Origin of the sequence: Streptomyces sp. NPDC059852, from assembly GCF_042731455.1 — a bacterium.
In the GTDB taxonomy this organism is placed as follows: Bacteria; Actinomycetota; Actinomycetes; order Streptomycetales; family Streptomycetaceae; genus Streptomyces.
Window position 1 is genome coordinate 55,307 of sequence record NZ_JBHWJK010000004.1, and the last position, 114,362, is coordinate 169,668.

The following is a 114,362-nucleotide window of genomic DNA, read 5'->3' on the forward strand; positions in this document are numbered from 1 at the left end:
CCGCTTCCGGGTCCCCTCGGTCGCCCACCTCCACCATGTCTCAACACGGCGTCGGGTGTGGCGCGAAACCACACGTGGCGCCGCCACTGTGGCGGACACGACAGCAGACATGGCTGTTGTTGGTCTGTACATGACCATGTGGTGCCGCGACACTGTCCGCCGACGCGCCCCCACCCCCAAGGAGTCGCCGCCATGGCCCAGCGTGCCCGGCAACGTTGTCATGCCTTTGTGACGGGCCTTGTGGCCCTCGCCTCGGCCGCCGTCCTGTCCGCCGCCACACCCGCCCAGGCGGCCGACACCTGGACGGAGGTGGGCTCCGACCGCGCCGACCCGCTCACCGAGAGCCAGGGCCTGGCCTCCGTCGAGGTCCCGGCGAACAGCCCCAACCGCTACACCGGCATCGGCACCATCCCCCTGTCGGTGAGAAGCCGCGGCTGGAACCATGTGGGCGACCCCGACGCGTCCTACGACGGCTACTACATCGAGCCCTACCAGGCGGACTCGGGCTCCGCGAAGATGTTCCGGGTCCAGGCGCCGAACGGCGGCTGGTCCGAGTACGTCCACGCGCTGGGCCCGGGCGAGGCGCTGAACAACTCCTTCGCCGCGATCTCCCCGGGCGGGCAGTGGATGGTCTCCGGCGAGTGGGGGACCATGACCCGCCTGCTCGTCCACCCGACACCGGGCGTCAACCGCTCGACGTCCCCCTCGGCGGACCTGCCGTGGACGTCCAGCATCCGGCTCGACCGCCCGGTCCGTGACGTGCAGGGCTGCGACTTCCGGGACGCGACGACCCTGCTGTGCTCCTCCGACGACCCCGACGGCAGCCTCTTCGGGATCACCAAGCCGCTGCTCCAGATCGACCTCTCCGCCGCCCCGGGCGCCTCGGACGTGACCGGCCGGGTCACCGCCCTGCGCCCGCTCCCGCTGCGCAGCTCCTGCTCGGGCTCCTTCGAGACGGAGGGCATCGACTACGACCGCCGCACCGGCACCCTGCGCGTCATCGTCGTCTCGCCCGGGTTCTGCGTGCTGACGGACAGCAAGACGTACCGGTTCACCAGGGGCTGAGCCACGGCCGGACGGCCGCCGGGCCGTTCGCGCCGGTAGTGCGCCGGCATGTGTGGTGCTTTTCTTGGGTTGGGGTCCCGTTCCGCGGGCTACCCGTGGCACCGCGGTGTGGCCACGAGAGGAGCGATCACGATGGATCGTGAACGACTGCACGACGAAGCTGTGTCCGTCGAGATCAGCGGATGCGACAAGGACGACGCCCGGATCGTCTTCGAGGCGCTGTCCACGTGTTTCGAGTCCGACCGGGCACCGGACGAGGTGCCGCAGCAGCTCCATGAGAGCCGGCCGATGGTGTGGCTCGGCACGTTCGAGGTGACGGACGCGCAGGAGTGCCCGCCTCCCGCCCGGCTCTCGTCGCGCGTCGAGGCGGACGCGCAGGGCGGCTACTGGGCCATCGAACGGCTCCGGACGACCCTGGACTCCCTGTTCACCGTCCACGACCAGACGTCGGCCTCCGGCGACCAGGAGCGCGAACTCCACGTGGTCCTGGAGAGCAGGCCCGAGGCGTCGTAGGAGTTCTGGGAGGCGCCCCCGTACGCCGAAGCGGGTGAAGCCCGCGTACCGCCGGTACGCGGGCTTCCGGCGTGCCGGGCCCCGGTCGCACGAGGGCATCCGTGGCCGGAGTCACGCCCTTCCGGTTGTGCAACTAGTTGCATAACCCGGGCGCGGTCCTCTACAACTACGTCAGACCACACCGCGACGGAGGGCCGCCCCCATGAGCCGTTACCCGCATCTGCTGAGCCCGCTGGACCTGGGCTTCACCACGCTGCCCAACCGTGTCCTCATGGGCTCCATGCACGTGGGCCTGGAAGAGGCCGAGCGAGGCTTCGAGCGCATGGCGGCGTTCTACGCGGAACGGGCGCGCGGCGGCGTCGGCCTCATCGTCACCGGTGGCATCGCCCCCAACGACGAGGGCCGGCCCTACGAGGGCGGCGCCAAGCTGACCACCGACGCGGAGGCCGAACAGCACCGGACCGTGACCGACGCCGTGCACCGCGAGGGCGGCCGCATCGCCCTGCAGATCCTGCACTTCGGGCGGTACGCCTACCACCAGGACCTGGTCGCCCCGAGCCCCCTCCAGGCGCCGATCAGCCCGTTCCCGCCCCGTGAGCTCACCGACGCGGACATCGAGCGGACCATCGACGACTACGCCCGCACCGCCCGCCTCGCCCGGCAGGCCGGCTACGACGGCGTGGAGATCATGGGCTCCGAGGGCTACCTGATCAACGAGTTCATCGCCACGCAGACCAACCACCGCACCGACCGCTGGGGCGGCGCGTACGAGAACCGGATGCGCTTCCCGGTGGAGATCGTGCGCCGGGTGCGCGAGGCCGTCGGCGAGGACTTCATCGTCGTCTACCGGCTGTCCATGCTCGACCTCGTCCCCGGCGGCTCCACGCTGGACGAGGTGATCACCCTCGCCAAGGCCGTCGAGGCCGCCGGCGCGACCATCATCAACACCGGCATCGGCTGGCACGAGGCCCGCATCCCCACCATCGCCACGTCCGTGCCGCGCGGCGCGTACACCTGGGTCACCAAGCGCCTGATGGGCGAGGTCTCCGTCCCTCTGGTCACCACCAACCGCATCAACACCCCTGAACTGGCCGAGGAGTTGCTGGCCGACGGCTGCGCGGACATGGTCTCCATGGCCCGTCCGATGCTCGCCGACCCCGACTTCGTCGCCAAGGCCGCGGCCGGCCGCCCCGAGGCCATCAACACCTGCATCGGCTGCAACCAGGCCTGCCTCGACCACACCTTCAGCGGCAAGATCACCTCCTGCCTGGTCAACCCGCGCGCCTGCCACGAGACCGAGCTGACGCTCTCCCCGACCCGGCTGCGCAAGCGCGTCGCGGTCGTCGGCGCCGGGCCCGCCGGGCTGGCCTGCGCGGTGAGCGCGGCCGAACGCGGCCACGACGTCACCCTGTTCGACGGCGCGGAGGAGATCGGCGGCCAGCTGAACGTCGCCCGCAAGGTCCCCGGCAAGCAGGAGTTCGACGAGACGCTGCGCTACTACCGGCACCAGCTCGACCGGCAGGGCGTCGACGTACGCCTGGGCACCTGGGTGCGTGCCGACGACCTCGCCGGCTACGACGAGGTGGTCGTCGCCACCGGCGTCACCCCGCGCGTCCCGGACATCCCGGGCGTCGACCACCCCAGCGTCGTCGGCTACCTCGACGTCCTGCGCGAGGAGGTCACGGTCGGCGACCGGGTCGCCGTCCTCGGCGCGGGCGGCATCGGCTTCGACGTCGCCGAGTTCCTCACCGACGGCGGCGACAAGGCGAGCGAGGACCCCGAGACGTACTTCCGGCTCTGGGGCGTCGACATGGACTACGCGGCCCCCGGCGGCCTCGCCGCCCCCGAGCGCCCGGAACCGCCCCGCACCGTGCACCTGCTCCAGCGCAAGACCAGCAAGGTCGGCGCGGGCCTCGGCAAGACGACCGGCTGGATCCACCGCGCCGAGCTGAAGCACCGGGGCGTCACCATGGTCCCGGGCGTGCGCTACGACCGGATCGACGACGCCGGACTGCACCTCACCGTCGGCGACGAGAGCACCGTCCTGGAGGTCGACACCGTCGTGCTGTGCACCGGCCAGGAGCCGCGCCGCGACCTGTACGAGGCGCTGGTCGCCGCGGGCCTCAGCGCGCACCTGATCGGCGGCGCGGACGTCGCCGCCGAACTCGACGCCAAGCGGGCCATCAAGCAGGGCACGGAGCTGGCGGCGAGCCTGTAGGGCCGCTGGACCGCGTCCCTAGGATGACCCCATGTCACTCCCGCACGCGATCCTCACCGCCCTGCTCGAGAAGCCGTCGTCCGGGCTGGAGCTGACCCGCCGTTTCGACAAGTCGATCGGCTACTTCTGGTCGGCGACGCATCAGCAGATCTACCGCGAGCTGGGGCGGCTGGAGAGCGGCGGGCTGATCCGGGCCCTGCCGTCCGAACAGCCCGCCCGCGGGCAGAAGAAGAGCTACGAGGTCCTGCCCGCGGGCCGCGAGGAACTGGCCCGCTGGACCGCGGCGTCCCAGGACCCGCGGCCCCTGCGGGACACGCTGCTGCTGCGGATGCGTGCCGCGGCCGTCGTGGGGACGACGGGCGTCGAGGAGGACCTGCGTCGCCACCTCGACCTGCACCGGCGTCAGCTCGCCGAGTACGAGGAGATCGAGAAGCGCGACTTCCCGCCGGGCCGGGACAGCTCCCAGGACCGGCTGCGGCATCTGGTGCTGCGGGCCGGCATCGACCTGGAGACCTTCTGGACGCGGTGGCTCACCCACGCGCTGGAGGAGTTCCCGGACCTGCCCGGACCCGGGACCGCGTGAGTCCCGGGGCCGTGCGGGCGGCGGGTGGGCGTCAGAGGTGGCGCGGGCGCGACGACCGGCGGCGCAGGAACCAGGCGGCCCCCGCGGCACCCGCGCCGACCAGGACGCCACCGCCCACCAGGGTGAGCGTGCCGTAGTCGCGGCTGCCGCCGCCCATCCCGCCCATCACCCCGCGCGACGGGGAGGGCGACGTCGTGGCCGAGATCGTGGGCCGCGCGGTCGGGGAGACGATGACCGCCTGGGTGCCCGCCCTCGTGCCGTCCGAGCAGATGACGATGACGGTGAAGGTCCCGGCGCTCACGTCCGACCACGCCGCCGACTGCAGGGCCTCCGTGCCGGTCAGGGAGACCCGGCGGCCCTGCGAGAAGTTCGACTGCCGGCTGTTGAGCAGCGAGGCGGTGCCCCAGCTGCCGTTCATCCGGGTGCACGCACTGGTCGTGACGGAGACCGTGGAGCCGGTGGTGCTCACGGAGATCCCCGATTGTGCGGTGGCCGGGACGGCGGCCGCGAACAGGGGGAGTGCGGAGGCGGCTGCCACGGTCAGGCCCGAGCGGAGAAGCGAGGAGTTGCGCATGAGTTGCCCTCCGGCGGCACGGTCGGCGGTACGTCCGTTGCGCCGCCGTAGTCGGGAACGCCCGTGCTGCCTCAGGTGCAGCCAACGCGTGCCGGGACGGACGCGCATGCGGGCGTCGGCCGGTCAGGTGACACGGCGCCGCGTTCGGGGGACCGGCCGCCGGAACCGGTTTGGCGCCCGGCCGGCGTCGAGGGCCCGTCACGGCCCGGTCGTCACGGTCCGCTCCGCCGAGAACCCGCCCCAGGTGCCGTCCGGCAGCATGGCCCGGATCCGCACCCGGTGCCGTACCCCGGCCTCCGGGCCCAGGTAGAAGCTGTACGTGGCCTTCCCGCGCGGCGGGTCGCCGCCGAACACCAGCGAGGTGGCCGCCCGGCCGTCGAGCTGGACCTCGTACTCGGTGACGGTGCCGTCGGTGCGCGGCGGTGTCCAGCTCAGATCGACGTGGTACGCCCCGTCCGCGCGCCGGGTCGTGGCACGGAAGTCCGTCGGGGCGGTGCCGCGGCCGTCGTCGGTGCCCGGTGTGCCGAGGCGTACGGCGGCCGACGCCGGGGACAGGTTGTCGGCCGCGTCACGGGCCCGGACCGTGAAGGAGTACCGGGTGCCGGGCCGCAGCCCCGTGACCACGGTGGCCGTCTGGTTCCCGCCCACGCTGTGGATCTTCGTCCCACCCTGGTAGACGTCGTACGACACCACGCCCCGGTCGTCGGCCGCCCGCGTCCAGGACAGCTGGACGGCCCGGCTGCCGACCACCCGTCCCGTGGCCCGTCCGGGACGGCCGGGCGCCGTCCGGTCCGCGGCCACGGCCGCCGGGGTGGTGGCCCGGACCGTCCGGCTCGGCGGCCCGAGCCGCCCCTGCGTGTCCCGGGCCCGCACGGTGAACGCGTAGCGGTGGGAGGGCTCCAGCCGGGTGATGTCGGCCATGTGCGCGGAGGCCGGCACCTCCGCGGCCTTGGTGGCGCCCCGGTACACCTCGTAGCCGCGGATCCCGTCGGCGTCCCCCGCCGCCACGGCGTTCCACATCACATGGACGCTGGTCGCACTGCCCGCCCGGGCCGTGACCCCGGTCGGTGCCCCCGGCGGGCGGGCGCCCTCGTCGCCGGACGCGCCCCAGCCGCAGGACGTGAGCAGGAGAGCGGCGCAGACGGCGGGAACGAGAGGGGACACGCGTCGCACGGCTCTGCCTCCCGAAGCGGACCGACGGCAATGGTCCGGACCAATATGACCCAGCTGACGCGCTCACATCAAGAGTGCGTGCGGCGGGGTGGCCGCTGGAGACCGGTGCGGGGCGTTCCGTATGCTGAAGGTCCTCATGGCTGAACTTCCCTCGAGGGCTCGGGAGTTCATGCCCTCGGCGTGGGCCGCTGTCGTCGCTGATCCCGCGCCGGACGCGGGTGGCCCGGGGCCTGGGTCCGTCAGGGAGTCAGGCCCCCGGCCGCCGGCGGGCGCCCGGGCGCGCCCGACGTGTCGCCCGCCGGTGTGCACCGTACGGACCCCTCTGGTGGCAGCATGACCGGACGGCCAGCAGATTGGGCTGAGTGTTCGCCGGTGCCCACGCGGTGCACAGTGCGTGACCGCCGGGTCCCCTCCCGGGTCGCCGGTGGACGCGCGTCCGTGTCCCCGACGTGAGGCCCCCCATCGTGCGATTGCAAGCGCTGACGCTGGCCGCGGCAGGAGCCGCCCTGCTCGCCCCGACGAGCCCGCCGACCCCGCCGCCACCCGTCCCGGAGGAGCCGGCCGTCAGCCAGGACGCCGACGTCAGCGCCGCCGAACTGCTGGCCAAGGTCGCCACATGCACCCAGGTGTCCCGGGGCCGCTACCGCACCGACAGCGGCCGGCCCGCGACCGTCCCCGTCTGCGGGACCAAGGAGGCCGTGTTCTGGAAGGCCGACATGGACATCGACTGCGACGGACGCCCCACCACCCGGTGCAGCAGCCGTACGGACCCGCACTTCTCCTCCGCCACCGCGTTCACGCAGTCCGACGGCCGCTACCTCAGCGCCGAGCGGCTGCCCTACATCGTGGTACCCACCCCGAGCTCCATATGGGACTACAAGGCCCACGGCGTCCGCGGCGGCTCCCTCGCCGCCGTCGTGTACCAGGGCCGGGTCCGCTACGCGGTCGTCGGCGACGTCGGCCCGAGCGACATCATCGGCGAGGCGTCGTACGCCGCAGCCGAGGCACTCGGCATCCCCGCCGACCCCCGCGCCGGGGGCGCCCCCTCCGGCGTCACCTACATCGTCTTCAAGGACCAGGTGGTCGAACCCGTCGAGGACGCGGCCGAGGCCGTACGGACCGGGGAACGGGTCGCCAGGAAGTTCACCCGGGGACAGTGACGGACCCGGCGGGCCCGCCACCGGCCGTCACCCGGCCCGCCGCCCCCGCCCGCTCACACCTTCCGGTACGTGTACGCGTCCGCGGCCGCCGCCTCCACCGCGGCGAGATCGGCGCCCGTCGCCGCCGTCACGACCGCCGCCACCGCGCCCTCCACGAACGGCGCGTCCACCAGCCGAGTGTTCTCCGGCAGTTCGTCGCCCTCGGCCAGCAGCGCCTTGACGGTGAGGACCGCGCTCCCCAGATCCGTGAGGACGGCGACCCCGGCACCCCGGTCCACCGACGCCGCCGCGGCGGCGATCAGCTCGGCACTCGTGCCCAGCTCACCGGCCTCGGTGCCGCCCGCCGGCGCCAGGGGCACATCGGCCCCGCCTCCCGCCAGCCCTCGCGCCAGATCGGCCACCGACGCGGCCACCTGCGCGCTGTGCGAGACCAGGACGACGCCGACCAGCCGGCTCTCCTTCGCGTCACCCATCGGAGGCCTCCACGAGAGCCGCGACGAGCAGGGCCGAGGAGGTGGCGCCGGGGTCCTGATGCCCGATGCTGCGCTCCCCGAGATAGCTGGCCCGTCCCTTGCGGGCCTGCAGCGGCGTCGTCGCCACGGCACCCTCCCGCGCCGCCGTCGCCGCGGCGGCGAAACCGTCGCCCAGCGCCTCGACCGCGGGAACCAGGGCGTCGAGCATGGTGGCGTCGCCGGGCGCGGCGCCCCCGAGCGTCATGACCGCGTCCACCCCGGTGCGCAGGGCCTGCGCGAACTGCTCGGCGTCGACCTCCGACGCATCGCCCAGGGCCTTGCCGGTGCGGCGCAGCAGTGTGCCGTACAGCGGCCCCGACGCCCCGCCCACCGTGGAGATGAGCTGCCGCCCGGCCAGGATCAGGACCGCGCCGGGCGTCTGCGGCTGCTCCTTCTCCAGCGCGGCGGTGACGGCGGCGAACCCGCGCTGCAGATTGCTGCCGTGGTCGGCGTCGCCGATGGGGGAGTCGAGGGCGGTGAGATGTTCCGCCTCGCGGTCCACGGAGGCGGCGGTCGCCGTCATCCAACGGCGGAAGAAGTCGGCGTCGAGCACTTGATCTCCTTGCGTGGCGGGTGGGTCGTGTTCGTGCGGCCCCGGATCACATACCCCAGCGCAGGCCCGGTGTACTGACCGGCGCGTCCCACAGCCGCAGCATCTCCTCGTCGACCTGGCACAGGGTGACCGAGGCGCCGGCCATGTCCAGCGAGGTGACGTAGTTGCCCACCAGCGTGCGCGCGACCGCGACCCCGCGCTCGGCGAGCACCCGCTGGACCTCGGCGTTGAAGCCGTACAACTCCAGCAGGGGAGTCGCGCCCATGCCGTTGACCAGGACGAGGACCGGGTTGCGCGGCGACATGTCGTCCAGGATGGCGCCGACCGCGAAGTCCGCGATCTCCCCCGAGGTCATCATCGCCCGCCGCTCCCTGCCGGGCTCGCCGTGGATGCCGATGCCCAGCTCCAGCTCGCCCGCCGGCAGGTCGAAGGTGGGGCTGCCCTTGGCCGGTGTGGTGACCGCGCTCAGGGCGACACCGAAGCTGCGCGCGTTCTCGTTGACCTGCCGTCCGATCGCCTCCACCCGCTCCAGCGGCTGGCCCTCGTCCGCGGCGGCCCCGGCGATCTTCTCCACGAACAGGGTCGCACCCGTGCCGCGCCGCCCGGCCGTGTAGAGACTGTCGGTCACCGCGACGTCATCGTTGACCAGCACCTTCGCGACCTGGATGCCCTCGTCCTCGGCGAGCTCGGCGGCCATGTCGAAGTTGAGGACGTCGCCCGTGTAGTTCTTCACGATGAAGAGCACACCGGCCCCGCTGTCCACGGCGGCCGCGGCCCGCACCATCTGGTCCGGCACGGGTGAGGTGAACACCTCGCCGGGACAGGCCGCCGACAGCATGCCGGGGCCGACGAATCCACCGTGCAGCGGCTCGTGCCCCGACCCGCCGCCGGACACCAGCCCGACCTTGCCCGCGACGGGGGCGTCCCGCCGGACGATCACCCGGTTGTCCACGTCGACGACCAGTTCCGGATGCGCGGCGGCCATTCCGCGCAGCGCGTCCGCGACCACGGTCTCCGCGACGTTGATCAGCATCTTCATGGGTACCTCCCGGGAAGCTCTCACAGGTGGCCAGGCGACCTGCGTCGGTGCTGTTCAGAGTGGGTACGGGCCAACGATCGCACGCGGGGCGCCGAGAAGTCCCGCTGTCGGAAGTATCGGTCCTGCGGGAGCACGGGTCACCTTCGCGGGCGTGCAGGTGCCCGCAGGGCACGAGCCGCACACCCGCATCGGCGCGTCAGAAGGCCGGGTCCGCGCCCGGCCCCGCCCGGTGCGACGGTCGGGCGCGGCTTGGTTGGGATCCCCGCTGTCGGCAGGATCGGCCTTCCGGCAGCGGAGGTCACGCGCGAGAACGTCATGGGCGCGCCCAGGTCCCGAAACGGGTTGTGCCGGATGTCGGCGACCTGCTGGCCCAGGTCGTGTCCGCAAAGTCCCGCCTGCCCAGCGGCGCCCGGCACGGTCCCCCGAGCTCTTCGCAGATGGTTCCACCACGCGTGCCGACATCACCGTCGGCGCGGACGGCGCCTGGTCGAAGGTGCGGCCACCGCTCATGCCCGCCAAGCCGGCGCCCTCTCCGGTATCGCCCCGCCGCCGATACGGACGGTCGATGCTCACCGCGCTCGGCACCGCGACGCTCGGCGGTTCAGGTCGACGCTCCGGTAGAATGCGCGGTCTGAGGAAAAGGCGGAGCGATACTCCCGGCGAAGGCGGATCTGGTGCCTGACATCGCGCCCTTGCGGGGACGACACGGCGAGTTGGCGGAACTGGAAGCGTTGGTGAGGCGTGCCCGAGGCGGCCGCGCCGGTGCGCTGGTCGTCTCCGGTGAGGCGGGTGTGGGCAAGACCGCGCTCCTGGACCACCTCACGGCACGGGCCGCGGCACACGTCCGCACCGAGCGCGTCGTCGCCTCCCAGTCCGAGATGGAACTCGCCTACGCCGGCCTCCAGCAGCTCTGCGGGCACATGATGGGTTCCGCCGCCCGATTGCCGGTCCCGCAGCAGGAAGCGATCGAGGTGGCGTTCGGCCTGCGTAGCGCGGCCGCCCCAAGCCCGTTCCTCGTGGGGCTGGCCCTGCTGGGGCTGCTCACCGAGGCTGCCGAGGAGCAGGCCCTGCTGTGCGTTGTCGACGACGCACAGTGGCTCGACCAGGCGTCCGCGCGAGCCCTCGCCTTCGCGGCCCGGCGCCTGGACGCGGAGGGCATCGCCTTGGTGCTCGCCATGCGGCAGGTCGACCCGGTGTTCGCGGGCCTGCCCCACATGATCGTCGAAGGGCTCGGTCACGAGGATGCGTGTGCACTGCTGCGTCAGGCCGTACCCGGTGGTCTCGACCCGCGGGTACGCGACCAGTTGATCGTGGAAGCCCGCGGCAATCCCCTCGCCCTGCGCGAACTGCCCCGGGCCCTGAGCCCGGCCCAGATCGCCGGCGGTTTCACCCTGACAAGTTCCCTGCCACTGGAACGCCGCATCGAGCAGAGCCTGGTCGTCCAGCTCGCCCCGCTGACCGCACCGGCACGACTGCTGCTGCTGCTGGCGGCCGCCGAGCCCACCGGTGACCCGGGGCTGCTGTGGCGTGCGAGCGCGGTGCTGGGACTGGGGCCGGAAGCCTTCGACGCGGCCAAGGACGCCGAGGCGTTCGTCGTCGGCACCCGTGTCGGCTTCCGCCATCCGCTGGTGCGGTCGGCCGTGTACCGGGCGGCTTCACCGGCGGACCGGCGTCGCGTCCATGCCGCTCTGGCGGACGTCACGAGCGCCGTGCACGACCCGGACCGCCGGGCCTGGCACCGGGCCAGTGCAACCCTGCAACCGGACGAGGAGGTCGCCGCCGATCTGGAGCGGTCCGCCGTGCGTGCGCGAACCCGCGGCGGTGCGGCGGCCGCCGGCGCGTTCCTGGAGCGGGCGGCGGAGCTCACACCCTCGCCGTTCCGCCGCGGGCAGCGGCTCATCGCGGCCGCCGAGGCCAAGCACGACGCGGGCGCGTCGGACGCGGCCCTGCGTCTACTCGGGTCCGCCCGCGTCCTTCCGCTCACCGCCCTGCAGGAGGCGCTCGTGGTGCGGCTGCGCGCGCGGGCCGGATACGCGCTACGGCGTGACCTCAGCGGTGCGCAGCACCTGCTCGACGCGGCACGGGGACTCGAAGGGCTCGACCCGGTCCTCGCCCGCGACACCTACATCGAAGCGCTCGCTGCGGCGACCTACGGCGGCAGGCTCGGTGACGCCGAGCAGGTGACCGCCGTCGCGCACGCGATCCTCGGCGCCACGTCCGCCGCCGACGATACGGACCGGGCACGGGACCTGATCCTGCGCGGGCAGGCGTTGCTCGCCACCGAAGGGCAGACGGCGGCGCTCCCCACCCTGCGACGGGCGCAGCGTGCCTTCCTTGAGCAGGCACCGGACTCTCTCGAACTGCACTGGATGTGGTTCGCCTCCCGCGCCGCCCAGGACCTGTGGGACCCCGCAGGGCTGCGTGCGCTCGCCGACCGGCAGGTCGAACTCGCCCGTGCCGAGGGTGTCGTCACCGTACTGCCGATCGCTCTGAGCCTGCTGATGCTCGTCCAGATGACCGACGGCGACGTGGACGGGGCGGAAGCCTCCTGCGACGAGATCGACGCCATCAAGGAGGTCACCGGTAATCCGCTGCCGCCGTACGGGCGGCTCCTGCTCGCCGCGTACCGGGGGCAGGCCGACGAGGCGGAGCGCCTGGCCGAGCGGGTCCGGGCCGACGGGCTCGCCCGCGGGGAGGGACACGCGCTGAGCGCGGCCAACTTCTCCGAGGCGGTCCTCTACAACGGCCTGGGCCGCTTCGAAGAGGCGGTGGACAGCGGTCGGCGCGAACTGCCGTACACCCACGAACTGAATCTCGCGATGCGCACACTCCTCGAACTGGTGGAAGCAGCCGCGCACACCGGTGAGCGCGCGCTCGCCGAGCAGGCACTGGAGCAGTTGGCCGGCGTTACACGGCCGGTGGGCACCAGCTATGCGCTGGCCGTCCTGGCGATGGCCGAGGCTCAACTGCGTGCGGGGAACGACGCCGAGCAACTCTTCCTGGACGCGATCAAGCGCTTCGAGCACGAGCGGATCCCGATCTGGGTGGGGCGTTGTCGCCTCCTGTACGGCGAGGCACTCAACCGCCAGGGGCGGTCCGCCGAAGCGCGCGAACAGCTCCGCACCGCGCACCGGATGCTGTCAGCCCGCGGACTGAACGGATTCGCCCAGCGCGCCGCGGACGAACTGCGCGTGAGCGGCGAGACCTTGCGGGTCCGCACACGAGAGTCGGCGGCGCGGCTTACCGAGCAGGAACTGAACGTGGCGCGCCTGGCCCGCGAGGGGCTGACGAACCGGGAGATCGGCGCCCGCCTGTTCATCAGCGCGCACACCGTCGAGTACCACCTGCGCAAGGTCTTCGTGAAGCTCGGCATCAAGCGGCGCACCGAGCTGAAGCCCGCCCTCGCCGGACTCACGGCGAGGGCGTCGAGCGCTTGAGCTCAGGGCCCCGAGCGCCGGACTCCGTTTCCGTACGCGGGCGACGGCCGGCGTCATGCGCCGCCCGGGCCGCCCGCTAGCCGGAGACGGGGCGGCCGTAGCTATGAGTTCAGAGGTCCGCGGACGACTCCCTGGGCATGGAGGAACGCGAGGACGGCGGCGCCGAACCGGGCCGGCTGTTCGATGTGTGCGAGGTGACCCGCCTCTTCCAGGACCGTCAACGCGGCGCTGTCCAGGCCCTCGTGCAGCAGGGCGGCCCATCGTGGCCCGCAGATGAAGTCGTGACGGCCTGCCAGGACCAGGGCCGGTGGGGTGAGTAGGGGCAGTTCGTCCCGGACGTCGAAGGGGGGCTCCTCTCCAAGGGAGGGAGCCGCGTACATGCGCAGCGTCCGACGAGCGGGCGCGAACTCCGCTTCTCTGCCCCAGTAGTCGTGGAGATAAGCCGGCATCAGTGTGCGCAGGACGGCGGTGGCGCCATCGTCGTCCAGCAGGCCGAGACGCGTAGTGAGGGTGGCGGCGTAGTCCGCGACTTCCGGATGGTCCTCGACGTGGTCCTTTACGAACCGTTCCATGGCGGTGACTGCCGCCGACCAGAACTCCTCGTCCGCGACCGGTGAGGTGTCGTAGAGAACGAGGGCGGCGACCCGTGCGGGATGGTCGAGGGCGTACCGCTGGGCCACGAAACCGCCGTGGGAGTGACCGAGAAGAGCGAACCGCGGCACGTTCAGGTGTTGGACCACCGCGTGCAGGAAGTGCGCGTACGTGGCCACGGTGTAGTCACGCGGATCCGGGAGCCGACCGGAGTCGCCCGTGCCGACCGGCTCGACGTAGACCATGGTCAAGGAGTCCTCGAGACCGGGCATGCGCAGGTACTCCCAGCCGATGCCGGGTCCGCCCGAATGAGCGAGACATACGGGGCCCGAGCCGGCGACGTGGTAGCGCAGTTCGACGCGGGCGGGACCGTGTGGAACGGTGATCGTGTGTGTGCCGGGAGACAGGGGGGCGGAAGGATCTTGGGTTGGGCGCGGGAGAATCGCCGGTCGGTGCGTGTGCTTCATGTCGTCCCATGATCCGTGACGGGCAGCAAGATCACAAGGACGAACACAACGAGTTGTCACACTGTTATGCACTGCATCACGGCTGAATGGACATCTCACCCGCGAGGCGGTGGCCGCGGCGTCGTGGGCATGAGGCCGCACACCTGTGGCTGGAGCACACTACGGATGCGAAGGACGAGGCCGAGCGCGGCCTGACGGTCGTTCAGGACTACCTGTACTGGGACTCCTACCGCCGGGCCGCTCACCGCCGCGCGGCGGAGTCCGCCGCACACGTGCCCGGACTCAGCGAAGGACAGAAGACCGGGTTGAGGCGGCCGCTCAGACCGGCGGAGGAGACCACGAGGTGCCGCATCAGCTGCCCCGGCGTCAGGGCGTGTGTCGGCAGAGCATGTGAAAGTGGGCTACCCTGTTCACAGTGTTCACGGCGTTGGGTTGGACACCCCACACACGGCGCCGGGAATGCTCCCCTGCCACTTAGAGCCTGGCGGGGGTACTGTGCCCCGGGCGCCCACCGATCCCCCGCGAATCGGCGTCCGGGGCCAGTCTCGTGGGCCGGAGGGACCGCCCGGGATCATCCGGCGCGGTAGAGACCCCGACCGCTGCGCCGGACCCGCGAGGTGCCGACGAGCCGGTCGAGCGTGCTGCGGACGGCGTTGATGCTGCCGCTGTCGGTGGCCCGGCCCAAGGCCACGGCCACGTCCCGGGCACGTACGTCGGCGTCGCCGACCTGCGCGAAGTACTCCAGGATCTGTTCGGTCAGCCGGCCGTACGTGTGCTCCGTGCCGCCTCTCGGTCGGGTCGCCGGCTGCGCCGGACCTGTGACACGGCGCCGAGCAGCGCCGTCGGCGGTCTCAGGCGCGGCCTCGGAGGCCGGTGCCACCGTGGGGGACGCCATGACGACTTCCAGAGCCCCCAGCGCCCGTTGCACGGTGTCGAGATGAGCGACGACGGCAGCCAGCTCCCTCTCCAACGCCCGCCTCTGCAGCTCCAGACGGCTGAGATCGGCCTGAAGGCTCTCAGCCGTGACTACGATGTCGCGTGTCGAGCGAGATGCCGGAACCATGTCTTCCTTCAAGGAGTGCTGGAACGTCGTCGTCGGATGGATCGCATTGTCACCGTGATGAAGATGTGGTGGCGATTCGGTGCAAGCCCACCCTGCAATTCTTGCCACTGACATGTGGAAAGCGCAACGGGTGAGCGCACCCCGGGCACCGAGTCCCCGGCCGGTGGCACCTTCCGGCCGCCTCCTCAGACGTGCCTGACCGCTCCGTGTCCGTCGGCGGGCGGCTGGGGGCGGTTCCACCCGCGCAACTTGTCGGGATTCAGGACGGCCCAGACGTGTGTGACGCGCTGGTCGGTGATGTCGAAGCTGATGACGGCAGCGACCTGGTTGTGGTGGCGCACGACGATCGCGGTGCGACCGTTGGCCGCCTCGAGGTGGAGGACGGTGCGGGAACGCGGGGCGAAGAGCGTGAGGAGGGTCCGGGCGACGTGCTGGTCGCCGTGCACGGGCCTGGTCAGAGCACGGATCTTGCCTCCGCCGTCGAAGAACGCGATGGCGTGCCGGGACAGCAGGGACACCAGATGCCGCGCGTCGTTGAGTACGCAGGCCTGCCGGACGGCGCGGACGATCCTGTCGTGCTGGTCCGCCGGAGTGGGATGCGCGCGGTCGGCCCGCAGGCTGCGACGGGCGCTCTCAGCCAGCTCGGCGCACTCGCGCGGGGTCCGCCCGACGATGTCGGCGACCGTCCGAGGGGGCATGGCGAAGACGTCGTTGAGCACGAAGACCGCCCGTTCGGACGGGGAGAGAGCGCCCAGGGCGTTGAGCAGGACGTCGCTGACCTCCTCCGAAAGAGCGCGGTCGGGCTCGATGGGGATGCCGCCGCCCGCCTCGGCCGGGCCCGGCACCGGGCGTGCCGGTGCGGACAGGCGCGCCAGACAGATGGTGCCCGTGCTCTTGGTCAGCCAGACACGCGGATCGCTGATGCCCGACCGCTCGTCGTCGCTCAGGCCGTACCACCGCCGGTACGTCTCGGTGACAGCTTCTTCGGCCGTCGGCCCGGCGCCCAGCATCCAGCGAGCGACGTCGATCAGATGCTGTCGCTCGTCCAGCAGGTCCGCGAGCGGTGTCGTGTCACCGGTCCCACCCATGGAGGGGTCCTTCCTCTACCGGCACCACTACGCCACCACTGCGGTCGGCTGGCCGTGCCCTCGGCAGAGCAGACCGCGCAAGCGCCGATCATGTGACAACAGGAGACCGCGCCACCGTCGGAAACCGAGGCGGAGGCGCCGTGGAGCGGAGGTGTCGAGGGCGGCGGAGACGAAAGGACGATACAACCGTGTGACACCATGAGACGTCGCCGACCGTACGCGACCTCGTCCCACCGACGAAAGGGTTCACCATGCCCGCGATCCTGATCCACGGCGTCCCCGACACCCACCATGTGTGGGACGGTGTGCGCCATCATCTGACCAGATCCGACGTGGAGGCCTGGGACTTGCCCGGCTTCGGCGCCGAGCGCCCCGCCGGCTTCGGTTCGACCAAGGAGGAGTACGTCGACTGGCTCGTACGGCGACTGGAGCGGGTCGGCGAGCCGGTGGACCTGGTCGGGCACGACTGGGGTTGCATCCTCACCCTCCGCGTCGCCTCCCTGCGCCCCGACCTCGTCCGAACCTGGGCCGGAGGCAACGGTCCGGTCAACGCCGAGTACGTCTGGCATCCACTGGCGAAGATCTGGCAGGACCGGGTCCAGGGCGACCGGTACATGGCCGAACTGCGTGCCGAGCCCTTCGCGGAGGAGGTGGCGGCCGGCTTCGACGTACCCCTCCACCTGGCCAGGGAGATGGCGAGCCGCGTGGACGAGCCGATGAAGGACGCGGTGCTCAGGCTGTACAGGTCGGCGCTCACCATGGGAGCGGAGTGGGAGCCGGAGCTGTCCGCCGTGTCCGCGCCGTCCGTCGTCTTCTGGGGAGCCCGGGATCCCGCCTGCCAGATCGAGTTCGGGCGCAGGCTGGGTGACTCCCTGCACTGTGAGGTGATCGAGATGGACTGCAACCACTGGCCGGTGCTCCAGCGCCCGGCTGAGGTCGCGGAGATCCTGGAGAAGCACTGGAGCGCGCACGCCGCCGCGTGAGGGTGGGCGGGCCCGCCAGGACCGGGACCGGTACTGTCACACGGTGCGGTGCCGGCCGGTCTTGAAGGGTGAAACCAAGAGAAACTGAGGACACCGTGCGTGAGATCCTGATCGTGGGCGGCGGTTACGCGGGCTTCTACACCGCGTGGGGCCTGGAGAAGAAGTTGCGGCGGGACGAGGCCCGGGTCACCGTCGTCGACCCGCGCCCCTACATGACGTACCAGCCGTTTCTGCCCGAGGTGGTCGCCGGGTCGGTGGAGGCCCGCCATGCCGCGGTCTCGCTCCGGCGGCACCTGCACCGCACACGGTTGATCGCCGGTTCGGTCACGGAGATCCGCAACAGCGCGCACACAGTGACGGTCCGGCCGCAGTCCGGTCCGGAGTTCGACCTGCACTACGACATCCTGGTGATGGCCGCGGGCGCCGTCACACGCACCTTCCCGATCCCAGGACTGAGTGACCAGGCGTACGGGCTCAAGCACGTCGAGGAGGCCGTGGCGATCCGCGACCGGCTGCTCACCTCCTTCGACCGCGCGGCGACCCTGCCCCACGGGCCCGAACGCCGTCGGCTGCTCACCGCCACCGTCGTCGGTGGTGGCTTCTCCGGGGTCGAGGGTTTCGGTGAACTGCTGAGCCTGGCCTCCGCGTTGCTCAAGCACTATCCCGAGATCGGGGCGGAGGAACTCGCCTTCCACCTGGTCGAGGCACGGGGCCGCATCCTGCCCGAGGTCACCGACGGGCCGGGGGAGTGGGTGGTGCGCTCGCTGGAGAAGCGGGGTGCGCGGGTGCATCTGAACACCCAGCTCGTCTCAGCGAAGGACGGTCGCGTGGTGCTGTCGGACGGATCGGAGTACGACTCGGAGCTGCTCGTGTGGACGGCGGGCAACGCCGCCAACCCGATCGTGCACAACCACACCGACCTCCCCGTCGACGCACGAGGACTGCTGATGGTGCGCGCGGATCTCCGCGTCGGGACGGAGAGCGAGGTCGTGGCGGACGTCTGGGCGGCCGGTGATGACGCCTCCGTGCCCGATCTCGCCGTCGGCCGGCCGGACGCCCGCACGGTGCCCAACGCCCAGCACGCCGTCCGTCAGGGCAAGCTGTTGGCGAAGAACATCCTGGCGTCCCTGCGTGGTCGGCCCGTCAAGGACTATGTGCACCACAGTCTCGGCGTGGTGGCCACCCTCGGGCTGGGCCGCGGCATCTTCCAGTACCGGCGCCTGGTCATCAAGGGATTCCCGGCGTGGCTGATGCACCGTGGCTACCACGTGCTGGCCATACCGAGCTGGGAGCGCAAGGCACGAGTGTTCGCCGTCTGGATGACTGCCGCGTTCTTCGGCCGCGACGTCATCTCCCTCGCCTCGGTCCAGCACCCGAGGGAGGCGTTCGTCTCCAGCGGTGACCCACGGCGAGGCGAGAAGTCCGCGGACGCGGATGCGGACGCCGTCGCGGGATGACCCGCGGGATCCGTGGACCCCGGGGACACGGGAGGGCGGCTCAGCGCTTCGCGGCGCGGTACAGACCGCGGCCCACCCGGCGGACACGGGACTGGCCGACCAGACGGTCGAGCGTGCTCCGGACCGCGTTGATGCTGCCGCTGTCGGTGTCGCGGCCCAGTGCGGACGCCACATCCCTGGCACGGACGTCGGTGTTTCCGGCCTCCGCGAAGAAGGCCAGGATCTGTTCGGTCAGCTTGCCGTACGACTTCGAGCCGTCGGCTTCACCGGCGCTGGAGGCGTCCTCCGCATGGGCACCGGGACCGGCACCGTCCTCCGCCTCGTCGGAGGACGGCATGGGTGCGGGTGCCACTGTCGCCGGTACCTCCGCGACCACGTCCCCCGGACGGGCCGCCGAGGCCGTGGGAACGGACTCCGGCAGGAGGGCCTGCAGGGCGCTGAGAGCCCGTTGCACGGAGCCGAGGTGAGCGGTGACCGCGGCCAGTTCCCGCTCCAGTGCCTGCTTCTGGATCTCCAGCCGCGCCAGGTCCTCCTGGAGGCTCTCGGCGGTGATCTCGATGTTGCGAGCCTTGGGGGTCACGGAGACCATGCGTTCCTCTCGTTCTCACCCCTCGTTCCGGCGGGGCCGCCCGATGCGGGCTCCGTCACTCGGCCCGGCACCGGGGGCAGGATACCCGTACTGCCGGGAAACGGCCCACGTCGCGCGGCGAGCGCGGCGGACCGGCTACCACGATGTCCGTCGCGACGCGCCACCGAGCCCGCCCGTCCGCCGCGTCAGGCACGGCCCCGCTCCGGGCGGTCGGGCCCGGTGCCGCCCTCGCGTTCCTCGGGCGTCGTGCCGTCGGTGGGCCCGGTCGCCGGGCGCTGCAGTCGCCGCAGGGTCTCGGAGACCGCGTCGATGCGTGCGTCCACCGAGTCGATCGCCTCTCGGAGCAGGCTCAACCGCCCTTCGAGCAGGGCGGCCTCCGCCGCCAGCGACGCGGTGGCAGCGGCGGGATCGGTCTGCTGGTCAGTGCTTCGGGACATCCCTCTTCCTTCCTCAGCTCGGGCTGTCGGCTCGTGAACCGTCGACATCGCATTGACCGAACAGTGACGAGCGCTGTGACAGCCCTGTGCGACGCGTCATGTGAGGCATGCTGATTCCGTCAGGAGAGCGGGTGTGTGAGAGGCCGCCACGGGTAGGAGCAGTGCGATGGCTTGTCCGTACGACACAACACGCAGTACCGCCTCCGACGTAGCGTCGGACAGAGTGTGACCGTGTGAAGGTGTGCGGCGTCGTCCGCGAAGCCGGGGACATGGATGCGGCCGTTGCGGTGCCGCGGGTAACGTGGCGATGCGCGCGACTCGGAAACCGCATGCGGGAGGCGAACCGTCACCAGGGCGGGTCGTTCAGGAGGAGGAGCCGGTATGGAGCCCATGGTTGACACCATGCCGATCGGGGAGCTGCTCGACGAGCGGCGGCACCTGCTGGACGTCGCGCACTGGATGCTGGGCAGCGACAGCGTCGCCGAGCACGTCACCGACGAGGCGTACCGGGAGTGGTACGCGCTCTCCGAGCACCAGCGGGACCGCATAGGCGCCCCGCGGGCCTGGCTGACCCGTGTCGTGGGCAGCATCTCTCTGGCGCGGCTGGCCCTGTCAGATGGTGACCGGGGCCCCCAGGGGCCCGCAGGGAGCCGTGGAGGGGCCGGTCCGGCTCTGGAGGACGATCTCGACGCGCTGTGGGCCGGGATGTTGGACGCGCTCGCACCCGCCGAGCGAGCGGCCCTCGTACTCAATGAGGCCCTCGGCGGCCCGGCCGGCGTACCCGTGAGCACCGCGGGACCGGCAGGCCCGGACCGGCCGCGACCGGTGGACACCGAACTGTTGGGCAGAGCCCGGCACAGCCTCCGGGTCAGGGCCGCACGCCCCACGGCTCCGCACGTCGAGGACGCACTGGCCGACGCCGTACGGCAGGCGTGCGCCGACGAGGACGTGGACCGTCTGGCCGGTCTGCTGGACCCCGACGCCGTCGCGTTCTACGACGGCGGAGGCAAGGTCCGCACCCTGACCCAGCCCGTCGTCGGCGGCCCACGGGTTGCCCGGAGTCTCCTGACCCTGCTGGCCCGGCACCCGCGCACCACTGTGCACACCCGTCCTGTCAACGGGCGCACGGGTCTTGTCGCACGCTACGACGGCCAGGTCGCCGCCGTGGTCTGCCTCGACCTGGCCGGCACACGCGTCGTACAGGTATGGGCCGTCCTCAACCCCGACAAGCTGCGCTCCTGGAACCGCCCTCGCGACTGACCTGCGCGCCCTGGCGCCTGACACATCGTGTCCGCGGCCCGCTCAGACGCAGAGGGCGGGCGCGGAGCGGTGGCGGGTGCGGGAGTCCAGGAAGGCGGCGATCTTGGCCGGGTTGAAGACCCACATCACCTGGTGAATGCCACGGGGGGTGGCCGCGATCGTCATGAAGGTGGCGGGTCGGCCGTCCCTGTGGATCAGGATGCCGCCGCGTCCGTTGGCCTCGACGGGTTCGGCCTCGACGGTGGGCCAGAACCGCGGGTGCGCGGTGGACAGGTTGGCCACGCGGACACGGCCCAGGACGGGCACCCGCGCCGCTCCCCGGATTCCGTTGCCGTCGGACAGACTGACCGCGTTCGGGGTCAGCAGTGCCTCCAGGCTGGCGACGTCACCCTGCCGGGCGGCTGCGACGAACGTCTGGAGCAGCGTCCGGTGCTCGGCGGCGTCGACGCTGTCCCGCTGCTCTTCGGTGAGGTGTTTGCGGGCCCGGCTCACGATCTTGCGGACGTTGACGGGGCTGAGACCCAGGATGCGTGCGATGTCGGGGTAGGCGTAGTCGAAGGCCTCCCGCAGGACGTAGGCGGCGCGCTCGGTGGGAGAGAGCCTCTGCAGCACCAGGAGCAGGGCGAGTTCCAGTGCCTCCGCCCGCTCGGCACCGACCTCCGGGTCGTTGCTGGTGTCGACGGGCTCCGGCAGCCACGGACCGATGTAGGTCTCTCGGCGGACGCGGGCGGACTGCGCCACGTTGATGGCCAGCCGGGTGGTGGTGCTCGACAGGAACGCCACGGGGCTGATCACGAGGGTGCGGTCGGTGCGCTGCCAGCGCAGCCACACCTCCTGGACGACGTCCTCGGCCTCCACCGCGCTGCCCAGCACGCGGTAGGCGATGCCGAAAAGGCGGGGCCGGAGTTCGACGAAGACGGAAACGGCCTCGCTCAGGTCGCCTGCCACGGGGGTCGCCTCTGGATGCATGATCCCGGGTCTCCGTTTCTCTGTTGCCGGTGTGTGCGGAGACGGTCGGACGACTCTTCGTCACGACCGCCGGAGCGTTGGCCCCGCGTACGGAGGGATCGGCAGGGCGCGGTGCTCACCTTCGCTTCGGACGACCGGCGGCGCCGACGTTTCGTTACACCTTTGCGCGGACTATTTCTACGGATCTTGTGGATCGGCGCACGGCCCTGCCCGGAGGCGCTTCCCTCGCGCTGACACAGGGCACGGCGTGATGTCACATTCGCACCGACCGCCCGGTCTTCCAGTGAAAGCGACGCTGCGTAAACCGAATTAATCCCGCAATACCTTGTTCGACGAGCCACCCCGCGAACCGGTATCCGTTTCACATACAGGAGGCAATTCATGGACTGGCGTGTAAAGGGCCTCTGCCTGACCGAGGACCCGGATCTCTTCTTCCCGATCGGCGGTCTCAACAGTGGGCCGGCGGCCATTCAGACGGACGAGGCGAAGGCGGTCTGCCGCCATTGCCCCGTCACCCGGCAGTGCCTGGCCTGGGCCGTCGATGTCGGGCCGGTCGAGGGGATCTGGGGAGGCACCACGGAAGGGGAGCGCCGCGCCCTGCGACGGCGCGCGGTGCGCTCGGAGCGCGCGACGGAGAGCGCCGCCTGACCGGACGGACACCGATGCGGGTGGGCGGGGATGCTCCACGGCAGGGGCGACCACCGCCCACCCGCATCGGTGTCCGTCAGGCCGCCGCCTCCTGCTCCGTCCGTATGGCCGAGATGTCCAGGGTCAGCGTCACCTTGTCGCTGATGAGCACACCCCCGGTGTCGAGCGGAGTGTTCCAGGCCAGCCCCCAGTCCGAACGCCGCAGGGTGGCGGAGCCCGCGAAGCCGACTCGGTGGTTGCCGAAGGCATCGTCACCGGCCCCGCCGAAGACGACGTCGATGTCCAGGGGCAGTTCGATGTCCTTGATGCGCAGGCTGCCCGTGAGCCGGAACTCGTCGTCGCCGAGCGGGACGATGCCGGTGGAGTGGAAGGTCATCAGGGGAAACGTCGCGGAGTCGAAGAACTCGGGCCCCGCGAGGTGGGCGTCGCGGTCCGCCGCGCCCGTGTCCATGCTGTCGGTCTGGACACTGACGTAAGCCTTGGAACGGGACGGGGCGGAGCCGTCGAGCACGAGCAGGCCTTCGAAGCGGTCGAACCGGCCGCGCACATTGGTGATCATGGCGTGCCGGACGGAGAAGCCGATCGTGCTGTGGACCGGGTCGATGGTGTAGGCACCGGTCACGGCCGGGTGCGCACCGAGGGCCGGGGAGGTGGCGTGGTCGCGTTGGATCATGATGGTGGGTCTGCTTTCTGTGACGAGAGGGGCCTGCCGCGCCGCGGTGCGGACGACAGGCCCCCTGTGGTGGGTGCGGACCCCCTTGAGCGGGGCCCGCCACCCGACGACTCAGCGCTGCTGCGCGAGCCAGTCGGCGAACCGGGTCTCGGCGATGTGCGCGTCCGGACCGGGGAGCAGGGTGGTCTCCTGCAGCTCCGCGCCGAAGTACGGGGCGTGCACATCGGTCACGACCTGGCGCGGGTCCTTCTTGGCGGCCAGCCCCTTGCGGATCAGCTCGTCCAGCTGGAACTCCTCGGGGCCGGCGACCTCCACCACCCCGCCCACGGGGGTGCCGACCGCGGTACGGCCGACGGCGGCGGCCACGTCGTCGGAGAAGATGGGCCGGATCTTGACCGGGGCCAGCCGGACGGTGTCACCGTCGGTCGCAGCCTCGGCGATGCCCTTCATGAACTCGAAGAACTGCGTGGCGTGCACGATCGAGAACGGGATTCCCGAGTCCTTGATCAGTGCCTCCTGTGCCTGCTTGGCGCGGAAGTAGCCGCTCTCCTGGAGTCGTTCCGTGCCGACCACGGAGAGTGCCACGTGGTGGGTCACCCCGGCGTTCGCCTCCGCCTTGAGGAGGTTGGTGGTGGAGGTGTGGAAGAACTCCATGACGGCGTCGTCCTCGAAGGAGGGCGAGTTGGAGACGTCGATCACGACGGAGGCGCCGGTCAGGACCTCGGCAAGGCCCTCGCCCGTGAGCGTGTTGACCCCGGTGTTGGGAGCGGCCGGCACCGCCTCGTGACCGTGCTCGTTGAGCTTGGCGACCAGCTTGGAACCGATCAGTCCGGTACCGCCGATGACTACGACCTTCATGTGAATGTCCTTTCGAGATGTGCGTTGTCGCCTGCACCAGACAAGACCGAATGCTCACCCGCTCTGTGACAAGGCGAACTGCCTTTTCGGCGCTCCGGCGTTCCTGGCGCTTCTGGAGTTCAGGTGTTCTGGCTTTTCCGGTGGTCGGAAGCCTGTTACTCGACGAGCTTTCCGTCGGTGGACACGTCCGCCATGAGGGCGGCGACCTCGTCCGGGACGTCGGGAATGTGCTCGTGGGTGATTCCCGTCGTCGGAGACCAGACCAGGTTCACGCGAAAGGCGGGATCCATGTCGGGGAAGTCGCTGCGGTTGTGACAACCGCGGGTCTCGCGGCGTTCCAGTGCCGCTTCGAGGGTGGCGCGGGCCGCCAAGGCGGCCGACTTGAGGTCGAAGGCGTGGGCCAGGTCCTGGAAACCGGCGATGTCGGGATGGACGCCGACGTTCTGCATGCGCTCCTCGATGGCGTCCAGCTCCTCCAGGCCGGTGCGCAGACCCTGTTCGTCCCGGACGACACCGGCGTGCTCGGTCATGGTGTTGCGGATCGCGCGCTGCAGTGCCCGGACGTTCTCGGGGCCGTCAGCGGCCAGCATCTCGTCGACCTCGGCGCGCGCCTCGGCCACGGCGGTCGCGGACCGGGGCTGCGCTGTGAGGGACTCCGAGTAGGCGGCCGCGGCCTGGCCGGTGATGCGGCCGTAGACGAGGAGTTCGATCAGGCTGTTGCCACCGAGGCGGTTGGCGCCGTGCAGACCGCTGGCCGCCTCGCCGATGGCGTACAGACCGCGGACGTCGGTGCTGTGGTCCTCAGGACGGACCCAGACGCCGCCCATCGAGTAGTGGGCCGTCGGGGCCACCTCGATGGGTTCACGGGTGATGTCGAGCATCTGCAGGTCGAGAAGCGTCTGGTAGACCCGGGGCAGCCGATTCATGATCGTCTGGCGGGGCAGGTGCGAGACGTCGAGCCAGACCCCGCCCTTCTCGGTGCCCCGACCCTCCTTGATCTCGGTGTACGAGGCGAGGGCCACTCGGTCGCGCGTGGACAGTTCCATGCGCTCGGGGTCGTAGCGGCTCATGTACCGCTCGCCGAGGGCGTTGCGCAGGATGCCGCCCTCACCACGCGCGGCCTCACTGACCAGGGTGCCCGCGGCGTTCTCCGGCTCGATGATGCCGGACGGGTGGAACTGCACCAGCTCGGGGTCGCGCAGGCGGGCCCCGGCCTCGACGGCGAGGCGGAAGGAGTCGCCGGTGTTCTCGTCCCGGCGTGACGAGGTGCGCCGCCAGATGCGCGTGTGCCCGCCGGCCGCGAGGATCACGGCGTCCGCGTGGACGAGGTGGCGGGTGCCGTTGGTCAGGTCGAAGCCGTAGGCCCCGAAGACGGCACCGTCGTGGACCAGCAGACGCGTGATGTAGACGCTGTCGAGTATCGGGATGTCCAACTGGAGCGCGCGGCGGATCAGGGTGCGCTGGATCTCCAGGCCGGTGTAGTCGCCGGCGAAGGCGGTACGGCGGTACTTGTGGGCGCCGAAGAAGCGCTGCGAGATCCGGCCGTCCCCTTCACGGGCGAAGGCCATGCCGTACCGCTCCAGGTCGTCGATACCCAGGGCTGCCCCCTGGGTGACGATTTCCGCGGTACGGGGGTCGCCGAGCAGATAGCTCTCCTTGAGGGTGTCCGCGGCGTGCTGCTGCCAGGAGTCCTCGGGGTCCATCGTAGCCAGGGCCGCGTTGATGCCGCCGGCCGCCAGGGACGTGTGGGTGTCCTCCTTGGGACGCTTGCCGACGGCGATGACGTCGACGCCGGCCTCGGCCAGCTCGATCGCCGCCCGCAGGCCGGAACCGCCGGTACCGATCACCAGCACCGTGGTGGAAAGACGTTGTTCGGTGAGAGGCACGCTTGCTCCCGTCGCTCTGGGTGGTCACTGACTAGGACCACGTCGGGCGGCGGTTTGTGACATCGGCAGCGCGCCCGTGTCACACCGTGCCGGGGTCCCCGGTCATCTGGACGAACCCGACATCCGTGCGACAAGGCGCCGGGGATGTCCGACGGCGAAGAGGAGAAGACGGATGACGTACGTCATCGCACAGCCCTGCGTCGACATCAAGGACCGGGCGTGTGTCACCGAATGCCCCGTGGCCTGCATCTACGAGGGCGCGCGCACGCTCTACATCAACCCTGCGGAGTGCGTCGACTGCCATGCGTGCGAACCGGTCTGCCCCGTGGAGGCGATCTTCCACGAGGACGATCTGCCGCGGCACTGGGCGCACTACCTCACCGTCAACGCGGAGTACTTCGACGAGGCGGCTTCCCCGCCGCGCCCAGGGCGTGACACGGTCGGTGATCACCCTGTGGTCGAGGCGCTGCCCCCGCAGAGCGGGCCGCACAAGAAGGAGATCTCCTTCTTCACCGTCCGCAAGGAGGAAGCGGCCGACGCGGATCTGTGGTTCCCCTCCTGACCGGCCGCCGCCACCGAGCGTGTCCGCTTCAGGAGGCGAGTGTGATGGTGGTGGGCGTTCCTCTCCACGCCATGCGCGCGTAGGGGCACAACGCGTCGGCCTTACCGACCAGCTCGTCGGCCGTCGCGCGATCGACACCGGGCCACCGCACCACCAGATCGACCCGCAGCAGATAACCGCCGTCCGCCGGGTCCCGGCCGAAGGCGACCGTCGCCACGACGGAGATGGCCGCGGGGTCCAGCGCCTCCTGCCGGGCCAACAGGCTGAGCGCGCCGTGGAAGCAGGCGGCGAAACCGGCCGCGAAGAGCTGCTCGGGGTTGGTTCCCCGACCGTCCCCGCCCAGCTCGGCCGGCATCCGCAGATCGAGGTCCAAGGCCCCGTCGGCCGAGCGTGCGTGGCCGGAGGCCCGCCCGTGCGAGGCCGCACCACCTTGGACGGTGACCGTGGTGGTGTAGATGGGCGAGAACTCCTCCCCGTCGAAATCCTTCTCGGTCGACAGGGTGGGCAACTTGATCCGCTCGGTCACAGCATGGCTCCGGTGTCGTCGTGGTAGGCGGTCCCGGCAGACGTCCGGGACGACTGGATGACCGACGAGCGAGCGTTGTTGTGACGCCGACCCGTCGGCACCGGAGGACCCGCGACCACAGGTCAGTCCCGCAGGGAGGCCACGTAGGGCGCCAGTTTGGCCGGGTTCATCACCCACATGAGCCGGTCGATGCCGTCCGCCGAGATGTCGGCGGTCAGCAGGGCGACGGCCTTCTCGCCGGAGAGGATCAGGACGGCCGGCCGTCCGTTCGCCTCGACCCACCGGACCTGCGTCTGCGGCCAGAAACGCGGAGCGAAGGCCACCAGGTAGTGCGAGACGTGGGGCAGCCCGACGACCGGGATCCTCGACGCGCCGCGCATACCGTTGCCGTCCGTGTAGCTGACGACGTCGGCTGTGAGCACGTCCTCCAGGACCGACAGGTCGCCCGTCCGCGCCGCGGAGAGGAAGACCTCCAGCAGCCGTCGATGGGCTGTCGGGGTAACGGCCTCCTTGCGTTCAGCCGCCAGATGCTTGCGGCCGCGGCTCACCAGCTGGCGGGTGTTGGCCTCGCTGGTCTCCAGGATTTCGGCGATCCGGCCGTAGGGGTAGTCGAACGCCTCCCGAAGCACGTAGGCGGCGCGCTCCACGGGGTTCAGCTTCTCCAGGAGCAGCAGGACCGCCATCTCCACAGCCTCGGCACGCTCCGCGCCCAGGTGCGGATCCTGCGTGGTGTCGACGGGCTCCGGAAGCCAGGGCCCGACGTAGGACTCCCGGCGCACCCGCGCGGACTGGGCCACGTTGATCGCCAGCCTCGTGGCGACCGTGGTCAGGAAGGCGGCCGGTTCGTGCACCTTCGAACGGTCGGTGCTCTGCCACCGCAGCCAGGTCTCCTGCACGATGTCCTCGGCCTCCGCAGCACTGCCCAGGACCCGGTACGCGATACCGAAGAGCTGCGGGCGCGCCGAGAGGAAGTCCCTCGTCGCCTGGTCAAGGGTGCCGGGTGAGGCGCCAGCGTGCATGGAACATCCCTTCTGGCTTCGTGCGTCCCATGCTACAAGCGGGCGCGGGCGGGCGCGTCGGCGGAGGGGCGCCAGTGTGCGCATGGATCCCACCGGTGGCACACCGTGGCAACGGATCACCATCGGACACGCACCGTCGTCGGCGGATCCTGCGTCCGGCCGTCCCGCCCGGCCCCGCGGACGCGCCCTGTCACGGATCGATCGCGCACCCGGTCAGGACAGCGAACCGCCAGGGACCAGAAGGGGCACACCGTGTCGGACAGGACGCCGGCTCTCGACGCCGTGCACGGCATGCTGACGCTGTTGTTCGCCGTCGTGGCCCTGCATGTGTTGTGGCACGCTGTCCGGTCACCGGGCGCGGGCCGCCGCGACCGCGTGGACCTCGTGCTGCACTGCGCCATGGCGGCGGCCATGGCGGCGATGCCCTGGAGTTACGGCGCGCCCCTGTCCGGCCGGGCCGCGACGCTGTTCTTCACCGCCGGCGCGCTGTGGTTCCTGCTGACCGCCCGTGAGGCGCCGATGTTCGCCGACCGGCTGACGCCCGCCGGCGGCATGCTGGTGATGGCCTGGATGGCGCGGACCCCGCCGGGCGCAGGTGCCTCCGAAATCGTGGCCGCCGCGGGTGTACCGGCCGCGCGTCACACCGGCGCCCACGGCCATGCCACCGACGCCTCGACGACGGCGACTCTGGTCACCGTCGTACTGACGGTGTATCTCCTCGGTTGCGCCCTGCGGTCGTTGACGCGCCCCATGCCCGCGCTGCGGACCGCCACGGACCCCGCGCACCGCGCCGCCGCGACGGACCCGTACGGGTACGTGCGCGACGGCGCGATGTCGCTGGGGACGGCCGTGATGCTGCTGCTGCCCCACTGACCGTGGTCACCCGACCCCGAAACCGACCACCGCCTTGCCGCGCATCAAGAAGTCCGACAGGTAGCCGTCGTGGGGCACTCCCGGAGCCATCCAGTACGTCGGGTGGTCACCTGCGTACACGTTGGCGATGGAGGGTTCCGCCACCAGCACGTCGAGCAGTGCGCGATCGTGGGAGAGGACCGAGAGGACGAGTGTCCCGCGCAGCGGGGCGATGCCGTCCGAGCGGCTCCAGGGCGCCACCCACACACAGGGGAAAGGGAGTTCGGTCCCCACCTGCGGGGCACCGGCGTCGGCGACCTGATGGACGGCGGGCCGCAGGACGGCACTTCCGTCCCCGAGGTCGTCGACGATGCCGTCGCCGCCGAGCCAGGCGCGGGTCCCCGCCGCCACCGACCCCAGGTAGGAGTCGAGGGCCAGGGCCCGGTCCAGCGGGCACACCGGGAGAACTGCCCGGGTGTCCTGGGGCGGCAGAGCGGGCAGTTGGGACAGGCGCGCCGCGAGGGCCTCCGCGAGCGGTGCCGGGTCGCCCTCGACGAGGACGGCGGTGGCGTTGACGCACGCGGTGCCGGCCTCGTCGGCGACGGAGGCGACGATCGTGTCCAGGTGCTCCCGCCAGTCCGTGTCCGCCGTGACGAGGATCTTCGTCCGGCCGGGCCCCTGGGGCAGCACGCGGGCGTCGTGGGCGTACCGGGCGACGACCTCGTCACCGCCGTACACCACCGCACGGTCGGCGCCGCGGATCAGCGTCTGCGCGGTCCGGTGGTCCGTGGGGAGCAGCACCAGCCGGTCCTGGCCGACGCCCGCCCGGTGCAGCGCGCCGACCAGACGGTGCGGGGTGAACGGCTCGCGCCGCGACGGCCGTACGGCCACGCGGTAGCCGAGAGCCAGCGCCTCCAGCCAGAGCCGGTGGACCCCCGGATGATTGCCGGACGCGTTGACGGCGAACACCTCGCCCCGGCGGGCCCACACGGCGTGCCCGGCTCCGAGGGAGGGGTCCGGGCGCTCCCGGACCGTTCCGCGCGGCCTGCCCTGCTCTGCCGAGGCACGGGCGCGGCCGACGAACCTCGCCGTGCCGCGGGTCGCGTCGCGCACCACGGCCAGCGGGGTACCGGAGGTCCGGCTCACCAGGTACTCGTACTCGCGCACGTCCAGCCCGCCGACGGCGCCGGTGGCGAACTCCTCGGCGGCCGATGCCAGCAGCGTGTCCAGGTCGGCCGCCGGGACGGGCCCGGCCTTGCGCAGCGCGGCCAGCGCCCGGTCGACGTACACCGGCGGCACCAGACTCAGCCGCGCCACCTCGGTACCGGAGACGTCCGTCACGGGCTCCGGCACACGGGTCCGGTAGGGGCCGCGGGGTCCCAGGGCGTCCAGGTACACCGGCTCGGCTACATCGGCGGGGGCCATCAGTACACGCCCTCGATCACGGTCTCGCCCTTCACGGTGGGCACCGGCGCCACGTCCGCCACGGCGTCGCCCGCGTGACCGCCCGCGGGCGTGACGCGCACGGCCGTGTCGCGCTCGGCGTTGTGGGGGATGAGCATCGACTTGCTGACGTGGCTGACGATCACCTGGCCGCGCTCGCCGACCGCGACGGGTTCCCCGGTGACGGGGTCGACGACCGACAGGAACACGTACGGCGAGACCGGGTCGAAGACGCAGGGCTGCGAGGGGCCGAGACCGGCGCGTTCGAGCAGTGCGGTGAGCATCATGGTGTTGCCGTACATGCCGATCAGCGGCACGTCGGGGAAGACCTCCGTGGCCAGCAGGTGGCGGGTGTCGGGGTCCATGTGGGTGCCGCCCCAGAGGATCGCCCGGACCGAACCGTTGATCCGCTCCAGGAGGTCGTCCTCGCGGGCCAAGCGCTCCAGCAGGGGTGTGGTGGCGGCCAGGACACCGATGTCCTGGGTCAGCAGGATCCGCCGGCACTGTTCGACGAGGTGGTCGGTGTACGCCTCGGCCTCGTCGTCGCGGCCCGCGGCGATCAGCTTCCTGACCCACCGGGGGTCCATGTCGATGCTCAGTCCCGGGCCGCCGAGCGAGGCCGCCGCCCGTTGCAGCACGTCCCCGACCAGATGCGGACCGGTCGGCGCCACGGTCAGCCACTGGGCGCCGACGGGCAGTCCGAGCTCCCGCAGCCGCATGTCGACCTGTGCGGTGCTGTGCCGCATCCAGTCGTCGAGCTGGACGACCCGCTTGGGCGCCCCGGTCGTCCCGCCGCTGTCGAAGACGTTGAGCAGCCGGGCGTCGCCGCCGTAACCCCGGGGGATCAGGTCCGCCACCGGGACGTGGCGCAGTTCGTCGCTCAGGTCCGGGAAGAGCGCCAGGTCGTCCACGCCCTTGACGTCCCGCCGCGGATCGAAGGCGAGTCGCTCGGCCCGGTCCAGCCAGTAGCGGGAGCCGGTTTCCGGGTCGAAGTGCCAGCGCACGGCGGCGCGCACGAACTCGTCCGGATCGACGCCGTCGGACGGTCCGGCGTCCAGGACGGCGGGGGAGTCGTAGGTCATGATCGGTCCTTCCTCGGCACGGGCTGGTGCGGCGCGTGCGGCTGGCGGGAATGGTGATGAGGGGTGCGCGGGGCCCCGGTCATCGGCTGAACAGTTCGAAGGCGACGGCGGGAGTCCCGGCGAACCGTGCCCGGTGGACGCCGGTGCTCTCGCCCAAGAAGCGGCGCGCGTACGTCTCGGGGTCCTCCTCGGTCAGGGCCTCGAGGTAGGTCCGGTGCCGCAGCAGGGACTGGACGCCCTGTTCGAAGCCCGGCTCGGCGGACACTGCGTGGGTCGGCGTCGGTGAGTTGGCGACGGCCACCCAGCGGACGCCGTTCCAGGGCGACAGCCCCTGTTCGGCCAGTTCCGGGAAGATCCAGCGGTTGCCCGCGTCCGTCGCCGCGTCCAGTACCGCGCGCCCCACCGCCACGTGGTCCGGGGTGTTCCAGGCCCCGGCGGCCCACGTGTCCCGGTGGTTCAGGGTGATCACCAGCTCCGGCCGGTGACGCCGCACGGCGGCGGCGATGTCACGGCGCAGCTGGACGCCGTACTCGATCACACCGTCCCGGTGGCCGAGGAACTCCACCGTGCGGACACCGACCGCCGCGGCGGCGGCTCGCTGTTCCGCCTCACGCAGCGGGCCGCCCCGTCCCGGATCCAGGGTGTCGATGCCGGCCTCACCGCGGGTGGCGAGCACGTAGGTGACCTGTCTGCCGTCGGCCACCCAGGAGGCCACGGCCGCCGAGCACCCGTACTCGAGGTCGTCGGGGTGGGCCACCACGGCCAGGGCCCGCCGCCAGTCGTCCGGCATCGGGCGCAGCGGTGCGGGAACGCTGCCGGTCACGCCTGGTCTCCCGTCGGCCGCGCATGCGGGGACAGCAGGCTCTCCAGCGGGACCGAGGGGTCGGCGAGGGCGGCGTCGTCCGGCTCCGCGCCCGACTCGATCAGGGCGCGGATCGTCCCGATGACGTCCCACAGGTTGACGCTCATCCCCGCCAGCACCCGGTTGCCGGACATCCAGAACGCCAGGAACCGCCGCTCCTCGCGCGACCCGCGGAAGACGACGCGGTCGTAGCCGCCCGGTTCGGTGTACCCGGTGTACTCCATCCCGAGGTCGTACTGGTCGGTGTAGAAGTACGGCAGCCGGTCGTACACCGCGTCCTGACCGAGCATGCTCAGCGCGGCGGTACGGGGCTGGTGCAGTGCGTTGGCCCAGTGCTCCACGCGCAGGTGCCGGCCGAGCCGGGGGTGGTAGGCGTTGGCGACGTCACCGGCGGCGTGGACACCGTCGGCGGAGGTCCGTAGGTGGGAGTCCGTCACGATGCCGTTGCGCACGTCGAGGCCCGCATCCTCGGCCAGGCGGACATTGGGCGTGATGCCCACCCCCACGACCACGGCGTCCGCGGGCAGCCGGGTTCCGTCGGCGAGCCGGACCCCGTCGACGCGGCCCCCGGTTCCCGTGACGGCCTCGATCTCGGCTCGAGGCCGCAGGTGCACACCATGGTCCCGGTGCAGAGCGGCGAAGACCTCGGCCGCCTCCCGGCCCAGGACCTTCAGCAGAGGCATCTCACCGTGCTCCAGCACGGTGACCTCGGCGCCGGCCGCCCGGGCCGCCGCCGCCGTCTCCAGCCCGATCCAGCCACCGCCGACCACCACGATCCGGGCGCCTTCGGTGAACGCCTCCTTGAGGCGCTCGCTGTCGCCCACGCGCCGCAGGTACAGCACGCCCTCCAGGTCCGCGCCCGGCACCGACAGGCGGCGCGGCGAGGAACCTGTGGCCAGCAGCAGACCGGTGTAGGGCACGCGGCGGCCGTCGTCCAGCGTCACCGCCCGGCCACGCGCGTCGACGGACGTCACGCTCGTGCCCAGGAGCAGATCGACGTCGTGTTCCCGGTACCAGCTCTCGGGGTGCACGTGGATGGACTCGCGGTCCTCCTTGCCCAGCAGGTACCCCTTGGACAGCGGCGGCCGGATGTACGGTCGTTCCCGCTCGTCCCCGATCACGAGAAGCGGCCCGTCGTGGCCGTGCTCGCGCAGTTCCTCCGCGGCCTTGCCGGCGGCCAGGCCGCCCCCGACGATCACGAACGTCTTCGCACGCGGCATGAGATCCCCGTCCCAGTCTGTGAGGCGCACACGGACCGAGTGGTCCGATCACCCTTCAGACCGGGCGACTACACGCGTTGTGACACCGTGGCACGGGTCCGTCCGGCCCCGTACTCCGGCTCACCGGTGGGCCGGACGCGTCACGGCCAGAACACGCGGATCGTCGTGCCCCGGCAGCGGGACGAAGCCGTGCCGTGCCAGGTCGTCGACGATCCGCGTGCGCGAGGCCGGCCACATCCAGAACGACTCCGTGTGCTCCCGCAGCACGTGTCGTCCGCTGCGCACCCAGTAGTCGACACGTGTGCGGATGCGGTAGCCCGCCGCGGACATCGTCATGCGTCCGCCGTACACGTGCGCGCCCACCCGCTGCTCCGGCAGGCGGCGCACGACGTCGCGAGGGGGCAGCAGGGCGGGCGGCGGCTCCAGGAGAAGCGTGCCCCCGGGGGCCAGGGCCGCGTGGATCGCGGGCCACAGCGCGTCCCGCGCGGCCGGGGGGAGACAGGCGACCGTGTTGTGGCACACGGCGACGTCCGCCGCCGCGTACAGCGCCGCCTCGTCCAGGGCGTACGGGTGCACGGTCACGCGCTCGCGCTGACGCGCGGGCAGGGTGGCGAGGCGGGTGAGCAGGGACGTGCGCATGGCTCGCGCGGGTTCCACCGCGTGCACGTCGACCGCGGACTCGGCCAGGCTCATCAGCGTGACCCGGCCGGTCCCGGCACCGATGTCCAGCACACCGAGACGGGCCCGCGCGACGTGCCGCCCGTAGAGGTCGCGGACGCGTGCCGCGTCCCGGTCGGCCTGAAGGATGTCGTAGAACTCGGCGGTGACGGCGTAGGAGTCCGGGTCCGGTCGGGACACCGGTGCTCCGTTGATGACGGGTCGCATGTTCAGCTAGACCACGCGTGAGCGGGGCCTGTGACAGCGGGTGCCCCGCGAGGGGCCCGGCCCGAGAGGGGCCGAGGTGATGGCCGTCACGGGGGGTCGACTGTCACAAGTGCGTGGCACACGCAGTCAGTTCTGTGGTTCCGACCTCGCGGAACCCGGAGGGAAAGCAGAACACGCCGTCATGACCGTGAGAACCCCGCAGGTATGGCTGCCCGTCCAGTTCGCCGATCTCACCGACCTGCCACCAGGCCTGGAGTATGCCCGCTGGGACGGCCGTTCGGCCTTCCCTTCGGACCCGGCGGAGGTGGAGTTCTACGCCCCGCCGCTGACCAAGGACATCGATGTCATCGGTAGGCCCCTGCCCCGCATGACACGTCTGCGGGCGGTGCAGGCCCTGAGTTCCGGCACGGACGAACTGCACGCGGAGCTGGACCGGCTCCCTCGGCCGGTGACCCTGTGCAACGCCGGCGCGGCCCCCGCTCCGAGCACGGCCGAACTGGCCCTGACCCTGATCCTCGCCTCGCTGCGCGGCATACCGGAGTCGGTCCGCGCCCAGGACGGCGGGGCGTGGCGACCGGAGGTCTTCCCGTCCCTGTACGGGCGCTCCGTGCTCATCGTCGGCTACGGCGCCGTCGGCTCCGCGCTGGAGGACCTCCTGGTGCCCTTCGGATGTGTGGTGACCCGTGTCGCCGGCACGGACCGGGACGCGCCCCGGGGCCCCGTCCGCTCCGCCGCACACCTACCCCGGCTCGTGGCCGACGCCGATGTCGTCGTGCTGTCCGTGCCGCTCACCCCGCGGACCCGTCTGCTCTTCGACGCGGGCATGCTGGCCTGCATGAAGGACGGCGCCCTGCTCGTCAACGTGGCACGTGGGGCCGTGGTCGACACCGACGCCCTGCTCAAGGAGACCCAGGAGGGCCGGCTGCGGGCCGCGCTCGACGTGACCGACCCCGAGCCGCTCCCGCCGGGGCATCCACTGCGGGAGACAGCCGGCGTGCTGATCACGCCGCACGTCGGCGCGTTCACGTCTTCCCTGTGGCCTCGCCTCGAACAGCTCATCCGGCGCCAGTTGCGCCGTTTCGCCGCGGGCGAGGAGCTGGAGAACATCGTGTCCCGCTGACGACCGGCCCCCGGGAAGGGAGGCGGGTCGGGCCGTCCCGCCGCCGTCCCTCCCGGGGGCGCCGCCGGATGTCACACGCGCACCGTCTCGCCGGTCATGCTGACGACAGCAGTACGCGAATCATGCCGAACAGCACAGTGTCGGACGAGTCGGAATCGTCGCGCTGTATGTGAGCCGGACGGACTTCCCGGCCCGGGCGATCCGCGGGGCGCCCCCACCCCCGCCACGGCCGCACGGCGGCCGGAAGCCCTCGCGCCGCGCCGGTGCCGCCGATCCATGGCCGAGCCCGCCACCGCGGCGCCGGTGAGCTGCGGGTGACGCAGAAACGAAGGGTGAAGAGATGGGCCACGACAGCCGGCCGGTGGAGCCGGAGCGGAAGCGCGCGGGGGAGAGGCTCGCCCGGTGGGCGGACAGCAGGCTGGGCCGTCGCCCTGTCGCTCGCTCCGTCCGGCGCTTGGTCTTCCCCGACCACTGGTCGCTCATGCTCGGCGAGATCGCGCTCTACAGTCTCGTGATCCTGCTGATCACCGGTGTCTATCTGAGCTTCTACTTCCACCCCTCCTCCGACCTCGTGGTCTACCAGGGCGACTACGTCCCCTTGCGCGGGCAGTTGGTCTCGGAGGCCTTCGACTCGACGCTGCACCTCTCCTTCGACGTCCGCGGCGGCCTGCTCGTCCGCCAGGCCCACCACTGGGCGGCCCTGGTCTTCGTCGCCGCCGTTCTCGCCCACATGCTGCGGCTCTTCTTCACCGGCGCGTTCCGCAAGCCGCGGGAGCTGAACTGGGTGCTGGGGTTCGGAGTGCTCGTCCTGGCGATGTTCGCGGGGCTGACCGGCTACGACCTGCCGGGCGACCTGCTGTCCGGCACCGGCCTCCAGGTCGTGAACGGCACGATCCTGTCGATCCCCGTCGTCGGGACCTACCTGTCGTTCTTCCTCTTCGGCGGCGAGTTCCCCGGCGACGACCTGATCGCCCGCTTCAACACCCTGCACGTCCTGGTCATCCCCGCACTCATCGTCGTCCTCGTCGTCGGCTACGTGGTCCTGGCCCTGCGCCACCGGCCCGCGCAGTACCCCGGACCTGGTCGTACCCGCGACAACGTCGTCGGACTTCCGGCCAAGGTGTATGCCGTGAAGGCCGCCGGCTACTTCTTCCTCGTGACCGGCGTGCTCTTCTTCATGGCCGCCGTCGCCGAGATCAACCCCGTCTGGGACTACGGCCCCTTCCGCCCCGACCAGGTCTCCGCCGGATCCCAGCCCGACTGGTACATGGGCGTCGCCGACGGACTGCTGCGCGTCATGCCCGGCTGGGAGATCGACTTCTGGGGCCACACCCTGGCACTGGACAACTTGCTGCCGCTGCTGGCCGGGGTGCTGCTCTTCCTGGCCATGGGGGCCTATCCGTTCCTGGAGGCATGGGTGACGGACGACGACAACGAACATCACCTGCTGGACCGTCCCCGCAACCGCCCGGTACGCACCGCCCTCGGCGTGGCCTGGCTCAGTGTCTACTCGGTGGCCCTGATCGGTGCCGCCAACGACATCATCGCCACCCGCCTGCACGTGTCCGTCAACGACGTGACCTGGGCCGTGCGCGTCGGCCTCTTCGTCGTCCCGGTCCTGGCCTTCGTCGTCACCAAGCGTGTGGCGCTGGGACTGCAGCGCAGGGACCGCGACCTGGTGCTGCACGGCCGCGAGACCGGCGTCATCAAGCGCCTGCCGCACGGCGAGTACGTCGAGGTGCACGAGCCACTCGACCCGGCGCGACTGCACACGCTGACCTCGCACGAGCAGCACCGGCCCCTGGCCGCCGTACCCGCGCGCGACGGTGACGGTTCCGTGGCCCGCCGCACACAGCGCCTGCGCACCAGGCTCAGCGGCTTCCTCTACGGCCCCGGCACGCAGATCCCCAAGCCCACGGCGACCGAGCACGAAGAGATCACCGGTCGGCACGGGTCCTGAACCGCGAGGCGACGCACACGGCCGGAGACCATTTTCACACCATGTCACGGATTTGGTGGGTCTCCGGTCTCAAAGGTGAAAAGGCGACACAACGTGCCGCACGCACCGATCACGATCCCGCCCGAAAGGCATGTGACATGAACCGCACCTCCCGTGCAAGCCGGACCCACACGACGATGACCGTCCTGGCCGGCGCCGGCGTCGCCGCCGGCCTGCTCGCCACCACGATCGCCCCGGCTTCCGCCGACAAGGGCAGCACCGCCGACCGCGGCGACAAACCCACCGTCGTCCTGGTGCACGGTGCGTTCGCCGACTCCACGAGCTGGAACGGCGTCATCGACAGGCTCAGGCACGACGGTTACCCGGTCGTCGCCGTCGCCAACCCGCTGCGCTCCCTGAGCGGCGACTCCGCCTACCTCAAGGACGTCCTGGCCGGAATCGACGGCCCCGTCGTGCTCGCCGGTCACTCGTACGGCGGTTCGGTCATCAGCAACGCCGCCACCGGCAACAAGAACGTCAAGGCGCTGGTGTACCTCGCCGCCTTCCTCCCGGAGAAGGGGGAGAGCGCGGTCGACCTGTCCGGGCGGTTCCCCGGCAGCACCCTCGGCGAAGCGCTGCGCCCCGTGCCGGTGAAGAACGCCGACGGTTCCTCCAGCACCGACCTCTACATCCAGAACGACAAATTCCGCCACCAGTTCGCGGCGGACGTGCCCCGCAACAAGACCGACCTCATGAGCGTCACCCAGCGACCGGTCACCCAGGAGGCCCTGGGCGAGGGTGCGGCCGAGCCGGCCTGGAAGACCATCCCCTCCTGGGTTCTGGTCGCCACCCAGGACCTCAACATCCCGTCGGCCGCCCAGGAGTTCATGGCCCGCCGGGCTGGCTCCCACACCGAGAAGGTGCGGTCGTCGCACGCGGTGAGCGTCTCGCACCCGGGAAAGGTCACCGGCGTCATCGAGGACGCCGCCCGCTCGGTGCGCTGAGAGCGCATCCGTGATCGAAGGGCCGGCGGTTCGCCGCCGGCCCTCTCCCGACCCCGCACCGTGTGCGCCTCGCGTACCGGTTCCCGGCCGCTCAAGGACGGACTCATGCGCCGCGATCCGCGGATCATCCCGATAGGCCCCGGCCAACTCGCCCGCACCGTGGCGATGCACCGCCGATGCTCCCCGCAGACCCTGTGGAGCCGCTACCACCGGGCGATGGCCGACCCCCGCACGTATGTGCCGACGCTGCTGTCCCGCCCAGGATCGGTACACCTGGCGGCCGTGGGAGCCACCGGACGCATCGTCGCCGTGGGCCACCTGATGCCGGATCACACTGCCGTCGAGGCGGCGTTGCTGGTCGAGGACTCCTGGCAGGGCCGGGGGCTCGGGACCCGCCTGCTCCAGCATCTGGGCGAGCACGCGCGGACCGGCGGCTGGACGACGCTCTACGGTCTCTTCCTGGCCGGCGACGAGCGGATCGACGCCATGCTGCGCCACGCGCCCGTTCCCGTACAGCGCACGGAGGGGGGCGGCGCCGTCACCGCACGGGTCCAGGTCCACGACCTTGCGGCCCACCCGTCCGTCTCCTGTCCGTGACGCGCGGGCACCCTCACACACCGCGTCGGCGGCCTCCGCCGCCGACGGAGAAGCCGGTGCGGGCACATCGCCCGCACCGGCTTTCCTCGTTCACGCGGCGGTGTCGGGGTACAGGTCGTTCTCGAACGCCGCCGCCTCCAGGAGTGCCTTGACCGCCGTCAGGTAGCGGGCCGCGTCCGCCCCGTCCACCAGCCGGTGGTCGTACGACAGCGACAGGTGCACCAGGTCCCGGACGCCGATGACCTCCTCGTCACCGACGCGCACGACCCCCGGCCTCCTGACCGTGGCGCCCACACCGAGGATCGCGGCCTGGTTCGGCGGCACGATGACGGTGTCGAACAGCGCGCCACGCGAACCGGTGTTGGAGATCGTAAAGGTCGCGCCCGAAACGTCGTCGGGGGTCAAGTGACCACCGCGGGCCCGGTCGGCGAGGTCGTGGACGGCGCGGGCGAGCCCGGCGACGGTGAGGTCACCGGCCGCCTTGACGACCGGGGTCATCAGACCGGCCTCCGTGTCGACCGCGATCCCGATGTTCTCGGTGTCGAAGTAGGTGATGGTGCCCTCGTCCTCGTTGATCCGGGCGTTGACCACCGGATGCGCCTTCAGCGCCTGGGCGGCTGCCTTGACGAAGAAGGGCATGGGGGAGAGCTTGAGGCCCTCGCGGGCCAGGAAGCCGTCCTTCGCCCGGCTCCGCAGGCGCATCAGCCGGGTGACGTCGGCCTCGACCGTCGAGGTGAGCTGCGCCTGCTCGAGCAGCGCCTTCTTGAGGTTGTTGCCGATGGCCCGGCGGATACGGGTCATCGCGACCGTGCGGCCGCGGAGCGAGGACGCCTCGTCCGCCGGGGCGGGCGCCGGTGCCTGCGGGGCCGCGGGCGCGGGCGCCGGCGCGGGGGAAGCCGGAGGGGCCGACGCGGCAGGCGGGACGAAGGGCTCAGCCGGCGCCGGGGCGGGTGCTGGAGCCGGCGTCGGCACCGGAGCGGCTACCGGAGCCGGTGGCGTCGGCGCGGGCTCGGCCGCCGGGCCCGGCACCGGCGCCGCGCCTATGACGCCGAGCCCGGCACCGACCTCGACGGTCTCGTCCTCGGCGACGAGGATCTCCAGCAGGACGCCGGCGGCGGGGGAGGGGATCTCGGTGTCCACCTTGTCGGTCGACACCTCCAGCAAGGGCTCGTCGGCCTCGACGCGGTCACCGACCTGCTTCAGCCAGCGGGTCACGGTGCCCTCGGTGACGGACTCGCCGAGAGCCGGCAGGGTCACGGAAACGGTCATGATGTGTCAACTCCTCACGGTCCGGCGGGGCGCGTCGCCCCGCCGGACCTGTCGTGCGGGGTCCGCGTCCGGCGACGCGGAGGGTAGGGGGCGCCCGGCGGGGCGGTTCACCGGTCGAGGCCGTAGCGCGCGCGGGCCTGCGCGACGGCCTCCGGCGGTACCTGACCTGCCCGGACCAGACGGTCCAGTGCGGTCACCACGATCGACTCGGCGTCCACCCGGAAGTAGCGGCGCACGTCCTCGCGGCTGTCGGACAGGCCGAAACCGTCCGTGCCCAGGGAGTAGTAGTCCTGCTCGACCCACTGACTGATCTGGTCGGGCACCTGCCGCATCCAGTCGCTGACGGCCAGCACCGGCCCCGGCGCCCCGGACAGGGCACGGGTGACGAAGGGGGTGCCTTCCTCGCCCCGCATCCGGGCGTCGTCGGCACGCATCGCGTCCCGGCGCAGCTCCGTCCAGGACGTCACCGACCACACGTCGGCGTGCACGCCCCAGTCGGAGGCGAGCAGTTCCTGGGCGCGCAGGGCCCAGTGGATCGCCGTACCGGAGGCGAGCAGTTGGAGCCGGGGCCCGGCCGCCGGTGCCTCGGCGGCCCGGAACCGGTAGATGCCCCGGACGATGCCCTCCTCGATGCCGGGGACCGGCGGCATGGCGGGCTGGTGCTTGGGCTCGTTGTACACGGTCAGGTAGTAGAAGACGTCCTCGGGCCGCTCGCCGTACATGCGGCGCAGACCGTCCCGAACGATGACCGCGATCTCGTAGGCGAACGCGGGGTCGTAGCTGACGGCCGCCGGATTGGTCGCGGCGAGCAGGTGCGAGTGGCCGTCCCCGTGCTGCAGGCCCTCGCCGGTCATCGTGGTGCGCCCCGCGGTGCCGCCGACCACGAAACCGCGGCCCATCTGGTCGCCCAGTGCCCAGAACTGGTCGCCGGTGCGCTGGAAACCGAACATGGCGTAGAAGATGTAGAAGGGGATCATGGGTTCGCCGTGCGTGGCGTACGACGTGGCGGCGGCGGCGAACTCGGCGACGGAACCGGCCTCGGTGATGCCCTCGATGAGCAGCTGCCCGGTCGTGCTCTCCTTGTAGTGGAGCAGTTGGTCCGCGTCGACCGGATCGTAGGTCTGGCCCTGCGGCGAGTAGATCCCGGCGGTGGGGAACATCGACTCCATGCCGAAGGTGCGAGCCTCGTCGGGGACGATCGGCACCCAGCGCGCGCCGCTCCCCGGGTCGCGCATCAGGTCCTTGACCAGCCGGACGAGCGCCATCGTGGTGGCCATCTCCTGATGGCCGGACCCCTTCTCCAACTCCTCGAAGGGCCTGGCGGGCGGTTCCGGCAGCGGCTTGGCGACCACGCGTCGCACAGGGGCGGGCCCGCCCAGCGCGGCCCGGCGCTCGCGCAGATACCGCACCTCGGGCGAGTCCTCCCCCGGGTGCCAGAACGGCACCTGGTCACCGGCGAGCGCGCTGTCGGGGATGGGCAGCTCCAGCAGGTCGCGCATGGCCCGGAACTGCTCCATCGTGAGCTTCTTCATCTGATGGTTGGCGTTGCGCGACTCGAAGGCCGGGCCCAGCGTGTGGCCCTTCACCGTCTGGGCCAGGACCACCGTCGGCGCGCCCCGGTGCTCCACGGCGGCCCGGTAGGCGGAGTACACCTTCAACGGTTCGTGTCCGCCCCGCGAGTTCTCGAACAGCTCGACCACCCGCGCGTCGCTCAGGGAGGCGGAGAGCGCCGAAAGGGCGTCACCCGTGAAGAAGTGCTCGCGTATGTAGGCGGCGTCCCGCGCGGCGAGCGTCTGCATCTGGGCGTCGGGCACCTCGCCCAGGCGCCGGACGAGGTCACCGGTGGTGTCCTGGGCCAGCAGCGGGTCCCAGGCCTCGCCCCAGAGCGACTTGACCACGTTCCACCCCGCGCCCCGGAACCGTGCCTCCAGCTCCTGGACGATCTTCGAATTGGACCGTACCGGTCCGTCCAGGCGCTGGAGATTGCAGTTGATGACGAACGTCAGGTTGTCCAGGCCCTCTCGGGAGGCCAGGGTCAGGGCGGCCGTCGACTCCGGCTCGTCCATCTCCCCGTCGCCCAGGAACGCCCACACCCGTGAGGCGGAGGTGTCCTTGATGCCGCGGGCGTGCAGATAGCGGTTGAAGCGGGCCTGGTAGACGGCGCCGATGGGGCCCAGTCCCATGGACACCGTGGGGAACTCCCACAGCCACGGCAGCCGTCGGGGGTGCGGATAGGACGGCAGGCCGTGACCGCCGGCCTCCCGCCGGAAGGCGGCCAGCTGGCCCTCGCTCAGCCGCCCCTCCAGGAAGACACGGGCGTAGATCCCGGGGGAAGCGTGCCCCTGGACGAAGAGCTGGTCGCCGGAGCCGTCGCCGTCCTTGCCCCGGAAGAAGTGGTTGAAGCCGATCTCGTAGAGCCAGGCCGCCGAGGCGTAGGTCGAGATGTGACCGCCGAGTCCGAGCGGCGCGCCACGGGTGACCATCGCAGCCGCGTTCCACCGGTTGAGCGCGGTGATCCTGGACTCCATCTCCAGGTCACCGTCGAACTCCGGCTGCGCGGCGGCGGGAACGGTGTTGATGTAGTCCGAGTGCAGCAGCCCCGGCAGGGACATGCCCGTGCTCGCGGCGAACTCGTGCACCCGCCGCAGCAGGTACACCGCCCGTTCCGGCCCCGCGTTGCGCACGACGGCGTCGAGGGAGGCCCGCCACTCGGCGGTCTCCTCGCGGTCGCGGTCGGGCAACTGGTCCAGCTCACTCATCACAGGGTTGTCGGTCGGCCGGGAGGGTTCACTCATGGCAGCCTTCTTGTCACGGCGTGGGTGTCGGCGGCACCGGCCGCGGACACGGTGGGTGTCGCGTGGCGACGGGTCTGAGGGGGAGATCCGGGCGCCGGGCAGCGCCGCCCGGCGGGGTCAGCGGCTCTTGAGCCACTGGGTGAACGTGTGATGGCCCAGCCGGGCGTCCGGCCCGGGAAGCAGGGCACGCTCATCGAGCACCGCACCGAAGAACGGGGCCCGCGGGTCGGAGATCACCGGGCCGGGCCGGCCGAGGAGAGCGAGTACGTCGGCCGTCATGTCCTCCAGCCGCAGCTCCTCGGGCCCGGCCGTTTCGACCACGCCGAACTCCGGTAGCCCCACCGCGACATGGGCGAGGAGCGCGGCGACGTCGTCGGCCGAGACGGGCCGCAGCAGCAGCGGCGGCACATGTACGCCGTCCGGCCGGACGCCGGCTGCGGCGGCGGCCTCCACGGACTCGTGGAACGGCGTGGCGCGTACCACGGAGTACGGCACGGTGGTGTGCCGGGCCAGGTCCTCCTGCGTCGCCTTGGCCTGGAAGTAGCCCGACCCGATCCGGTCGGCGCCCACCACCGACAGCGCCACGTAGTGCTCGACGTTCGCCGCAGCCGCCGCCTGGAGGAGGTTGCCCGTCGCGGTGGTGAAGAACGCCGTGCTGGCCTGCTGCCGCCGGGAGGGCGCGTCGGTGACGTCCACGATCACATCGGCGCCGCGCAGTGCCCGGTCCAGGCCCTGACCGGTGCTGACGTCGACTCCTTCCCCACGCGACACGGGCACGACCTCCACCCCGTGGTCCCGGAGCCGTGCGACGGTCCGGGAACCGATCAATCCGGTGGCACCTGCAACGACGACTCTCATCTGTGTCTCCTCCGTCGGGGGCCGATGACCCCGCTGGGTGTCGTGGGCGGATCGTGGCGGATGCGGAGTGCCACCGTGCCCGTCTCTCCTAGACAGATGGCGGGTCCCACGTGTGACACCGTGCGAGGCGGGTGCCGCCCCCGACCGTCGTGGCACGGTGTCACAGACCCGCCCGGTACCCGGTCAGGAGGGCGAGCGGTCATCACGACCGGAGACGACCCCGTGACGGCGGACGACGTGCCGCGCGGTCACGGCGGAACCACGGAAGGTGCGACTCGATGTCGGACAATGCACAGCACGCCCACCATGGACACGGAACCGGCGGCGAGGACGGTCCGAGCTGGACCCGCGCGGCGAAGATGATCCAGGACGCCTCGCCGATCGTCGTCCCCGAGGGCGCCTCGGCGATGACCATCCACGTCGAGTGGGAGCCGGGCGACCCCGGCACCCCGCCGCACCGCCACTCCGGGCCGGCGTTCGGTTACGTCATCAAGGGCGCCGTCCGCTTCGAGCTGGAGGGTGAGCCCGAGCGTGTGGTCGAGGCCGGCGGCACCTTCTGGGAGCCGGGCGGCGACGCCATCCACTACCAGGACGGCAACGCGCTCAGCGACCAGAAGACAGAGTTCGTCGTCACGATGATGTGCGCGCCCGGCAAGCCCATGCTGGAGCTGGTCGACGAGAAGGAACTCAAGGAGCGCGCCCACCTGCGCGCCCCCCGGCCCACCGCCTGACCCTCGGTCCGGCACGCACGACAAGGCCCCGCACCCACGACACCGGCCAGGCCGGGAGGTCGCGGATGCGGGGCCCTGTCGCGCGTGCGGTCGGTGGCTCCCGCTCTTGCTCCTAATCCACGAAGTACGAGTCGTGCCGGTCGAAGAACGCTGCACGCTCCTCCTCGGAAGCGTGCCCCAGCTGGGAGACCTGCTCGAAGTACTCCTCGCGCGGGGCGCCCGGGGTGAACAGCAGCAGCATGTCGGCCGGCGCGTCGGAGTCGTTGCGGAAGGCGTGCAGCCCTCCCTGGGGGACGTGCAGGAAGTCACCCTTGCGGGCGTCGACCCACTGCACACCGTCGAAGACGCGCACGGTGCCGTCCAGAATGAAGAAGGACTCCGAGATCCGCTTGTGGAAATGGGTCTTGGGGCCGCCCGCCCGGGGCCGCATCTCGACCCGGTACAGCCCGAACTCGCCCCGTGTGGTGGCCGTGGTGGCCAGATAGTGGGTGGCGTCCTTTCCGGTGCCGCTCTCACCCAGGTTCGGCGGCGTGGTGGCCGGCCGGAAGACGGCGCTGACCTCTCCGTCCTCACCCCAGTACTTCTGCTCCGGGTACGGGTACGACATGTCTGGTTCCTTTCGTACGCAGGCGCCGCGCGCGGCGCCGGTTGTCATTCGACGGCTTGATGATGGGTGAAGCGGGACACCAGCGGCGGTTCCGTCAGCCAGCCGTGGGTGTGCCCGTGCGCCGGACCAGGGGCGGTGGCGGACCGCCGCAGCGTGCCGAAAGCGACCGCCGCGCCGAGGGCGAGCAGAACCGCGCACAGCGGCATTGCCCGGCCGAACGAGGCATTGAAGGCCGCGTCCGAGCGGTAGGCCTCCGGACCCATCCCGACCAGCAGCGGGAGCGCCGCGACGGACACCAGGCCGGCCGCCCGGGCCGCGGCGTTGTTGATGCCGCTGGCCAGCCCGGCGTTAGAGGCGTCCACCGAGGCCAGCAGGGTCACGGTCAGGGGGGCGACCATGACGACCATGCCGGCGCCCATCACCAGGAGGGCCGGAAGGATGTCATGGACGTAGGACGCGCCCGGACCGACCCGCAGCATCAGCAGCATCCCCGCTCCGCACACCAGTGGGCCGACGGTGAGCGGGGCTCGCGGCCCCAGCCGCTGGGCGAGCATCCCGGCGTGGGACGAGAACAGCAGCATCAGCACGGTGTTCGGCAGCATCGCCGCTCCGGCGGCCAGCGCCGAGTACCCGACGACGATCTGCAACTCCAGCGCGGTCAGGAAGAAGAACCCGCCCGTCCCCGCGTAGACGCACAGGGTGATCACGTTGACGGCGGTGAACTGCCGGGAGGAGAAGATCGCCAGCGGCATCATGGGGTCACCGCTGCGTCGTTCGACGCGGAGGAACACGGCCCCCGCGACGACACCGCCGACGGCCGCGGCGACGGCCACGGTCCCGCCGTCCCGCGCCTCCGTCAGCGCGTAGGTGACCAGTGCCAGGGCCAGCGCTCCCAGGACGGCGCCGGGAACGTCGAAGCCGACCCCGCGCCGGGTCCCCGCGCCGGTCGTGACGCCTGCGTCCGTGCGCGGCGCGCCCAGGGACTCCGGAACATGGCGCAGGGCGACGGGGACGCACATCAGCGCCGGGACGGCACTCAGCACGAAGGTCCAGCGCCAGCCGGGACCGTCCACCAGCCATCCGCCCACGAACGGCCCCAGAGCGGCGCCGATGCCGCCGAATCCGGACCACAGGCCGATCGCGCGCGGCCGGTCGTCCGGATGGAAGGAGGCCTCGATGATCGCCAGTGACCCGGGCGTGAGCAGCGCGCCCCCGACGCCCTGCAGGGCCCGGGCGGCGATGAGCGTGGTGGTGTCCGGGGCCACGGAGCACAGCAGGGAGGCCACCGCGAACCACACCAGGCCCAGGACGAAGATGCGACGTCGCCCGAACCGATCGCCCAGGGAACCGCCCAGCAGGATGAGTCCCGCCAGGGTCAGCATGTAGGCGTTCACCGTCCACTGGAGGACGCCGAGATCGGCGTCGAAGTCCTGGCCGATGCGCGGGAGCGCGATGTTGGTGACGGTCGAGCCGAGCAGCACGACGCCGGAGCCAAGGACGGTGGCCAGGAGGGTCCACCGCCCACGGGCGCCGGCGATGCGGAGGGGAGCGGTGCTCTCGGGAGCGGGGGAGCGGTTCATGTGGAGTCCTGTGGTGGCGTGGCCCGAGCGGTCCGTCGCCTGCTCGGGGGCCGGGGTGAGCAGGCGACGGACGGCACGCGTCCGGCCGAGCTGCCGCGCGGCCGGAGAGGCTGCGTCAGCCGAACATGCCGGGCTTGTAACCGCCCGCGGGCTGCTGGTTGATGACGTTGATGCGGTTGTAGGCGTTGATGACGGCGATCAGCGAGATCAGCGCGGCGAGCTGGTCTTCGTCGTAGTGCTTCGCGGCCTCGGCCCACACCTCGTCCGAGACGCCGCCGGAGGCGTCCGCGATGCGGGTCCCCTGCTCGGTCACCGCCAGGGCCGCGCGCTCGGCGTCCGAGAAGACCGTGGCCTCGCGCCACACGGCGACCAGGTTCAGCCGCTGCTGGTCCTCGCCCGCCGCGGCGGCGTCCTTGGTGTGCATGTCCGTGCAGAAGCCGCAGCCGTTGATCTGGCTGGCCCGGATCTTTACCAGCTCCTGGGTGGCGACCGGCAGAGCGGACTGGACCGCCGCTCCGGCCGAGTTCAGGTGCTTCATGACCTTGCCCGCGAGGGCGTTGCCGAAGTAGTTGATGCGCGCGTCCATGACGTATCTCCTCAAGGGTGCAACGGGTACGGACCATTGACCGGGTGCCCGCGCGTTCTGTGACAACCGAATCCGCCCGCACGACACACCTGAGGGCACACCGTGTGAAGAAGAGTGCATCGCGGGCCGTGTTCGGTGTGGTCGACGGGAGCGGGCGATAGCATCGAACGAGTGGACCCGGCCCGTCGGCCCGAGTCGGCGCCGCCCTCCCGGGCTCCGGGCACGGCGAGCGCACCATCCCCCAGCGAACCCAAGGTGATCACCATGGCTACCGAGAGCGTCCTGCACCCGAGTCTCATCGTCCCGATCGGACACGTCGAGCCCGTCCCCCGCCGCATCCGGGGGATGGTCGGGGGGCGTGTCGCCTTCGACACCCGCCGCGCCCTGTACGTGTGGGAGTGGCAGGCGTACCCGCAGTTCAGCATCCCGATCGAGGACATGGTGGAGGGCGTGCTCGACGACGACAAGCACACCGAGCAGCTCGGTGCCGGGCCCGCTCACCGCCACACCCTGCGGGTCGGTCCGGAGGTCCGTGCGGGAGCGGCGTGGGTCTGGGGGGAGGGCTCCCCCGAAGCCCTGCGCGACACGGTGCGCTTCGAATGGGAGGCGCTGGACGCATGGTTCGAGGAGGACGAGCCGGTCTTCGTCCATCCGCGGAGCCCGTACTCGCGCGTGGACGCGCTGCGTTCGCGCAGCACCGTCCGGGTCGAGGTGGACGGCGTGGTACTGGCGGAAGCCTCCGGCTGCGTGAAGCTGTTCGAGACCGGTCTGCCGACCCGCTACTACCTCGACCCCATGTACATCGACTGGACCCGGCTGCGGCACTCCGACACGGTGACCCGGTGCCCCTACAAGGGAACGACGAGCGACTACTGGTCGTTCGACGGCGACACCGGCGCCCACGAGGACATCGCCTGGACGTACGACTTCCCGACCATCCACGCCAACCGCATCGCCGGACTGACCGCCTTCTACAACGAGCACGTCGATCTGTACGTCGACGGCTTCCTGCTCCCGAGGCCGGTGGAGCCCACCCAGGTGGCCTCCGACTAGCCGAAGCAATGTGCGGGCTCGACACGTCACACATCGACTCCTCACGCGGTCTCATGAGGTGAAAAGGCATCCAAAAGCCTCATCACCGCAAAGGAGAGACCATGAGCGACATCGTTCTCGAGCCCGCCGCACAGGAGTTCGCCAACGCCACCGCCAAGCCGCCGTTGCTGTACGAACTCGGTGTCGAGGGAGCCCGCAAGCTGCTCGACGACGTCCAGTCCGGTCCGGTGGAGAAGCCGGACGTGGACGAGAAGTGGATCACCGTGCCCGCCGAGGTCGGTGACGTGCGGGTGCGCATCCTCAAGCCCGCCGGAACCACCGGCGTGCTTCCCGTCATCCTCTACGTGCACGGCGGCGGCTGGATTCTCGGAAACGCCGGGACCCACGACCGTCTCGTGCGAGAGCTGTCCGTGGGCGCGGAGGCGGCCGTGGTCTTCGTCGAGTACGACCGCTCCCCGGAGGCCAAGTACCCCGTCGCCATCGAGCAGGCTTACGCCACCGCCCAGTGGGTCACCACCAAGGGTGGCGACGAGGGCCTGGACGGCTCCCGCATGGTCGTCGCCGGCGACTCCGTCGGCGGCAACATGAGCGCCGCCCTCACCCACATGGCCAAGCGGCGCGGCGACGTGACCTTCCTGCACCAGTCCCTCTACTACCCCGTCACCGACGCCGGGCAGGACACGGAGAGCTACCGCGTCTTCGCGCACGGGCCGCACCTGACCGCGAAGGCCATGGAGTGGTTCTGGAACGCCTACGCCCCCAATCCGGCGGAGCGGGACCAGATCACGGCCTCGCCGTTGCGCGCCACCCTGGAGGACCTCCAGGGGCTGCCTCCGGCGTTCGTCGTGGTCGACGAGAACGACGTGCTGCGCGACGAGGGCGAGGCATACGCCCGCAAGATGATCCAGGCCGGGGTGCCGACCACGAGTGTCCGCTACAACGCCAGCCTGCACGACTTCATGATGCTGAACCCGGTCCGCGGAACGCAGGCCTCCACCGCGGCGATCGAGCAGGCGGTCCACGTCCTGCGCAAAGCCCTCGGCACCGACTGATCCGGAAGGGCCATTCTCATGAGCGCACAGCAACCGACCATCGTCCTCGTGCACGGCGCGTTCGCGGACTCGTCCAGTTGGAACGGCGTGGTCGCCAGGCTCCGGTCGCACGACTATCCGGTGGTGGCCGCGAGCAATCCGCTGCGCGGGCTGACCGAGGACAGCGCGTACGTCAGAGAGCTCCTTGAGTCCATCGACGGACCCGTGGTGCTCGCCGGGCACTCCTACGGCGGCTCGGTCATCAGCAACGCCGCGACGGGACTCGACCACGTCAAGGCTCTCGTGTTCGTAGCGGCGTTCCTGCCGGACGAGGGCGAGAGCGCGGTCGACCTGTCCGGTAAGTTCCCGGGCAGCACCCTGGGGGAGACGCTCCGCCCGGTACCGGTCACGCTCCCCGACGGCCGTCGGGCCGCGGACCTCTACATCGAGCAGAGCAGGTTCCACCAGCAGTTCGCCGCCGACGTCCCGGAGGAGACCACGGCGGTCATGGCGGCCACCCAGCGGCCCGTAGCCGACTCCGCGCTCGCCGAGGGCGCCTCGGCGCCGGCGTGGAAGGACATCCCGTCCTGGGTTCTCGTGGCCTCCGAGGACCGCAACATCCCGGCCCAGGTGCAGACGTACATGGCCGAGCGCGCGAAGGCCACGGTGGTGCGCGTCACCGCTTCCCACGCGGTCAGCGTGTCGCGTCCGGGCGACGTCGCCCGGCTGATCGACGAGGCGGCGCAGGCGACCGGCTGAGCGGCGGGTGGGCCGCCGCCCCCGGGAGGACCGGCGGCGGCCCACCGGTACCGCGCCCACCGCGGCGCCGCGTCACGTCCCAACCGTAGTGTCACGGGAGTACCTCATGAACACGAGCAAACAAGCCGCTCGCGGGCTGGCCGACATTCAGGCGTTTCTGTACCGCGAGGCGCACCTCGGTGCCGCGCGACGGCGGGTGTCCGCCTTCACGGCGAAGACCGACGGGCTGACCCACGGGCAGAGGATGGACCTGGAGCGGTGGTATCTGGAGGAACAGGAGTACGTCGCCCGCATGGTGACCGAGCACATCGCGGAGCGCCTCGACGCGGCCGAGGCGGCGTACCGCCTCCGGTTCGGCCGCTGGCTGCGAGGCACGCTGATCGCCATGACCGCGATCGGCCTGGCGATCTTCGTGTGCACGGCGGTCGCCGTGGGCTCGATGACCTGATCGACCGGCGCCGCACCGGGTCACCGCGGGATCCGTAGCGGCGGCTTCCGGCCAGTGGACTCTGGCCGGAAAGCGATGCCGGGGAAGACGCGCACGCGGCAGAAGACGGCGGGAGCGCAGGCGAGGGCACCGCAGCCCCGGGTTGCGAGCGTCTGCGCGCGAGCCTCGGCAATCAGTTTCAGACAGGTCTACGGAATGTGAAACGCCGGGGTATCGTGACAGCCGGGAGGCTGCCATGGCGAGGGACGGCGCACGGACCGAGCTCATCGGGCGGCAGGACGAGTGCAAGGTCCTCGACGACCTCCTCGCCCAGGCCAGAGCGGGCCGCAGCGGAGTGCTGGTGGTGCGCGGTGAGGCGGGCATCGGCAAGACCGAGCTGCTGAACCACCTGCTCGACCGGGCCACCGGGTGCCGCATCGTAAGAGCGGCCGGCGTGCAGTCCGAGATGGAACTCCCCTACGCCGGGCTGCACCAGCTCTGCGCGCCCCTGCTGTCCCACCTGGAAGTCATCCCCGAGCCGCAGCGCAACGCCCTGCGCACGGCATTCGGAATGCAGGCCGGGGACACTCCCGACCGGTTCCTGGTCGGCCTGGCCGCATTGAGCCTGATCGCCGCCGCCGCCGGCGACGAGCCGTTGCTGTGCCTGGTCGACGACGCGCAGTGGTTGGACCGCGTCTCGGCCCAGACGCTGCAGTTCGTCGCCCGACGGCTGCTCGCCGAATCCGTCCTGCTGGTGCTGGCCGTCCGCGAGTCCGGCTCCCGCGAGGTGCTGGCCGACCTCCCGGAGCTCGCCGTACGCGGACTGGGCGAGCGCGACTCCCGCCGGCTCCTCGACTCGGTCGTCACCGGCCCGCTCGACCAGCGGGTACGCGACCGCATCGTCGCCGAGACGCGCGGCAACCCGCTGGCCCTGCTGGAACTGCCGCGCGGCCTGACCCTCCTCGAGATGGCCGGCGAATTCGGCGTACCGGAGAGCCGTCCGCTGTCCAGCCAGATCGAGGCGGGCTTCCTTCGCCGCATCCGGTCCCTCGACGCGCAGACGCAGCAGTTGCTGCTCATCGCCGCCACCGAACCGGTCGGCGATGTGTCCCTGCTGCGAAGCGCCGCCGAACGCCTCGGCATCGACGCGGACCGCGCCGCCACGGAAGCCGAGGCGTCGGGGCTGATGAGCCTCGGCACCTGGGTCCGCTTCCGCCACCCACTGGTGCGTTCCGCGGCGTACCGCGCCGCCGGGTTCGAGGAACGCCGGCGCGTGCACGCGGCCCTGGCCGAGTCGATCGACGCCACGCTCTATCCCGAACGCCGAGTCTGGCACCTCGCCAGTGCCGCGACGGGCCCGGACGAGAACGTCGCCGCCGAACTGGTGAGCTCCGCCGGGCGAGCGCACGCCCGCGGGGGTGTCGCCGCGGCGGCGGCCTTCCTGGACCGAGCCACCGCGCTCACCCCCGATCCGGTGCGCCGCGGAACGAGAGCACTGGCCGCGGCGCGGGCGAAGTACCAGGCGGGCGCCTTCGACACCGCGCGTGAACTGGTCGACGCGGCGGAGCTGAGCCCTCTCGACGAGGTCGAAGCCGGACGCGCCACCCTGCTGCGCGGGCAGATCATGTCGGCGGCCAACAGCGCCAGCGCCGGACTGCCGCTCCTGCTCGAAGCGGCGAAGCGGCTCCAGCCGTTCGACCCCGCACTCGCCGACCAGACGTACCGGGACGCGATCTACGCGGCCCTGACCGCGGGCCGACTGGCCACGGGCGGGGTCCGAGACGTCGCCGAGGCGGTGCTCAGCACGCCGGGTCACACCGGCACCGAGAGCCGGGAGATCCGCCTCCTGACCGGTCTCGCCCGGGTGGTGACCGAGGGCTACGCGGTGGGCGCGCCGATCCTCCTGGACGCCGTGGCGGCGTTCCGGGAAGGGGAACTCTCTTCGGAGGACGGCCTGGGCTGGCTGCCCTTTGCCTGCCGCATGGCGCACAACACCTGGGACTTCGCCGCCTGGTCCGAGCTGTCGGCGCGGCTGGTCGACCTCGCTCGCGGCAACGGCGCGCTCGCCGTACTGCCCTCGGCCCTCCTGCTGCGCCTGTCGAACCGGGTGTTCGCCGGCGACCTGCGCGGCGCCGCCTCCCTGACCGTGGAGGCGAGCGCGATCGGCGAAGCCACGGGCAGCAGCTTCTTCGCCCACTACGGCGCACTCGTCCTGGAGCCCTTCAGAGGGCGGGAGTCGGCCACCCGGCAGGCGATCGAGACCCTTACCCAGGACCGACTCCTGCGCGGCGAGGGCAAGGTGGCGACGGCCACCCAATGGGCCGCCGCCGTCCTCCACAACGGCCTCGGCAGGTACGAGGAGGCCTACGCCGCGGCCGAGCGAGGCTGTGAGAACCCCCAGGAGCTGGGCCTCTCCCTCCAGTCCCGGGTCGAACTCGTCGAAGCGGCCGTGCGTCTCGGGCGTACCGAGCGGGCCGCCGAGGCCGTACGCGCGATCGAGGAGATGGCCCAGGTCAGCGGCACTCCCTGGGCGCTCGGCACCTCCGCCGCAGCGCGCGCCCTGGTGAGCGAGGGAGAGAAGGCCGACGCCCTGCACCGGGAAGCGATCGAGCGGCTCGACGAGGCCGGGGTCCGGATGGACAGTGCCCGCGCGCGGCTCCGGCACGGTGAGTGGCTGCGCCAGGAACGGCGACGGGCGCAGGCGCGAACCCGGCTGAGCGAGGCGCACGAGATGCTCGACGCAGCCGGGGCCGAGGCGTTCGCGGAACGCGCCCGACGTGAGTTGACGGCCGTCGGCGTCAAGGTACGCGTCGGCGCTACCGCGGAGAACGCGGTCCTCACTGCGAAGGAGGTCGAGATCGCCCGGCTCGTGCAGGGCGGCTTCACCAACCCGGAGATCGGCGCGCGGCTCTTCCTCAGCCCGCACACCGTCGAATGGCATTTGCGGAAGGTCTTCGTGAAACTCGGCGTCTCTTCCCGCAAGGAGATCGGCTCGGTGCGGCTGGAGGCGATGTCGACGGCGCCCTGACCCGTCCGGCGAAGGCAGACTCAGACGTGCGACGCCTCCGGCTCCGCCAGCAGGGCGGGCACGGTGACGATCTTCGCCTCCCGGGCCAGCAGGCGGTGGACCGGACAGCGCCCGGCCGCCGCCAGCAACTGCTCCCGCTGAGCGGGCTCCAGGTCGCCGGTCAGCCCGACGTTCTTGACGATGTCACCTTGCTCACCGAACCGTACGGCCACGTCGATCCGCTCCAGTGGCCAGTCGTGCCGGTCCGCGAGAGCCCGCACGGCCATGGAGGTGCAGGACCCCAGGGCGGCCAGCAGCAGCTCGCCCGGGGTGGGACCCTCGTCGGCGCCGATGGGCTCGGGCTCGTCGGCGGTCAGGTGGTGCGTGCCGATCGAGACGGAACGGGTGAGCCGTGCGCCTTCGGCGACGGTCACGATACGCGTGATCATGGGTCTTCCTCTCGGCCGAGGTGCGGGGACCGGACGGGGTCCGGCAGATCCCTCTTCCGCAGTGACCGGGTGGCGCGGGCGTGTGTGACACTCCGGCCGGTGAGGGGGTGTCACAGTCGGGGCCCGTGTGCTGTCACCAGGGCGTAGCGCACGAACCATGTCGGCGGGAAGAGGCAGCACATGCGGGTGGCCGTGGCCGGAGGAACCGGTCTGGTGGGAAAGTACGTGGTCGCGGAGTTGCGGGCCACCGGGCACGAACCCGTGGTCCTCGCCCGTTCGCACGGCGTGGACCTCACCACCGGGGCGGACCTGGCCGAGAGACTCTCCGGCAGCGACGCGGTGATCGACGTGGTGAACATCGTCACCACGAGAAGGAAGACCGCCGTCGACTTCTTCTCCCGGACGACCGACCACCTGATCGCCGCCGCGCGCGCCGGCGGGGTCGGACATCTGGTCACCCTGTCCATCGTCGGCAGCGACGAGGTCGACTTCGGGTATTACTTCGGCAAGCGCGCCCAGGAGCAACTGGTCCGCGCCTCAGGGGTGCCGTGGACGGTGGTGCGCGCCACCCAGTTCTTCGAGTTCCCGGAACCGATGCTGAACAGCGCGTCACCGGTGGTCGTGGTGCCCAGGATGCTGACCCGGCCCGTCGCCGCCCAGGACGTCGCCGAGACGCTGGTCGAGCACGCGGTCGGGGGACCGGCGGGCATGGCACCCGAGATCGCGGGGCCCGACCAGCTGGACATGGTGGATATGGCGCGACGCATCGCGCGGGTGCGGGGCCGACGCCGCCTGGTGGTCCCGGTGACGCTCCCGGGCAAGGTCGGCAAGGCCATGACCACGGGCGGTCTGCTGCCGCGCGGGGAGTACCTGCGCGGCCGCCGGACGTTCGACGCCCACCTCGCGTCCCGCCGGGCGGCCTGACACCCGGTCAGGCGGCGCCGCTCACAGGACGGTGCTCAGCAGGCGCCGGGAGTTGATGCCCAACTTGGCGAACACCTTCCGCAGATGCCATTCCACGGTGTGCGCGCTCAGGAACAACTGGGCGCCGATCTCGGAGTTGGTGAGTCCGTCCCGGGCCAGGCGCGCGATCTGGCTCTCCTGAGGCGTGAGCGCCACGGTGGCGGCGTCGCGGCGGGCCACCGTCTCGCCGGCGGCCCGCAGTTCGCGGAGGGCGCGTTCGGCGAACGCCTGCGCGCCGAACCGGGCGAACAGGGCGTGGGCCATCCGCAACTGCGCTCGGGCGTGGGCGCGGTGGCCCTCCCGCCGCAGCCACTCTCCGTACAGCAGTCGCGCCCGGGCCGTCTCCATGGCGGCCCGGGTACGGCCGAGCCGCTCGATCGCCGCCCGGTACAGCTCGTCGGCCGCTGTTCCGTCACTGAGCAGGGCGCGGCAGCGCTGCTGGACGCCCAGTGCCCAGTCCGTGGCGGCGGCGTCCGTGTCCCGGGTCAGCCGGACCAGTGCCGCCTCGGCCACGTCGAGCCGGCCGCTGCGCGCCCCGGCCTCCACCACCTCCACCAGCCCCCAGCCGGTCACGACCAGGTCCTGCGGGTGCCCGCTCGCCCGAAGGGCGGCTTCCAGCGCCTCCTCGTACCTGCCCAGGCCGTTGAGGAGCACGGCCTCCGCCCGGCACGCGATGGCCACCCCGATGCCCTCACCGCGGCCGAGGGCCTCCTCCGTGCCGGCCTTGATCAGTGGTGCGGCTTCGCTCGCGTGGCCCTGCCAGGCGGCGAGCGTCATCGTGCCGTACGGCGAGAAGCCGCTGCCGACCGACTCCTGGACCCGGCTGGTCTCCGCGAGGAGCAACGCCGCCGCGTCCAGTTCACCGGCGGTCGTGTGGACGACCACCCGCGAATTGAGCGCGAGCGGCAACTCGGTCAGCGCGCCGACGGAACGGGCGGTGCGCACATGGCGGGTGACCAGTTCCGTCCAGCCCTCGTGGTCCCACACGTCGGCCGCCAGTGCCGAAGCCGCCCACGACCAACGCAGTACCTCGTCGGGCCCGGTCTCCCGGCGGAACGCGCGTACCGCGGCGCGCGAGACGGTGATCGCGTCCCCATACCCGTCGAGGAAACGGGTGGTGAGCGCGTCCAGCAGCAGATCTGAGTTGCGCGGCGGCCCTGTGCGGGCTGGGGCCGTCCCACGCGCGACCGCCGCCACCTCGCGTACATGCGCCTCCGACGCGAGGCGTCCGGCGAACATGCCGGCCGACAGGGCGTCCAGGAACGTCTCGCGGGCCAGGCCCACATCGAGCGGGACCAGGCGTCGCGCGGTGGCCAACAGCCTGGGGAGCACCTCGTCCACGCGGCTGGAGGCGAAGGAGATCCGGGCCTCGACGAGATCCGCGCGGGCCCGGCCGAGTTCGTCGAGCGTGCCGGTACGTGCCAGCTCCAGCAGGTCGCGCGCCGCGGCGGGCGCACCGGCGCGCAGCTTCGCCTGAGCCGCGGCGAGGGCACGCGTCGCCTTGCGCCGCGGGTGCGGCGTCAGTACGGCCGCGTGGGCGAGGAACGCCGCCGCCGCGGCGGTGCCGCCCCGCGCCCGCGCCCGTCCGGCCGACGACTCCAGCTCCGCGGCGATGGCCTCGTCCGGCCGGACCGTGGCCCGCGCGAGGTGCCAGGCGCGGCGGTCGGGATCGAGCTGGGGGTCCGTCGTCTCGGCCAGCACGCGGTGCACCTCCCGCAGTTCCGCGAGCCCGGCCGACCGGTAGATCGCGGAGCGCAGCAGCGGATGCCGGAAACGCACCAGCGTGCCGACGTCGAGCAGCCCCGCCGTCACCGCCGGCCCCGCCGCGTCCGGGTCGACGCCCAGTCGCTCGACGGCGTTACGGAGCAGCGACACGTCACCGACCGGCTCGGCGGCGGCCACCAGCAGCAGCCGCTGCGTCGGCTCCGGGAGCAAGCGGACCCGCGCGAGGTAGCTCCGCTCGATACGGCCGGTGACCCTTCCGGGACCGTGCGGAGCGGGCCCCTCGACCGCTTCCGCGTCGACGCGGTCATGGGGAAGTTCCAGCAGGGCGAGGGGATTGCCACGGGCCTCGGCGAGGACGCGGTCCCGGACCCGCTCGTCCATCGGACCTTCGGCGCTCGCGTCCAGCAGTGCGCGGGCGTCGGTGTCGTCCAGCCCGTGCAGCGTCAGCTCGGGCAGGCCGGCCAGATCGTCGCGCCCCCGCTGCTCACGGGTGGCGAAGATCAGAGCCAGCGGTTCGGCGAGCATCCTTCGCGCCACGAACGCCAGCGTCTGTGCGGAGACCCGGTCGAGCCACTGGGCGTCGTCCACGAGGCAGAACAGCGGTCGGCGCGCGGCCACCTCGGTCAGCAGCCCGAGCACGGCCAGACCGACCAGGAACCTGTCGGGGGGCGGCCCCGCGCTCACTCCGAACGCCGTGGCCAAAGCTTTCGCCTGCGGCGCCGGGAGGGAGCCGGCGTGCCTGAGGAAGGGCACGCACAACTGGTGCACTCCCGCGAACGGGAGCTCCATCTCCGACTCGGCGCCCGCTCCCCGGGCGATCCGGTGCGTGGTGACGCGTGCCGCCAGATGATCCAGGAGGGCGGACTTCCCGATGCCGGCATCACCGCGCAGAACCAGTACCGCGCTGTGACCTGCCTCCACCTCGGAGACCAGCCCGTCCAGCACTTCGTACTCACGGCGCCGGCCACGCAGCCGCCCCGAACCGTCCCCGCTCACGCAGCCCCCCACACGCGGTGAGCATAACAACACGGTGTGCGGCCGGGGCAGAGGGCGGCGGCCGCGGCCGTCATCGGCGGCTGTCACAGAACGCGGAGCCGTCTCATCAAGAGAGCAGAACGTTTTCCAGCCACTCGCGTCGGTGTCGCGGCGCCGGACCCGTCCGGCCCGGCATCGCGAGCCGAGAGGAGACGACCTCACATGCTGACCGCGATGGACCGTTCCGGCCCCCGGGACACCACGGAGACAGAGGCCCACGGGTGCGCGCAGCCCGACAAGTGGCTGATCGGCGTGCCGTTCCGATCCACCGCCTCCCACGTGGTCTGGATGTACTACGTGGTGGGTGAGGCGGATGACGTATCCCGAGCGGTGCGCGTCGCGCTGGCGCGCGCCGACAGTGCTCAGGAGAGGCAGGCGCGGGGCGGCGGGTCCGTCACGGCCCAGGACCTGGAGATCCGCAGGATCACGCTGGACGCCCTCGGGCAAACGCGTCTGGACGGCCCCGGCGACCGGCCGGCCGCGTCCTCGTGGTGAGGTCCGGGAGCGCGGGGCGGCGCCCGGCGCCGCAGCCGCGACGTCCCGGGGCGGTGCCTCGCGCGCACGGTTCTGTGACCCCGATCATGGGCCCGGGAGGACATGGATGTCCCGCACCGCGCGGTGTTCGCTGGGCGACATGAACGACAGCCCTAGGATGCCCTTTCCGACTCCCTCCCACTGGATCGACGGCCGTGCCGTCACCGGCTCCGGACCGTTGATCGACGTGGTGAACCCCGCCGACGAATCGGTCATCGCCCACCTCCACGAGGCCACCGCCGCGGACGTGGACGCGGCAGTCGACGCCGCGGTCGCTGCCTTCCCCGGATGGTCCTCGACGTCTCCGCGGTACCGTGCGGACGTCATGCGACGCCTGGCCGAGGGCCTGCAGAATCGGAGCGAGGAACTGGCGGCCACCATCACCCTGGAGATGGGCGCCCCCATCGCCTTCTCCCGGCAGGCGCAGGTCGGATTCCCGGTCGCGTCCACCCTGGCCGCGATCGCCGCGGCCGAGCGGTTCGAGTGGAGCGAGACGGTCGAGAACTCGCTCGTCGTCCGCGAGCCCATCGGAGTCGTGGGCGCCATCACCCCGTGGAACTTCCCGCTGCAGCAACTGGTGACGAAGGTGGTCCCGGCGATGCTGGCGGGCAACAGTGTCGTCCTCAAGCCCTCGGAGATGTCACCCCTCAGCGCCCGGATGTTCGCGGAGATCGCCACGGAGGCCGGGCTGCCGAACGGTGTGTTCAACGTGGTGCAGGGGACCGGCCCGGTAGTCGGTGAGGCCCTGTCCCGCCATCCGAAGATCGACATGATCTCCTTCACCGGATCCACCCGGGCCGGCAAGAGCGTCTCCAGCGCCGCCTCCGCCACGGTGAAGCGCGTCGCCCTCGAACTGGGGGGCAAGGCGGCCCACATCATCCTTCCCGGGGCCGACCTCGACTCCGCCGTCACCCGCGGACTCGCGTTCGCCTGGTCCAACGCCGGCCAGGCCTGCGGTGCCTACGTACGCATGCTCGTGCCCGAGGACCTTCAGACGGCCGTGGTCGACAGGCTCCGGACCGCTGCCCGGGAGTACGTGGTCGGTGACCCGGCCGACGAGGCCACGCGGATCGGACCCCTGGCCTCGGAGACTCAGCGCCGACGCGTCGACGACTACATCCGCCGCGGCATCGCCGACGGCGCCACCCTCGTGACGGGCGGCCCCGGCCGACCCGAGGGGTTCGAGACCGGCGCCTACGTCAGGCCCACGATCTTCTCCGACGTCGCACCCGAGTCGGTCATCGCCCAGGAGGAGATCTTCGGCCCCGTCCTCGTCGTCATCCCCTACACCGACGACAATGACGCCGTCGAGATCGCCAACGGCACGATCTACGGGCTCAACGCCGCGGTGACCGGAGCAGAGGACCATGCCATGGCGATCGCCATGCGCCTGCGTGTCGGCCAGGTGGACGTCAACGGCGGCCCGCACAACTTCCAGGCACCGTTCGGCGGATACAAGCAGTCCGGCAACGGCCGGGAGATGGGCCGTGCGGGCCTCGAGGAGTTCCTGGAGACCAAGGCGATCACACGCTGACGCACCGTACCGACGTGTCCGGGCACAACACACTGTTCGCCGGGAATGACGCGCCCCGGATACCACGTTCACCTCATTGATCCACCGTGCCGTCCCGGCAGCACTCCCCGACGGGGCGGCACGGCCCCTGCGAAAGGACGACCATGGCAGACCGCGCGGCGCTGGCCGCTTTCCTGCGGGCACGCCGCGAGGCCCTCCAGCCCGAGGACCTCGGGTTGCCCCGCGGCCGCCGCAGGCGTACCGGAGGGCTGCGCCGGGAGGAGGTCGCGGCGCTGTGCGACATGTCGGTGGACTACTACAGCCGGCTGGAGCAGCCACGAGGCCCGCACCCCTCCGAGCAGATGCTCACGGCGATGGCCCGCGGCCTGCGCCTGTCACTTGAGGAACGCGATCTCCTCTTCCGGCTCGCCGGTTACGCCATGCCGAGCCGTGTGCGGCGCGGCGATCACGTCGCCCCCGGGATGATGCGCATCCTGGACCGGCTGGAGGACACTCCCGCCCAGGTGCTGAACCACCTGGGCGAGACACTGAGCCAGACACGCCCCGCGCTGGCCCTGCTGGGTGACCAGACGGCCTACACGGGACTGGCCCGCAGTGCCCACTACCGCTGGTTCACGGACCCTGCCGCCCGTTTGGTCCGCCCCGAGAGCGATCACGCCGAGCAGAGCCGTCTCATGGTGGCCGACCTCCACAGCGCCTTCTCCCACGACGGGGACGACTCCGGTGCCGCCGCGCTCGTGGACGCCCTGAAGCGGGAGAGTCCCGAGTTCGCCGACCTGTGGCGGCAACGCCCCGTACTGGGACCGTACTGCGCCTCCAAACGCTTCGTGCACCCACAGGTCGGAACACTCGAGCTGCACTGCCAGACGCTGATCGATCCGGACCACGGCCAGCGGCTCGTGGTCTACACCGCGACGCCCGGGACGGAGAGCGACACCAACCTCCGCCTGCTGTCCCTGTTGCCGGTCCTGTGACGGTGCGGCTCTCGCGCCTGCCGGGGGTCAGGCCCAGTCGAGGGCGTGCTCGTGGGCCAGCCGCGGCATGCGGTCGAACGCCGGAGGTCCGGCCGGGTGGCCGATGTTGACGACCAGGATGGAGTGCCAGTCGCCGTCGGCGAAGAACTCCTTGTCGATCCCGGCCGGGTCGAAGCCGGCCATCGGACCCGCGGCCAGGCCGAGGGCGCGGACGGCGAGGATGAAGTATCCGGCTTGAAGCGGTCCGTTGAACGAGGTGATGGCCTCACGCTGGGCGGGCTCGCCCTCGAAGAACTCCTTCATCTCCGGGCGGATGGGCAGGACGTGCGGGAGGTGCTCGTGGAAGCGGTGGTCCACGGCGAGGACCGCGACGACGGGCGCCGAGGCCGACTTCGGCCGGTTTCCTTCGTCGAGGTGCGGCAGCAGGCGCTCCTTGCCCTCGGCCGTACGGACGTACAGGACGCGCAGCGGCTGGGTGTTCGCGGCGGTCGGTGCCCAGCGGGCGAGCTCCCAGATGCTGGTGAGCGTCGCGTCGTCGACCGGCGTGTCGGCGAAGGAGTACGCGGTGCGGGCGTCGGTGAAGAGCGCGGCGCCGGCCTCGGCGGGGATGCGGGGGAGGGGTCCGGAAACGGACATGGGGATGCTCCTGGCTCGGTTGCTCGTTATGGGGGAGTAGCTACGATAAGCCTGGTCGCTAGGAAAAACAGAGCGACCTTGGGCAGGGTAGCACCCGGTTACCCTGAGGGCATGGAGAAGGCGAAGGGCACTCGACCGGGCGACGCGGACGGCGCGGAGGCGGAGCAGCACCATCCGGCGGCTTGTGACGGTGCGCTGACCAAGGCGTTCAGCTTTCTCGGCAAGCGGTGGAACGGCGTCATCCTGGCCACCCTCCAGCACGGACCCCTGGGCTTCGCCGAGTTGCGGCGCGCGGTGGAGGGCATCAGTGACTCGGTCCTCTCGGAACGGCTTTCCGAGCTGTCCGCCGCCGGTCTCGCGCATCGCGAGGTGGAGCCCGGCCCGCCCGTCACGGTGCGCTACCGCCTCACTCCGGACGGGACGGCTCTGATGCCCATCCTCACCGAGCTGGCCGGATGGGCGTCCCGGCACCTCCCGGACATGCCGGCCGCCCGGCGCGGTGGCCGAGGCTAGACCCTCGCCGCCTCGGTCGTACGAGAGGACCGACCGACTTGCGGGGTCCCGTGTGACAACCTTGGCACCATCTCACATGTGGAGTGTGCCACAAGGTATGGACACAAGGTGTGCTCTGTGCTCCGGGTATCGTGAAAGGGATTGTTCCCCGGCATTCGATGCGGGAGTTCGCCGTCCCCGGAGCACATGAGGAGCCACGCGCATGATCGCCAGCCCGCTTCCGGACCTGGTCGGCCGGCATCGCGAGTGCGAGGCACTCGACGATCTCCTGGCAGGCCTGGGCGAAGGTGGGTCCCGCGTGCTGGTGATCCGCGGCGAAGCGGGCATCGGGAAGACGGTGCTGCTGCAGTACCTGGCCGCGCAGGCGTCATGGACGAAGGTGACGCGCGCGCAGGGCATCGAGGCGGACATGGAGCTGCCCTACGCGAGCCTGCACCAACTGTGCGCGCCGTTCCTCGACAAGCTGGACGACCTGCCGGCACCCCAACGGGAAGCCCTGCGCGTGGCGTTCGGCATGGCGGCAGGTGATCCGCCCGACCGGTTCCTGGTCGGTCTCGCCGTGCTCACGCTCCTCACCCGCGCCTCGGAGGCGCGACCGGTGCTCGTGCTGATCGACGACGCGCAGTGGCTGGACCAGGTCTCCCTGCAGACGCTGGAGTTCGTCGCGAGGAGACTCCTCGCGGAGGCGGTCGCGATGGTGTTCGCGGTGCGTGACCCCGAAGGACGGGAGGCCCTGACCGGTCTGCCGCCCCTGCGCATCGACGGCCTCGACGCCACCGCCGCGGGGGAACTCCTGGAAACCGCTGTCGGCGGGCGACTGGAGAAGCGGATCCGGGACCGGTTCGTGGCCGAGATGCACGGCAATCCGCTCGCTCTGCTGGAGTTCTCCAGAGGCCGCAGTGCCGCCGAACTGGCTTACGGCCTGGACTCGTCCGGTCACCCGATCGTCCAGGGCCCGGTCGCGAGCCGGATCGAGCGGGACTTCGCCCAGCGGCTCGGGGCGCTGCCGGAGGCGACGCGGACGCTGCTGCTGATCGCCGCGGCGGAACCGGTCGGTGACGCCGGGCTGCTCGCCCGCGCGGCCGCCATACTCAGGATCACCCCCTTCACAGCTCCGGCCAAGGTCGCCGGTCTGATCGAATTGGGCGAGTCCATCCGGTTCCGGCACCCACTGGTCCGTTCAGCGGTCTACCACCAAGCCACACCCGAAGCACGCCGGTCGGTGCACCGGGCCCTGGCCGCCGCCACGGACCCGGTCCTGGACCCCGACCGGCGCGCCTGGCACGCCGCCCAGGCCGCGGACGGACCGGACGAGGAGGTCGCCGCGGGACTGGAACGCGCGGCCGGCCGCGCCCGGCAGCGCGGCGGAATCGCGGCCGAGGCGGTACTGCTGGAACGCGCGGCCGAGGTGACACCGGATCGCCGGCCACGTGGACGCCGCGCCCTGGCGGCAGCGGAGGCATACTTCTCGGCCGCGGCGCCCGACCGGGCCACGGAGCTCGCCACAGTGGCCGAACTGTGTCCCCTGAGCTCGCTGGACCGCGCTCGCCTGGCACGGCTGCGGGCCAGGATCCTCTTCGCCCGCAGCCGCAGCGACGAGGCGGCGCCCCTGCTCCTCGACGCGGCTGCGCAGTTCACCGCCGCCGGTTCGCCGCTGGCCCGGGAGACGTACCTGGAGGCGATCGGTGCCACCATCTTCGCGGGCCGGGTACACGGCCCCGCCGGGGCGCGCGCCGCCGCTATCGCCGCCCGTGCGTCCGGCGCACCGCCTTCCGGCTCCGGCGCCGCCGACCTGCTCCTGGAGGGTGTGGCCGCGCTCCTGACGGACGGGTACGAGACCGGTGTGCCGGCCCTGCGGGGCGCCCTGGAACTGCTGGCCACCGAAGAACTGCGCACACGCGAGGCCACCGTGCGCTGGCTCCTGCTCGTACCGGTGGCACTGGAGGCGTTCATCCACTACGCCTGGGACCTGCACGCGTGGGACGTCCTGTCCAATCGCGCGGTGCGCCTGGCACGTGACATCGGCGCGCTCGGCGCACTGCCGCCGGCCCTCATCTACGCCGGTGGAGTGCACATCCACTACGGCGACTTCGCCGAGGCGGCCAGGATGATCGACGAGGCCGACGCCCTGGCCGCCGCGACCGGACACGCGCCGCACAAGTACGCGACGCTGGTCCTGGCCGCCTGGCGGGGTGAGGCGGACGTCGCCTCCGGCATCATCGAGGAGGCCAGGCAGCGGGCCGACCAGCGGGGCGAGGTGTCCCTGCTGGGCGCCATGGGCTACATCCAGGGAGTGCTGTACAACGGTCTGGCACGGTACGAGGAGGCCCTGGAGGCCGCGCGTACCGCCATCGAGCACGACGGGTTCAACTTCGTCGGCCTGTCCCTGGTCGAGCACGTCGAGGCCGCCGTGCGGTCCGGTGAGCTGGACCAGGCCAGGGCTTCGCTGGAGCGGCTGACGGATCTCACCCGCGCGGCCGACTCCGGCTGGGCCCGCGGCGCCAGTGCGCGTAGTCAGGCTCTTCTCGCCGACGGCGACGAGGCCGACCGCCTGTACCGTACGGCGATCGTGGAGTTCGAGCGCGGCGGCGTCACCGTGGAGGTGGCCCGCAGTCATCTGCTGTACGGCGAGTGGCTGCGCCGTACCCACCAGCGATCGCTGGCCCGCGAGCACCTGCGTAAGGCACACGAGATGTTCGACGGCATGCGGGCGCAGGCCTTCGCGGAGCGGGCCCGCCGCGAGCTGCTCGCCACCGGGGAACACGTCAGGGCGCGGGAGGCCGCGGTGACCAGCGTGCTCACCCCCCAGGAGTCGCAGGTGGCCACGCTCGCCGCCGAGGGCATGACGAACGCGAAGATCGGCGCGGAGCTGTTCATCAGCCCGCACACCGTGGAGTGGCATCTGCGGAAGGTGTACACGAAGCTGGGGATCAATTCCCGCCGCGCGCTGCCCGGGGCTCTGGCGAGCAGCCCGCCCCGGGACGACGAGGGCCTGGTGCGTGCCGGCTGAGTCCGTAGGCCGTGGCCCCCGGGACCCCACGGACTCGACTACGGACAACAAGGGCGCGATGGAGGGTGCCCCGGACGGAGGGTGGACCCATCGCCCCTGAAGGGGCGTCCGTTCAGCCGAAGGAGTCCCGATGTCCGCGCCCATTCCGGAGACCACCACGCCGGCCGGCACCCTGGCCGCCAGGCCTGCCGAGGGTGACCTGGACACCGCCCTCCACGTTTTCCTGACCCAACGGAACCGACTTTTCCGCATCGCCTACCGGATCGTGGGGGACGCCGCGGGGGCCGAGGACGTGGTCCAGGAGGCGTGGGTACGCTGGCAGCTCACCGACCGCGCGGAGGTCAAGAACCCGGTCGCGTTCCTGACCACGACCACGACCCGCCTGGCGATCAACGTGATCCAGTCGGGGCGGCGCCGGCACGAGATGCCGGCCGAACCACGTTTCGCCGACCTCGGTGACCTTGCCTCGTCCGACGACCCCATGCTCTGCGCCGAACGGACCGCGGCGATCGAGTCGGCCCTGGCCCTCCTCATGGCCAGGCTGACGCCGGACCGGCTGGCCGCCTATGTACTGCGAAAGGGCTTCGACTACACCTATACGGAGCTCGCGCAGCTGCTGCGGATCAGTGCACCGAACGCACGCGTGGTGGTGCACCGCGCCCAGGCCCGTCTCGACAGCGAGCGCGAGCGGCCGATCCCTACCGAGTCGCACCGTCGTCTCGTCACCGCGTTCCGGACCGCCGCCGACACCGGCGACCTGGACGGTCTCGTACGACTGCTCATCCCCGAGGAGCGGGTGCGCCGCACGGCGCCGTCGTCCCGCAGACCGGCCCGCCCGGCGCACGTCCCGGCCCGTCAAGCGGCGTGACGGCGAGCGGCGGGCCAGGTTCGCTCCGGCCGGGGCAGGCGAGACGGCGCCACCGGATCCGTCCGGCCCCCTGCTGTCACATCCGAGGCCTCCGTCTTGTCTTCCTTGTGCGGGCCGGCGGGTGCTCACCTGCCGCGCCGTCGCGCAGGGAGAGCGCCGGGCACCGACCAGTCGGGCACCGGGGACAGCAGGAAGGCCACCATCCATGAGCGACGACGCCAGGCTGATCACACAGTGGAACAGGCTGACCCGAGTCCACCGCCGGATCGAGGCCCGTATGGAGCGACACCTGCACCGGCAGCTGGGTCTCGGCGTGAGCGAGTTCTACGCCCTGCGCACGTTGAACGAGGGAGTGGCGGCCGGTACGGGACTGCTCTATCTGAGCGACCTGGCCAACGGGACGGGGCTGAGCCAGTCCGCCACCAGCCGCCTGGTCACACGCCTGCAGGAACGCGGCCTGATCACCACGCACACGGCGTCCAACGACCGCCGGAGCATCGAGATCGAACTCACCGCGGTCGCGCACGACGTGTTGCGGCTGGGATCTCCCCTGCTGAGCCAGGCGGTCGAGGAGGTGGTGCGCCAGCTCCACGTCGAGGAGACGGACAAGGAACTGCTCCGCTACCTGCGTGGAGAGGGGAACGACGATGCGGGCACCCATGTTCGACAGGAGTCGAACGTTCGGTAGCATGGCCGTATGCAGGACCATCACGCGTCACCCGCGGACAATGAGATCTCCCTGCCCCGCCTCCTCGGGGTGCTCAGTGATCCGACGCGGCTGGGGATCGTCCGGATCCTGTCCGACGGCGCCGAGAGAGGGTGGGGGCAGTTCAGTGCTCCCGTCGCCAAGTCCACGCTGAGCCATCACCTCAAGATGCTGCGTGAGGCAGGCGTGACCCAGACCCGCCAGGAGGGCACGCGCTGTTTCGTGAAGCTGCGAGGTGACGCCCTGGAGAGCCGCTTCCCCGGCCTGCTGCCGGCCCTGCTGTCCGCGGCCGACGCCGACCACGTCGGAGGACACGTGACCGAGCGGGGCGAGCGGACGTGACCGCGTAGAGCACTCCCCGCCGCACCGGAGCCGATCGGACCGCACCCTTGAATTGTCATGAACATGATTGCGACTGTGCGGGGGTGCGGGCCACGTCATGCACACCCTCCGCGTCCGGCCGCCGCCACCTCCCCATTTGACTACTTCATCAACGCTGTCACATAGTGTTTTATGTACAACGAACATCGAACAAGGAGCCTTCATGTCCCCGAACCACTCCCGTGACACGTTCTCCGGTCACGTCGTGATCGTCACCGGCGCTGGCACCGGCATCGGCCGAGCCACCGCCGTGGCCTTCGCCGAGTCGGGGGCGCACGTCCTCGGAGTGGGCCGCCGTGAGGCGCTCCTGAAGGAGACCGCCGCGGCCCACGCCAACATCGAGGTCATGGCCATCGACATCTGCGACGACGACGCGCCCGCCACGGTGGTGGGCGCCGCCGTGGAGCGGTGGGGACGCCTCGACCACCTGATCAACAACGCCGGTGCGACAGCGGTCATGCCGCTGGCGGAGGCCGACAAGCAGACGATCGTCGATCTGCTGGCGCTCAACGTCGTCGCGCCCAGTCTGCTGGCTCGCGAAGCCCTGCCGCACCTGCGCCGGACCTCGGGGTCGATCATCAACCTCTCCAGCACCTACGGGCACCGCCCGATGGCGGGGGGTGCGCACTACTCGGCCACCAAGGCCGCCATCGAGCAGATGACGCGGAGCTGGGCACTGGAGCTGGCCGGCGAGGGTGTCCGGGTCAACTCGGTCGCTCCCGGCCCCACTCGCACCGACGTCATGCTGCACGCCGGTCTGACACCGGAGGCGGCCAACGACATGTACGCCTATGAGCGCGACCGCATCCCGACCCACCACATCGCGCAGGCGGACGAGGTGGCTCACTGGATCCTGCGCATGGCGGACCCGGCGGGACGCCATGCGACCGGCCAGGTGATCACCGTCGACGGCGGCCTGGAACTCATCTGACGAGCGGCGCGTCCGGTCGGCTCCGGACACAGGGCGGTACCGCGGTCCCGGTCCACCGGGCTCGACGTCCGTCGTCAGCCGCACGGACGAGAGGGCTCGCCTTCGCATTGTCGGGGCGCGGCGGGGCCGATCCACGTGACATGGTGTCGCTCCTGTGGTCGTCTCCGGCGAAGTCGGCCGGTGGATCGCCGATGATCCCGGCGAAGGCGGTTCTGTGGACCTTCACCCTCAAGCGGCAGCGGTGGTTGGGCTGAGAATCGCTTGTCTGCCCGCCGCGTGTCGATGTGTTCAGGTCGGCCCCGCGCTCGGCCATGTGCGGCCCCCGCACGGCGACGGCCCACGCTGACGTCAGCATGACCGATGCCTCCGCTGTGCTGCCCCTGACCACCCGTGTCGGAGCCACGGCCATCTGGCTCCCCCGGGACGGCGGCAGCAGATCCGGCGACGACGACCACGGCGCGTCGCTGGTCTCCGCCGTGCGCCGCGCCAGTCCTGCGACCGGACCGGGATACGTGCGGCTCGCCGCGGAACAGCCGCCTCTTCACGGGCCTCGTCCCGGTTCAGCCCGGGAAGTCGAAGAGGCGGTACCGGTACACCGAGGCGAAGCCGAACCGCCGGTACAAGGGCTCCCCGGCGGGGCTGGCCACGAGCGCGGCGAAGCGCATCCCGCGCTCGCGCCCCACCCGGAGCGCGGCGGCCGTCAACGCCGTCGCGACCCCCTGTCGACGAAGCTCCTCGGCCACGTGCACGAGAAAGATCCCGGCCACGGAATGCGCGGTGATCAGGACGGTCGTCCCGACCACCCGGCCGTCCAGCACCGCGGCCAGCCGGACGATGTCCGCGTTGTCCCCACGCTGCGACTCGGCGCGTACCATTCCGGCCTCCGGCCCCGGGCCGATACCCATAGACGTCCGGTACGTCCGTACGAGTTCCCGCAGCCGCCTGCCGTCCCGCACCGGCTCCACGCTCAGGCCGGACCTGACACGCGCGTCGTCCGGCCGGTCGTTCCCGGCGACCGGGTCGCCGAGGGGCCTCACCATCACGGGCATGACCGTGAGCTGCCGTCCACCGTGGTGCCGCAGGACATCCGCGGTGTCCTCGGGACTGTCCGGTCCCACCCACCACCACCACGGGACCCCCGCCAGCTCCCTGCGGACGGCCGCCACGTCCGTCCCGGCCGCGGCGCGGACGCGCACCACGCCGTTGAACTGCGGGGTCGCCAGACCGCTGCGAAACCGGTCGACACCGAGGTCCGGGCGGTCCGAGGCGCCCCATCCCATGAGGTACTGGCGGAAGTTGGCGAACACGGACTCCATGGCTGGGGAGGCCGCTCCGTCTTCCTGGATCCGCACCGTGTCGTGCGACTTACCGGCCGCGCTGGTCAAGTCCACCATTGACACTGTTCCCTTCATATCGTGATGTCGTTCTGCTCAGTGTGAGCCATCGCCCACCGGGGCGTACGCCGTGTCACACAACGGCCGCTAGACCGGTCAAACGCTCAGCCGACCGCCGGCGGACGCACCGACACCGTCCCGCGGCTGCTCGCGCAGTCCGGTCGGTGGCACAAGTTCAGGAGGGTCACTCGTATGAAGGTCGTGGTGGTCGACGGTGGAGGCCTCATGGGCGTCGAGACCGCGCTCTGGGTCAGGGACCACGGACATGAGGTCGCCCTCGTCCAGGCCCCTGACAACACGCACGCCGCCACCTCCGACGAGGTCGCGGAGGCGCTGCGCGGCTGTTCCGTGGTGGTCGACCTCGCCCATCAGCCGTCCGCCGGCATCGGCACCCTCTCGGAGAACCACGGTCTGGTCGTGGACGAGGTGGCCCTCGTGGACTCCTGGGCCCGATCCACCGGTGCACTCCTCAGGGCCGGAGCCGCCGCCGGCGTCCTTCACCATGTGTGCCTCTCCGTGGTCGGCGTGGACCGTATCGGCAATGAGGGTGTCTTCCGGGCGCTGAGGAACCGGGAGGCCATGGTCCGGCGGTCCGGGATCCCGTACTCCATCCTTCGCGCCACACAGACCTTCGACGCTGCGGAAGACATCGCGACGGCGGCCACCGAGGACTGGGTCGTGTGGGTTCCGCCTGCCGAGGTGCGCCCGGTCTCCCTCACCGACGTGGCGACGCTGCTGGCGCACACCGCCGTGACACGGCCTCTGAACGGAGTCCGTGAGATCGCGGGTCCCGAGCAGTTCCGGCTGGACGCGTTCGTGCGCACGGCCCTGCTGACGGATGCGGAGTACCGGCGGGTCCGTACTGACGCCCGCAGCCCCTTCTACGGCGCGCGGCTCCGGCCCCGGGACCTGCTGCCGGGCCCCGGCGCCTTCATCGCGCGCACCACCTACCGGGATTGGTTCGCCGGCCGGCCCGCGCCGGACAGCACCTCCTGACCCCGACGACACGAACGACACGACGGAGAACCGCTGATGACGACCCTCAACCTCACGCTGCTCGGCGCGTTCCGCGAGATCACGGCCGCCGAACTGCCTCCCGTCACCTCCGTCCACAGCGGTCGGCCCCTTCGCCGGTACGCCCTGCAACTGCAGGTACCCGACGAGCGGCACCAGGAACTGGACGCCGAGCTCAAGGCGGCTGCCACGCCGGACGGAGACCACCTGCAAGGGAGCGACGCGGCGTGGCGCGTCGCGGAGGGCTGGACCGTGTCCTCCCAGGGCCGCCGGCCCGAGATCTACGTCTACCGGATCGAGATCCAGGAGGTCGAGATCCCGAATGCCGAAGCTCTCGAGGTCGGGGGACTGCGCATCGTCCCGGGCATGTACAGGGAACGGGCCGACGAGGACACCATCACGGTGACGGTCGTCGCGGAGCTGAGCGGTGAGGACGACGAGCACCTGGAAGAACTCCTCAGGAAGCCCGGTGCCTGGTACGACGTCACGCGCCGGGGCATCAGCGACACACCGGTGCGCATGCGCTTCGGACGCTGCGTGTGGCAGCGGGCCGAGGAGGGCGGCCGACGCCACCTCCTGGAACTCGTCGGCGACGAGGGCAGTCCCGAAACGCCGCCCTCCGCGCTGGACCTCGCAGCCCGGCCGCGGCTGGACCGGGCCCTGGAGCAGGTCGCGGCGCACACCGACGCCCTGTCCCGGCTGCTCGAGGAACTGCGCGCCGGGGGAGTACTGAGCGAGGGCGCGGTCAAGGCCGTCGAAGCGGTCGCCACCCCGCGCCCGTTGACCCCGCGGGAGCAGCGTGAACTGTCCCGCACCGACCGATTGAGCGACTACTGGCGCTGAGCTTCCACCGAGGCATGGGCGCGGATGAAGCGCACTCCCGTGCAAAACGGCATATAAGTGTCACATCGGTCGGGCGAAGTCGGTCTACAGGGACGAGAGTTCACCCCTACCTGACCCGGCCCGGAGCCGGTAGCCCGAGGAGTTCACGTGGCCAGCACATCGCAGGAGCCCAGTTCAGGAGCCAGGACGGCTCATCCCGATCATCTCGGGCACGTCATCTTCATCGCGGCGGCGGCCGCGATGGGCGGTTTCCTGTTCGGTTACGACAGTTCCGTGATCAACGGTGCGGTCGAGGCGATCCGGGACCGCTACGACGTCGGTTCCGCGGTGCTGGCCCAGGTCATCGCGATCGCGCTGATCGGCTGTGCCGTCGGCGCCGCGACCGCGGGGCGCATCGCCGACCGCATCGGCCGTATCCGCTGCATGCAGATCGCGGCGGTCCTGTTCACCGTCAGCGCCATCGGCTCCGCACTGCCCTTCGCGCTGTGGGACCTCGCCATGTGGCGCGTCATCGGTGGCTTCGCCATCGGTATGGCCTCGGTGATCGGCCCCGCCTACATCGCCGAGGTGTCCCCGCCCGCCTACCGCGGCCGGCTCGGCTCCTTCCAGCAGGCCGCGATCGTCATCGGCATCGCCGTCTCCCAGCTGGTCAACTGGGGTCTGCTGAACGCGGTCGGCGGTGACCAGCGCGGTGAGCTGATGGGCCTGGAGGCCTGGCAGGTCATGCTCGGCGTCATGGTGATCCCGGCCGTCCTGTACGGCCTGCTGTCCTTCGCCATCCCGGAGTCCCCCCGCTTTTTGATCTCGGTCGGCAAGCGCCAGCAGGCCCAGCGGATCCTCGAAGAGGTCGAGGGCGAGGACGTGGACTTCGACGCCCGCATCGCCGAGATGGAGCACGCGATGCACCGCGAGGAGAAGGCCGGCTTCAAGGAACTGCTCGGCGGCAGCTTCTTCTTCAAGCCGATCGTCTGGATCGGCATCGGCCTGTCGGTCTTCCAGCAGTTCGTCGGCATCAACGTCGCGTTCTACTACTCCTCGACGCTGTGGCAGTCGGTCGGCGTCGACCCGACGGACTCCTTCTTCTACTCGTTCACGACGTCGATCATCAACATCGTCGGCACGGTGATCGCGATGATCTTCGTGGACCGCGTCGGCCGCAAGCCGCTCGCCCTGATCGGCTCCGTCGGCATGGTGATCGGTCTGGCGCTGGAGGCCTGGGCCTTCTCCTTCGACCTGGTCGACGGCAAGCTCCCGGCCGCCCAGGGCTGGGTGGCCCTGACCGCCGCCCACGTCTTCGTGCTCTTCTTCGCCCTGTCGTGGGGTGTGGTCGTGTGGGTCTTCCTCGGCGAGATGTTCCCCAACCGGATCCGCGCCGCCGCCCTGGGCGTGGCCGCCTGTGCGCAGTGGATCGCCAACTGGGCCATCACCGCGAGCTTCCCGTCGCTGGCCGACTGGAACCTCTCCGGCACGTACGTGATCTACACCGTCTTCGCCGCGCTCTCCATCCCCTTCGTGCTCAAGTTCGTGAAGGAGACCAAGGGCAAGGCCCTGGAGGAAATGGGCTGACCCGGGCTGACCGGGAGGCCGGTGGGCCCGCCACGGAGGCGCGCCCACCGGCCTCCCGGCATGTCATGCCTCTCCGTCGACCCAGCTCATGAGCTTGCGCAGCTCCCTGCCGGTGGTCTCCAGCAGGTGCTCGGAGTCCTGCTGCTTGTACTCGTTGTACTTCTTCAGGCCGCCGTGGTACTCGTCCATCCACTGCTGCGCGAAGGTGCCGTCCTGGATCTCGCCGAGGACCTTCTTCATCTCCGCCTTGGTGGCGTCGGTGATGATCCTCGGGCCGGTGACGTAGTCGCCCCACTCGGCGGTCTCGGAGATCGACCAGCGCATCTTCTCCAGGCCGCCCTCGTACATGAGGTCCACGATCAGCTTCAGCTCGTGCAGGCACTCGAAGTACGCGATCTCCGGCTGGTAGCCGGCCTCGGTCAGCGTCTCGAAGCCGGCCTTCACCAGCGCGGTGACACCGCCGGCGAGGACGGCCTGCTCGCCGAAGAGGTCGGTCTCGGTCTCCTCGGTGAAGGTCGTCTTGATGACGCCGGCGCGGGTGCCTCCGATGCCCTTCGCGTACGACAGGGCCAACTCCAGACCTTTGCCCGTGGCGTCCTGCTCCACGGCCACGAGGCAGGGGACGCCGCGGCCCTCCTCGTACTGACGGCGCACCAGGTGGCCCGGGCCCTTGGGGGCGACCATGCAGACGTCCACGCCGGCGGGGGGCTTGATGAAGCCGTAGCGGATGTTCAGGCCGTGGCCGAAGAACAGCGCGTCGCCGTCCTTGAGGTTGTCCTTGATGTCCTTGTCGTAGACGTCACCCTGGAGGGGATCCGGGATGAGCACCATGATGACGTCGGCCTCGGCGGCGGCCTCGGCGACCGACACGACACGCAGGCCCTGCTCCTCGGCCTTCGCCTTGGACTTGGAGCCCTCGTGCAGACCGACACGGACGTCGACACCCGAGTCGCGCAGCGACAGCGCGTGGGCGTGGCCCTGGCTGCCGTAACCGATGACCGCGACCTTGCGGCCCTGGATGATGGACAGGTCGGCGTCGGCGTCGTAGAACAACTCAGCCATGAGACACACCTTTCGGAGACCTTCCCCGCGTGGGGGACGGAGGAGCCCGGGCAGGGGCCGGGCCATGGGATCGGCCAACGGAGCGGGGCCGGGAGCCGTGGGCAGCAGACCACCGGCCGACGGAAATGACACTATCTCACGTGCACAGGGCATCGAAGTGAACATGTGCCGTTCGCCAACAGTGTGCAATACCTGCGAGATTCCTGGTCCGTGTCACAGATGCCCGACTCCGGCGGTCTAAGCGGTGACACCAAGGGCGCGCCGCCCGTTCCGCGGGTTCCGCGATGCCCGGCGGCCGATGTCCCCTTGAGCTACGAGTCCGAAGTGAGCCCCCCATGTCCCAGGACCAGACCGAAATGCTAGACAACGAATCGGCGACCGGCATCACGACGCTGGACGACCTGCGCAGGCACCTGCAGTGGGCCATAGAGGTCGAACACTCCACGTTGCCTCCGTATCTGACCGCCCTCTATTCCCTGGACGCGGAGCGGAACGCGGACGCCGCGCAACTGATCGGCGGCGTCTTCGTCGAAGAGATGATCCACCTCGCGCTGGCAGCCAACCTGCTCAACGCGGTCGGTGGCCGTCCCGTCCTGGACGCGCCCCACATGCTGCCGCCCCATCCACGGACCATGCCGCACGCCGACCCGTCCATCGAGTTGTCCCTCCTGCCGTTCGGCCAGGAGGCGCTCAGGCTGTTCCTGCGTCTGGAACAGCCCGCCCTCCCCGGAGACCCGGCCGAGGGCGACCACTACGACACGATCGGCCAGTTCTACGCCGCGATCGAGAAGGGACTGCGGTACCTGTGCGCCGAACTGGGCGAGGACCAGGTATTCGTCGGGGACCCGGCCCGTCAGGTCGCCGGCGGCCCCTTCGTTCACACGGCGGGGCACCTCGCTCCGGTCACCGACCTCAACTCGGCGCTCGCCGCCCTCGACGAGATCGTCGAGCAGGGCGAGGGGGCGTCCCGCGTCGAGGTCTGGGACGGCGACACGGACATGTTCCATCCCGGGAACCAGGCGGTCTCCCACTACTACCGTTTCCAGGAAATCGCCCTGGGCCGGCGTTACCGGACAGGTGACACGCCCGACTCCGGCCCCACCGGCGAGCCGGTGACCCTGGACGAGGCCGGCATTCGTCCCGTACGGCCGAACCCGCGGCTCGCGGACCACCCCGAGGGCAGCGCGATCCGAGCCGCGCAGGAGGCGTTCAACCAGACCTACTGCAAGATCCTTCAGATGCTGGAGCAGGCGTTCAACGGCAACCCGGCGATGCTGGGGATGTCCGTGGGCACCATGTACGCACTCAAGGCACAGGCGCAGGGTCTGATGGCCCTCCAGGACGAGGACGGCCAGGCAGCCGGCCCGACGTTCGAGTACGTGGCACCCGAGGACCGGTCCTAGCGCCGCGATCCGCTTCCGTACCGCCCGCCGAGTCCGCACGAGACCGCCCCTCGGCACCGAGGCGCGCTGCGGGTCACCCCCGAAACAGGAGGGGTCGCGCAGCTGTAACAGTAGGGGCGAGTCTGTGACACGGCGAACGGAAGACTCTGTCCCGCGACGAAGCCTTCACGGTTCCACACTGTTCAGCGTCAAACACCGTAGTAATACAGTGTGTTGTGAACGAGTCGCTGACATTCCGCGGCCGGTCACACATTCATCACCCCGAAGGGAATCACCATGCGCACCACGCTACGCGCAGCCGCGGTAGGAACCGCGCTCGTCGGACTCTCCCTGACCCCGGGTATCGCCCAGGCCACGCCCGGCGGGCCCGGTGTCAGCGGCACGATCCTGGCCCAGTGGACCGAGGGCGGCCGGGACTACGTACTGCGTGAGATCACCATCCCCGCCGGCCAGGCGACCGGATGGCACTACCACGACGGCACCCTGTTCGCGTACGTCAAGCAGGGCACACTCAGCCACTTCGACAGCAACTGCGCCTCCGACGGCGTGTACAAGAAGGGCAGCTTCCTGAAGGAGCCGGCGGGCGCGGACCACGTCCACATCGGCCAGAACCGCGGTACGAACGACGTCGTCCTCGACGTCCTGTATGTGCTGCCGCACGGCGCGCCTCTGTCCGAGGACGCTCCCGCGCCGGGCTGCGACCTGCCGTAGTCGAGCGGCCCCGACAACCGCACTGCTTCACCCGTCGGCCAATGGTGAAGGTGAGTGACGCATCCTCGACGACGTGCCCCGAACCAACTCTTCTGCCGAACTAGCGTGTTGGTGACCGCAGGACAGTGTGGAACGATGTTTTTCCCTCTGCCGCGCAACCAATGAGCGCCGGAGAAGCGGTAAGATTTGGACCATGAACGCACGGCTTGCGTTGCTCGGCACCGTGGGGCCTGGCGCTACAGAGAGTGAGATCTTCAGGCTGGCGCTCCAGCACGCCGTGGGTGAGCTGGGCGGGCTGGGGGGAATGATCCATCTCCGTGGCCCCATGTCCGCGCTGCGGCTGGTCTCGGCCGTAGGTCTGCCGCCGGCCGTTACGCTTCCCTGGGAGATCATCGACCAAGAAGGCGCACTGGCCCCGGCCCGGGCCCTTTACGAGGGCGGGGGCGTGTGGTCGCCCGCCGGTACCGGGGCTCCCATGCCGAGGGAGGGGCCGGTTCAGGTCGGTGGCCTGGCAGCCGTTCCCCTGTCCGGCGGGGATCGCAGCATCGGAGCGCTCTCCGTCGTCATGAGTGACGGCGGAGCGCCTACACCGCAGCAGTGGGAGTTCCTGCGGGCCGTGTCGGCCTGGACCGAGGAGCGCATGGCCCAGGCGCCTCCGGCCGTCGGGCCCGCGCACACCGAGCCGAGCGGTGAGCGCCTGCGTCGCGCGCTTCACGAGGTCCGTGTCGGCTCATGGGAATGGGACATCGGTACCGGGCGTCTGGCCTGGGACGCGGCCGCCCTGGAAGTGTTCGGCACCAGACCCGAGGATTTCGTCGGCAGGATCGAGAACTGGATGAAGAACATCCATCCCGATGACCTGGCACCGACACTCGCCGTCGCAGAGCGCGCGATCCGGGATCACTCGGTGTACGAGGCGGAGTACCGCGTCCGCCGCCAGGACGGCACCTATGGCTGGGTCCGGGTGCGGGGCAGGGCGACGTACGACGACCACGGGGAACCCGTCCGGTTGGCCGGCGTGGGCTGGGAGAACGACGAGTCCCGGTCCGCCCGGGACGCGCTCAGCCGCGCCCTGCGTCACATGAGCGACGGATTTCTGGCGTTCGACGACGAATGGCGGATCATTTTCGCCAACCGGGAAGCGGAGCGCTTGCTGGGCTCCTCCGAGGAGGACCTGCTGGGCCGGGTTCCGTGGGCCCTGCCCGCGACGCGGCGGATACCGGACATGGAGAGTCGGCTCCGCAAGACCGTCGAGGCGGACGAACCCGCCGGTTTTGACGTGCGCATGCGCGAGGACCGTCGGTACCACCTGCGGCTGGTCCCCGGTCCGGGCGGCCGGACGCTGTACATCACCGACGTCACGCAGAAGCGGCGCCTCCAGGAGGAGCGGCAGGCGGCGGAGCGTGCCGCGTCCGAGCGCGCCGAACATGTCGCGAAGCTGACCGCCGCACTCGCCAAGGCCACGACGTCCCGCGACGTCGTGGACGCCCTCGCCCCCCGAGTGCTGGCACCGTTCGCGGCCGTCGGGCTCCTGGTGCAGACGGTGGAAGGCGAGTCGCTGCACACGGTGGGCGCGGTCGGTTACGACGACGGCTTTCTCAACGCTGCCGAGGGTTTGTCCCGGTCGTCCCGCGGCCCGCGCCGGGCCGTCATAGCGTCCGGTACTCCTCTCTTCCTGTCCTCCGTGGGGGAACTCGCCGCGCACTCACCGGACGTCCCCGAGCTGCCGGAACCTTCGGGCCACCAGTCCTGGGCGTTCCTGCCGCTGACGGCGTCGGGTGTCACGTTCGGCGTCTGCGTCCTGTCCTTCGACCGTCCCCGGCTCCTCACCGACGACGAACGCACCCTGCTGACCACCATCACCGCGCTCGTAGCCCAGTCCCTTGAACGCGCGAAGCTCTACGACGCAGAGCACACCCGTTCCCGCGAACTCCAGCGCGGGCTGCTCCCACGAGGTCTCCCCTCCGTCTCGGCGTGCACCGCGGCGGCTCGTTACCTCCCCGCTGGACAGGGCATGGACGTGGGGGGCGACTGGTACGACATCATTCCGCTCTCGGGGGGTCAAGTGGCCCTCGTGGTGGGCGACGTGATGGGGCACGGCCTGCCGGAGGCGGCGACTATGGGCCGGCTGCGTACCGCGGTCCACACCCTCGCCGGCCTCGAACTGCCCCCCGACGAGATCATGAGCCATCTCAACGACATCGTGGGCGGCATGGACGAGGAGTCGTACGTCACCTGCCTGTACGCACTCTACGACCCGACCACACGCGTCTGCTCCATCGTGCGGGCAGGCCATCCGCCGCCGGCGGTCGTTCTGCCGGACGGCCGGGTGCAGTTCCCGAAGGCGGCACCCGACCCTCCCCTCGGAGCGGCGAAACCACCTTTTGAGACGGTGGAGTTGACCGTCCCGGAAGACAGCCTCCTGGTGCTCTACACCGACGGGCTGGTGGAATCGTCCACCCGTGAGATGGACCAGGGCATGGAGACACTCGCCCGCATGCTGAGCACCGCGTACAGCGCCGCTGCGGGTCAGGGGGGTGCGGGCATCGAGCTGGAGCAGCTCTGTGACACCCTCACGGCCGGTCTCCTCCCCGTCGGCCAACAGGCGGCTGACGACGCGGCACTGCTCGTCGCCCGTCTGCACGCCACGCCCGAGGAGAAAATGGCCCGGTGGTCGCTTCGCGACGATCCCAGGGCCGCCGGTCTGGCACGGCGACACGTCCGCGAGCAACTCGCCGCATGGGGGATGGACCACCTGATCCCCACTACCGAGCTCCTCGTCAGCGAGCTCGTAGGCAATGTCGTTCGTCACGCCAAGGGCACCATCGGTCTGCGACTCCTGTACGACACCGAGTTGATCTGCGAGGTGTACGACGGCAGCCTGACGATGCCGCGTATTCGCAGGGCGACGGACACCGATGAGGGAGGCCGCGGACTGCAACTGATCACGGCCCTCTCCCGGCGCTGGGGAACGCGCTACACCGCGAACGGAAAGTGCATCTGGACCGAGCAGGATCTCGTCGGCGCCGAGAACCCCCGCGACGACCCCTCCGAAGCCCTGGAACTGGTGTTCCCGGCCCTGGGAGACTTCGCCGGGGATCTGGACGCGCTGCCCTTCGGGGATCAGGAGCTGTGACGGGCCGGCATGAACCAGGCTGCCGTGGTCCGCGCGTCCGTCGCGCGTCCCTGCCGCTGGCGGGTCGGAATCGCCGCAGGGCAACCCGCCTACGGTGCGGTGGCGTCACTGGGTGCCCTCACGGGGTGATCGGAGACACCGCCGGCGCCGACCGACTGCGCGTGCTCAACATCGCCGTTCCCCAGGTGACCGGTGCGGCGGGCGTCGTGGTGGGCTCTGTCGTCCACGACAGTGCCTGGGTCGCGGTCACCACCCTCACGGCGGTGCGTCACGAGGCGGCGGCAGTCAGGTCTCTCGCCGGACCTCGTTGAGTCGACGCCGACGCTCAGGCGCCCATGCCGTACCAGTGGGCCGCCGTGGTGCCGAAGACCGCCTCGCTCTCCTCCGTTCCGAGATCAGCGGTGAGCGTCTCGGCGAGGGTGAGCACCTCGTCGTACCCGGCCGCCAGCAGGCACACCGGCCAGTCCGAGCCGTACATGAGACGCCGCGGACCCAGGGCCGACAGCAGTACATCGGTGAACGGGCGCAGCGCGCGGACCGGATCCCCGGTGGTGCGGGTCACCAGACCGGACAGCTTGACGGCGACGTTGGGGCAGACCGCCAGAGCGGCCATGTGACCCGCCCAGACGGCGAACGCGTCCGGGTCGGTCACCGGATTGCCCGCGTGGTCCAGGACGAAGCGGACCTGGGGCAGTTCCCGTACCGCTCGTATCGCGGCCGGCAGTTGGTCCGGGCGGACGAGCAGGTCGTGGACGAGGCCCGCGTCGGCGGCCGCGCCCAGCCCGCGGCGGACTTCGGGCCGGGCGAGCCAGTCCGGGTCCGCCTCGTCCGTCACCGGGTGTCGCAGGCCCACCAGGGCCCGGCCGCCGGTTCCCTCGCGCAGCGCGGCGAGGCGGTCGGCGACGGCCGGGTCGGTGAGGTCGGCCCAGCCGACGACCGCGCTCGTGTGCGGGTCCCCGGCGGCCAGGGCCAGCAGTTCCACGGTCTCCTCGGTCACGGCACACGTCTGCACCACGACGGTGGCGTCGATCGCGTTCCGCAGCAGCGCCGGACGCAGGTCGTCGGCCGTGTAGGTGCGGTGCAGGACCGGACTGCCGTGGGTCCACGGCAGGTCACGGACCGCCAGGTCCCACACATGATGATGGGCGTCGACGCGCACGGAGTCGGCTCACCCCTGCCTGCGCGGCCGCAGACCGTCCATGCCGCCGTCCACGGCCAGGCACGTGCCCGTGGTGGACCCGGCGGCCGGCGAGGCGAGGTGGGCGATGGCGGCGGCGACCTCCTCGGCGGCGACCAGACGGCCGTGCGGCTGCCGGGCCGCCAGGGCGGTGTACTCGGCGGCGGGATCGGCGGCCCGGCCCAGCAGCCGGCCGATCCAGGGCGTGTCCGCGGTACCGGGGTTGACCGCGTTGACCCGGATGCCCTCCGGGAGCAGGTCGGCGGCCATGGCCCGGGTCATCGCCACCACGGCGCCCTTGCCGGCCGAGTACAGCACCCGCTGGGGCAGCCCGGCGGTGGCCGCGATGGAGCCGACGTTGACGACCGCCGCGTGCGGGGAGACCCGCAGGGCGGGCAGCGCGGCCCGGGTGACCCGGACCATGCCGACGACATTGGTGTCCAGGACGCGGTGCCACTCCTCGTCGGAGTTGTCCTCGACGCCGCCCTGCGCCCCGATCCCCGCGTTGTTGACCACGACGTCGAGTCCGCCGAGCCGGGAGACCGCCCCGTCGACGGCGGCCACCACCGAGGTGTCGTCGCGGATGTCCGCGCGCAGGGCCGCCGCGAAGTCGGCGGCTTCCGGTTCGGACAGGTCCAGGACGGCCACGCGGGCGCCCTGGGCGGTGAGCAGCCGGGCGGTGGCCAGGCCGATCCCGGAGGCGCCGCCGGTGACCAGCGCGGTGAGACCGGCGAAGGGCATCGCTCCGGGTAGTGCGGAACCGGTCGTTGTCATATGTGCTCTCTCCCCACGGTCCTCGGTCCTGGTCCTGTGTCTGCCCGTGGTCGGGCGCCCCGCTGTCACGGCACCGGGGCGGCCGGGTCGAGCAGGTGCGCCTCGCGCAGCTCCGCCCACATCGCGGCCGGGATCGGATGACCGGCCAGTTCGAGATTGCCTGTCACCTCCTGCGGTGAAGCGGCGCCCACGACGACGGACACCACGGCGGGATGTCCGAACGGGAACCGCTGGGCCGCGGCCCGCAGCGGCACCCCGTGCCGTGCGCAGACGGCTTTGAGCGCCAGCGCCCGCCGCAGCACGTCGTCCGGTGCGGGGTGGTAGTGGTACGGAGCGCCGGGCCGGGGGTCCGCCAGCAGCCCGGAGTTGAACACGCCTCCGGCGATCACCCCGACGCCGCGTTCGGCGCACAGGGGCAGGAGGTCGGCCAGGGCGGGCTGCTCCAGCAGTGTGTAGCGGCCCGCGATCAGCACCACGTCCAGGTCGGTGCGCCGCACCAGCTCCGCGAGCGGCGCGCTGTGGTTCATCCCGGCGCCGACCGCGCCGACGACTCCTTCGTCCCGCAGGCTCAGCAGCGTGGGCACGGCGTGCCGTACCGCGTCGTCGAGATGGTCCTCAGGGTCGTGCACGTGCACGACGTCGAACCGGTCGACACCGAGGCGTTCCATGCTGGCTTCGAGGCTGCGCAGGACGTCGTCGCGGCCGAACGCGTGCCGGGGCTCGGTGCCTTCGGCGACCTGCCATCCGACCTTGGTGGACAGCTGGAAGCGGGCGCGGTCCACGGTGGCCAGCGCCCTGCCGACCCGTCGCTCGGACAGGCCGTCGCCGTACAGCGGAGCCGTGTCGATCAGGGTGGCCCCGCCGTCGACGGCGGCGTGCACGGTGGCCGCGGCGACGTCGGGATCCACCTCGCGGTAGAGATTGCCGATCGGGGCGCACCCGAGACCGAAGCGGGGCAGGGCGAGCCGTCGGCCGCCGGCCGGGGTCACCGCTTCGAGGCGCGCCACTGCTCGTACTCCTTCCTGCTGTCGGGGCTGAGGGGGTAGTAGTCCGACAGCCGTGCGCCCTGGTCGATGCGCATCCGGCTGAACTCCTCCCACTGCTCGTGGTCAGAGGCGCTGTCGACGATCTCCTGGGCCTTGGACACCGGGACCACCACGGCGCCGTCGTCGTCGGCGACGACGAGGTCGCCGGGCAGGGTGAGGACTCCGCCGGCCGCCACGGGCACGTCGTAGGCCCAGGGGAACAGCTCGGACTGAGAGGCGTAGTGCGGGGTGGTGCCGGTGCACCAGATCGGGACGCCGAGTTCGCGGACCCGGGGCGCGTCCCGGATACGCCCGTCGACGACGATGCCGGCGCCGCCCTTGCGCTTGAAGTAGCGCACCAGCATGTCGCCGAAGCAGCCGGTGAAGGCGCTGCCGTAGGCCTGGACGACGAGGACGTCGCCGGGCTGGACCTCTTCGAGGACCGCCCACAGGGCCGTGCTGCGCTCGACGTACTCCTGGGCCAGGCCGCTGGCGACGTCCTCGCGCTGCGGCATGAACTGGAGGGTACGGGCCGGGCCCGTCACCTTGTTGCCGAGTTCCAGGGCGGTGGGACCGGACAGGTAGCTGCGGCGGATGCCGAGTTCGTGGAGCTTGGCGCAGGCGGTGGCGGAGCTGACCCGGTTCAGGCTCCTCACCAGCTCGCCGTCGGGGCGGTCCCAGGGCTCACCGTGCACGGGCAGGTCCCACACGGGCTTGGCGGCGGCAGCGGCGCCGTCGGCCTCGTGGCCCGCGGGACGGGGGAGTGACATGGTCATCGGGTTCTCCGGAAGGTCGTGGGGGACGTGTGATGGGCGAAGGGGCGGGCGTTGAGGCGCATGTCCAGCCGCAGTCGGATACGGCGCCCCGGGGGCAGGACGATGTGGAGGCCGTTGTCGTCGACCGGCGCCGAGTGCTCCGTCTCCGGGCCGGTCGGCAGGTGGTAGTCATGCGAGTCGCCGGGATAGTGTCCGCCGCCGCCGGTCCAGTGGACCTCGGTGATCAGGTGCTCGCCGAAGCCGCCCGCGAGCAGCCGCAGCCGGCGCGTGTGCACCGTACTGAGGTTGACCAACTGCACGGTGGTGCCGGCGGCGTCGAGGTGTTCGACGAGGGCGGCGACGTCCCAGGGGAGTCCGGGGCGGGCGGCGTCCAGGTCGTCGTAGCGCACCCGGGCGAGCGGCAGACCGCCGTTGTAGAGGGTCTGCGGCGCTCCGGTCGTCAGCTGGGTGAGCACCTCGGTGACCACCGGATTCACCCGCTGCCACTTGTGCAGGTCGAGGTCGTCGGTGTCGGCGTCCTCGGCCGTCATCAGGGCGGTGCGGTGAGCGACCTGGGCGAGAGCCATGCGCAGCGCCCGCTCGGGGTAGTCGGGGTTGTCGCCGTCGAGATAGGCGAGCCACGGCGCCTCGTGCCCGGCCTCCTCCTTGTCGCGAAAGGCGTGCACTTCCCGCCAGTCGTAGCCGGAGTGTTCGCGGACCCGGTCCAGACGGGCGCGGTCCTCGTCGCGCATGCCGAACCACCACAGCCAGGTCCAGTAGGCGACCTGGGCGGGTTGATGGTCGAACCACCCCTCCGGGCCGATGCGGGTCGGCAGCGCGTTGACGGTACGTCCCTCACCCAGGCCGAGGGCGTGGGCCCAGCCGGGGCGGCGGGTCGCGCCGGTGTCGTACGGCATGGCGGTGCGACGCTGCTCCCAGACCTGGTCCAGGGGCCGCCGGGCGAGGTCCAGCCGGGCGTCGGCGCGGCCGAGCATGCCGGCACTGATGGCTCCGACCAGCGTCGCCGCGCCGATCGAGTGCACGCCGTGCGGCCAGGTCCAGCCGTAGTGGCCGCCGTACCAGCGGCCCCCGTGGTCCTCGCCGACCTCACCGGAGGGTCCGACGTTGTCGGGCATGGCGCCCACGGCGGCCGCACGCTCGCCCCAGGCGTCGACGTATTCCAGGACCCAGTCCGCCAGGCGCGGGTCGTGGTCGTACAACCAGGCGTTGACGACGAGCGCGGTGGCGGCCAGGTCGACGGCGGTGTCGCCGCGGCCGAGCCGGTCGCGCATCGCGTGGCCCATCCGCACGGCGTTGGCCTCGTCGGCCAGGTCGTCCCAGGAGGTGATGCCGGGGACGTCGCGCAGGGGCAGCCCGTAGGGGCGCATGCCCCGCTGCTCGTGCCCGAACCGGTCGTCCCATTGCGGGCCGAGGCCTGCCCGGGGGCCGTCCGAGCCGTTGTGCGGGGAGCGCAGGGTCCTGGTGGCGGGGTCGTAGTTGCCGGTCGCGCTGCCCGGGAGGTACTGCTCGGCGAAGCGCCGGGCCCGCTCGCGGAAGCGCTGGTCGGCGGGGTCGGCGGCGCAGATGCCGTAGAACATCAGCAGGGCCTCGCCCTGGTGGAACCAGTCGTAGCCGCGCTCGAACTCGTTCCGGTACAGGCCCAGTTCGGTGAGTTGTGCGGTGACTCCTTCCCAGTGGCGCTTGACCGCGGGCAGCAGGTCGTCGGCGCCGCCCAGGCGATACAGGGCGGGCCAGTTGAAGAACGCCTCGTAGAAGTCGTCGGCGCCGTCCCGGTCGGGGATGGTGCCGGAGAAGCGCAGCCGGCCGTCGGGCCCGGTGTATCGGTCGCTGAACAGCCGCCAGGCCGCGTCGAGTTCGTCGAAGAGGTGGCGTTGCAGCACGGCCCAGGCGGGCGGCGGCCCGGTGGGCACGGTGGCGGTGATCTCGACGGGGCGGGTTTCGGGGGGCGTGCTGCCGGACGGGGACGTCCCGACGGACCTCGCCCCGGTGGCGGGGATGTCGTGTCGTGCGCTCATGTCAGCCCTTCAGGGCGCCGGAGGTCAGGCCGCTGATGATGTGCCGCTGCATGATCGCGAAGAAGGCGAGTGCCGGTGCGACGGCCAGGAGCAGGTTGGGGAAGACCACGGCGTAGTGCGTCGAGTACTTGCCGACCGCGGCGTACACCCCGGTGGTGACGGTGTAGAGGCCGCTGCCGGGTCCGAGGATGATCTGCGGGTTGGCGAAGTCGTTCCACACGCTGAGGCTGTGCAGGATCACGGCGGTGGCCACCATGGGACGCATCAGCGGCAGCACGACGAGCTGGAAGGTCCGCAGCCGTCCCAGGCCGTCCACGGCCGCGGCCTGGTCCAGCTCCCTGGGGATGGTCCGGATGTAGGCGCTGTACAGGAACACCGACACGGGCAGGGTCAGCGCCGTCTCGAAGAGCACGAAGCCGGGGATGGTGCCCATCAGCCCGAGGTACTTGAGGACGTAGACCACCGGGATCAGGAGCACCTGGCTGGGGACGAACGTGCCGGCGACGAAGAGCAGCAGCAGCGCCGTGTGCCACCGGGTGGTGCCGCGGGCGATCACGTACGACACCGGGGCGGACACCAGCAGGGACAGGACGTTGACGAGCAGGACGAACAACAGGGTGATCCCGTAGGCCCGTACGACGTCGAAGTCCGGGTTGGAGAACGCGTCGCGCAGGGGCCGCAGGCTCAGCCGGGTCAGCGGCAGGCCGAACGGGGAGTCGCGGATGTCCTGCTCCGACTTGAAGGCGTTGACGACCAGCAGCCACAGCGGGATCACCATGAACGAGGCGGACATGAGGAGCAGGGGCAGCCGCCACAGCGAGGTTCCCGGCACGGTGCCGCTTGCGCGCCGTCGCGTCCGTGAGGCGGGCGCCGGGCGCTGCGGTCGCTGGTCCGGAGCAGTGGCGGGGGCCACCGGGCCGATGACGGGCCGGCGAAGGCCGGTGGTGGGTTCGGTGGGCATGGTCAGGCCCCCGCTCTCTCGTCGGCGCGGCGCCGCAGGAAGGTGATCGCCAGTGCGGCGATACCGGTCACCACCGTCAGCACCATCGACTGGGCGGAGCCGTATCCCAGGGCGTTGTTCTGGAACGACTGGGCCAGGATCAGATAGGCCGCGGTCTGGGTGGAGCCCGCGGGACCGCCTCCGGTTAGGGAGAGGACAAGGTCGTAGGAGCGCAGCAGGGTCACCAGGGTCAGCACGATGTTGACGGTGACGACCGGCGCGATCATCGGCAGGGTCACATTGCGCAGGGTCCGCCACCGGCCGGCGCCGTCGATCCGGGCGGCTTCGAGCAGCGAGGCGGGGACGGTGTGCAGTCCGGCGATGTACAGCACGAGGGTGAAGCCGAAGCCGGACCACACCACGACTCCGATCAGGCTCGCCAGCGCCCAGTCGGGCTGGGACAGGAACGGCAGTCCGGCGTGCCCGGCGGAGCGCAGCACGCTGTTGACCGCGCCGTTGGTGGACAGCAGCGCCGACCAGAGGAAGCCGATGATCAGCGCGCTGATGACGTACGGGTAGAAGAAGACGGTCCGCAGCACGGTGTTGGTGCGGCTGGGAGTGGAGATGGCGAGGGCCAGGGCGAGCCCCACGGCGTTGACGGCGAGGGTGCCGATCACCGCCAGCAGCACCGTGATCCAGGCCGCCTGCCGGACCTCCGGATCGTTCAGGAGGGCGCGGTAGTGGTCGATTCCCACCATCGCGGGGTGTGCCGTGTAGCCGTCCCAGTCGGTCAGGCTGAGATAGCCGGACAGCACCAGGGGCACGACCATCATGACGACGAAGAGCGCGACCGCGGGAGCGGTCATGAGCAGCCCCGTCAGCCGGTCCCGGCCGCGGGCGGTGGTGAACAGGTCGCGCAGGGCCCGCGCCGGCCGGGTGGTGGTGGGCAGACTCATCTCGTGTGCGCCTTCAGCCACGTGTCCAGGTTCTTCAGCCCGTCGGCGGCGTCGCCGCCGGTGTAGAGGCTCTGCACCTGCTTGTTCTGCTCGGCCTCGAAGCCGGTCGGCATCTGGTACTCGCCGCTGCCCGCGATGGCCTGATGGCTGGCGGACTTGTCGAGGAGTGCCTGCACCTCGTCGGCCAGCGGGGAGAGCTTGTACGGGTAGCCGGTGCGGAACGAGGAGTCCTGCTTGAGCTGACCGGCCACGGCGGCGCGGTCGGTGGTCAGAAACTCGACGAGCTTCTCCGAGGCCTTCTGATGCTTGCCGGCCTTGAAGATGCGGTAGTTGGCCCCGGGTGTCACCGAGAGCCTCGGGGTGGAGGGGTCGTTGAGCTGGGGCGAGGGGAAGACGCCGACCTCGAAGTCCTTCTTCGCCTGTGCCTCGGCGGCCACGAACCAGCAGCCCATCGGGTACATCGCGGCCTTGCCGGACAGGAAGTCGGTCTCCGCGTCTGGGTACTTGGTGCCCAGGGCCTGCTTGTCGAGATAGCCCTTGTCCAGCCAGTCCTTGTACAGGTTCATGGCCGGGCCGAGGTCCGTGCTCAGGGAACGCCCGCCGTCGGCGGCCTGCTTGAACCAGTCGGGCTCGCCGGTGGTGACGGTCGGGGCGAAGAGCATCATGACCTGTGCCTGCGTGACCCACTCTCCGGCCGTCTGCATGGGCAGGTATCCGGCGGCCTTGAGCTTTCGCATCGCCGCCGTCAGTTCCTGCATGGTGGCGGGCGGCTCGGCGATGCCGGCCTCCTCGAAGGCCTTCTTGTTGTAGAAGACGAGGGACTGGACCTGCTGTCCGATCGCCACGTCGTACAGGTGGCCGTCCAGTCGCTGGGCGTCCGCCATGGGCGCGTCGGCCGCCCAGCTCAGGTCGGACAGGTCCCTGAGATAGGGGAGGACCTTGTCGTTGTGCGAGCCCTCGACGACGTCGGGGGCGTTGCCCGCCGCCAGCAGTTGCTGCAGTGTGCTGTCCACGGAGCCGTCGGCGGCCGTGGGCGAGTCGATCTGCACCTTGATTCCCGGGTTGGCCTTCTCGAAGGGAGCGACCAGCTCCCGCCAGTACCCCTTGGTCAGGTTCGGTGTGATGTTCACCAGCATCCGTACGGTGCCGGTGGCACCCGAGTCCGGGTCGGCGGCCGAGTCCGCCTCGAACCCGCCGCTGCCGCCGCACGCGGTGGTCAGGGCCAGGCCCAACAGGATGCCTACCGCAGCGTTGATGGATCTTCTTTGGGCCATGTCGCCCTCCCTATCGATTATGTTCTATCGATAGGCGATATGATGACTCCTGTTACGTGGATGTCAAGAGCCTGCAACCACGGACACACGATCATCGATAAGATGCGAAGACGTTCTACGAACCTAGGGGGCCGTCATGGCGGGCGTCGGTGAGCCGCTGACCCGGGTACTGCTGTCCGACCAGGTGTACACCCGGGTGCGGGGCCTCATCGTCAACGGGGACCTCAAAGCCGGCGACCGGCTGGTCGAAGCCGAGATCGCCCGTGATCTCGGGGTCAGCCAGGCGCCCGTACGGGAAGCGGTCAAGCGGCTGGTGCACGAGGGCCTGGCCGACCACATCCCGCGGCGTGGCAGCTTCGTGGCCGACGTGTCCTCGCAGGACGCCGCCGCCGCGCGGGCGGTGCGGGTCATCATCGAGGAGTTCGCGGCCCGCGCGGTCGCCGAGCGCGCCGACCCGGAGTCCGTCGAGGCGCTGCGCGCCAAGGTGCGGGACATGCGGGAAGCGGCCGAGGCCGGTGACATCGGACGCTTCCGGGACGCCGACATCGCCTTCCACCGGATCCTGTGCGAGGCGAGCGCGAACCCGTTCCTGTCCCGTATCTGGAGCCTGATGGAACCGAGCCTCCGTGCCCTGCGCGTGGTCTCCGACCCCATGTTCACCGGCGACTGGGCCGAGATGGCAGTCCAGCACGGCGTGCTCCTGGAGACCCTGGAGTCGGCCGACGCCGACCGTGCGGCCGCCGCGTTCGCCGCGCACGCCAGGGGCGACGAGGGCGTCGTGGGCCACGGCTGAACGGCAGGTGTGTGCCGGGCACCTTCCGCCCGGCACACACCTGCCCGGCACGGCCCGCCCCGGACCAGTCTGGTCGTGGGCGCGCGGCTCGAAGATCTGAGCCGTCTCACGCTGTCCACCACTGTCCGCCGTCTCTCTCCTCGCCCCGGCCTGCCCCGTCGGCCTGCATGGCGGGTTCTCCGTGCCACGGCGACGGTCCGGAGCCCGATGATCGGGCCGCCCGTCTCCGACGGCCCCGAAGCTGCCCGCGCTCCCGGCGGTCGTACCGCTGCCGTCAGTCAGTGCCCATCCGGCCGTCGCTGACCGTCCGGCCGTCCCCGGCTTCCCGCTCGGACGAGGTCTCCGTCGCGGCGACGGGCATCACTCACGCCGCGCCGCACGTCCAGCACAGACCCGCGCCTCCGACGCCTTACGCGATCGCGCCCCGGGACCTATATTGATCGCCGACTCGCGATTATCGATAGGCGATGGGAGAGTCATGCACTGGAGACGTAGTGCTCTGGTCATCGGAACCGCTGCCGCGGCGGTGCTCACCGCACTGACGGCCGCCGTTCCGGTATCGGCACACACGAAGGGCACCACACGCTATGTGAGCGTCACCGGTTCCGACGCGAACCGCGGTACCAAGCAGTCCCCGTTCAGCACCGTGCAGCAGTGCGCCGACGTCGCACAGGCCGGCGACACCTGTGTGATCGCCGCCGGAACCTACCGGGAGACCCTGACGCCGCCGCGCGACGGCACGGCCTCTGCCCGGATCACCTTCCGTGCCGCCCCCGGTGCGCGCGTCGTCCTCGACGGCAGCGCCCCGGTCGACGGATGGGCGCGGGTCAGCGCCTCCGACCTGTCGGCACTGCAGGCCGCCGACCCGACACTGAGCGGCTCGGACTTCGCCACGGCCGCCATGGCCGGGAAGATATACCGGACCGACATCGCCCTGAACCCCGCGCTGCCCGGCAATCAGCTCTTCGTCGACGGCACGATGCTGGGGGAAGCCCAGTGGCCCTACCCGGGCACCGAGCCGACGCGCCCCGACTACAACTCCGCGGACGCCGGCAGCAACGACACGCTGTACGACGACGCCCTGACCCAGCCCGCCGGGTACTGGAAGGGGGCCCGCCTGACCTCGCACAACTGGTTCGTCAGTCAGACAGGCACCGTCACCTCGTCCGCGGTCGGCTCCGTGACCGCCTCCGGGCTGGCCACCTCCTGTGTCGGCCTCAGCCCCAACCAGCAGAACCTCTACTCGCTCACCGGCAAACTTCAGGCGTTCAGCCATGCCGGCCAGTGGTACTACGACGCCGACGCGCAGCGTCTCTACATATGGATGCCGGACGGTGCGAGCCCCGCCGGACACACCGTCGAGGCCAAGCGCCGCAACGTAGCCGTCGACCTGTCCGGGCGGTCCTACGTGTCCGTCGTCGGCCTCGGTGTCCGGGCCGCCACGGTGGCGACCTCGGCCAGTTCCACGCACAACGTGCTGGACGGCATCGACGCCACCTACGTATCCCACTACATGGACCTCGAAGTGGACCCGGGCAAGGTCACGCCCGCCGACCCCTGCGACGTGCTGACGGCGGGTGAGACCACCAGCGGCATCCTCCTGAAGGGCACCGCGAACACCCTGCGCAACAGCAGGATCGACTACAGTGCCGGAAACGGGGTGCTGCTGGCCGGTTCGGGCAACACGGTGACCAACAACCTCATCACCCGCGTCGACTACCGCGGCAGCTACGCCGCCGGGATCAACGTCCTCGGCAGCGACCAGACGATCACGCACAACACCGTGACCAACAGCGGCCGCAGCAACATCAACATCGACAACAAGGTCGCCGGGACCACGGCCTCCGGTCACGAGATCGCCTACAACGACCTGTCCGACTACGGCAACCTGGTCGTGGACGTCGGCGCGATCTACATCTGCTGCCAGGTGAACCTGGCCGGTACTGAGATCCACCACAACAAGCTCCACGACGCCGCACTGTTCGCGGGCAGCGCGCCCGCGCCCGGCGTGTACCTGGACCTGTCCACGTACAACGCGACGGTCTACGACAACGTGGCGTGGAACCGGACGACGTACGGCGTCGTCCTGATCAACCCCAACGGCGGCACGACCAGTGGCAACCGCGTCTACAACAACACCAGCGGAACCGACCGCAAGTCCGTCAGCCTCTTCCCGGGCACCTACTCGGACACCGAGGTGGCCAACAACATCGGCGACGCCGACACCATGGCCGGAGTGTCCTCCACCAACAACCTGCCCATGGCCGACGGTCCGCAGTTCACGAACCCCGCGCTCCACGACTACACCCTCGGCGCTACCTCACCGGCACGCGACTACGGCCTGGTGCGGCCCCCGGCCACGGACGGCTACACCGACCCGCAACCCAGCGCCGGCGCGTACCAGTACGGTGCGATGCCGTGGAAGGCCGGAGTGGCCGTGCAGCGCACGACGGTCCAGGCCGAGTCGTACGCGGAGGGCGGCGGCGTCGCCACGCACGCCGCGGGAACCGGCTCGGTCCTCGGCAGCTTCGACGGCGGCGACTGGGTCCGCTACGACGACGTGGACTTCGGCACCGGCCGTGATCTCCTGGTCGCGAGCATCGGCAGCGAGCGGCCGTACGCGGGCGGCCGGTTCGAGGTCCGCATCGACTCGGCCACCGGTCCGGTCGTCGGCACGGTGCGGGTGGAGAACACGGGCGGCTGGGACACGTACCTGGACCAGACGTTCAGGATCACGCCGACGAGCGGCACCCACGACGTCTACCTCAATGCTCTCGGCACCGCGCCGGGCGTCGCGAACATCGACCACTTCTCGCTGGAGAAGGTGATCTCCCAGTAGGGCACTGACGGCTCTGCTCACGGTCGTTCGACGGCCCCGGCCACCGCGCGCTCCCCGGCGCGGGCGCCGTCCCCCGCGGAGGATCGGCCGCGGGGGACGGGACTCGCGGCCGAGCCGCACGACGAAGCCCCTAAGGGTTCGGCACCTCCTGAAGGACCCAGCCGTTGCCGTCCGGGTCGGCGAAGTCCGCGTACGTGCGGTAGTTGCGGCGCTGGGGGTCGGGTCCGCTGATCCACTTCTCTTCCGTGCAGCGGTGGAAGATGTCGCTGGTGTCGTGATAGATCTCGCCCACCTCCACACCCCGGCCGACCAACTCGTCGCGGGCCTCGTAGATGTCCGAGACGATGAGGTGAAGGCCCTTGGAAGACCCGGGGGCGGCCAGGGTGACGCCGGTGCCGAAGAGCACCGAGCAGGGCGAACCCGGGGGCGTCATGTGGACGACACGGTAGGTCTCGTCCGTGACGTGGTCGGCATCCAGGCGGAACCCGACCGCCTTGTAGAAGGCCTTCGCCCGGTCGACGTCGGAGACGGGCAGGACCAGCACTTCCAGTTTGAGATCCACTTGTCGTCACTCTCTTACGTATCACCGTGCATCGGTGTCATCAGATCAGGCGGCACAGCCCGCGTCTTTGAGTGGTCTCCATCGGCCACTATCACACGGTGTCGCAGGATACCGCTCCGATCTGCGACACACGAAATGAGGCTTGCCGACCTATTGATCAATGTGACACGGTGTCACATGTTACTTGTGAGCGATGTCGCGCATCACCGGCGCCGCACTGCCGAGGAAGGGAAGAGTCACACATGCCATCTCTGGGCCTGAAGAAGAAACTCGTCTCCGCGAGCCTCGTCGCCCTGGGTGCGACGGGCGTCACGTTCGGGGGAGCCGCAGCCGCGCACGCCGACACCATGATCGGGCTCTACGACACGCAGGCTCAGTGCCTCGCGGTGAAGGTCGTCTACCAGAGCAGCGACCCAGGCGGCAGCTACTACTGCGACAACGACCACGAGGCCGGCGTCTGGTACCTCTGGAAGCGGTAGACGCTTCGGTTCACCCCGTTTCGCATGTCGGCCCACCGGCCCGGTCGGTGGGCCGACGGCGTTCCCGGCCTACGACTCCCGTGACCCTCGCCCCTCTCGCCGCCGTGAGGGCGACTACTCCATGTCCCCCACCCGACACGGTCCGCCGTTCCACTGCCGCGACGAGGAGGAGCAGCGGAGGAGACCGGTCCGCGGACGCCGTGGACACAGAGTCATCCGGTAGTCATTCGACTGTTGACCGAGCCGGACCCATCTCAGTGGAAGATGCCAGGGATGGGTAAAATCCGGAACCGTGGCCGATATCAGAGGTGTGCGGCAGACGCTGAGCCCGATACGAAGAGAAGCGGCGGCCGAACGGCCGACCACGGTGCGCCTGCGGGGCGCATCGTCCGGACCGGTACCGGTGCTCACGGCATGATCGGTCGAGACAAGGAACTGGACGTCCTGCACGGCCTGCTTTCGAGCACGGTGGCAGGCAAGGGCGACGCTCTGCTGGTCCGTGGAGACCCCGGGGTCGGCAAATCCACTCTGCTGCGCACGTTCGGTTCCCACGCTTCGGACCAGGGGGTCAGAGTCCTTCGCACCTCCGGCGTCGAGACCGAACAGTGGCTGCCGTTCGCCGCGCTGCACCTGCTGCTCCAACCGGTTCTCGGCGGAGCCGACGCCTTGCCGGCCCCCTACCGGAAGGCTCTCACCGGCGCCTTCGGGGCCAGTGAGGGGGAACCCGAGATCTACCGGGTCGGGATGGCGGTGCTCGAGCTGCTCGCCGACGCCGCCGATCGCGGGCCCCTCCTGCTGCTCGTCGACGATCTCCAGTGGGCCGACTCGTCGAGCCGCGACGTGCTCGGATTCGTGGCCCGGCGTACCCGGGACCTCCCCATCCTCATGATCGGTGCGGCAAGAACCTCGTCACCGGGCAGATACAGCCTGGGGACCCACGCCGAACTCGTTCTGGAACCCCTGGCCCCAGCGGCGGCGGCCGAACTGCTCGACGCCGACGCCCCGGGCCTTGCGGACGCAGTACGGGCCCGCATCCTGGAGCGCGCCGCAGGCAACCCCCTCGCACTCGTCGAACTGCCCAGGGCGGCACAGGGCGTCTCGCCTCCGCTCGACGATCTGCCCCTGACCCAGCGACTGGAGACCGCGTTCGCCTCCCGCACCGACTCGGTCACGCGTGAGTGCAGGACGTTCCTCCTGGTCCTGGCAGCGGAGCCCACCGCGCCACTGAACCAGCTCCTCGACGTGGCAAGCCGTCTCACGGGCTCGGAAGTCTCCGTGTACGCCCTGCAGGAGGCCGTCGACGCCGGACTGGTGGTTCTGACCGGTCGCACACCCGAGTTCCGGCATCCCCTGATGCGCTCCGCGATCTACACCCGGGCCACCGTCGCCGACCGGTTGTCCACCCACCGGGCCCTGGCCGAGACCCTGGAGGGATCACCTGGGCGGCGGCTCGTCCACCTCGCCGCGGCCACGCTCGGGCCGGACGACGAACTGGCCGGCCAGCTGGAGCGCTACGCGGAGGATGCCCTGAAACGGGGCCAACTGGCCGCGGCCGTGCCGGCCCTGCGCCAGGCCGCCGAGCTGGTGCACGACGCACGTCGCCAGACCGGACTTCTGGTCCGTGCGGCCGAGCTGGCCAGCGACATCAACGACCGTGTCCAGGCCCAGATCCTACTGGACAGAGCCGACCTGGCGGAGCTCGGTCCCACGGAGCGGGCCCGGCTCATGCTGGTCTCCGACAAGGCCGCCTTCGAGCCCGATGAGCCACAACGCCGCATTCAGGACATGATCGACGCCGCAGCGGGGGCGTTCGACGTCGGCAGTACGAACGTCGCGGAGAACCTGCTGTGGCGTGCGGCCGCCCGATGCTTCTTCCAGGACGGCGACGCACGCGTGCGGGCCCAGGCTGCTGCCGAACTCGACCGGTGGAAGCCCGACCCGGACGCCCCCCATGTCCTGACCGTACGGGCCTACACGGAGCCGTACCGCCATGGGACCGACCTGATCGCACGGCTCGAGAAGCTCAGACCGGACCGGGTGGACGGCCGGCTGCTGCACTACCTCGGCAGCGGTTCGATGGTCATCGGTGACATCGGCCGTGCCACGCGCCATCTGGCCCAGGCGGCTGCCGTGTGGCGGTCGCAGGGCCGCCTCGGGCTGCTCGCGCGATCCCTGGCGGGATCATGGCCGCGTCTGTACCTCGGGCAGTTGACCCAGGCCCGGGAAGAGGCCGCAGAAGGGATCGCGCTCGCCGAGGAGACCGGGGAGTGGATCGTCTGGCTCGGCCTCAAGGCCACGTCGGCACTCGCGGCGGTGCTGCGGGGAGAACGCGAAGCCGCAGCTCGGAGCGTTCGCGAGCTGAGAGCGCACAGCCTCTTCCCCGTCATGCCCTTCGCGAGCGTCATGGCGCAGCAGGTCGACGGTCTCCTCGCCCTCTTCGACAGCCGCGCCGTGGAGGCGTACGACGCTCTCGCGCGTGCCTTCGACAAGACGGACCCGCACTATCACTCGACCAGTCGCTGGCTGCTCGTCCCGGACCTGGTGGACGCGGCCGCGGCCGCGGGGCGGACCGAACAGGCGCGAGAGCTGCTGACCGAGCTGCCGGAGCTGGCGGACCGACTGCCCTCCGAGATGATGATCGTTGCCCGCACCTACAGTGCGGCTGTCCTCGCTCCGGACGACACCGCCGGTGAACACTACGACTCCGCGCTGTCCGCGCTACCGGAGACGTGGCCCCTGTCGCGTGCCCGACTCCATCTGCAGCACGGCCGGCGACTGCGCCGGCAGCGTCGGAGCGTGGATGCGCGCAAGCCGCTGCGGCTCGCACGCGACGAGTTCGACCGAGTCGGTGCACAACCCTGGGCCGACATGGCTCGTGAGCAGTTGCGCGCCGCGGGTGAGTCGGACGGACGTCGGCGCCCGAGCAAGGGGGAGAGCCTGACGGTCCAGGAACGGCAGATCGCCGAGCTGGCCTCGCAGGGGTTGAGCAACCGGGAAATAGGCCAGCGCCTGTTCATCTCGCACCGGACGGTCGGAGCCCACCTGTACCGGATCTATCCGCGCCTGGGCATCACCAGCCGCGGCAAACTCTCCGCAGCGCTGGCCGCGCTCGGAGACGACCAGCCGGCCTCGGACTGAGCGGGGCTCCGCCGGATGCGCGGAGCGCGGAGAGCCGATGTTCCTTCGGACTCCCGCGACCTGGACGGCATCACACGAAGGCGCCACCTACCCCCCCAGTGGCTCCGGAGGGACCGCGGATGTCCTAGCCTGCGCGATCCCCCCGTCCACGGTGAACTCGACGGCCTCGGGAACAGTCGGGGCCGACCCTAGACGCACCGTTTCGAGCGGCCGTACCGGGCAGGACAGGAGGGTGCCTCATGTGCCGCCGCACGGGCCGTGGGTGCCACTGTCTTGCCACCCTGAGACGCACTGTTGTGGCGCTTGCCCGCAGTGACCCGTCCGCCTACAGCCTGGTGTGCCACGCTCTTCCTCTCCCGAGGGTATCCGTGAGAGTCCTACCGTCAACCGACGGATGAATTTCTGGTTGTCCCGGACCACAGTGACTGTGATCCCGAATCGCCCAACCGGAAGGATTCGCCGTCATGAGTGGTGACCACCACAGTGTGCAGGCACAACACTCGGCCGCACACGCTCTCCTCCCTCTCTCCCTGTGCCTCAGCCAGATGACGGGTGTTCTCGGGTGGAAGGACGTGCCGACGGAGTTCCGTTACGATCCCGGCCATCCTCTCCTCGTCACGATCCGATTCGCTCCCGAGGACGCCCCACCGGTCACCTGGCATGTCGGCCGCGACCTCCTTCACGAGGGCCTGCGCACCACGAGCGGCCTGGGGGACGTGCAGGTGTGGGCCGACACCCCCGCCGACACGGAGACCGCGTGGCTCCAGATCAACGCATCCGGTGGCACAGCCGTCTTCAGCCTGCCCGTCCCGGAACTGGCGGAGTGGCTCGACCGCACATACCTGCACGTCCCGGCCGGTACGGAGGCGTCACGGCTCGGCACCGACGCGTTCCTCTCGAAGCTGTTCGACGAGCCCGAGGCCTCGTCTCGATGACCTCGGGACACGTGGCCGCCGATGTTCACCACCCGGCGCTCATCGCAGGCCGAAGGCGCGGATCAGGGTCTGGCTCACGCCGTTGCCCTCGGTGTCCTTCGCCGTCGTCCGCAAGCTCGCGTAGCGCGCCCTCCCCGGTGCGTCGAGCCGTGCCGTCCAGCCGTCCGCCGACTTCCGCAGCGCCGTCCGGTGCCAGGTGGCGCCGTCGTCGTACGACACCTCCACGGTCGCCGTGCGGATCGCGCCCGCTCCCGCCGCACCCCTGAGGTGCGAGGCCGCGACGGTCAGTTCCGTGTGCCGGTGGGCGCGGCCCGACAGATCGGCGTCCACCGTGTAGTCGAGCTGCACCAGGGGCAGCGGTGTGAGACGGGTGGGATCCGTGGTGGCCGAAGTGAAGTCCCAGACGGTGCGGGTGCGGGTCGAGTACGGGCGGTCCGGGAGGTTTCGGTTCCCTTCCAGCACGAGCCGGTACGGCTTCGGATCGGGCGACAGGTCCCCGACCGTGACGATCCGTTCGTTGACGTCCTCGCCGAGCAGTTCGTCGCCCTGATGGAGCGAGATCCTGGACGTGTCGCTGTCGGCCCAGACGACGCCCGCGTGCCCGCCGGAGTCCCCCCACGCGGTCATGACGGAGGTGCTGATGGTGTCACCGGCCCGGAAGGGGGCCTGCCCACTGGTGCCGTTGTCGCTGAGCAGGCGCGGGTGCTGGACCGGGGCGAACCAGGTCTCCCATGTGGTGCTGCCCGGCCGGTACGAGCGCGCCACGCCCCGCTGGCCCAGGTCGGACCTGGAGGCGAAGGAGACCCACTGGACGTCGTCGTCCGCGGTGACCCACGAGGTGAGTTGACCCTGGGCCCTGACCCGGGTGGGCACGATGCCCAGCGGACGGCCGAGGAGGGAGACGTCCTGTCGGTACTCGACCGCACGGCCCTGCGACGTGTCGCGGAAGGTGTCGTCGACGCGTGCCAGCTCCCCGGCGCCGGGGCGGTAGGACGGGTCCCGGGGAACCGCGCCGTCGTGGTGGCGGACCAGGTCGTAGGCGTAGCGGGGGGTGGGGTGGGACACGACCTGGAGGGTGGTCGTGCCGGTGTCGCGGAACCGGGTCAGCAGCCGCTTGCTGTCGTCGGTTGCCAGCGACGCCACCGGCAGCGGGGCGGCCTCCGGCAGGTCCGCCCAGGGGTCGAACTTCCCGTACCCGTGGTTGAGGATGAGGAGCTGACGCGCCCCGGCCTTCGCCGCCGCGGCGGCCTGGTCCGTCGGGGCCACGATGTCGCTGCGGCGGACGACCGCGACGCGATCCCGGACCTCGACCCCGCGGAACGCGGCCGCGGAGCCGTCACCGGCCCAGACGGCCCGGTAGGCACGCGTGCCCTCGGGCAGTTCGGGTGACAGACTCTGCACCGTGACGTCGTCGAAGGTCTGCGAGCCCGCGGAGAACGTCAGCGGAGGCTGGATCTGCCGCCAGCGGGTGGCGAAGGTGTACGAGCCCGTCCGCACCTTGGGCGTGGGCGTGACCCAGAGGCTGTCATAGCGCCAGTACTCGGCGAGATAGCTGTCCATGAAGGGGAACAGGCCGGTGTTGCCGCGGTACTGGTCGATCCGCAGGAATTGGTTGGCCGTGGGCCGTGGTGTGACGGCGTCCGCCTTGCGCAGGTCGTCGGCGTCGAAGACGATCGCGGTGTCCGAGCCGAGGTCGACCTCGGGTGCGGTGAACATGGCGAGGCCCAGCGTGTGCATGCCGTCGACGCCGGGCACGGCGGAGTCCATCCACACCGAGTAGGTGCTCGGCGGCAACCGGAGGTCCAGGCGGCCCGAGGAGTCCACGGAGTAGACCTTCGGCGCGGTGTCGCGCTCGACGTCCTTGAGGACGACGGTTCCGGACAGCGGCTTGTCGTGGCGGTCCTTCGCCGTCAGCGCCAGGGTCGCCCGCCGGCCCTCCTTGTTCACCCCGACCGGGGTGCGGGCCAGCACGGCTCCGCCGGGGCCGGTGGCGACCAGGCGGGTTGCGTACGCGCCGTCGTCCTCGGCCGCGTCGAGGTGGGTGATCACGCCGACGGACGCGGTGCCGTGGGCGGGCACGGTCACCTGTCCGTCGGACAGGGTGAACAGGCCCTCGGGCAGTTCGGCGGGGCTCAGCGCGAGATCCAACGAGACCGGCGCGGGGCCGGAGTTGGTGTAGGTGACGTCCCGACGGACGGTCTGGCCCGGGGTGTACGGGTAGTGCGCCTGCGCGAACGCGTCACCGGACGCCAGCAGCGTCGAGCGCACCGCGGCGGCGACGTCCACCCGCCCGCTGCCCGCGTCGAACGGGCTGAAGCGCTGGGTGCCCGCGGTGGTGCCGACCAGTGCCTCCTTGAGCCGCTGCCCCGTCCAGTCGGGGTGCTCGGCGGCCAACAGGGCCGCGGCGCCCGCCACGTGCGGTGTGGCCATCGAGGTGCCGTCCATGGACTGGTAGGCGCCCTCGCCCTCCGGCGCATACCGCGAGCGCGCGGCGAGAACGCCCACACCCGGTGCGGTCAGGTCCGGCTTGATGGCGTTGTCGCCCACGCGGGGACCGCGGCTGGAGAAGTCCGCGAGCTGGTCGACGCCCTTGCCCGGACCGTTCACCGCACCCACCGTCAGCGCCGCGTCGGCGGCGGCGGGCGTGCCCACGGTGTACGCCTCCGGGCCGGAGTTGCCCGCGGCGACGACGAACAGCGCTCCGGTCTCCTCACTGAGCCGGTTCACCGCCTCGCTGAGCGGGTCGGTGCCATCGGTGGGGGAGTCGCCCAGACTCATGCTGACGATCTTCGCGTGCTGGTCGCGGACCGCCCACTCCATGCCGGCGAGGACCCAGGAGTCCTGACCGCTCCCGCTGTCGTCGAGGACCTTGCCGATGTGCAGCGACGCCCCCGGGGCGACGCCCTTCTCGACTCCACCGGACGCGGCGCCCGTCCCCGCCACGGTGGACGCCACATGGGTGCCGTGACCGTTCCGGTCGGTGACGTCCTGGTCCGGCACGAAACTCTCGGTGGCCGCGACGCGCCCGGCGAAGTCCGGGTGGCCCGCGTCGATGCCGGTGTCCAGGACGGCGACGCCCACGCCCTCACCCGTGTTCTGCCCCGACCAGACCTCCGGCGCTCCGATCTGCGCCGTCGTGTCCGACAGTGTGGCCCGCACCTTGCCGTCCAGCCACACCTTGGCGATGCCGCCGGCCAGCCGGCCCCCGGACGCGGCCGACCGGGCCGCCGAGCCGCCGGCCGTCGTGTCCCCGGTACCGGTGAGCGAGCTCCAGAAGTCCGCCGCGCGGGAGTGCTCCGCGGACATGGCGGCCCCCTGGATGCTGCTGAGCGCCCGTGTCCGCCGGGCACCCTCGGGCGTCTTCGCGCTGCGCGCGCGGGCCGTCGTGTCGGTGTACGTGACGAGGAGCGGCAGTTCGTCGGCGCGCGCGTCGTCGTACCCGTCCTCGATCAGCTCCGTGACGTTGAAGAGCCGCCCGTCCAGGGCTCCCGACCCGAGGTACGGGACGGCCGCGTCGGGATAGACGTACGTGTCGGAGCCGACCCGCATCACATGTGCGCCGCCCGTCCTGCCATGGGGATCGGTCACCGACAGTACGGTCTCGGCCTCACCCTCGCCGGTCACCGTGACCCTGTCTCCGGTGACCAGTGTGACGGTGCGGGTCGGTCCCGCCGGAGCGGAGGGCGGCGCGGGGGACGTCCTCGCCGGGGCCGCCGAGGCGGCCGGAGCCGTCGCGGTGAACACCAACAGGGCGGCGACGCCGACGGTCATCCCGCGTCCGCGGGACCAGGGGATGGGCAAAGGGACCTCACCGACTAGATGTGCAGGGATCGATCGAAGTCAGCCATCCCGCTGGCGAGGCTGTAAAGACACCCCTTTGGCCCTTCCGTGTCATGTCACCAAGTGGACACGATGCAAAAGACGCATCGTGCCGCAATCGCGACACGCTACACCGTGTGTATTTCGTGTGTTCCGGCGTACGGTACGCAAGGCGCACCATATGTTCGCGCTACAGGGTCAGGGTGGGAGAGCGATGGCGGAAACCGAGGCGCCGATGGCGCTGGTCGGACTCGACGCGGACACGGAGGCCGTCTACCGCAAACTGCTCACACGCGGCGGTGGGACCGCCGACAGCCTCGTCACTGCATTCGGGCTGAACCGGTCCCAGGCAGTGGCCCAGCTCGAACGCCTGCACCGCAACGGACTGCTCAGCCGCCGCTCCTCGGGCGAGTACCTGACCGTGGATCCGCGACACGCGCTCTCCGCGCTGGTGGAGTCGCGAACCCGGCAACTGGCGGCCGTGCGCGACGCCGCCGCCTCGCTCGGCGAACTCTTCGACGAGGCACGGAGGTCGAGCACCCCCCAGCCCGACACCCGGACCATCAGCGGCGCGGAGGAGGTCGGTGACTGCTACTACCGGCTCAAACAGGCCGCCCGGCGCGAGATCCGCGAGCTGCAGCGTCCGCCCTACCTGTTGGCGCCCAACGAGCCGCTGGACGAGGCGGTGATCCGCCGAGGGGTCCGGGTACGGGCCGTCTATGCCGCCGCCAGCTTCGACGACGGTGGCGGCTGGCAGGACCTGGGCAGTCTGGTCTCCCGGGGCGAGGAGGCCCGGGTGGTGCCGGTGCTGCCCGTCAAACTCGTCCTGGTCGATCGCTCGGCGGCCATGGTGTCGCTGGCCCTGGAAGGCGGCAGCACCGACTGCCTCTACACCGAGGCGCCGCCCCTGATCGAGGTGCTGTCCGACCTCTTCGACCGCTATTGGGCCGTTGCCGCCCGTCTGAGCGATGCGCACGCCCCCTCGGCACCGGAACCCGACAGCGCCGGGCCGGGCGGCGGCGCGCGACGGCCGACCGAAGAGGAACGCCAGCTGCTGGCCCTCTTCGCCGCCGGCGTCAAGGACGACGCCATCGCCCGCCAGTTCGGCGTCTCGACCCGGACCCTGCGCCGTCGGATCCAGAACCTGTACGCGGAGCTGGGCACCACCAACCGGTTCGGTGCCGGTGTGGCGGCGGCCCGCCGCAACTGGCTGTGAGCGGCCGGACGCCAGTCCGGTTCCGGCCGCGTCGTCCGTCACGCACGCCTGAGGTCCCGGGACACACGTAGTGCCCGGCCACGGTCCGTCCAGCTGTGCCCCGCACCGCGGAACAGGGAGACCGTTCTCCTCACGATGGAGACCGACGCGTTCGGCGGCAGCCGCCGCGCACACACCGCCGGCACCTCGTGGATCACCGCCCCGGTGTGGACATCACCGCCGCGGCCGCCGAGGGCAGCCTCCTCCACCTCGACCCCGGCATCCCGCACCCCCGGATACCTGACCATCTCCGGCACCTCCATGGCGACCCGCACGTCGCCGGCGCGGCGGCGGTCCTGCTCCAGCGGCACCCCGGGCGGACGGGGCGTCAGCTCAAGGCCGCGCTGGTCTCGTCCACGGCCGACGGCGGCCTCGGCTCCCAACTCCAGGGTTCCGGACGCGTCGACGTACCCCGCGGCGCTGCAGCAGCGCGCCGTCGCGGGTCCGGGCCGCAGACACACGGGGCGGCACGGTGACCCAGACGGTGGCACGGGCGACCGGCGTCGGGTGAACGGACCCTGGTCAGGCGCCGTCCTGACGGGGAGGGTCGGAATCCGGCACGGGACGGCCGCGGCCGGATGACCTTCGAGGAAGGTCACCCGGCCGCGGGCGGGAGCCTGCCCGGTTCGGGACGACGCCGGAAAGGAGGTCACGTCACCGCCGACGACGGCGACGTGCTGACGGTCAGACGCCGCCGTTCTCCCAGTGATGCGTCGCCGTGGTCGCGGTGACACCGTTGGCGTAGACGAGTGCGACGCGGTGGTTGTACTGCACGGTGTACATCTTCTTCCCGCCGATGACGACCGCGCCGCTGGACGGGAAGTAGTCGTCGGTGGCCGAGGCGTCCTGGGTGGCCACGTACGCCTGTCCGGCCGGGATGGAGTACATGCTCAGCGGGGCCTGGGTGGAGGCGCCGAGACCGGCCGGGTACTCGGCCTTGTCGGGATAGCTGGAGCCGTAGAGCGCCACCGGCGCGCTCCCCGAGGGCTTGATGATCTTCACTCCGTACCGGATACGGGTGTTGGTGCCGCCCGGGTTGTGGAACCACACCTTCGTCCCGCTGAACCAGATGGCGGTCCAGTCGTCCTGGACCTCCGCCACCACGAACTGCTGACCGGCCTGCGCCGTGCTGCCCCAGTCGTTCACCCGGTCGGTACCCGCGGCCGTGCCGTGGATCGCCTGGTCGCCGAAGAGCGGGGCGGTCTCGCTGGGGTCGGTGTGCAGGTAGACGAAGTTGGCCTGCTGCTGTCGCTCGGTGCAGGCGGGCGTCTGCCCGGTGGGGTCGTCGGAGGGGCACACCTGGAAGGTCTGCACGTTGTCCTTGAAGGAGGGCGTGATCGCCACGACCTCACCCGGCTCGGGCACCTCGGGCAGCCCGCCGACCGGCGCCCCGAGCAGGCTCATGAAGTGGTTCCAGTCCCACGCGTGGCCGGGGTCCCAGTGCATGCCCGCGACCAGCGAGGAGTTCGGTCCGGCAACGTTGTCATGGCCGATGACATGCTGCCGGTCCAGCGGTACGCCGAAGCGCGCGGCCAGGTACTTCACCAGGTCGGCCGTGGCCTGGTACTGCGACTCCGTGTACCAGGCGGCGCCGTGGGCGGCGTAGCCCTCGTGCTCGATCCCGATGGAGTGCAGGTTGGTCGAGTAGTTGCCGGCGTGGAAGGCGATGTCCTTGGTCGGGACCATCTGGGTGACCGCACCTGACGACGACATGACGTAATGGGTCGAGGCGGGGTTGGTGGGGTTGGCCAGGCCCGCGACACCGGCCTCGTAGGTGGACTCCAGGTCGTGGATGACGATGGTGTCGATGCGGATGCCGTTCGTGGGCCGGTCGGCCACCTGGCGGCCGACCGGAGAGCCGGCGACGAAGGTGCAGTCGACCGTCGTGGGGCATTCGGTAGCGGCCGCCGTGGATGCCGTCTTCAGATGCAGGGCGTCGATCTGCCGCTGGTCGGGAGTGACCGAGGGACTGGCGGCCAGGCGCAGGCGCTGGCCGTCCTGGGTCGTCGCGGAGGCACCGCCGCGCACCGTGCGGAAGACGCGGTCGGCGAAACTCGCCGCTGCCTTCTCCTGCTTGGCCTGGCTGTAGCGGGCCACGGCCCCGTACCACTCGGCGGGGTCCGCGGGTGTTCCGCCGACCAGCTCCCGCTCGTACGAGGCCAGCAGTGCGGCACCGCCCCGGATGTTCGCGGCGTCGTCCTCGCGCAGGTCCCGCGCGGACAGGCCGGTCAGCTCCGCGGCCTGGTCCAGCGTGTGCAGGGCGGGGTCGGCGGCAAGCGTCTCAAGGTCGGCTCGGCCGGCGGCACCGGCGCCGCCGCCGGCCAGCATGGCGGGGGTGACGTCGGTGAGATTCATCGGCCCGTAACCGCCATCGGTGCTCGGCAGGCCGCCGTGTCCGTCCCACGCCGATTCCTGGTGGGACAGAGCGAGCAGCACGGCGGGCGGGATGTGGTACTCGTCCGCCGCGGCGAGCAGTGCCTCCTGGCGTCGGCCCGAGGAGTCACTCGCCATGTCGGCCTGGGCAGCGCCCGACATGGCCAACAGGCCACCCGCGACGAGTGCGCCCACCGTGACCCCGACGGGCCCAGCGATTGCCCTTCGGGACTTATGCACCTTGTGCAAGGGGATGCTCCTTATGAGGAAGTAACGGGCACCGAGGCGTGCCGGAATGCGGCCGTGGAAGGCCGTCGGCGCAAGGCGACTCGATGCGGGGATGACTATAGGACGATGTTGGTTGTCGGTGCCACGAGAGCCTGCTCGGTTCAACAGAGTGTGTTGTGACCTGCTCACCGGCAGCACTGTTCGACGTCTGGTGGCTATGGTCGGACGCCGAAGGGGCCGAGCTCGCCGAAGTCGATGCGCAGCGACTCGAGCATCACCACGGCGTTGTCGACGGTGAAGACGTCGGGGGCGGCGAGGACACCGGTGGACTTCGCGGCGGTGCCCGGGAAGCTTCCGAGCAGTGAGGCGACGGTCGGGACCGCGGCGAGGACCGTCGCGCGCTTGAGCAGCGTCCGACGGGATGTGTCTTAACCTGTGGGCTCAGCAGTCATGTCATGTCCTCATGAGCGTGGAGGGTGAGTGGTGGCGGCGTGGCGCTGGGCTGCGGGTCGTGTTCGTCAGGAGGAACGGAACTCGACGACGACGCGATAACTGGCGGGCTCCGACGTGATGTGGAGTGCGGGGTCCTCGAACAGGCGCTTGAGCGCGGCGTGCCAGTCCGGATTGCCGGTGGCCTCGTCGAGTGCGGTGCCCGAGGACCACTCGGCGATGTGAACGAAGCGCGTCTCCGGGGCGTCGGCCAGGGGGCGGTGCAGCCGGGAGCGGATGAAACCGGGCTGCGTCGACATGATCCGGGCGTTCTCCTGGTAGGCCTCGGTGAAGTAGTCGGCCTCCTCCGCAGGCACCGTGTAGGTCTTGATCAGGACGACTGGGTCGGAGGTGTGCGTCTTCGACTTCAGTGAGTCAGTCATGCTCCTTCCGACAAGCGGCGGCTGGCCCCTGTGACGAGAGATCGAATCCTTTAACAGTGGTTTACCTTGCTGGGCATGCGAAGGGTGGTGCGTCTCGACGACGTCGTCGGGCGGTCGATGGACTGGGGGTGCACCAGCTGTCACAACCATTGCGCCGCCACGGTCAAGATGGTGACGAACACCGCAACCCCGTTGGCCTGTTGAGGACGGAGCAGTGACGGCGCGTCACGTCACCCCGGCCGGAACAGTGTGTACAAGAAAAGTGTCAGTCATATGCGCCGCCCCAGGTGGACGGTGACCGCGTCAGTCGAGATCCGCGGACTCACGGTGCGATACGGCGGGGTGACGGCCGTGCAGGACTTCACCCTCTCGAACTGCTGCGGGCCACCGGGGTGGTGGCCGGACACGGCCGGATCGAGGCGCTGCACGGAGTGGATCTCTCGGTGGGAGCCGGGCAGGCCGTCACCGTGATCGGACCCAACGGCGCCGGCAAGTCCACGCTGCTGCGCACGCTGGCGGGCCTGTCCCGTGCATGGCTGGGAACCATCGAGTTCGACGGCACGGACGTGACCCGCTGGTCGGCGGAGCAGCGGGCGCGATCGGGGCTGGTGCTCGTTCCCGAGGGCCGTCACGTGTTCGCCGGGCTCACTGTCGAGGAGAACCTCCGGCTGGGCGGCTACGCGGCGGGACCCGCCGCGGCCGGGCTGGACGCGGTCTGCGACCTCTTCCCCGCGCTCGTCGCCCGCCGACGGCAGCCCGCGGGCACGCTGTCGGGCGGCCAACAGCAGATGGTGGCCATCGGCCGGGGCCTGATGAGCCGTCCGAAGCTGCTGCTGCTCGACGAGTCGTCGCTGGGGCTCGCCCCGCAGCCGGTCCGGGTGGTGACCGACGCCCTCGTGGAACTGGCCGGGCGTGGCACGACGCTGGTCCTGGTCGAGCAGAGCGCGAGCCTCGCCTTCCGGGTGGCGCAGCGCGGACACCTCATGGAGCGGGGAGAGCTCGTGGCATCGGGACCCGTCGGCCAACTGAGCGACGACCCCAGGGTCGTCCGCGCCTACTTGGGACGGCCCGTCGGATGAACGTCCCCGCGCCGCAGTCGCTCAGGATCGGAATTCGGTAGCCAGATACGGCTCCGGGCAGCGTTGCCCGGAGCCGTATCCCGCGTCCTGCCGGGGTGACGCCGGGTCAGCGGAGACCGAAGGCCCGGGTGACCGTCTGGTGGACCGTGTTTCCGACGGTGTCCCGCGCGCCGGCCCGCACCGTGACGAACTTCGCCCCGCGCGGGGCGTCGAGGCGGAACCCGCCGCCCCCGGCGCGGTCGGCGCGGTGCCAGGTGCGACCGTCGTCGTAGGACAGCTCCAGCGTGGGCGCGCCGAGGTGGCCGGCGTGCGCGGCGCCGGGCAGGTGAGCGGCCGTCACGGTCACCGTGGAGTGCCGCTTGGCGCGGCCGTCACCGTCGAGTTCGACGCGGTAGTCGAGCTGTACGAGCGGCAGAACCGTCTTGGCCTCCGGGTCGTCGGCGGCACCCGAGACGAAGTCCCACTGGGTCCGGGTCGCCGACGAGTACGGCGTGAACGGCGCCTCGCGCTCACCGGTGACGACGAGCCGGTAGGGCAGCTTCCCGGGGCCCGGAGCCCTGCCTTCGACGAGCGAGAAGACGCCTTCGCCGAGGGTCGTGCCGCCCTGGGACAGGGTCATGTGCTGCGTGGTCGCGCCGGTGTCGTCCTGGCTGAGGCCGATGTGGTCCCGGCTGCCCCAGGCGGGGACGTCGATGGCCATCGAGTCACCGATGCGCAGGGGCGAACGGTACGCGTCGTTGAGGTGAGGGCGTTCGATGGGCCCGAACCACTGCTCCGACTGGCGGCTCCCGGGCCGGTAGGCCGTCTTGGCGCCGATCTCGTAGACCACGCCCCCCGCGTACGCCTCCTGGTTCCAGCGGTAGTCCCCGGTCGAGACCCAGTCGGTACGGGCGCCGCTGACGGGCTCGGGCTGGGGGCCGCCGAAGGTCCAGCCGCTGCCCGGGACCCAGTCGTAGCGGAACTCCCCTCCGGACCCGTCGGGCAGCGGGCTGTCGAAGGCCACGTTGACCCGGGCCAGGGAGCGGGAGTCCGCCCGGGTGGTCATCCGGGCCGGGATCTCGTTGTGCCAGCTCGACAGGATGTCGTACACGTAGGGGCTGACCGGCTGGGAGGTCACGGTGACCCGCGCACCGCGGACCTTCGCCTGGGCGGCGAGCTTCTCCCCCTCGTCGGTGCTCAGCAGCGCGACGTCGAGGGCGACGGGCCGTCCGAACGGCTCGCCGTAGCCGCGCAGGGCACGGCCGTCCTCGTTGTTGACCACCAGAAGCAGTTCGGCCCCCGCGGTCACGGCATTGGCCGCCTGGACGGCGTCGGCGACGTCGTCGTTGCGGCGTACCACCACGGCCTTGCCACGAGCGTCGATCCGGGCGTAGTCGGCGTCGGAGCCGTCGCCCGCGAAGACCAACGGCAGTTCGCGCTTGCCCGTCGCCAGTGCCGTGACGCCGTCCTGGCGCAGGACGTCAGTGAAGTCGCTGGTCCGGGTGGACACCGTCAGCGCGGGCTGCTCCTTGCGCCAGCGGGCGTTGACGAGGAAGTCGCCCTCGGTCACCTTGTGGGTGGTCGGCTGCGCCCACAGGCTGTCGTAGGCGGTCTGGGTCTCCAAGCCCGTCCGGTAGGTCATCCCTCCCATGGAGCGCTGGTAGTCCAGCCGCTGGTAGGTCGCCTCGGTCCGCTGGGGCACCGTCGTCTCGATGCGCTCGATCCGGCTCGCGTCGAACGTGATCGTGGTGTCCTTCACCAGCCGGATCTCGGGGTCGCCGAGCAGCGCCATGCCCCACGAGTGGGGGCCGTGGACGCCGGGAACGGTCTTGAAGGCGAGGGCCGAGTAGATGCTCTCCGGCAGGTACAGCTCGGTCGTGCCGCTGTCGCCCACGAGAACGGGCAGGGACTCGGAGTCCCCGGACCTCAGGAGGTCGAACACGCCCGGCATGGGGTTGCCGTCCGCGTCCCTGAAGCGCACGGTCAGCTTGTGCCGGACCGGGCCCAGGGACACCGCGGTGTGCGCCACGCTCCGCGCGCCGGCGTCCGTCGCGAGGATCTGGCCGCTGTAGGTGCGGCCACCTGCCGAGCCCGATCCGTCGATCGTCAGCGTGACATCGGCGGTGCCGTGCGCCGGCACCGTGACCCGGGAGGCCGACAGCCGGAACATCCCCTCGGGCGCGTGCGTCGCGGCGACCGACAGATTCAGGGTGACGGCGGCGCCGGTGGTGTTGGTGTACGTCACCGGGCGCGGCTCGGGGCCCGTGGAGCCGCCCGAGGCGTAGGCCGTCGCCGAGGCGTACACCCCGGCGCGCACCGCTGCGTCGACGTCCACCCGGCCGCTGCCGGCCTGGAACGCGTCGTACTGCGGGGTACGGTGCGAACTGCTGGCGAGGACGTCCTTGAGGGCGCTGCCCGTGAGGTCGGGACGTACGGCGGCGAGCAGAGCGGCGGCGCCGGCGACGTGCGGCGTGGCCATAGAGGTACCGCTCAGGCTCTGGTATGGGCCGTTGCCGCCTGCGGCGAAGGAGGAGTTGGCGGCGAGGATGCCGACTCCGGGGGCGGTGATCTCCGGCTTCAGCGCGCCGTCGACCCGGGGGCCCCGACTGGAGAACGGGGCCACGGTGTCGGTGGAGTCCACCGCGCCCACGGTCAGCGCGGAGGTGGCCACACCAGGGGCGCCGATCGTGCCGGCCTCGCCCGCGTTGCCCGCCGCGACGACGAACAGCGCGCCGGTCTGGGCGCTGAGCCGGTCCACGGCCTGACTCATGGGATCGCTGCCGTCCGACTGCTCACTGGAGCCCAGGCTCATGTTGACGATCTTCGCGTGGCGTTCGACGGTGGCCCATTCCATTGCGGCCAGCGTCCAGGAGATCTGCCCGCGCCCGGAGTTGTCCAGCACCTTGCCGATGCTCAGCTGCGCTCCGGGCGCGACCCCCTTCTCCTTGCCGTCGGAGGCAGCACCGGTGCCGGCGATGATGGACGCCACGTGGGTGCCGTGCCCGTCGCGGTCGTCGGTGTTCTCGTCCGGGACGAAGCTCTGCCGCGCCGCTATCCGGTCGGCGAGGTCCGGGTGCCCTGCGTCGACGCCCGTATCGAGAACGGCTACCTCCACGCCCTGTCCGGTGTTGCCGCCGTCCCAGGCCTTCGCGGCGCCGATCTGCGCGGTGCTCTCCGCGAGGTCGGCCTCGACCGGGGCGTCGAGCCAGATGTGTGCGACGCCACCGCGGAAGGCGGCGTCGGTGCGTGCATCGCCGACGCCGTCGCCGACCGCGTTCTCCCCGGTGACGGATCGCCAGAACTCCGCGGTCCGCGCCCGGTCGGCGCTCAGCGCGGCGCCCTGGACACTGGCGAGGTCGCGCACCTTGCGGGCGCCGTCGGGGACCACGGCCGTACGGTGCGCAGCGGCGCTCCGGTACGACACGATCAGTGGGAGCCGCTCGCGGGAGGCGTCGTCGTACCCGTTCTCGACCAGGTCGGTGACGTTGAACAGTTCACGGTCGAGGCTGCCATCGGCGACGAAGGGCAACACGGACTCCGGGTACACGAACATGTCACCGTCCGCCACGGTGAGACGCGATCGCGCGGGGTTTCCGTCGGCGTCCCGCACGGTGACCGTCCCACCGGCTCCGCCCGAGCTTTGACGGGTGGTCACCACATCTCCGGTGATCAGTGTCACAGTGTGTTGGCCGATGGGAACGCCGGTGGGAGAGGGCGCCTGGTACGCCGCGAGTGCGGGTGCGGAGCCGGGCCGTGCCACGGCACGTGTACCGAACGGTCCCGTGAACACGAGCACCGAGGCCGCGGCAACTGCCGCAACGCTCCAGCATCTTGGGTGTCGCTTCAAGTGTCTGTATCTCCTGCGGTCGTGCCGGACGGGGACGATCGACTCCTAGCACTTCAAAGCGCACCGAACGAACGGTCGGCCACTTCGGAGCGCGGTGAGCATACGACCACTGCATACACGGTGTGAAGAATGCGGTCTCAAAACGTGGACCGCCGGGCCGGCGGACTCAGGCGCGCAGCGGGGCACACACCACGGTTCGCGATCGATGTCACGATCACCCGCCACCGAAACGGCTGCCCCACCACGGCGTCGGGGCTCGCGATCCCGCCGGAATCAGCGCGCCCCTGGCGGAACCGGATCAGGAGAGGTAGTCCTCGACCTGCGAAGTCGGCCGAACTTGCGCATCGTCGGGGTCCTGACCTGCTGATACACGCGCTCTGCGCTGTCGGAGCAGGTCCCAGCAGCGGTCCAGCTCTGCCTCCAGACGGGCCAGACGGGCGTGCTCGGTCGACTCGTCGATCGCCTGCTCTGCGAGTTGTTCTCGCAGGTCCTTCTCCTGACTGATCATTCCGTTGATGCGACCGAGGATCTGTCCCTCGGCCTCGGCTTCGTGGCCGGTCATGATTCTCCTTGGACGATGGGGTGTTGTTGTGGGTGGAGCCGACGGGTCCGTCGGTGGTACTCCGCCATGGTGATCCTGGTGGTCGAGTCCGTGCATCAGCAATGTGACCGCGCCCACCAGGCAGGACTGGGCCGCGGACGGGGGTTGACGGTGCGGCTCAGACAGTGTGAGGAAGTCCAGAACGGGTGTGCTGACCGTGTGGTCCGGCTGATGCTGGTGACACACCGTGTCAGACTGGTGGCCGACGAGGCGGTCCAGGACGCAGACCGTTGCGTTCACGGACCACGAGCGAGTCGTAGGCACCATCACCCCCTTGGTGATCCGAAGAAGCAGGAGAGCTGTGCGTACTGGGAAAGCGACGGATCTGGCTCGGTTCCTTTCCGACCTCGAGGCGTCTCGAAAACGCCCCTCATTCTTTGCGTGAGCACCGTGAGCGTTTCGGCGAATTTCCCCTTCCACGTGCACCCGCTCGCCGCCCGCTTCGCCGCCGAGGCTCCGGTTCCGGCGGAGCGAAGGCAACTGATCTTCAACCCCACCTTCGGTGCCCGTGGCAAGTATCTGAAGCTGGAGGCGGACTACACCGGTGACGCAGCGTCCCGGGTGTTCGGCTACTGGAACCGCTGACCTGCCGGCCGTGTCTGGTTGCCGGGGCGGGACTGGCGCTGCCCTGCGGCCCACTCGTCGAAGTGGGGCTCCGCGGTGCGGGCGTCGGCGCCGCGGAGCGTCATCGTGTTGACACCGGTGTTCGGGGAGGCCGGGACCGCCTCGTGCCCGTGCTCGCCGAGCCTGGCGACGACCTGCGAGCCGATGAGCCCGGCGCCGCCGATTACCACAACCTTCATCGGAACACCTTTTGCGGGGTTCTCTCGGAGCGGCGCCCACGGCCGCGACCGAGCTGTCCTCACCTAACCAATGACCGAACAGGAGCGCCACCGGTGACGGAGGGGACGAGGCGGGGGAGGGCCGGTGTTTTCCCCACATGGCTCCCTCTTTCCTCCATGTGCGGGGTCCTCCACCAGGGAATGACTGCGGAATGACTGTCGACCCGCTCAGTCGGCCCGATCGCCTCCGGCGGCGGCGTAGGTTCGGCCATGAAGTACCACGACGTCTGAACGAGGCCCTTGTTCGGCTGCTCGTCTCGGGAAGGAAACGTGGAAGTGATGTCTGCCAAGAGGGATGAGGATGACAACACCGGGGACGAGCGGGGCCGTGTGCACGCCTCCGTGCCAGCTCATGAACCACCCGCCGGACCCCAGGGTCGGCCCGAGGACACCTTCGCACGGCAGCGGCCGCGACTGCTAGGGATCGCGTACGCAATGCTCGGGAGCGTCACCCAGGCCGAGGGCGTCGTGCGCTACGTCCGGCTGCGCTGGCAGGCCACCGACCACGCGCCGGTCGCCGATCCACGGGCCTACCTGACCAGGGCGACCACCCGGTTGTCGATCAGCCTCGCGCAGTCCGCGCGGTCGCGGCGCGCGTCCTACATCGGTCCCTGGCTGCCCGAGCCCCTGGACACCGGCGATGACGCGGGGACCGGCGCCGTGCGCTCGGAGCCGGTCGAGTTCGGCGTCCTGCTCATGCTGGAGCGGCTGGACCTCGTGGAACGAGCGGCCTACGTGCTGCGGGACAGGCTGGCCTGCCCCTACCCCGAGATCGCCGCCGTCCTCGGTGTCGACGAGACCCATGCCCGACACCTGGTGCACCGTGCGCGACAGTGCCTGGCCACGGGCCGCGGCGCGGACCCGGAAGGGCGCGGAGACACCGCCGGCCGGCCGCACGCGGGCGACGATGCCGAGGATTACGAGGCCGCATGACCGGGCCGAAGACGTCGGCGCCGTCCTCCCGTGCGAGGGTGCGCGCCGCGGTGAACGCGCCCGACCGGGGACCCGGCATCACCCGTCCACACTGATGTGACATGGTGTGCGCAGGTATGAGTGAGGAGAGGGTGTTCGTCCATGGGCGGAGAAGGCGCGGAACCGGAGCCCCAGATGGTTCTGTCCCCGTTGACCAGTGCGGCGATCTTCCTCGTCGTCACGATCGACAGCGGCGGGGAGGACACCGTCCGGGACCTGCTGTCGGACGTCGCCTCGCTGGAACGGGCGGTCGGGTTCCGCGCGCAGCCCGAGGGCAGGCTGAGCTGTGTCACCGGCATCGGTTCCGAGGCATGGGACCGCCTGTTCTCGGGGGCGCGTCCAGCTCTGCTGCACCCCTTCCAGGAACTGGACGGGCCGGTGCACCGGGCCGTCGCCACCCCCGGCGACCTGCTCTTCCACATCAGGGCCGCTCGGCTGGACCTGTGCTTCGCACTCGCCACCGAGATCATGGGCCGCCTGCGCGGGGCGGTCACCCCCCAGGACGAGGTGCACGGCTTCAAGTACTTCGACGAACGCGACATGCTCGGTTTCGTCGACGGCACGGAGAACCCGACGGGAGCCGCGGCACGCCGGGCCGTCCTCGTCGGTGACGAGGATCCGGCCTTCGCAGGCGGGAGCTATGTCGTCGTGCAGAAGTACCTGCACGACCTCGACGCGTGGCAGGGGCTCTCCGTCGAGGCCCAGGAGCGCGCGATCGGCCGCCGCAAGACGACCGGCGTGGAGCTGTCCGACGACGTCAAGCCCGCCGACTCCCACGTGGCTCTCACCAGTGTCACCGGCCCTGACGGCAGCGATCTGGAGATCCTGCGGGACAACATGCCCTTCGGGTCGGTGGGCCGCGAGGAGTTCGGCACGTACTTCATCGGCTACGCCCGAACCCCCGAGGTGACGGAGACGATGCTGGAGCGGATGTTCCTGGGCACCGCGTCGGCACGGCACGACCGCATCCTGGACTTCTCCACCGCCGTCACCGGCTCGCTGTTCTTCACACCGGCGGCGGACTTCCTGGAAAACCTTCCGGCTCGGCCCTGAGCACCCAGCGGCGAGGCGTGCCGCGGTCCCCGTGATCGGGCCGTACCCGGCTGCCGGCGTGAGCCGGCAAGGCCGGGCACGGCACTGCGGGGGACCGCGCCGGTAAGGGGCCGTGTCCTGTCCTCACCGCGGGGCCCGTCACGGACCGTGGCCGCAACGCCGGGCATACATGGACCTGGCGGACCCGGACCGGGCCACCGCCAGTGCGTCCAGCGGCACCGCGGTCAGGCGGAGCGGAGCGTCTGGCGCTGGCGCCCGAGCCCTTCGATCTCGATCTCCATCAGGTCGCCGGGCTTGAGGTAGGGGAAGCGGCCGGACAGGGCGACGCCCTGCGGGGTGCCGGTGTTGATGATGTCTCCGGGGTCCAGGACCATGTACTGGCTCAGGTCGTGGACGAGCTGGGCGACGGAGAAGATCATGTCCGCGGTGCGGGAGTCCTGTCGCGGCTCGCCGTTCACGAAGGACCGCAGTCGCAGGTCCTGGACGTCGGGGACCTCGTCGGCCGGGACGAGGTAGGGGCCGAGCGGGTTGAAGGTGGCGCAGGACTTGCCCTTGGACCACTGGCCGCCGGAGTGCTCCAGCTGGAAGTCGCGCTCGGAGACGTCGTTAGAGACGGTGTAGCCGGCCACGTGTTCCAGGGCCTGCTCGGGGGAGTCCAGGTATCGCGCGGTGCGGCCGATGACGACGGCGAGTTCGACCTCCCAGTCGGTCCTGGTGGAGCCGCGGGGGATCTCCACGTCGTCGTGCGGGCCGACCACCGT

Annotated in this window: 97 protein-coding genes and 1 pseudogene (1 of these 98 cut by a window edge); 50 read left to right on the plus strand and 48 right to left on the minus strand. The window is 71.1% G+C overall.

What is annotated here, in order from left to right; all coding sequences use genetic code 11:
- Nucleotides 1-192: 192 nt before the first annotated feature.
- The 4 genes from ACFV46_RS06495 (at nt 193) to ACFV46_RS06510 (ending at nt 4,379) form a co-directional block, all read left to right on the plus strand.
- Nucleotides 193-1,065, plus strand: coding sequence for a hypothetical protein (locus tag ACFV46_RS06495; RefSeq protein WP_385497213.1), 873 nt, complete (start codon nt 193-195; stop codon nt 1,063-1,065).
- A gap of 132 nt (nt 1,066-1,197) precedes the next feature.
- The gene (locus ACFV46_RS06500; RefSeq protein WP_385497214.1) at nt 1,198-1,578 is read left to right on the plus strand and encodes a hypothetical protein; all 381 of its coding nucleotides are present in this window, start codon (nt 1,198-1,200) and stop codon (nt 1,576-1,578) included.
- 202 nt (nt 1,579-1,780) lie between these two features.
- Nucleotides 1,781-3,796, plus strand: coding sequence for an FAD-dependent oxidoreductase (locus tag ACFV46_RS06505; RefSeq protein WP_385497215.1), 2,016 nt, complete (start codon nt 1,781-1,783; stop codon nt 3,794-3,796).
- 31 nt (nt 3,797-3,827) lie between these two features.
- A complete protein-coding gene (locus ACFV46_RS06510; protein WP_376725995.1) occupies nt 3,828-4,379 on the plus strand; it encodes a PadR family transcriptional regulator in 552 nt (183 codons plus the stop codon).
- 31 nt (nt 4,380-4,410) lie between these two features.
- Here ACFV46_RS06510 and ACFV46_RS06515 read toward each other — a convergent pair whose 3' ends face one another.
- Both ACFV46_RS06515 and ACFV46_RS06520 read right to left on the minus strand, forming a co-directional pair.
- Nucleotides 4,411-4,953 (minus strand): hypothetical protein, encoded by a 543-nt coding sequence (locus tag ACFV46_RS06515; RefSeq protein WP_361928821.1) that lies wholly within the window; start codon nt 4,951-4,953, stop codon nt 4,411-4,413.
- 198 nt (nt 4,954-5,151) lie between these two features.
- The gene (locus ACFV46_RS06520; RefSeq protein WP_385497216.1) at nt 5,152-6,126 is read right to left on the minus strand and encodes a fibronectin type III domain-containing protein; all 975 of its coding nucleotides are present in this window, start codon (nt 6,124-6,126) and stop codon (nt 5,152-5,154) included.
- 464 nt (nt 6,127-6,590) lie between these two features.
- Between ACFV46_RS06520 and ACFV46_RS06525 the strand changes: the two genes are divergently transcribed.
- The gene (locus ACFV46_RS06525) at nt 6,591-7,286 is read left to right on the plus strand and encodes a glycoside hydrolase family 75 protein (RefSeq protein ID WP_385497217.1); all 696 of its coding nucleotides are present in this window, start codon (nt 6,591-6,593) and stop codon (nt 7,284-7,286) included.
- A gap of 53 nt (nt 7,287-7,339) precedes the next feature.
- On the opposite strand, the gene ACFV46_RS06530 is transcribed toward ACFV46_RS06525, so the two are convergent.
- The 3 genes from ACFV46_RS06530 to dhaK are packed head-to-tail and all read right to left on the minus strand — an operon-like array spanning nt 7,340 to nt 9,390.
- A complete protein-coding gene (locus ACFV46_RS06530; RefSeq protein ID WP_385497218.1) occupies nt 7,340-7,759 on the minus strand; it encodes a PTS-dependent dihydroxyacetone kinase phosphotransferase subunit DhaM in 420 nt (139 codons plus the stop codon).
- Complete coding sequence (gene dhaL / locus ACFV46_RS06535; RefSeq protein WP_385497219.1) at nt 7,752-8,351, minus strand: dihydroxyacetone kinase subunit DhaL; 600 nt, start codon at nt 8,349-8,351, stop codon at nt 7,752-7,754. The genes ACFV46_RS06530 and dhaL overlap by 8 nt, the downstream gene beginning before the upstream one ends.
- Before the next feature lie 46 nt (nt 8,352-8,397).
- Nucleotides 8,398-9,390: a dihydroxyacetone kinase subunit DhaK gene (gene dhaK / locus ACFV46_RS06540; protein WP_361928808.1), complete on the minus strand. Its 993-nt coding sequence runs from the start codon at nt 9,388-9,390 to the stop codon at nt 8,398-8,400.
- A 734-nt stretch (nt 9,391-10,124) separates the two neighbouring features.
- Here dhaK and ACFV46_RS06545 point away from each other — a divergent pair.
- Complete coding sequence (locus tag ACFV46_RS06545; protein WP_385497221.1) at nt 10,125-12,827, plus strand: AAA family ATPase; 2,703 nt, start codon at nt 10,125-10,127, stop codon at nt 12,825-12,827.
- Nucleotides 12,828-12,928: 101 nt separating this feature from the next.
- Here ACFV46_RS06545 and ACFV46_RS06550 read toward each other — a convergent pair whose 3' ends face one another.
- From ACFV46_RS06550 to ACFV46_RS06560, 3 genes are all read right to left on the minus strand, one after another.
- Nucleotides 12,929-13,885, minus strand: a complete 957-nt coding sequence (locus tag ACFV46_RS06550; protein WP_385497222.1) for an alpha/beta fold hydrolase — start codon at nt 13,883-13,885, stop codon at nt 12,929-12,931.
- Nucleotides 13,886-14,456: 571 nt separating this feature from the next.
- The gene (locus ACFV46_RS06555; RefSeq protein ID WP_361928800.1) at nt 14,457-14,948 is read right to left on the minus strand and encodes a hypothetical protein; all 492 of its coding nucleotides are present in this window, start codon (nt 14,946-14,948) and stop codon (nt 14,457-14,459) included.
- Nucleotides 14,949-15,133: 185 nt separating this feature from the next.
- Nucleotides 15,134-16,036, minus strand: coding sequence for an RNA polymerase subunit sigma (locus ACFV46_RS06560; RefSeq protein WP_385497223.1), 903 nt, complete (start codon nt 16,034-16,036; stop codon nt 15,134-15,136).
- A 251-nt stretch (nt 16,037-16,287) separates the two neighbouring features.
- Here ACFV46_RS06560 and ACFV46_RS06565 point away from each other — a divergent pair, with 251 nt between their 5' ends.
- Nucleotides 16,288-17,019, plus strand: a complete 732-nt coding sequence (locus ACFV46_RS06565) for an alpha/beta fold hydrolase (RefSeq protein ID WP_385497224.1) — start codon at nt 16,288-16,290, stop codon at nt 17,017-17,019.
- 95 nt (nt 17,020-17,114) lie between these two features.
- Entirely contained in the window at nt 17,115-18,476 is a 1,362-nt protein-coding gene (locus ACFV46_RS06570) for an NAD(P)/FAD-dependent oxidoreductase (RefSeq protein ID WP_385497225.1), read from the plus strand.
- A gap of 40 nt (nt 18,477-18,516) precedes the next feature.
- On the opposite strand, the gene ACFV46_RS06575 is transcribed toward ACFV46_RS06570, so the two are convergent.
- Entirely contained in the window at nt 18,517-19,065 is a 549-nt protein-coding gene (locus ACFV46_RS06575; protein ID WP_385497226.1) for a hypothetical protein, read from the minus strand.
- A gap of 185 nt (nt 19,066-19,250) precedes the next feature.
- Nucleotides 19,251-19,502, minus strand: coding sequence for a hypothetical protein (locus ACFV46_RS06580; RefSeq protein ID WP_006131897.1), 252 nt, complete (start codon nt 19,500-19,502; stop codon nt 19,251-19,253).
- A gap of 381 nt (nt 19,503-19,883) precedes the next feature.
- Here ACFV46_RS06580 and ACFV46_RS06585 point away from each other — a divergent pair, with 381 nt between their 5' ends.
- A complete protein-coding gene (locus ACFV46_RS06585) occupies nt 19,884-20,762 on the plus strand; it encodes an RNA polymerase subunit sigma (protein ID WP_385497227.1) in 879 nt (292 codons plus the stop codon).
- A 42-nt stretch (nt 20,763-20,804) separates the two neighbouring features.
- Here the strand turns inward: ACFV46_RS06585 and ACFV46_RS06590 are convergent, their stop codons facing one another.
- Nucleotides 20,805-21,710, minus strand: a complete 906-nt coding sequence (locus ACFV46_RS06590) for an RNA polymerase sigma-70 factor (RefSeq protein WP_385497228.1) — start codon at nt 21,708-21,710, stop codon at nt 20,805-20,807.
- 402 nt (nt 21,711-22,112) lie between these two features.
- On the opposite strand from ACFV46_RS06590, the gene ACFV46_RS06595 reads away from it, so the two are divergent.
- Nucleotides 22,113-22,379 carry a WhiB family transcriptional regulator gene (locus ACFV46_RS06595; protein ID WP_361928778.1) on the plus strand — a complete coding sequence of 89 codons (267 nt, stop codon included), beginning with the start codon at nt 22,113-22,115 and terminating at the stop codon, nt 22,377-22,379.
- A gap of 76 nt (nt 22,380-22,455) precedes the next feature.
- Here the strand turns inward: ACFV46_RS06595 and ACFV46_RS06600 are convergent, their stop codons facing one another.
- The 3 genes from ACFV46_RS06600 to ACFV46_RS06610 form a co-directional block, all read right to left on the minus strand.
- Complete coding sequence (locus tag ACFV46_RS06600; protein ID WP_385497229.1) at nt 22,456-23,052, minus strand: YceI family protein; 597 nt, start codon at nt 23,050-23,052, stop codon at nt 22,456-22,458.
- A gap of 111 nt (nt 23,053-23,163) precedes the next feature.
- Complete coding sequence (locus tag ACFV46_RS06605; RefSeq protein WP_385497230.1) at nt 23,164-23,910, minus strand: SDR family oxidoreductase; 747 nt, start codon at nt 23,908-23,910, stop codon at nt 23,164-23,166.
- A 155-nt stretch (nt 23,911-24,065) separates the two neighbouring features.
- Nucleotides 24,066-25,796 carry an L-aspartate oxidase gene (locus ACFV46_RS06610; RefSeq protein ID WP_385497231.1) on the minus strand — a complete coding sequence of 577 codons (1,731 nt, stop codon included), beginning with the start codon at nt 25,794-25,796 and terminating at the stop codon, nt 24,066-24,068.
- Nucleotides 25,797-25,968: 172 nt separating this feature from the next.
- Between ACFV46_RS06610 and fdxA the strand changes: the two genes are divergently transcribed.
- Nucleotides 25,969-26,358, plus strand: a complete 390-nt coding sequence (gene fdxA / locus ACFV46_RS06615; protein WP_361928769.1) for a ferredoxin — start codon at nt 25,969-25,971, stop codon at nt 26,356-26,358.
- 28 nt (nt 26,359-26,386) lie between these two features.
- Here the strand turns inward: fdxA and ACFV46_RS06620 are convergent, their stop codons facing one another.
- Complete coding sequence (locus tag ACFV46_RS06620; protein ID WP_385497233.1) at nt 26,387-26,884, minus strand: Ohr family peroxiredoxin; 498 nt, start codon at nt 26,882-26,884, stop codon at nt 26,387-26,389.
- A 122-nt stretch (nt 26,885-27,006) separates the two neighbouring features.
- Nucleotides 27,007-27,903: an RNA polymerase sigma-70 factor gene (locus ACFV46_RS06625; protein WP_361928763.1), complete on the minus strand. Its 897-nt coding sequence runs from the start codon at nt 27,901-27,903 to the stop codon at nt 27,007-27,009.
- Nucleotides 27,904-28,155: 252 nt separating this feature from the next.
- Between ACFV46_RS06625 and ACFV46_RS06630 the strand changes: the two genes are divergently transcribed.
- On the plus strand, nt 28,156-28,776 hold the full coding sequence (locus ACFV46_RS06630; protein ID WP_385497234.1) for a DUF5134 domain-containing protein: 621 nt from the start codon (nt 28,156-28,158) through the stop codon (nt 28,774-28,776).
- 6 nt (nt 28,777-28,782) lie between these two features.
- Here the strand turns inward: ACFV46_RS06630 and ACFV46_RS06635 are convergent, their stop codons facing one another.
- From ACFV46_RS06635 to ACFV46_RS06655, 5 genes are all read right to left on the minus strand, one after another.
- A complete protein-coding gene (locus ACFV46_RS06635) occupies nt 28,783-30,180 on the minus strand; it encodes an aldehyde dehydrogenase family protein (protein WP_385497235.1) in 1,398 nt (465 codons plus the stop codon).
- Nucleotides 30,180-31,280 (minus strand): phenazine antibiotic biosynthesis protein, encoded by a 1,101-nt coding sequence (locus tag ACFV46_RS06640; RefSeq protein ID WP_385497237.1) that lies wholly within the window; start codon nt 31,278-31,280, stop codon nt 30,180-30,182. The genes ACFV46_RS06635 and ACFV46_RS06640 overlap by 1 nt, the downstream gene beginning before the upstream one ends.
- Nucleotides 31,281-31,359: 79 nt before the next feature.
- A complete protein-coding gene (locus ACFV46_RS06645) occupies nt 31,360-32,103 on the minus strand; it encodes a PIG-L deacetylase family protein (protein ID WP_385497238.1) in 744 nt (247 codons plus the stop codon).
- Nucleotides 32,100-33,362 carry an FAD-dependent oxidoreductase gene (locus ACFV46_RS06650; protein ID WP_361928751.1) on the minus strand — a complete coding sequence of 421 codons (1,263 nt, stop codon included), beginning with the start codon at nt 33,360-33,362 and terminating at the stop codon, nt 32,100-32,102. Before ACFV46_RS06650 ends, ACFV46_RS06645 begins: the two co-directional genes overlap by 4 nt.
- Before the next feature lie 120 nt (nt 33,363-33,482).
- Nucleotides 33,483-34,220, minus strand: a complete 738-nt coding sequence (locus ACFV46_RS06655) for a class I SAM-dependent methyltransferase (RefSeq protein ID WP_385497240.1) — start codon at nt 34,218-34,220, stop codon at nt 33,483-33,485.
- Nucleotides 34,221-34,428: 208 nt separating this feature from the next.
- On the opposite strand from ACFV46_RS06655, the gene ACFV46_RS06660 reads away from it, so the two are divergent.
- The 4 genes from ACFV46_RS06660 to ACFV46_RS06675 all read left to right on the plus strand — a co-directional run bounded on the left by ACFV46_RS06660 (nt 34,429) and on the right by ACFV46_RS06675 (nt 38,907).
- Nucleotides 34,429-35,367, plus strand: a complete 939-nt coding sequence (locus ACFV46_RS06660) for a 2-hydroxyacid dehydrogenase (protein ID WP_361928746.1) — start codon at nt 34,429-34,431, stop codon at nt 35,365-35,367.
- Between the two features lie 340 nt (nt 35,368-35,707).
- Entirely contained in the window at nt 35,708-37,327 is a 1,620-nt protein-coding gene (locus ACFV46_RS06665) for a ubiquinol-cytochrome c reductase cytochrome b subunit (protein WP_361928743.1), read from the plus strand.
- Nucleotides 37,328-37,464: 137 nt separating this feature from the next.
- Nucleotides 37,465-38,310: an alpha/beta hydrolase gene (locus ACFV46_RS06670; RefSeq protein WP_361928741.1), complete on the plus strand. Its 846-nt coding sequence runs from the start codon at nt 37,465-37,467 to the stop codon at nt 38,308-38,310.
- A 105-nt stretch (nt 38,311-38,415) separates the two neighbouring features.
- Nucleotides 38,416-38,907, plus strand: coding sequence for a GNAT family N-acetyltransferase (locus ACFV46_RS06675; RefSeq protein ID WP_385497241.1), 492 nt, complete (start codon nt 38,416-38,418; stop codon nt 38,905-38,907).
- A 90-nt stretch (nt 38,908-38,997) separates the two neighbouring features.
- On the opposite strand, the gene ACFV46_RS06680 is transcribed toward ACFV46_RS06675, so the two are convergent.
- From ACFV46_RS06680 to ACFV46_RS06690, 3 genes are all read right to left on the minus strand, one after another.
- Nucleotides 38,998-40,176 carry a 2-oxo acid dehydrogenase subunit E2 gene (locus ACFV46_RS06680; RefSeq protein WP_361928735.1) on the minus strand — a complete coding sequence of 393 codons (1,179 nt, stop codon included), beginning with the start codon at nt 40,174-40,176 and terminating at the stop codon, nt 38,998-39,000.
- A 107-nt stretch (nt 40,177-40,283) separates the two neighbouring features.
- Entirely contained in the window at nt 40,284-42,971 is a 2,688-nt protein-coding gene (gene aceE, locus ACFV46_RS06685) for a pyruvate dehydrogenase (acetyl-transferring), homodimeric type (protein ID WP_385497242.1), read from the minus strand.
- A 117-nt stretch (nt 42,972-43,088) separates the two neighbouring features.
- Entirely contained in the window at nt 43,089-43,829 is a 741-nt protein-coding gene (locus tag ACFV46_RS06690; protein WP_361928731.1) for an SDR family oxidoreductase, read from the minus strand.
- Between the two features lie 278 nt (nt 43,830-44,107).
- Between ACFV46_RS06690 and ACFV46_RS06695 the strand changes: the two genes are divergently transcribed.
- Nucleotides 44,108-44,560 carry a cupin domain-containing protein gene (locus tag ACFV46_RS06695; protein WP_361928728.1) on the plus strand — a complete coding sequence of 151 codons (453 nt, stop codon included), beginning with the start codon at nt 44,108-44,110 and terminating at the stop codon, nt 44,558-44,560.
- A gap of 112 nt (nt 44,561-44,672) precedes the next feature.
- Here ACFV46_RS06695 and ACFV46_RS06700 read toward each other — a convergent pair whose 3' ends face one another.
- The 3 genes from ACFV46_RS06700 to ACFV46_RS06710 all read right to left on the minus strand — a co-directional run bounded on the left by ACFV46_RS06700 (nt 44,673) and on the right by ACFV46_RS06710 (nt 47,333).
- Entirely contained in the window at nt 44,673-45,167 is a 495-nt protein-coding gene (locus tag ACFV46_RS06700; RefSeq protein WP_361928725.1) for a cupin domain-containing protein, read from the minus strand.
- Between the two features lie 44 nt (nt 45,168-45,211).
- Nucleotides 45,212-46,747, minus strand: coding sequence for an MFS transporter (locus ACFV46_RS06705; RefSeq protein WP_385497244.1), 1,536 nt, complete (start codon nt 46,745-46,747; stop codon nt 45,212-45,214).
- A 115-nt stretch (nt 46,748-46,862) separates the two neighbouring features.
- The gene (locus ACFV46_RS06710; RefSeq protein WP_006131870.1) at nt 46,863-47,333 is read right to left on the minus strand and encodes a carboxymuconolactone decarboxylase family protein; all 471 of its coding nucleotides are present in this window, start codon (nt 47,331-47,333) and stop codon (nt 46,863-46,865) included.
- A gap of 264 nt (nt 47,334-47,597) precedes the next feature.
- On the opposite strand from ACFV46_RS06710, the gene ACFV46_RS06715 reads away from it, so the two are divergent.
- From ACFV46_RS06715 to ACFV46_RS06735, 5 genes are all read left to right on the plus strand, one after another.
- Entirely contained in the window at nt 47,598-48,386 is a 789-nt protein-coding gene (locus ACFV46_RS06715) for a DUF427 domain-containing protein (RefSeq protein ID WP_385497245.1), read from the plus strand.
- 101 nt (nt 48,387-48,487) lie between these two features.
- Nucleotides 48,488-49,438 carry an alpha/beta hydrolase gene (locus tag ACFV46_RS06720; protein WP_385497246.1) on the plus strand — a complete coding sequence of 317 codons (951 nt, stop codon included), beginning with the start codon at nt 48,488-48,490 and terminating at the stop codon, nt 49,436-49,438.
- 18 nt (nt 49,439-49,456) lie between these two features.
- Complete coding sequence (locus ACFV46_RS06725) at nt 49,457-50,176, plus strand: alpha/beta hydrolase (protein ID WP_361928715.1); 720 nt, start codon at nt 49,457-49,459, stop codon at nt 50,174-50,176.
- Nucleotides 50,177-50,282: 106 nt separating this feature from the next.
- On the plus strand, nt 50,283-50,624 hold the full coding sequence (locus tag ACFV46_RS06730) for a hypothetical protein (protein WP_385497247.1): 342 nt from the start codon (nt 50,283-50,285) through the stop codon (nt 50,622-50,624).
- A 235-nt stretch (nt 50,625-50,859) separates the two neighbouring features.
- Nucleotides 50,860-53,631, plus strand: a complete 2,772-nt coding sequence (locus ACFV46_RS06735; protein WP_385497249.1) for an ATP-binding protein — start codon at nt 50,860-50,862, stop codon at nt 53,629-53,631.
- A 20-nt stretch (nt 53,632-53,651) separates the two neighbouring features.
- Here ACFV46_RS06735 and ACFV46_RS06740 read toward each other — a convergent pair whose 3' ends face one another.
- Complete coding sequence (locus tag ACFV46_RS06740) at nt 53,652-54,059, minus strand: OsmC family protein (protein WP_361928707.1); 408 nt, start codon at nt 54,057-54,059, stop codon at nt 53,652-53,654.
- 180 nt (nt 54,060-54,239) lie between these two features.
- On the opposite strand from ACFV46_RS06740, the gene ACFV46_RS06745 reads away from it, so the two are divergent.
- Entirely contained in the window at nt 54,240-54,983 is a 744-nt protein-coding gene (locus tag ACFV46_RS06745; RefSeq protein ID WP_385497251.1) for an SDR family oxidoreductase, read from the plus strand.
- Nucleotides 54,984-55,004: 21 nt separating this feature from the next.
- On the opposite strand, the gene ACFV46_RS06750 is transcribed toward ACFV46_RS06745, so the two are convergent.
- Nucleotides 55,005-57,743 (minus strand): AAA family ATPase, encoded by a 2,739-nt coding sequence (locus ACFV46_RS06750; RefSeq protein WP_385497252.1) that lies wholly within the window; start codon nt 57,741-57,743, stop codon nt 55,005-55,007.
- A gap of 201 nt (nt 57,744-57,944) precedes the next feature.
- On the opposite strand from ACFV46_RS06750, the gene ACFV46_RS06755 reads away from it, so the two are divergent.
- From ACFV46_RS06755 to ACFV46_RS06765, 3 genes are all read left to right on the plus strand, one after another.
- On the plus strand, nt 57,945-58,277 hold the full coding sequence (locus ACFV46_RS06755; protein ID WP_361937172.1) for a hypothetical protein: 333 nt from the start codon (nt 57,945-57,947) through the stop codon (nt 58,275-58,277).
- Nucleotides 58,278-58,383: 106 nt separating this feature from the next.
- Nucleotides 58,384-59,850, plus strand: a complete 1,467-nt coding sequence (locus ACFV46_RS06760) for an aldehyde dehydrogenase family protein (RefSeq protein ID WP_385497253.1) — start codon at nt 58,384-58,386, stop codon at nt 59,848-59,850.
- A gap of 143 nt (nt 59,851-59,993) precedes the next feature.
- Entirely contained in the window at nt 59,994-60,824 is an 831-nt protein-coding gene (locus ACFV46_RS06765; protein WP_385497255.1) for a helix-turn-helix transcriptional regulator, read from the plus strand.
- A 27-nt stretch (nt 60,825-60,851) separates the two neighbouring features.
- Here ACFV46_RS06765 and ACFV46_RS06770 read toward each other — a convergent pair whose 3' ends face one another.
- The gene (locus tag ACFV46_RS06770; protein ID WP_006131854.1) at nt 60,852-61,460 is read right to left on the minus strand and encodes a malonic semialdehyde reductase; all 609 of its coding nucleotides are present in this window, start codon (nt 61,458-61,460) and stop codon (nt 60,852-60,854) included.
- Between the two features lie 111 nt (nt 61,461-61,571).
- Here ACFV46_RS06770 and ACFV46_RS06775 point away from each other — a divergent pair, with 111 nt between their 5' ends.
- From ACFV46_RS06775 to ACFV46_RS06800, 6 genes are all read left to right on the plus strand, one after another.
- Nucleotides 61,572-61,973, plus strand: a complete 402-nt coding sequence (locus tag ACFV46_RS06775; protein ID WP_385497256.1) for a winged helix-turn-helix transcriptional regulator — start codon at nt 61,572-61,574, stop codon at nt 61,971-61,973.
- Between the two features lie 202 nt (nt 61,974-62,175).
- Nucleotides 62,176-64,983 carry an AAA family ATPase gene (locus tag ACFV46_RS06780; protein WP_385497257.1) on the plus strand — a complete coding sequence of 936 codons (2,808 nt, stop codon included), beginning with the start codon at nt 62,176-62,178 and terminating at the stop codon, nt 64,981-64,983.
- Between the two features lie 130 nt (nt 64,984-65,113).
- The gene (locus ACFV46_RS06785) at nt 65,114-65,851 is read left to right on the plus strand and encodes a sigma factor (RefSeq protein ID WP_385497258.1); all 738 of its coding nucleotides are present in this window, start codon (nt 65,114-65,116) and stop codon (nt 65,849-65,851) included.
- A 205-nt stretch (nt 65,852-66,056) separates the two neighbouring features.
- Complete coding sequence (locus ACFV46_RS06790) at nt 66,057-66,539, plus strand: MarR family winged helix-turn-helix transcriptional regulator (protein ID WP_006131850.1); 483 nt, start codon at nt 66,057-66,059, stop codon at nt 66,537-66,539.
- 9 nt (nt 66,540-66,548) lie between these two features.
- Nucleotides 66,549-66,899, plus strand: a complete 351-nt coding sequence (locus tag ACFV46_RS06795) for an ArsR/SmtB family transcription factor (RefSeq protein ID WP_385497260.1) — start codon at nt 66,549-66,551, stop codon at nt 66,897-66,899.
- A 202-nt stretch (nt 66,900-67,101) separates the two neighbouring features.
- Nucleotides 67,102-67,869, plus strand: coding sequence for an SDR family oxidoreductase (locus tag ACFV46_RS06800; RefSeq protein WP_361937158.1), 768 nt, complete (start codon nt 67,102-67,104; stop codon nt 67,867-67,869).
- A 560-nt stretch (nt 67,870-68,429) separates the two neighbouring features.
- Here the strand turns inward: ACFV46_RS06800 and ACFV46_RS06805 are convergent.
- Nucleotides 68,430-69,263 (minus strand): GNAT family N-acetyltransferase, encoded by an 834-nt coding sequence (locus tag ACFV46_RS06805; protein ID WP_385497261.1) that lies wholly within the window; start codon nt 69,261-69,263, stop codon nt 68,430-68,432.
- Between the two features lie 192 nt (nt 69,264-69,455).
- Between ACFV46_RS06805 and ACFV46_RS06810 the strand changes: the two genes are divergently transcribed.
- The 3 genes from ACFV46_RS06810 (at nt 69,456) to ACFV46_RS06820 (ending at nt 72,686) form a co-directional block, all read left to right on the plus strand.
- On the plus strand, nt 69,456-70,259 hold the full coding sequence (locus ACFV46_RS06810) for a hypothetical protein (protein ID WP_361937154.1): 804 nt from the start codon (nt 69,456-69,458) through the stop codon (nt 70,257-70,259).
- 36 nt (nt 70,260-70,295) lie between these two features.
- Entirely contained in the window at nt 70,296-71,120 is an 825-nt protein-coding gene (locus ACFV46_RS06815) for a hypothetical protein (RefSeq protein ID WP_361937153.1), read from the plus strand.
- Between the two features lie 147 nt (nt 71,121-71,267).
- Complete coding sequence (locus ACFV46_RS06820) at nt 71,268-72,686, plus strand: sugar porter family MFS transporter (RefSeq protein WP_385497262.1); 1,419 nt, start codon at nt 71,268-71,270, stop codon at nt 72,684-72,686.
- Nucleotides 72,687-72,749: 63 nt separating this feature from the next.
- On the opposite strand, the gene ilvC is transcribed toward ACFV46_RS06820, so the two are convergent.
- Complete coding sequence (gene ilvC / locus ACFV46_RS06825; protein ID WP_385497264.1) at nt 72,750-73,748, minus strand: ketol-acid reductoisomerase; 999 nt, start codon at nt 73,746-73,748, stop codon at nt 72,750-72,752.
- A 356-nt stretch (nt 73,749-74,104) separates the two neighbouring features.
- Between ilvC and ACFV46_RS06830 the strand changes: the two genes are divergently transcribed.
- The 4 genes from ACFV46_RS06830 to ACFV46_RS06845 all read left to right on the plus strand — a co-directional run bounded on the left by ACFV46_RS06830 (nt 74,105) and on the right by ACFV46_RS06845 (nt 79,309).
- Nucleotides 74,105-75,151, plus strand: a complete 1,047-nt coding sequence (locus ACFV46_RS06830; RefSeq protein WP_385497265.1) for a ferritin-like protein — start codon at nt 74,105-74,107, stop codon at nt 75,149-75,151.
- 276 nt (nt 75,152-75,427) lie between these two features.
- Nucleotides 75,428-75,862 (plus strand): cupin domain-containing protein, encoded by a 435-nt coding sequence (locus ACFV46_RS06835; protein ID WP_161378384.1) that lies wholly within the window; start codon nt 75,428-75,430, stop codon nt 75,860-75,862.
- 193 nt (nt 75,863-76,055) lie between these two features.
- Nucleotides 76,056-78,998 carry a SpoIIE family protein phosphatase gene (locus ACFV46_RS06840; RefSeq protein ID WP_361936785.1) on the plus strand — a complete coding sequence of 981 codons (2,943 nt, stop codon included), beginning with the start codon at nt 76,056-76,058 and terminating at the stop codon, nt 78,996-78,998.
- A gap of 125 nt (nt 78,999-79,123) precedes the next feature.
- A complete protein-coding gene (locus ACFV46_RS06845; protein WP_385497266.1) occupies nt 79,124-79,309 on the plus strand; it encodes a hypothetical protein in 186 nt (61 codons plus the stop codon).
- A 14-nt stretch (nt 79,310-79,323) separates the two neighbouring features.
- Here the strand turns inward: ACFV46_RS06845 and ACFV46_RS06850 are convergent, their stop codons facing one another.
- The 8 genes from ACFV46_RS06850 to ACFV46_RS06885 all read right to left on the minus strand — a co-directional run bounded on the left by ACFV46_RS06850 (nt 79,324) and on the right by ACFV46_RS06885 (nt 87,935).
- On the minus strand, nt 79,324-80,157 hold the full coding sequence (locus ACFV46_RS06850; RefSeq protein ID WP_385497267.1) for an amidohydrolase family protein: 834 nt from the start codon (nt 80,155-80,157) through the stop codon (nt 79,324-79,326).
- A 9-nt stretch (nt 80,158-80,166) separates the two neighbouring features.
- Nucleotides 80,167-80,949, minus strand: a complete 783-nt coding sequence (locus ACFV46_RS06855; protein ID WP_385497268.1) for an SDR family NAD(P)-dependent oxidoreductase — start codon at nt 80,947-80,949, stop codon at nt 80,167-80,169.
- Nucleotides 80,950-81,014: 65 nt separating this feature from the next.
- Nucleotides 81,015-81,956 (minus strand): aldo/keto reductase, encoded by a 942-nt coding sequence (locus ACFV46_RS06860; RefSeq protein ID WP_361936793.1) that lies wholly within the window; start codon nt 81,954-81,956, stop codon nt 81,015-81,017.
- Nucleotides 81,935-82,750, minus strand: coding sequence for a ribonuclease activity regulator RraA (locus ACFV46_RS06865; RefSeq protein WP_385497270.1), 816 nt, complete (start codon nt 82,748-82,750; stop codon nt 81,935-81,937). The genes ACFV46_RS06860 and ACFV46_RS06865 overlap by 22 nt, the downstream gene beginning before the upstream one ends.
- Nucleotides 82,747-84,765 (minus strand): hypothetical protein, encoded by a 2,019-nt coding sequence (locus ACFV46_RS06870; protein ID WP_385497271.1) that lies wholly within the window; start codon nt 84,763-84,765, stop codon nt 82,747-82,749. Before ACFV46_RS06870 ends, ACFV46_RS06865 begins: the two co-directional genes overlap by 4 nt.
- A 1-nt stretch (nt 84,766) precedes the next feature.
- Entirely contained in the window at nt 84,767-85,726 is a 960-nt protein-coding gene (locus ACFV46_RS06875; RefSeq protein ID WP_385497272.1) for a carbohydrate ABC transporter permease, read from the minus strand.
- Between the two features lie 2 nt (nt 85,727-85,728).
- Nucleotides 85,729-86,661: a carbohydrate ABC transporter permease gene (locus ACFV46_RS06880; RefSeq protein ID WP_385497273.1), complete on the minus strand. Its 933-nt coding sequence runs from the start codon at nt 86,659-86,661 to the stop codon at nt 85,729-85,731.
- Nucleotides 86,658-87,935: an ABC transporter substrate-binding protein gene (locus tag ACFV46_RS06885; RefSeq protein WP_385497274.1), complete on the minus strand. Its 1,278-nt coding sequence runs from the start codon at nt 87,933-87,935 to the stop codon at nt 86,658-86,660. The genes ACFV46_RS06880 and ACFV46_RS06885 overlap by 4 nt, the downstream gene beginning before the upstream one ends.
- A gap of 136 nt (nt 87,936-88,071) precedes the next feature.
- Here ACFV46_RS06885 and ACFV46_RS06890 point away from each other — a divergent pair, with 136 nt between their 5' ends.
- Both ACFV46_RS06890 and ACFV46_RS06895 read left to right on the plus strand, forming a co-directional pair.
- Complete coding sequence (locus tag ACFV46_RS06890; RefSeq protein ID WP_384973233.1) at nt 88,072-88,728, plus strand: GntR family transcriptional regulator; 657 nt, start codon at nt 88,072-88,074, stop codon at nt 88,726-88,728.
- A gap of 589 nt (nt 88,729-89,317) precedes the next feature.
- A complete protein-coding gene (locus tag ACFV46_RS06895) occupies nt 89,318-91,567 on the plus strand; it encodes a carbohydrate-binding protein (RefSeq protein ID WP_385497275.1) in 2,250 nt (749 codons plus the stop codon).
- Between the two features lie 130 nt (nt 91,568-91,697).
- Here the strand turns inward: ACFV46_RS06895 and ACFV46_RS06900 are convergent, their stop codons facing one another.
- Nucleotides 91,698-92,129: a VOC family protein gene (locus tag ACFV46_RS06900; RefSeq protein ID WP_385497276.1), complete on the minus strand. Its 432-nt coding sequence runs from the start codon at nt 92,127-92,129 to the stop codon at nt 91,698-91,700.
- 242 nt (nt 92,130-92,371) lie between these two features.
- Here ACFV46_RS06900 and ACFV46_RS06905 point away from each other — a divergent pair, with 242 nt between their 5' ends.
- From ACFV46_RS06905 to ACFV46_RS06915, 3 genes are all read left to right on the plus strand, one after another.
- Nucleotides 92,372-92,608 (plus strand): hypothetical protein, encoded by a 237-nt coding sequence (locus ACFV46_RS06905; protein ID WP_006131823.1) that lies wholly within the window; start codon nt 92,372-92,374, stop codon nt 92,606-92,608.
- A gap of 414 nt (nt 92,609-93,022) precedes the next feature.
- Nucleotides 93,023-95,746, plus strand: coding sequence for an ATP-binding protein (locus ACFV46_RS06910; RefSeq protein WP_385497277.1), 2,724 nt, complete (start codon nt 93,023-93,025; stop codon nt 95,744-95,746).
- Nucleotides 95,747-96,291: 545 nt separating this feature from the next.
- Nucleotides 96,292-96,681: an SsgA family sporulation/cell division regulator gene (locus tag ACFV46_RS06915; RefSeq protein WP_385497278.1), complete on the plus strand. Its 390-nt coding sequence runs from the start codon at nt 96,292-96,294 to the stop codon at nt 96,679-96,681.
- 39 nt (nt 96,682-96,720) lie between these two features.
- On the opposite strand, the gene ACFV46_RS06920 is transcribed toward ACFV46_RS06915, so the two are convergent.
- Nucleotides 96,721-100,452 carry a S8 family serine peptidase gene (locus ACFV46_RS06920; protein WP_385497279.1) on the minus strand — a complete coding sequence of 1,244 codons (3,732 nt, stop codon included), beginning with the start codon at nt 100,450-100,452 and terminating at the stop codon, nt 96,721-96,723.
- Between the two features lie 262 nt (nt 100,453-100,714).
- On the opposite strand from ACFV46_RS06920, the gene ACFV46_RS06925 reads away from it, so the two are divergent.
- Together ACFV46_RS06925 and ACFV46_RS06930 are read left to right on the plus strand one after the other, a co-directional pair.
- Nucleotides 100,715-101,716, plus strand: coding sequence for a LuxR family transcriptional regulator (locus ACFV46_RS06925; protein ID WP_385497280.1), 1,002 nt, complete (start codon nt 100,715-100,717; stop codon nt 101,714-101,716).
- Nucleotides 101,717-101,922: 206 nt separating this feature from the next.
- Entirely contained in the window at nt 101,923-102,231 is a 309-nt protein-coding gene (locus ACFV46_RS06930; RefSeq protein ID WP_385497281.1) for a S8 family serine peptidase, read from the plus strand.
- A gap of 208 nt (nt 102,232-102,439) precedes the next feature.
- On the opposite strand, the gene ACFV46_RS06935 is transcribed toward ACFV46_RS06930, so the two are convergent.
- Both ACFV46_RS06935 and ACFV46_RS06940 read right to left on the minus strand, forming a co-directional pair.
- Entirely contained in the window at nt 102,440-104,368 is a 1,929-nt protein-coding gene (locus tag ACFV46_RS06935) for an N-acetylmuramoyl-L-alanine amidase (RefSeq protein WP_385497418.1), read from the minus strand.
- Nucleotides 104,369-104,874: 506 nt separating this feature from the next.
- Nucleotides 104,875-105,228, minus strand: coding sequence for an antibiotic biosynthesis monooxygenase family protein (locus ACFV46_RS06940; protein WP_006131816.1), 354 nt, complete (start codon nt 105,226-105,228; stop codon nt 104,875-104,877).
- Nucleotides 105,229-105,623: 395 nt separating this feature from the next.
- Between ACFV46_RS06940 and ACFV46_RS06945 the strand changes: the two genes are divergently transcribed.
- Complete coding sequence (locus ACFV46_RS06945) at nt 105,624-106,307, plus strand: ABC transporter ATP-binding protein (protein ID WP_385497421.1); 684 nt, start codon at nt 105,624-105,626, stop codon at nt 106,305-106,307.
- A gap of 106 nt (nt 106,308-106,413) precedes the next feature.
- On the opposite strand, the gene ACFV46_RS06950 is transcribed toward ACFV46_RS06945, so the two are convergent.
- Together ACFV46_RS06950 and ACFV46_RS06955 are read right to left on the minus strand one after the other, a co-directional pair.
- Nucleotides 106,414-110,133, minus strand: coding sequence for a S8 family serine peptidase (locus tag ACFV46_RS06950; protein WP_385497282.1), 3,720 nt, complete (start codon nt 110,131-110,133; stop codon nt 106,414-106,416).
- Between the two features lie 298 nt (nt 110,134-110,431).
- Nucleotides 110,432-110,695: a DUF2630 family protein gene (locus ACFV46_RS06955; RefSeq protein WP_361936849.1), complete on the minus strand. Its 264-nt coding sequence runs from the start codon at nt 110,693-110,695 to the stop codon at nt 110,432-110,434.
- 429 nt (nt 110,696-111,124) lie between these two features.
- Between ACFV46_RS06955 and ACFV46_RS06960 the strand changes: the two genes are divergently transcribed.
- Nucleotides 111,125-111,319 carry an aromatic prenyltransferase gene (locus ACFV46_RS06960; protein WP_385497283.1) on the plus strand — a complete coding sequence of 65 codons (195 nt, stop codon included), beginning with the start codon at nt 111,125-111,127 and terminating at the stop codon, nt 111,317-111,319.
- 89 nt (nt 111,320-111,408) lie between these two features.
- Here ACFV46_RS06960 and ACFV46_RS06965 read toward each other — a convergent pair.
- Nucleotides 111,409-111,537 (minus strand): annotated as a pseudogene (locus tag ACFV46_RS06965) (NAD-dependent epimerase/dehydratase family protein); the annotation flags it as partial.
- A 474-nt stretch (nt 111,538-112,011) separates the two neighbouring features.
- On the opposite strand from ACFV46_RS06965, the gene ACFV46_RS06970 reads away from it, so the two are divergent.
- Complete coding sequence (locus ACFV46_RS06970; protein ID WP_385497284.1) at nt 112,012-112,509, plus strand: sigma factor-like helix-turn-helix DNA-binding protein; 498 nt, start codon at nt 112,012-112,014, stop codon at nt 112,507-112,509.
- Between the two features lie 141 nt (nt 112,510-112,650).
- Nucleotides 112,651-113,601 carry a Dyp-type peroxidase gene (locus ACFV46_RS06975; protein WP_385497286.1) on the plus strand — a complete coding sequence of 317 codons (951 nt, stop codon included), beginning with the start codon at nt 112,651-112,653 and terminating at the stop codon, nt 113,599-113,601.
- Nucleotides 113,602-113,825: 224 nt separating this feature from the next.
- Here ACFV46_RS06975 and ACFV46_RS06980 read toward each other — a convergent pair whose 3' ends face one another.
- Nucleotides 113,826-114,362, minus strand: the 3' portion of a protein-coding gene (locus ACFV46_RS06980) for a fumarylacetoacetate hydrolase family protein (protein WP_385497287.1). Its footprint extends 315 nt past the window's final position; 537 of the gene's 852 nt are visible here — the last part of the coding sequence; the start codon falls outside the window, past its right edge — the gene reads right to left on this strand; the stop codon is at nt 113,826-113,828.

What these genes read in the sequence shown, in the direction of transcription:
- ACFV46_RS06495 (WP_385497213.1), top strand. Translation starts at nt 193, where the DNA reads ATGGCCCAGCGTGCCCGGCAACGTTGTCATGCCTTTGTGACGGGCCTT.
- ACFV46_RS06500 (WP_385497214.1), top strand. Translation starts at nt 1,198, where the DNA reads ATGGATCGTGAACGACTGCACGACGAAGCTGTGTCCGTCGAGATCAGC.
- ACFV46_RS06505 (WP_385497215.1), top strand. Translation starts at nt 1,781, where the DNA reads ATGAGCCGTTACCCGCATCTGCTGAGCCCGCTGGACCTGGGCTTCACC.
- ACFV46_RS06510 (WP_376725995.1), top strand. Translation starts at nt 3,828, where the DNA reads ATGTCACTCCCGCACGCGATCCTCACCGCCCTGCTCGAGAAGCCGTCG.
- ACFV46_RS06515 (WP_361928821.1), bottom strand. Translation starts at nt 4,953, where the DNA reads ATGCGCAACTCCTCGCTTCTCCGCTCGGGCCTGACCGTGGCAGCCGCC.
- ACFV46_RS06530 (WP_385497218.1), bottom strand. Translation starts at nt 7,759, where the DNA reads ATGGGTGACGCGAAGGAGAGCCGGCTGGTCGGCGTCGTCCTGGTCTCG.
- dhaK (WP_361928808.1), bottom strand. Translation starts at nt 9,390, where the DNA reads ATGAAGATGCTGATCAACGTCGCGGAGACCGTGGTCGCGGACGCGCTG.
- ACFV46_RS06550 (WP_385497222.1), bottom strand. Translation starts at nt 13,885, where the DNA reads ATGAAGCACACGCACCGACCGGCGATTCTCCCGCGCCCAACCCAAGAT.
- ACFV46_RS06555 (WP_361928800.1), bottom strand. Translation starts at nt 14,948, where the DNA reads ATGGTTCCGGCATCTCGCTCGACACGCGACATCGTAGTCACGGCTGAG.
- ACFV46_RS06560 (WP_385497223.1), bottom strand. Translation starts at nt 16,036, where the DNA reads ATGGGTGGGACCGGTGACACGACACCGCTCGCGGACCTGCTGGACGAG.
- ACFV46_RS06565 (WP_385497224.1), top strand. Translation starts at nt 16,288, where the DNA reads ATGCCCGCGATCCTGATCCACGGCGTCCCCGACACCCACCATGTGTGG.
- ACFV46_RS06575 (WP_385497226.1), bottom strand. Translation starts at nt 19,065, where the DNA reads ATGGTCTCCGTGACCCCCAAGGCTCGCAACATCGAGATCACCGCCGAG.
- ACFV46_RS06580 (WP_006131897.1), bottom strand. Translation starts at nt 19,502, where the DNA reads ATGTCCCGAAGCACTGACCAGCAGACCGATCCCGCCGCTGCCACCGCG.
- ACFV46_RS06585 (WP_385497227.1), top strand. Translation starts at nt 19,884, where the DNA reads ATGGAGCCCATGGTTGACACCATGCCGATCGGGGAGCTGCTCGACGAG.
- ACFV46_RS06595 (WP_361928778.1), top strand. Translation starts at nt 22,113, where the DNA reads ATGGACTGGCGTGTAAAGGGCCTCTGCCTGACCGAGGACCCGGATCTC.
- ACFV46_RS06600 (WP_385497229.1), bottom strand. Translation starts at nt 23,052, where the DNA reads ATGATCCAACGCGACCACGCCACCTCCCCGGCCCTCGGTGCGCACCCG.
- ACFV46_RS06605 (WP_385497230.1), bottom strand. Translation starts at nt 23,910, where the DNA reads ATGAAGGTCGTAGTCATCGGCGGTACCGGACTGATCGGTTCCAAGCTG.
- fdxA (WP_361928769.1), top strand. Translation starts at nt 25,969, where the DNA reads ATGACGTACGTCATCGCACAGCCCTGCGTCGACATCAAGGACCGGGCG.
- ACFV46_RS06625 (WP_361928763.1), bottom strand. Translation starts at nt 27,903, where the DNA reads ATGCACGCTGGCGCCTCACCCGGCACCCTTGACCAGGCGACGAGGGAC.
- ACFV46_RS06635 (WP_385497235.1), bottom strand. Translation starts at nt 30,180, where the DNA reads ATGGCCCCCGCCGATGTAGCCGAGCCGGTGTACCTGGACGCCCTGGGA.
- ACFV46_RS06640 (WP_385497237.1), bottom strand. Translation starts at nt 31,280, where the DNA reads ATGACCTACGACTCCCCCGCCGTCCTGGACGCCGGACCGTCCGACGGC.
- ACFV46_RS06650 (WP_361928751.1), bottom strand. Translation starts at nt 33,362, where the DNA reads ATGCCGCGTGCGAAGACGTTCGTGATCGTCGGGGGCGGCCTGGCCGCC.
- ACFV46_RS06660 (WP_361928746.1), top strand. Translation starts at nt 34,429, where the DNA reads ATGACCGTGAGAACCCCGCAGGTATGGCTGCCCGTCCAGTTCGCCGAT.
- ACFV46_RS06665 (WP_361928743.1), top strand. Translation starts at nt 35,708, where the DNA reads ATGGGCCACGACAGCCGGCCGGTGGAGCCGGAGCGGAAGCGCGCGGGG.
- ACFV46_RS06670 (WP_361928741.1), top strand. Translation starts at nt 37,465, where the DNA reads ATGAACCGCACCTCCCGTGCAAGCCGGACCCACACGACGATGACCGTC.
- ACFV46_RS06675 (WP_385497241.1), top strand. Translation starts at nt 38,416, where the DNA reads ATGCGCCGCGATCCGCGGATCATCCCGATAGGCCCCGGCCAACTCGCC.
- ACFV46_RS06680 (WP_361928735.1), bottom strand. Translation starts at nt 40,176, where the DNA reads ATGACCGTTTCCGTGACCCTGCCGGCTCTCGGCGAGTCCGTCACCGAG.
- aceE (WP_385497242.1), bottom strand. Translation starts at nt 42,971, where the DNA reads ATGAGTGAACCCTCCCGGCCGACCGACAACCCTGTGATGAGTGAGCTG.
- ACFV46_RS06690 (WP_361928731.1), bottom strand. Translation starts at nt 43,829, where the DNA reads ATGAGAGTCGTCGTTGCAGGTGCCACCGGATTGATCGGTTCCCGGACC.
- ACFV46_RS06695 (WP_361928728.1), top strand. Translation starts at nt 44,108, where the DNA reads ATGTCGGACAATGCACAGCACGCCCACCATGGACACGGAACCGGCGGC.
- ACFV46_RS06700 (WP_361928725.1), bottom strand. Translation starts at nt 45,167, where the DNA reads ATGTCGTACCCGTACCCGGAGCAGAAGTACTGGGGTGAGGACGGAGAG.
- ACFV46_RS06705 (WP_385497244.1), bottom strand. Translation starts at nt 46,747, where the DNA reads ATGAACCGCTCCCCCGCTCCCGAGAGCACCGCTCCCCTCCGCATCGCC.
- ACFV46_RS06710 (WP_006131870.1), bottom strand. Translation starts at nt 47,333, where the DNA reads ATGGACGCGCGCATCAACTACTTCGGCAACGCCCTCGCGGGCAAGGTC.
- ACFV46_RS06715 (WP_385497245.1), top strand. Translation starts at nt 47,598, where the DNA reads ATGGCTACCGAGAGCGTCCTGCACCCGAGTCTCATCGTCCCGATCGGA.
- ACFV46_RS06720 (WP_385497246.1), top strand. Translation starts at nt 48,488, where the DNA reads ATGAGCGACATCGTTCTCGAGCCCGCCGCACAGGAGTTCGCCAACGCC.
- ACFV46_RS06725 (WP_361928715.1), top strand. Translation starts at nt 49,457, where the DNA reads ATGAGCGCACAGCAACCGACCATCGTCCTCGTGCACGGCGCGTTCGCG.
- ACFV46_RS06730 (WP_385497247.1), top strand. Translation starts at nt 50,283, where the DNA reads ATGAACACGAGCAAACAAGCCGCTCGCGGGCTGGCCGACATTCAGGCG.
- ACFV46_RS06735 (WP_385497249.1), top strand. Translation starts at nt 50,860, where the DNA reads ATGGCGAGGGACGGCGCACGGACCGAGCTCATCGGGCGGCAGGACGAG.
- ACFV46_RS06740 (WP_361928707.1), bottom strand. Translation starts at nt 54,059, where the DNA reads ATGATCACGCGTATCGTGACCGTCGCCGAAGGCGCACGGCTCACCCGT.
- ACFV46_RS06745 (WP_385497251.1), top strand. Translation starts at nt 54,240, where the DNA reads ATGCGGGTGGCCGTGGCCGGAGGAACCGGTCTGGTGGGAAAGTACGTG.
- ACFV46_RS06755 (WP_361937172.1), top strand. Translation starts at nt 57,945, where the DNA reads ATGCTGACCGCGATGGACCGTTCCGGCCCCCGGGACACCACGGAGACA.
- ACFV46_RS06760 (WP_385497253.1), top strand. Translation starts at nt 58,384, where the DNA reads ATGTCCCGCACCGCGCGGTGTTCGCTGGGCGACATGAACGACAGCCCT.
- ACFV46_RS06765 (WP_385497255.1), top strand. Translation starts at nt 59,994, where the DNA reads ATGGCAGACCGCGCGGCGCTGGCCGCTTTCCTGCGGGCACGCCGCGAG.
- ACFV46_RS06770 (WP_006131854.1), bottom strand. Translation starts at nt 61,460, where the DNA reads ATGTCCGTTTCCGGACCCCTCCCCCGCATCCCCGCCGAGGCCGGCGCC.
- ACFV46_RS06775 (WP_385497256.1), top strand. Translation starts at nt 61,572, where the DNA reads ATGGAGAAGGCGAAGGGCACTCGACCGGGCGACGCGGACGGCGCGGAG.
- ACFV46_RS06780 (WP_385497257.1), top strand. Translation starts at nt 62,176, where the DNA reads ATGATCGCCAGCCCGCTTCCGGACCTGGTCGGCCGGCATCGCGAGTGC.
- ACFV46_RS06785 (WP_385497258.1), top strand. Translation starts at nt 65,114, where the DNA reads ATGTCCGCGCCCATTCCGGAGACCACCACGCCGGCCGGCACCCTGGCC.
- ACFV46_RS06790 (WP_006131850.1), top strand. Translation starts at nt 66,057, where the DNA reads ATGAGCGACGACGCCAGGCTGATCACACAGTGGAACAGGCTGACCCGA.
- ACFV46_RS06795 (WP_385497260.1), top strand. Translation starts at nt 66,549, where the DNA reads ATGCAGGACCATCACGCGTCACCCGCGGACAATGAGATCTCCCTGCCC.
- ACFV46_RS06800 (WP_361937158.1), top strand. Translation starts at nt 67,102, where the DNA reads ATGTCCCCGAACCACTCCCGTGACACGTTCTCCGGTCACGTCGTGATC.
- ACFV46_RS06805 (WP_385497261.1), bottom strand. Translation starts at nt 69,263, where the DNA reads ATGGTGGACTTGACCAGCGCGGCCGGTAAGTCGCACGACACGGTGCGG.
- ACFV46_RS06810 (WP_361937154.1), top strand. Translation starts at nt 69,456, where the DNA reads ATGAAGGTCGTGGTGGTCGACGGTGGAGGCCTCATGGGCGTCGAGACC.
- ACFV46_RS06815 (WP_361937153.1), top strand. Translation starts at nt 70,296, where the DNA reads ATGACGACCCTCAACCTCACGCTGCTCGGCGCGTTCCGCGAGATCACG.
- ilvC (WP_385497264.1), bottom strand. Translation starts at nt 73,748, where the DNA reads ATGGCTGAGTTGTTCTACGACGCCGACGCCGACCTGTCCATCATCCAG.
- ACFV46_RS06830 (WP_385497265.1), top strand. Translation starts at nt 74,105, where the DNA reads ATGCTAGACAACGAATCGGCGACCGGCATCACGACGCTGGACGACCTG.
- ACFV46_RS06835 (WP_161378384.1), top strand. Translation starts at nt 75,428, where the DNA reads ATGCGCACCACGCTACGCGCAGCCGCGGTAGGAACCGCGCTCGTCGGA.
- ACFV46_RS06840 (WP_361936785.1), top strand. Translation starts at nt 76,056, where the DNA reads ATGAACGCACGGCTTGCGTTGCTCGGCACCGTGGGGCCTGGCGCTACA.
- ACFV46_RS06855 (WP_385497268.1), bottom strand. Translation starts at nt 80,949, where the DNA reads ATGACAACGACCGGTTCCGCACTACCCGGAGCGATGCCCTTCGCCGGT.
- ACFV46_RS06865 (WP_385497270.1), bottom strand. Translation starts at nt 82,750, where the DNA reads ATGACCATGTCACTCCCCCGTCCCGCGGGCCACGAGGCCGACGGCGCC.
- ACFV46_RS06870 (WP_385497271.1), bottom strand. Translation starts at nt 84,765, where the DNA reads ATGAGCGCACGACACGACATCCCCGCCACCGGGGCGAGGTCCGTCGGG.
- ACFV46_RS06875 (WP_385497272.1), bottom strand. Translation starts at nt 85,726, where the DNA reads ATGCCCACCGAACCCACCACCGGCCTTCGCCGGCCCGTCATCGGCCCG.
- ACFV46_RS06880 (WP_385497273.1), bottom strand. Translation starts at nt 86,661, where the DNA reads ATGAGTCTGCCCACCACCACCCGGCCGGCGCGGGCCCTGCGCGACCTG.
- ACFV46_RS06885 (WP_385497274.1), bottom strand. Translation starts at nt 87,935, where the DNA reads ATGGCCCAAAGAAGATCCATCAACGCTGCGGTAGGCATCCTGTTGGGC.
- ACFV46_RS06890 (WP_384973233.1), top strand. Translation starts at nt 88,072, where the DNA reads ATGGCGGGCGTCGGTGAGCCGCTGACCCGGGTACTGCTGTCCGACCAG.
- ACFV46_RS06905 (WP_006131823.1), top strand. Translation starts at nt 92,372, where the DNA reads ATGCCATCTCTGGGCCTGAAGAAGAAACTCGTCTCCGCGAGCCTCGTC.
- ACFV46_RS06910 (WP_385497277.1), top strand. Translation starts at nt 93,023, where the DNA reads ATGATCGGTCGAGACAAGGAACTGGACGTCCTGCACGGCCTGCTTTCG.
- ACFV46_RS06915 (WP_385497278.1), top strand. Translation starts at nt 96,292, where the DNA reads ATGACGGGTGTTCTCGGGTGGAAGGACGTGCCGACGGAGTTCCGTTAC.
- ACFV46_RS06920 (WP_385497279.1), bottom strand. Translation starts at nt 100,452, where the DNA reads ATGACCGTCGGCGTCGCCGCCCTGTTGGTGTTCACCGCGACGGCTCCG.
- ACFV46_RS06925 (WP_385497280.1), top strand. Translation starts at nt 100,715, where the DNA reads ATGGCGGAAACCGAGGCGCCGATGGCGCTGGTCGGACTCGACGCGGAC.
- ACFV46_RS06940 (WP_006131816.1), bottom strand. Translation starts at nt 105,228, where the DNA reads ATGACTGACTCACTGAAGTCGAAGACGCACACCTCCGACCCAGTCGTC.
- ACFV46_RS06955 (WP_361936849.1), bottom strand. Translation starts at nt 110,695, where the DNA reads ATGACCGGCCACGAAGCCGAGGCCGAGGGACAGATCCTCGGTCGCATC.
- ACFV46_RS06970 (WP_385497284.1), top strand. Translation starts at nt 112,012, where the DNA reads ATGCTCGGGAGCGTCACCCAGGCCGAGGGCGTCGTGCGCTACGTCCGG.
- ACFV46_RS06975 (WP_385497286.1), top strand. Translation starts at nt 112,651, where the DNA reads ATGGGCGGAGAAGGCGCGGAACCGGAGCCCCAGATGGTTCTGTCCCCG.